Source organism: Williamsia sterculiae (genome assembly GCF_900156495.1).
Classification (GTDB): domain Bacteria; phylum Actinomycetota; class Actinomycetes; order Mycobacteriales; family Mycobacteriaceae; genus Williamsia_B; species Williamsia_B sterculiae.
The window spans coordinates 229,575-344,917 of record NZ_FTNT01000003.1; the positions used below are offsets into that span (position 1 = coordinate 229,575).

Genomic DNA, 115,343 nt, shown 5'->3' on the forward strand with positions numbered 1-115,343 from the left:
CCGGTCACCCCACCGGTCGCGCCGCGCTGGTCTCCACATTCGCGAACCTCGGTGGCATCGGTCTGGGCCCGCTGATCGGCGGCCTCATCGCGACGTGGTCCACACGTCCGCTGGTCCTGCCCTACGTCCTCTTCGCGATCCTGTTCGTGATCGAAGGGGCCCTCGTCGCCGTCGTCCCCGAGACGGTCGAGCGCAGGGCCGAGCGTCCCGCCTACCGGCCCCAGCGAGTGGCCGTTCCACCGGCCGGGCGCGGCGCCTTCTGGTCTGCGGGGATGGCCGCATTCGGGGCCTTCGCCGTGTTCGGCACCTTCATGGGACTCTCCGGCACGTTCCTCGTCGGTATCCTCGGCCTGCACTCACATCTGCTCGCCGGAGTGGCGCCGTTCATCGTGTTCATCGCCGCGGCGGGCGCGCAGATCCTCACCGTGCGGATCTCCACCCGGAGCCAGATCCGCTTTGCGGTGGGGCTGGCCGCCCTCGGTCTCGTCGCGGTGGGCACCGGTGCCCTCGTCGCGTCGCTGACGTTGTTCCTGATCGGCGGCGGGGTCGCGGGCGCAGGCGTCGGCATCCTGTTCCGCGGGTCGCTCGGCACCGCCGCATCGGTCGCCGACCCCCGGCGACGGGGGGAGGCCCTCGCGGGCATCTTCCTCGTCGCCTACGCCGGTATGACGGTTCCACCCCTGCTCACCGCCGCGGCACTCAGCGTGTGGCCTGCCGTCGGCGTGCTGGTCGGCATCAGCGCGCTGGCGATCGTCCTCGTCGCGGTCTCCGGGGTGCGGATGCTGCGCCGCTGACGTGGCCGAGGGTCGGTCATCCCATCGATCTGCCCACCCACGCGCCTGCCCGCCTGCCGGGCGTTCCGCTCGGCCCCGGTCGACCTAGACTGCCCCTCATGGCCGCCGTGACCCCACCGATGATCGCCCCGTCGATCCTGTCCGCCGACTTCGCCAACCTGTCGTCCGAGGTCGCGTCGGTGGCCGGGTCGGACTGGCTGCACGTGGACGTGATGGACGCCCACTTCGTGCCGAACCTGACCCTCGGGTTGCCGGTGGTACAGAGCCTGCTCCGGGTCACCGACATCCCGTTGGACTGTCATCTGATGATCGAGGACCCGGGCCGGTGGGCGCCGCCGTACGCGGAGGCCGGCGCGCACAACGTGACGTTCCACGCCGAGGCGACCGACGACCCGGTGGCCGTGGCCAAGGACATCCGTGCCGCGGGCGCGCGGGCCGGCCTCAGCGTCAAACCCGGGACTCCCATCGACGACTACCTGGCGATCCTCGACCAGTTCGACACGGTGCTGGTGATGAGTGTGGAACCGGGTTTCGGTGGCCAGTCGTTCATCCCCGGGGTGCTGGACAAGGTGCGGTTGCTGCGCGACAGGGTCGACCACGGTGAGCTGCGCATCCTCGTCGAGATAGACGGCGGCATCAACGACGACACCATCGAGCAGGCCGCCGAGGCCGGGGTCGACTGCTTCGTCGCCGGCTCGGCCGTCTACGGCACCGCCGACCCGGCGCTGGCCGTGCAGAAGCTGCGAGGGCTCGCCGAGTCCGGTCGCGACGAGGCCCGCTGAGCCGATGACCGGGGCTGGCGCGGCGCCGCCCGCGATCGTCTCCGCGATGCGAGCCGCGATCGCCGAGTCCCGCACGGTCCTCGGCACCACTGCACCGAACCCGCCGGTGGGTGCCGCGATCGTCGACCCCGATGGCCGGATCGTCGGCCTGGGGGCCACCCGGCCTCCCGGTGGCGCGCACGCCGAGGTGATGGCGCTGGCCGCGGCGGGGGAACGTGCCCGCGGTGCCACCGCCGTGGTCACCCTGGAGCCGTGTGACCACATCGGACGCACGGGCCCCTGCTCGCGGGCGTTGATCGCGGCAGGGGTCACCACGGTGTACTACGCCGTCGCCGACCCCAGTCCGCAGGCCGCGGGTGGCGCCGACACGCTCCGGGCCGGCGGGGTGCGGGCCCACGCCGGGCTGTTGGCCGACGAGGTGCGCGCCGGGCCGCTGGCCGGCTGGCTGTTCCGCCTGCGGCACGACCGGCCGCGGGTCACGGCCAAGATCGCTGCCACCGTCGACGGCCGGGTCGCGGCCCCCGACGGCAGCAGCCGCTGGATCACCGGGCCCGCTGCCCGGGAACACGCACATCGGATCCGCGCCGAACTCGACGCGATCGTGGTCGGTACCGGCACCGTGCTGCGTGACGACCCGGCGCTCACCGCGCGCTCAGCGGACGGAACCCTGCTGCCGCACCAGCCCACCCGGGTGGTGCTCGGCGACCGGCACCTTCCCCCGGACGCCCGGATCCTCGGTCCCGAGGCTCGCACCGTGCTGGTGTCGGGCCACGACGTGACCGCGGTGCTCGATGCTCTGCCCGACGCCGCCGACGTGTTGATCGAGGGCGGCCCGACGGTGGTCGGGGCATTCCTCACCGCGGGACTCGTCGACCGCGTCCACGCCTACCTCGCGCCGATGACGCTCGGCAGCGGGTTCGCCGCGGTGTCGGCGCCGGCGGTGACCACCCTGACCGACGGGTGGCGGATGCGGCGCACCGGACTGCTCGAACTCGACGAGGACATTCTCCTCACCCTGGAGCCAACCCGCTGACCGGCGGTTTCGCCGGTCGAGGGCGCCGTTCGGAGAACCGCGCTGTGCTAGCGTCGATGACGGAGGTTCTCAGGGCGGGGTGCGATTCCCCACCGGCGGTGATGGGGCCGGGTCCGCGACAGCGGGCCGACCCCACGAGCCCGCGAGCGCCCGGTCACCACGACCGGGGACCAGCAGATCCGGTGTGAATCCGGAGCCGACGGTGACAGTCCGGATGAGAGAGAACGGCCACGGCCGAGTCGGCCGTGTGCGATGCCGCCCTGGGTCGAACGTGGACCGAAGAAGGAGCGGGGAAGATGTTCACCGGGATCGTCGAGGAATGCGGCGTGATCGTCGCGCGAACCGATCTGGACGATGCGGCCAGACTGACCGTGCGGGGCCCACTGGTCACCTCTGATGCCGGACACGGCGACTCCATCTCGGTCAACGGCGTCTGCCTGACCGTGGTCGAATCCCCGCGACCCGATGAGTTCACGGTCGACGTGATGGGGGAGACGCTGGCGCGCAGTTCGCTGACCGGCCTCGGGGCGGGCAGTCGCGTGAACCTGGAACGGGCGATGGCCGCGGGTGGGCGCTTCGGCGGTCACATCGTGCAGGGTCACGTGGACGCCACCGGCACGGTCAGCTCGGTCACCCCCCACGAGAACTGGACGGTCATCCGGTTCACCATCGATCCGGGTGTGGGTCGCTACATCGTCGAGAAGGGTTCCATCACCGTCGACGGCGTCTCGCTGACGGTGTCCGGGTTGAGCGATTCTGGGGTGAGCGAGCCCGCGGCCGCCGATGCCTGGTTCGAGGTGTCGTTGATCCCCACCACCCTGCAGGTGACCACCCTCGGCGACCTCGTCCCGAGTGCGGTGGTCAACCTGGAGACCGACGTCATCGCCCGCTACGTGGAGCGGCTCGCCGTGGCGCCCCCGTCCGGTCAGCCGCCGTCCGGTGACCAGGGCCACCCCGGAGGCATCGGATGACCGGGTTTCGCGTTGTAGATACTGGAAGCATGTGCGCGGCGCGGGTCGCCGCCGCCGCGAGGATCGGGATGGGCGAATGACGAAGTTCGACAGCGTGGAACGCGCGATCGAGGACATCGCGGCCGGGCGGCCGGTGGTGGTGGTCGACGACGAGGACCGCGAGAACGAGGGCGACCTGATCTTCGCCGCCGAGAAGGCGACCCCCGAACTCGTGGCCTTCATGGTGCGCTACACCTCCGGGTACCTCTGTGTCCCGCTGGACGGTGCCGATTGCGACCGCCTGGGCCTGCCCCCGATGTACTCGACCAACCAGGACAAACACGGCACCGCGTACACCGTCACCGTCGATGCACGCGAGGGCATCGGCACCGGTATCAGTGCCTCCGATCGCGCCGCGACCATGCGTCTGCTGGCCTCGCACGAGACGAGCGCGGCCGACTTCACCCGACCCGGTCACGTGGTCCCGTTGCGGGCCAAGGAGGGTGGCGTGCTGCGTCGCCCCGGACACACCGAGGCTGCTGTCGACCTGGCCCGGATGGCGGGATTGCGTCCTGCGGGTGTCATCTGCGAGATCGTGTCCCAGAAGGACGAGGGCGAGATGGCCCAGACCGACGAGCTGCGGGTCTTCGCCGACGAACACGAACTCGCGCTGATCTCGATCGCCGATCTCATCTCCTGGCGCCGCCGACACGAGAAGCACGTGGTGCGGGTGGCCGACGCCAGGATCCCCACCCCACACGGCACCTTCCGCGCGGTCGGGTACACGAGCATCTACGACGACGTGGAACATGTCGCGCTGGTGATGGGCGACGTGACCGGCCCCGACGGTCAGGGCGACGACGTGCTCGTGCGGGTGCACTCCGAGTGCCTGACCGGTGACGTGTTCGGGTCGCTGCGCTGCGACTGCGGGCCACAACTGGACGCCGCGATGGAGATGGTGGCCCAGGAGGGGCGGGGTGTGGTGCTGTACATGCGCGGCCACGAGGGTCGTGGGATCGGCCTGCTGCACAAACTGCAGGCCTACCAACTGCAGGACTCCGGATCCGACACGGTGGACGCCAACCTGCAGCTGGGCTTGCCCGCCGACTCGCGTGACTACGGCATAGGTGCGCAGATCCTGGTGGACCTGGGCATCTCGTCGATGCGGCTGTTGACCAACAACCCGGCCAAACGTGTCGGCCTGGACGGGTACGGACTGCACATCGTGGAGCGGGTGCCGATGCCGATCCGCGCCAACGCCGAGAACCTGCGCTACCTGCGTACCAAACGCGATCGGATGGGACACGACCTGGTCGGTCTCGACGCCCACGACACCACCGCTGACGCCGTCGTCGAACCGCACCCCAACGCCGGCGGGGACCCGGCGTGAGCGGCGCGGGCGAACCGGACCTCGACCTCGGCGACGCGAGCAGGCTGCGGCTGGCCGTCGTCGCCTCCCAGTGGCACGACACCATCTGTACCGCCCTGCTCGACGGCGCGCTGCGCACCGCGCGTGCCGCCGGCGTCACCGAACCCACGGTGGTCCGGGTGGCTGGGGCCATCGAACTACCGGTCATCGTGCAGGCGTTGGCCCGTCACCATGACGCGGTGGTCGCGCTGGGTGTCGTGATCAAGGGGGAGACCCCGCATTTCGAGTACGTGTGCGACGCGGTGACCGCGGGTCTGACCCGGGTCTCGCTGGACGAGAGCACCCCGGTGGGCAACGGGGTGTTGACCACCCTGGACGAACAGCAGGCGCTGGATCGGGCCGGACTTCCGGACTCGAAAGAGGACAAGGGCGCCCAGGCGGCGTCGGCGGCGCTGGCGTCCGCGCTCACCCTGCGTGCCCTGGCCCGCGGGGAGAGCCTGCCCGGGGTGAGCTGACCATGGCGTTGCGTGCGCGGCGGTCGCCGTCGGCCACGGCGGCGTCGGCGGGTGACGACTGGGAGATGGTCTACCGGGGGACCCGCACCCCGCGGTACGCGATGATCGTCGCCGCGTTGTTGGTGATCACGCATGTGACGGTGGGCGCACTGTTGCGGATGTCGAACACGGGGGTCGACTTCCGGGTCACCGACCAGTTCGGGCTGGCGCTGATCGGGGTGGTGTTGGCCGGGGCGGTGCTGCTGCTCACCCGTCCACGGCTGCGGGTGGGTCCCGCCGGGGTGGCGGTCCGCAATCTCACCGACGAGCGGTTGTTCGGCTGGGACGTGGTCGGTGGTCTGTGGTTCCCGCAGAAGGGCCGGTGCGCTCGTCTGGAATTGCCGGGTGACGAATACACCCCGGTGCTGGCCATCCAGGCGAATGACGGCGATCTCGCGGTGGCCGCGATGGACCGATTTCGTGAGTTGTACCAGCGGTATTCGACCGTCGGCTGACCCGCTGCCGTGCGATGGGCACGCTCGCGCCACCGGCACCTGTGTCGGGGCCAGCGACTAGCCTGGTCGTGTGGCAGACCCGATCACCTACCGCCCCGCGCCCGGGACCATTCCCATCGACCCCGGCGTGTACCGGTTCCGTGATCAGTACGGTCGCGTCATCTACGTGGGCAAGGCCAAGAGCCTGCGATCGCGGCTGAACTCCTACTTCGCCGACATCACCCAGCTGCACCCTCGCACCCGGCGAATGGTCACCTCGGCCAGTTCGGTGGAGTGGACGGTGGTCACCACCGAGGTCGAGGCGCTGCAGCTGGAATACAACTGGATCAAGGAATTCGATCCGCGGTTCAACGTCCGCTACCGCGACGACAAGACCTACCCCATGCTCGCGGTGACCCTCAACGAGGAGTACCCGCGGCTGTTCGTCTACCGCGGTCCGCGCCGCAAGGGTGTGCGCTACTTCGGTCCGTACTCCCATGCGTGGGCCATCCGCGAGACGCTGGATCTGCTGACCAGGGTGTTCCCCGCCCGCACCTGTTCGGCGGGGGTGTTCAAACGGCACCGACAGATCGACCGGCCCTGCCTGCTCGGGTACATCGACAAGTGCTCGGCACCCTGTGTGGGCCGGGTCGACGCCGCCGAACACCGGCGGATCGTCGAGGACTTCTGCGACTTCCTCGCCGGGCGCACCGACCGGATGATCAAGGCTCTGGAGAACCAGATGTCGGCGGCCTCCGAGGACCTCGATTTCGAACGGGCGGCCCGCTTGCGGGACGACATCGGCGCGCTGCGGCGCGCGGTGGAGAAGCAGTCGGTGGTCTTCGGAGACGGCACCGACGCCGACGTGATCGCCATGGTCGCCGACGAGCTCGAGGTGTCGGTGCAGATCTTCCACGTTCGCGGTGGTCGCGTCCGCGGCCAGCGCGGGTGGGTGGTCGAACGCGTCGACGCAGGCGACTCGGGCACCGGCGTCGACACCGACCGCCGCCCGGGTTCGGCACCCGGGACCGCGGACGTGTCCACCCTGGGTGATCAGGTGGGGCAGTTCCTCACCCAGTTCTACGGGGCGCAGGTGGAGCAGGTCGCCTCGGTCGACGGTGAGGCGGCCGAGCCGGTACCCCGACAGGTGCTGGTGCCGGTGCTGCCCGACGACGCCGACGACCTGCGCGCGTGGTTGACGGAGCTGCGCGGCGCCAACGTCGACCTGCGGGTGCCGCAGCGCGGTGACAAGAAGGCGCTGTTCGAGACGGTAACCCGCAACGCGCACGAGGCGTTGACGCAGCACAAACTCAAACGGGCGGGTGACCTGACCACCCGGTCCGCGGCGCTCACCGAGATCCAGGACACCCTCGGTCTGGACTCGGCGCCGCTGCGGATCGAGTGCATCGACATCTCCCACGTCCAGGGCACCGACGTGGTCGCCTCGCTGGTCGTCTTCGAGGACGGTCTGCCGCGCAAATCCGACTACCGGCACTACGCCATCCGCGAGGCCGCGGGTGACGGGCGCTCCGATGACGTCGCCTCCATCGCCGAGGTCACCCGGCGCCGGTTCCTGCGGCACCGCGGCACCACCGCGGCTGAGTCCGCGGTGTCCGGGCCGGTGTCCACCGACCGGGGCGAGGGAGGTGGCGACGGGGGTGACCTGGCCCCCGACGCCGCCATCGACCCGGCCACCGGACGGCCGCGGCGATTCGCCTACCCGCCGAACCTGTTCGTCGTGGACGGCGGCGCCCCCCAGGTCGAGGCCGCGGCCGCCGTACTCGGTGACCTCGGGATCACCGATGTCGCCGTGGTCGGACTGGCCAAGCGACTGGAGGAGGTGTGGGTGCCCGGTGAGGACGACCCGGTCATCTTCCCGCGCACCAGTGAGGCACTGTTCCTGCTGCAACGGGTCCGCGACGAGGCGCACCGGTTCGCCATCACCTTCCACCGCAGCAAACGCAGCAAACGGATGACCGCGTCGGTACTCGACGGTGTGCCCGGCCTCGGCCAGGCCCGCCGGTCGGCGTTGGTCTCACATTTCGGTTCCGTCGCGCGGTTGCGGGATGCCACAGTGGAGGAGATCGCCGAGGTGCCGGGGATCGGGGTGTCCACTGCGCGGGCGGTGCAGTCCGCTCTGCGGCCGCCCGACGACGTCAGCTCCGGTGACGGGGCGACCCGCGCGGAGGCCCCGGGGACGACGTCGGACGGGGACATCCGGGAGCCGGTGTCCGCACACGTCGGGAACGCCGGCGACGGTCACCGGGACACCGGGACCGACCAGAGGAGGGGAGCGCCCGATGGTCGTTGAGTCCGACGCCGCCGACCGCCCGGTGACCGACGCGGGCACCGTGCGCCCGCGGGTGGAGGTGCTGCTGGTCACCGGCGTCTCCGGGGCCGGTCGCGGTACCGCGGCCAAACTCCTCGAGGACGCCGGGTGGTACGTCGCCGACAACGTGCCCGCCGGACTGGTGGTCGACATGGCGCGGGTCGCCGAGGCCGATGGTTCGATCACCCGGCTGGCCACGGTGATGCGCGCGGCCGGACCCTCGTTCACCGACGACTTCACCGAGTTGCGCGACGAACTCGAACGCAACGGGTTCCGACCGCGGGTGATGTTCATCGACGCCGACGATCAGGTGCTGGTGCGCCGCTTCGAGCAGGTGCGCCGCCAGCACCCGTTGCAGGGGCACGGCACCCTGACCGAGGGAATCGCCGCCGAACGGGCGATCCTGGCGCCGATCAAGGACGGCGCCCACCAGGTGGTCGACACGTCCACACTCGCGGTGAGCGCCCTGCGGGAGATCGTCGACGAGGTCTACGCCGACGAGTCACGAACCCGGATCAGCCTGGTGCTCGAGTCCTTCGGCTTCAAGTACGGGCTGCCCATCGACGCCGACCTGGTCGCCGACGTGCGGTTCCTGCCCAATCCGTACTGGGTGCCGGAGCTGCGCAATCACAACGGCCGCGACGCACCCGTGCGCGACTACGTACTCGGGCAGGCCGGCGCCGACGAGTTCGTCGACACCTACGAGAAACTGGTCCGGATCACCGCCCGCGGGTACCGCCGCGAGGGCAAGCGCTACATGACCGTGGGCATCGGGTGCACCGGTGGCAAACACCGCAGCGTCGCCATCGTCGAGGAGGTGGCCAACCGGTTGCGCAGTGACCTCTCGGTCACCGCGCCCGAGCCCGAGGATCCGGATGCCGCGACGTTCACGGTCCGGGTGGTGCACCGCGACCTGGGTCGGGAGTGACGGCCGCGATGCGGGTGGTCGCGCTCGGTGGAGGGCACGGTCTGTACGCGACGTTGACCGCGGTCCGGCAGGTCGCCGACCAGGTCACCGCGGTGGTGACCGTGGCCGACGACGGCGGATCGTCGGGGCGGTTGCGTGCGGAACTCGGCGTCATCCCACCGGGCGATCTGCGGATGGCGCTGGCGGCGTTGTTGTCCGCCCCGGACGCTCGCGGTTCGGCATCGCCGGGAGCGGTTCATCGGGCGAATGTGCTCCAGCACCGACTGGGCGGCAGCGGTGCGTTGGCGGGTCACCCGATCGGCAACCTGTTGCTGGCGGGGTTGACCGAGATGGCGGGCGATCCGGTGGCCGCACTCGACGAGGTCGCGGGGTTGTTCGGGGTCCCCGGACGGGTGCTACCGATGTCGACGGTCCCGCTGCAGATCGAGGCCGACGTGTCCGGCCTGGAATCCGATCCGCGGGTAAGTCGCGCGATCCGCGGACAGGTCGCTGTGGCCACCACCCCGGGCAAGGTGCGGCGCGTGCGCCTCTTGCCCGACGACCCGCCCGCATATCCGGGCACCCTGGCGGCGATCGCCGATGCCGACCTGGTGGTGTTGGGCCCGGGGTCCTGGTTCTCCAGTGTCATCCCGCACGTTCTCGTTCCCGACCAGCTGGCGGCGCTGAACACCACCACCGCCCGCAAGGTGTTGGTGGTGAACCTCGCCGCCGAACCGGGGGAGACCACCGGGTTCTCCGTGGAACGGCATCTGCACGTGTTGCACGCCCACGCCGCTGATCTACGGGTCGACGACGTGGTGGTCGACGCCGGGTCGGTGCCCGCGGGCCGCGAACGTGAACACCTCGAACGTGCCGCCGGGGGCTTCGGCGCGCGACTGGTGGTCGCCGACGTGGCCACCCCGGGTACCCAGGTGCACGACCCCGCGAAGCTGGCCGCGGTGATTCGTGGTCTGACCGGACGAACCGCTGCCGACGACACCACGGGCGAGGTCTCGGGCGCACAGATCGGGGGACACGGACGCTCCCGGGATGGTTACGCTGTCGGGGCGGTGCGGGATCACACGCCACCGGGGACCGGCGGTCGCCCCGCGGCCGACGACCGGTGATCGGCGCGGTGGCGACCGTGATGGACAGACGGTGCCCCGTGAGCCCCCGCGGTGGCTGAGCGCGAGTAGGAGCACGAACACCGGTCCCGGGATCATCGGGGTCCCGCGGGTTGCCGCACACCGACGCGTGTGGTCGGCTGACCCGGTGCGCGTCCGATGGGCGCGCGGTGTGAGAAGGGGTCGGTCGGTGCCGAGAAGGGACACACGACCCGTGTCGAGAAGGAAGGCGTACATCCGTGGCGATGACCGCAGCGGTCAAAGATGAGCTGAGCCGGTTGGTCGTGACGCAGGTGAGCTGCCGGAAGGCCGAGGTCTCCTCGTTGCTCCGGTTCGCGGGCGGGCTGCACATCGTTGCCGGCCGGGTGGTCGTCGAGGCCGAGGTCGACATGGGCAACGTCGCGCGCCGACTCCGCAAGGACATCTTCGACCTGTGGGGATATCAGTCCGAGGTGCATGTGCTGCGCGGCGGACAGATCCGCAAGAGCGCTCGCTACATCGTCCGGGTGGCCAAGGACGGCGAGGCCCTGGCCCGTCAGACAGGTCTGCTGGACATGCGCGGGCGCCCGGTCCGCGGGCTACCCGCCCAGGTGGTCGGGGGCAGCATCGCCGACTCGGAGGCCGCCTGGCGTGGGGCGTTCCTCGCCCACGGGTCGTTGACCGAACCGGGCCGGTCGTCGGCGCTGGAGGTCAGCTGCCCGGGGCCGGAGGCCGCGTTGGCGTTGGTCGGGGCCGCACGTCGACTGGGCGTGACCGCGAAGGCCCGCGAGGTGCGCGGCGCCGACCGGGTGGTGATCCGCGACGGCGAGGCCATCGGCGCGCTGCTCACCCGCATGGGCGCTCAGGACACCCGACTCACGTGGGAGGAGCGCCGGATGCGGCGCGAGGTCCGGGCCACCGCGAACCGACTCGCCAACTTCGACGACGCCAACCTGCGCCGCTCCGCCCGCGCGGCGGTCGCGGCCGCCGCCCGCGTCGAACGAGCTCTGGAGATCCTCGGCGACACCGTGCCCGATCACCTCGTCGCCGCCGGACGACTGCGGGTGCAGCACCGTCAGGCGTCCCTGGAGGAGCTCGGTCAGCTGGCCGACCCGCCGATGACCAAGGACGCGGTCGCCGGTCGCATCCGGCGGTTGTTGTCCATGGCCGACAAGAAGGCGCACACCGAGGGAATCCCGGACACCGAGTCGGCCGTCACCTCCGACCTGCTCGACGAAGCCTGACCGGGCTCCTCCGCGACCCGGCCGACGTGCGCCGAGGCCCCGGTACGTGTCCGGCCGCACCCCATTAGGCTGGACACCGTTGCCACGACTTCCATCGCATTTCCAGCCGTTCCACACAGCAAGGAGCACATCGTGACCGTTCGGGTAGGCGTCAACGGATTCGGCCGCATCGGCCGCAACTTCTTCCGCGCAGTCGACGCCCAGAGGGCGTTGGGTACCACCGACATCGAGATCGTCGCCGTCAACGACCTGACCGACAACGCCACGCTGGCGCACCTGCTGAAGTACGACTCGATCCTGGGCCGCCTGCCCTACGACGTCTCACTCGAGGGTGACGACACCATCGTCGTGGGTGACACCAAGATCAAGGCACTGGCCATCAAAGAGGGCCCGGCGGCGCTGCCGTGGGGCGATCTCGGAGTCGATGTGGTGGTCGAGTCCACCGGCATCTTCACCGCGCGTGACAAGGCGCAGGGCCATCTCGATGCGGGCGCCAAGAAGGTCATCATCTCCGCGCCGGCGAGCGGCGAGGACATCACCATCGTCATGGGCGTGAACGACGACCAGTACGACGGCAGCCAGAACATCATCTCCAACGCGTCCTGCACCACCAACTGTCTGGGACCGTTCGCCAAGGTCCTCAACGACGAGTTCGGCATCGTGTCGGGTCTGATGACCACCGTGCACGCCTACACCCAGGACCAGAATCTGCAGGACGGTCCGCACAAGGATCTGCGTCGCGCGCGCGCCGCAGGGATCAACGTGGTCCCGACCTCGACCGGTGCGGCCAAGGCCATCGGCCTGGTGCTGCCGGAGCTCAAGGGCAAGCTCGACGGATACGCGCTGCGGGTGCCGATCCCCACCGGTTCGGTCACCGACCTGACCGCGGTGCTGGAGAAGTCGCCGTCCGTCGACGACGTCAACGCCGCGATGAAGGCCGCCGCCGAGGGCCCGATGAAGGGCATCCTCAAGTACTACGACGCGCCGATCGTGTCCAGCGACATCGTGACCGATCCGCACTCGTCGCTGTTCGACCCGGGCCTGACCAAGGTCATCGGCAACCAGGTCAAGGCCGTCTCCTGGTACGACAACGAGTGGGGTTACTCGAACCGGTTGGTCGACATCTCCGGCCTCGTCGGCAAATCGCTCTGAGCCGGTAGCGCGCGATGGCATCCGTACCCACGCTCACCGACCTGTTGGCCGACGGTGTCTCGGGCCGGGGCGTACTGGTCCGCTCGGACCTCAACGTCCCGCTCGACGACCACGGTCAGATCACCGACCCGGGCCGCATCCTGGCCTCGGTTCCCACATTGACGGCGCTGCTCGACGCCGGCGCCAAGGTGGTCGTCACCGCCCACCTCGGCCGGCCGAAGGGCGCGCCGGAGGCGAAATACTCGCTGGCCCCGGTGGCCGAGCGGCTGAGCGCCGAACTCGGCCGCAACGTGCAACTGGCCGGCGACGTCGTCGGGCAGGATGCGCTGGCCCGGTCCGAGGGGCTCACCGACGGCGACATCCTGTTGGTGGAGAACGTTCGTTTCGACCCGCGGGAGACCTCGAAGGACGAGGCCGAGCGTACCGCGCTGGCCGAGGCCCTCGTGGAGTTGGTCGGCGAGGACGGGGCCTTCGTCTCCGACGGGTTCGGGGTGGTGCACCGCAAACAGGCGTCGGTCTACGACGTGGCGAAGCTGCTGCCGCACTACGCCGGTGAGCTGGTGGCTGCCGAGGTGGAGGTGTTGACCAAACTGACCGACGAGGTGGAACGACCCTTCGCGGTGGTGCTCGGCGGTTCCAAGGTGTCCGACAAGATCGGGGTCATCGAGGCGCTGGCACCCAAGGTCGACACGTTGGTGATCGGGGGTGGCATGGCGTTCACGTTCCTCGCCGCCGAGGGATTGAACGTGGGCGATTCGCTGCTGCAGCAGGATCAGATCGAGGTCTGCAAGGGTCTTCTGGAACGATTCGGTGACGTGATCCACCTCCCGGTCGACGTGGTGGTCGCCTCGGCGTTCGCCGCGGATGCCGAGTCCAAGGTGGTGCCCGCTCAGGAGATCCCGGATGGCTGGATGGGTCTCGACATCGGACCGGAGTCGGTGAAGCGGTTCGCCGCCGTCCTGTCCGGTGCCAAGACCATATTCTGGAACGGACCGTCCGGGGTGTTCGAGTTCGCGAAGTTCGCCGACGGCACCCGCGGGGTGGCCGAGGCGATCATCGAGACCACCCGTCACGGCGCGTTCACCGTGGTCGGCGGCGGCGACTCCGCGGCCGCGGTGCGCACCTTGGGTCTGCCCGAGGACGGCTTCTCGCACATCTCCACCGGTGGTGGGGCGTCGTTGGAGTACCTCGAGGGCAAAGACCTGCCCGGACTGCAGATCCTGGAGAGCTGATCGTGGCGAACCGAACCCCGCTCATCGCGGGCAACTGGAAGATGAACCTCAACCATCTCGAGGCCATCGCCCTGGTCCAGAAGATCGCTTTCGCGCTCCCCGCGAAGTACTTCGACAAGGTGGACGTGACGGTGTTGCCGCCGTTCACCGACATCCGCAGCGTGCAGACCGTGGTCGACGGCGACAAACTGCTGCTCACCTACGGAGCGCAGGACCTGTCGCAACACGACTCCGGCGCGTACACCGGCGACATCAGCGGGGCGTTCCTGGCCAAGCTGGGGTGCAGCTACGTGGTCGTCGGGCACTCGGAGCGGCGCACGCTGCACGGGGAGACCGACGAGATCGTCGCGGCCAAGGCGAAAGCAGCCATCGACCACGGCATCGTGCCCATCGTGTGCATCGGCGAGCCGTTGGAGGTGCGTGAGGCCGGTGAGCACGTGGCGCATTGCGTCGCCCAGGTGAAGGGGTCGCTCGCGGGGTTGTCGGCAGAGCAGATCGGTCGCACCGTGCTGGCCTACGAGCCGGTCTGGGCGATCGGCACCGGGCGGGTGGCGAGTGCCGACGACGCCCAGGAGGTGTGCGCCGCGGTGCGCGACGCCATCGCGCAATTGGCCGACCAGGCGGTGGCCGACGAGGTGCGGGTGCTCTACGGCGGTTCCGTCGGTTCCAAGAACGTCGGGGAGCTGGTCGGCAAACCGGACGTCGACGGTGCGCTGGTCGGCGGTGCGTCCCTCAAGTCGGACGAGTTCGCCACCCTGTGCGCGATCGCCGCAGGCGGCCCCCTGCCCTGAGATGGTGGGGCGCGGGTGTCGCGCGAAATCTGCGGGAGATCCGATGTCCCGCAGTTTTCGCCACACCCCAGCGGCGCCGCGAGCTGATTTCATCGCGGCCGTCGCGTCCACGTACACTGTGGAACGGTCACCGCGACCACCCGTACCTGACGTCGTCATCGGATAGGACCACCGCGCCCGTGAAGCTCGCCCTGGACATCGGTTTGCTCGTCACCAGCCTGCTGCTGGTGGTGTTGGTGCTCTTGCACCGCGGCAAGGGCGGCGGCCTGTCGTCGCTGTTCGGCGGCGGCGTGCAGTCCTCGCTCGCCGGTTCGAGCGTGGTGGAACGCAATCTGGACCGGTTGACCATCTTCGTCGGCGTGATCTGGTTCGTGCTGATCCTGGGCACCGGTCTGGACATCAAACTGTCCAACTGACCCCTTACGACCTGCGAGACCCTGCACCGCACGGTGCGGGGTCTCGTCGTCTCCGTGGCCGTGACGCGCGTTTCATCGACGTGACATGAGCGCGGCTCCGCATGCCCCGACCCTCGGTAGGCGGGATACTGAGCGCATGACCGAATCCTCTGCCGGCGGCCCCGCCGTCGATCTCCGGCCCGTGCCCGATTCTGCCGCCGACACCGGGAGGGCGGCCACCGAGCCGCTGCGTGAGGACATCCGGCTGCTCGGCGGGATGCTGGGTGAGATCATCCGCGAGCAGTCCGGTGAGCACGTGTTCGAGTTGGTGGAGGACGCGCGGGTGGCCGCGTTCAAGGTCCGTCGCGGCGAGATCGACCGCGACGAGATGGTGCGGATGCTCAGCGACATCGCCCCCACCGACGCGCTTCCGGTGATCCGAGCGTTCACCAACTTCGCGTTGTTGGCCAACCTGGCCGAGGACATCCACCGAGAACGCCGCCGCGCCATCCACGTCCGCGCGGGTGAACCCCCACAGGACAGCAGCCTGGCCGCCACCTACACCAAGCTGCACGACGCAGGCCTCGACGACGGGCAGGTGGGCGACGGTCTGGCCCATGCGACCGTGGTCCCGGTCATCACCGCACATCCCACCGAGACCCGCCGCCGCACCGTCTTCGAGGCACAGAACCGGATCACCGAGCTGATGCGGTTCCGCGGACGTACCGAACTGACCCCCGCCGAGGTCGACGAGGTGACCACCGGACTGCGCAGGCAGATCATCACCCTCTGGCAGACGGCGCTGATCAGGCTGGAGCGGTTGCGCATCCAGGACGAGATCGAGGTGGGTCTGCGCTACTACGACGCCGCCTTCTTCGACGTGATCCCGCGGGTCAACGCGCAGGTACGCGCCGCGTTGCGCGAGCAGTATCCCGACGCCGGGTTGACCGACGACCCGATGCTGCGGATGGGGTCGTGGATCGGCGGCGACCGGGACGGCAACCCGTTCGTCACCGACGAGATCGTGGCGATGGCCACCGGCCGGGCCGCGCAGACCGCGGTGACCCGACATCTGCGCGAACTGCGCACCCTGGCCCAGGAGCTGAGCATGTCCGCCCGGCTGGTGGAGGTGAGCGACGAGGTCCTCGCCCTCGGCGGGGTGGACCGCGGCGACCCGGGAACCGACGAACCGTACCGGCTGGCCCTGCGACACATCCGGGCCCGGCTGGCGGCGACCGCGCACGCCATCTTCGGCGCGGAGTTCGACGTCGAGGCCGACGAGTACCTGCTCGACGGGGCGCCCGCGTACGCGGACGCCACCGAGATGCTCGCCGATCTGGATGTGCTGGACCGGTCGTTGCGCGACAACCACACCGACGTCCTGGCCGATGCCCGGCTGCTCACCCTGCGGGAATCGGTGCGGGCGTTCGGCTTCCATCTGTCCGGACTGGATCTGCGGCAGAACTCCGACATGCACGAGGAGGTGGTCGCCGAACTGCTCGCCTGGGCAGGGGTCGAGTCGGACTATCTGTCACTCGACGAGGACGCCCGGGTGCGCGTGCTCACCGAGGTGCTGTCCAGTCGCAGACCGCTGCTCGCCCCGGGCGCCGAACTGAGCGAACTCGCCACCAAGGAGCTCGGCATCGTGCGTGCCGCCGCGCATGCGGTGGCCACCTACGGGCCCCAGGCCGTGCCCAACTACGTGATCAGCATGTGTCAGTCGGTCAGCGACATGCTCGAACCGATGATCCTGCTCAAGGAAACCGGACTCTTCGACCCGGGTGTCGACGGGAAAGACCTGCGCTGCACGGTGCGGATCGTGCCGCTCTTCGAGACCATCGAGGATCTGCAGCAGGGCGCGACCACCACCGTCGCGGCGTTGGACCTGCCGTTGTACCGCGCGCTGGTGGACCAGCAGAGCGGCATCCAAGAGGTGATGCTCGGGTACTCCGACTCCAACAAGGACGGCGGGTACCTGGCCGCGAACTGGGCGCTCTACCGAGCCGAACTCGATCTCGTGGAGGCGTCGGCAAAGGCGGGGATCCGACTGCGGCTGTTCCATGGTCGCGGCGGGACCGTCGGTCGCGGCGGCGGTCCCAGTTACGACGCGATCCTGGCCCAGCCGCCGGGCGCGGTGCAGGGATCGCTGCGGTTGACCGAACAGGGTGAGATCATCGCCGCCAAGTACGCCGAACCGGTGTTGGCCCGACGGAATCTGGAGACGCTGCTCGCCGCGACCATCGAGTCGACACTGCTCGACACCGAGGGCCTCGGTGGTGATGCCGAGGCCGCCTACCTGGTCCTCGACGAACTCGCCGCGCTGGCCCGCACCGCGTACAGCGAACTGGTCCACGACACCCCGGGGTTCGTGGAGTACTTCACCACCTCGACCCCGCTGTCGGAGATCGGTGCGCTGAACATCGGCAGCCGACCGGCGTCGCGCAAGCAGACGGAGAAGATCTCCGATCTGCGGGCCATCCCGTGGGTGTTGTCGTGGTCGCAGTCGCGGGTGATGTTGCCGGGGTGGTACGGCACCGGCGCCGCATTCCAGCGGTGGATCGACGGCGACGAGGGCCGGTTGGAGACCCTGCGCGACTACTACCGCCGGTGGCCCTTCTTCCGGACCGTGATGTCCAACATGGCCCAGGTGATGGCGAAGTCCGACATGGGGCTGGCCCGCCTGTACTCCCAGCTCGTCCCCGACGTGGAGCTGCGGGAGAAGGTGTTCGGGATGATAGAAGACGAACACCAGCGCACCATCGACATGTACTACGCGATCACCGAGACCGACGACCTGTTGGCCGACAACGCCGCCCTCAAGCGATCAGTGTTCAACCGCTTCCCGTATCTGGAGCCGTTGAATCTACTGCAGATCGAGCTGTTGCAGCGCTTCCGCGCCGGGGACGACAGCGATGTGGTCCGTCGCGGTATCCAGTTGACCATGAACGGTCTGGCCACCGCGCTGCGCAACTCGGGGTGACCGCGTCGCGGCGGGCGGCCGAAACCGGTGGCCCGGGCAGTGCCACGGAGTCGACATCTCCGGGGACACCCGCCTCGAGGTCACACGTAGGGTCGTCGCGCGGTCTCGGGATCGCCGTAGGTGATGACCCGCTCGCCGCGACCGCCGCCGATGATGGCCGCCGCCCAACTGGCCAGGGTCCACGTGCGGTTTCGGGTGCCCGCGAGGAAGGTGATGTGGATGCCGCCCCATCCCAACCATCCCAGGAATCCCGACAGACGCAGCGGTCCCGATTGCAGCAGTGCGTGATAGCGCGCGATGTAGGCGGCGGTTCCCAGGTCGCGATAGGTGAACGGGGTGTACGGCGCGGGTGAACCGCCGACGGCGCGGGCGATGTTATGGGCGGCGTGATACCCGGACTGCATGGCCACCTCCGCCACACCGGGGAGGTCGTCGAGGCTCATCATGTCGCCGACGACCGAGATGGTCGGATGACCCTCGACGGTCAGGTCTGGGCGCACCGGGATGGTCCCGCCCCTGCCCTGGGTCACCCCGGTGGCGGCAGCGAGTGCCGCGGCGAACGGAACCGCTTCGACACCGGCGGTCCACAACACGGTATGGGTGTCGATGCGATGCGTGGCCTTCGTGTCCTTGTCGGTGATCGATGCGTGATCGGCGCCGACGTCGGTGACGTGATGTCCTAGCAGCGTCCGCACACCGATCTTGTCCAGGATGCGTTGCGCCTTGTGCGACAACCGGGGGTGGAACGACTCGAGTACCCGGGCGCCTCCGTGTACCAGGACCACATCGGCCTCGGCAGGGTCGATGGTGTCGAATTCGCGGGCCAGCGCGCGGGTCGCCATCTCGCGTATCTGACCGGCGATCTCGACTCCCGTCGGGCCCCCGCCGCTGACGACGAACGTCAGCCACGGCCGCCGCAGCTCGGCGGTCGCGAGTGTCTCGGCGATCTCGAACGAGGACACGATCTTGCGGCGGATCGCCAACGCGTCGTCGATGGTCTTCATGCCGGGTGCGTGGGCGGCGAACTGCTCGTTGCCGTGGTACGACTGGCGCATCCCGGCACCCACGATGAGGTGGTCGTAACCGATGGTGAAGGTCGACCCGTCGAACCGCGTGGCCGTGATGGTCCTGTTCTCGACATCTATCCCGGATGCCTCGCCCAGCAGTACGTCGAGATTCTTGTGTCGGCGCAACAGATGGCGCAACGGGCTCGCAATGTCTCCCTCGGACAGCAAACCCGTCGCGCACTGGTAGAGCAGCGGCTGGAAGACGTGCGAAGTGCCGCGATCGAGCACGGTGACGCGTACGTCGGCACTTTTGAGTCGCCGCGCGGCGTACACCCCGGCAAAGCCTCCGCCGATGATGACTGTGTGCACGCGGTCGTCGGCCATGTCCCGAGTCTGCCGTACTCGGTTCGTCAGACACCAACCCCGTCCCGTCGGCCCGCGAGCGAGGCGCGTGCGCCGCTCAGCGACGGCGGGTTAACGCCCAGGTACTTCCCGGCGACTCATCAGGTGAGTACGCACCACGTCCGAGTGAAGGGAAGATCATGTCTGTAGCGTTTGACTGGATCCGACAGGGATATCTGAGTGGCGACCCGGTGGCCACGGCCCTGTTCATCGGACTGTTCGCGGTCGGTGGTGTCTGGACACTGATCAGCGGTGGGTCGTTCTGAGTCCAACCGGAACACGAGGGCGGCAGCATGGACCGGGACCGCGGTTCGCCCCGACCCGGACGGTTGCGATTCAGGGTAGGTCGGTGGCCGCGGCCCGATCGACGAACCAGACCGTCGCCTCGGTGCCGTGCACGGCGGCGCACGGCCACTGCTGCGGATCACCGCCGGTGACGCCGGCCGCGACGGCCTCGGCCTTCTCCCCGCCGGCGACCAGGAACCAGACCTGGCGCGCCCGGTCGACCACCGGTGCGGTGAGGGTGATGCGCCGCGGCGGCGGCTTGGGGGAGTCCGTCACGGCGACCACCGGGCGGACCTGTTCGGCGAGCGCCGGGGTGTGCGGGAACAGTGAGTTGATGTGGCCCTCGCCGCCCATGCCCAGCAGGTGCAGGTCGAAGCGGGGGATCTCGCCGTCCCCGTAGGACACCAGCCGGCTCGCGTAGTCGGCGGCCGCCGCCTCTATGTCGTCGCCGAACCGTCCGTCGGACGGTTCGATTGAGAACACTCGCTCGGGGCGCACGGGCACCCGATCCAGCAACGCGGCGATCGCCTGGCCCTCGTTGCGTTCCGGGTCGTCGGCGGGGACGAACCGGTCGTCACCCCAGAAGATGTCGACGTGCGACCAGTCGATGTCGCCGCTGTCCTCACGCAGCGCGGCCAGCAGGGCGATGCCGTTGCTGCCGCCGGTGAGGACCACCGACGCGCTACCCCGTTCGGACTGCGCGGCGGTGACCACCTCGCGGAACCGTTGTGCGGCTGCCGCCACCACGGCATCGGCGTCGGCGCCGACCACCACCTCGCTCATGCGGTCACCTCTCCCTTGACTCCGGACATGCCCTGTAGGGCCTGGTGATAGATCTCATCGGGGTCCAACCGCCGTAGTTCCTCGGTCAGACATCCGGGTACGTCCCGGGAACTCATCGCGATGCGACCGTCGGGTTTACCCGGGCTGATGAGGATCGCGTTGCCATCCTCGTCGACGGCCAGCACCGTGGTGCCGTCGTCGCGGTCGAGCCGCACCTCGAAGCTGCCCTGACCCCGGTCCACCTGCACGCCGAGTTCGGTGCGCAGCCAGCCGGCGAGCAGGTCGATCGACGGTGAGCCGGCCGGGCCGGTGACCGTCGCCGAGGTGATCGGCGTGTGCGGCGGACGGTCGATGGCCGAGGCCAGGATCGCACGCCAGTAGGTGATCCGGGCCCACGCCAGATCCGAGTCACCGGGGGAGTAGTTGCCCAACCGGGTGCCGAGGGTCGCGAGCGGATCGTCGGCTTTGCTCGCGTCGGTGATGCGTCTGCCACCGAGCTGGCCCATCGGGTCACCGGCCGGGTCGTCCGGTCCGACCCCGGGCCACCAGGTGACCACCGGGGTGTCCGCGAGCAGGAACGGGATGACCACGCTGTGCCCGTGATTCGCCAGTTCGCCCCGCAGCTTGAGCACCACCACCTCGGAGGCGCCCGCGTCGCCGCCGACCCGGATCTCGGCGTCCAGACGGGACTCACCGGAGCGTTCGCCGGACGCCACCACGATCACCCGACAGGGGTGCTCGCGACTGGCCGCGTTGGCGGCGTCGATCGCTCCCTCGGTCGGTTCACCGATGTCGGTGACGACCACCAGGGTGAGCACCCGACCCAGGGTGACCGCACCGCCGTGTTCACGGGTCATCACCAACTGCTTGGCCACGTTCTCGGTGGACGTGTCGGGCAGGTCGATCTTCATCGGTGTCCGGTCCTCTCATGAGCGAAGGGCGGCACGAACGGCGTGGTGGTCGTGGTCTGCGCCCCGCCGTGGTCTGCGCCCGTCATGGTCTGCGCCCCGTCATGGTCTGCGCCCCGTCATGGTCTGCGCCACTGCCTGCCCGCGCGTTCCATCATCGTGTCGGCGGAGTCCGGACCCCAGGTACCCGCCTCGTAGGTGTCCGGCGACCCGTTCTCCGCCCAGGCGTCGAGCACCGGGTCGAGGATCTCCCACGACAACTCGACCTCGGCGTTGACCGGGAACAGCGACGGCTCGCCGAGCAGGACGTCGAGGATCAGGCGTTCGTAGGCCTCGGGGGAGGACTCGGTGAACGCCTGCCCATAGCTGAAGTCCATGTTGACGTCGCGCACCTCCATGCTGGAGCCGGGCACCTTGGACCCGAAGCGCAGGGTGATGCCCTCGTCCGGCTGGACTCGGATGACGAGCGCGTTCTGGCTCAACTCCTCGGTCATGGTCTTGTCGAACGGCAGGTGGGGTGCCCTCTTGAACACCAGGGCGATCTCGGTGACGCGACGTCCGAGCCGCTTGCCGGTGCGCAGGTAGAACGGCACCCCGGCCCAGCGCCGACTGTCCACCTCGAGGGCGATCGCCGCGTAGGTCTCGGTGTTCGAGTCAGTGTCGAACCCCTCCTCCTCCTTGAGCCCGACCACCTGTTCGCTGCCCTGCCATCCGGCCCCGTACTGACCGCGGGCGGTGTGCTCGGTCAGCGGGAGGATGTTCTTGGTCGCCGAGAGCACCTTGATCTTCTCCGCCTGCAGCTCACGGGGTTCGAACGAGACCGGCTCCTCCATGGCCACCAGGGCCAACAACTGCAGCAGATGGTTCTGGATGACGTCCCGTGCCGCGCCGATGCCGTCGTAGTACCCGGCGCGGCCGCCGAGACCGATGTCCTCGGCCATGGTGATCTGCACGTGGTCGACATAGTGCGAACTCCACACCGGGTCGAACAACTGGTTGGCGAAGCGCAACGCCAGGATGTTCTGGACGGTCTCCTTGCCCAGGTAGTGGTCGATGCGGAACACGGACTGTTCCGGGAACACGCTGTTGACCACCTGGTTGAGTTCCCGCGCCGACTCGAGGTCGTGGCCGAAGGGCTTCTCGATCACCACCCGACGCCACTGATCACCCTGCGCCGTCGCCAACCCGCTGCGCCGCAACTGCTCGCAGACCACCGGGAACGCCTTCGGCGGCACCGACAGGTAGAACGCATGGTTGCCGTCGGTGCCGCGTTCGGCGTCGAGGGTGGCCAACGTGTCCCGCAGTCGGTCGAAGGCCGCGTCGTCGTCGAAGGAGCCCTGCACGAACCGGAATCCTTCCGACAGCCGCTCCCACACGTCCTCCCGGAACGGGGTACGCGCGTGCGCCTGCACCGCGTCGTGCACCACCTTGCCGAAGTCCTCGTCGTCCCAGTCGCGTCGGGCGAAACCGACCAACGCGAAGCTCGGCGGCAACAACCCCCGGTTGGCCAGGTCGTAGACCGCGGGCATCAACTTCTTGCGGGCGAGGTCACCGGTGACGCCGAAGATGACCAGGCTGCAGGGACCCGCGATGCGGGGTAGACGCTTGTCGCGGGGATCGCGGAGCGGGTTCGACCAATTCTCTTCCGTCTTGGCCGCCACCCGGTCAGCCCTTCGCGGCCTTCAGCTGTTCGGACGTCGCGTCCAACAATTCCTTCCAGGACACCTCGAACTTCTCCACGCCCTCGTTCTCCAGAGTGATGAAGACGTCGTCGAGGTCGACTCCCAGATCGGAGATGGCCGCGAAGACCTCCTCGGACTCGGGGCCCTTGCCGATGATCGAGTCGGTATCCACCGTGCCGTGGTCGGCGAAGGCGTCCATCGTCTTCTCCGGCATGGTGTTCACCGTGTTCGGTGCCACCAGGTCGCTGACGTACAGGGTGTCGGCGAAGTCGGGGTTCTTCACCCCGGTGGATGCCCAGAGCGGCCGCTGCGGGCGTGCGCCGGACTCCAGCAGCGCGCTGAATCGCGGTTCCACCTCGAAGACCTGCTGGTAGGCGACGTAGGCCAGGCGGGCGTTGGCCAGCGCGGCCTTGCCCTGCAGGGCGACGGCGTCGGGGGTGCCGATCGCGTTCAGGCGCTTGTCGACCTCGGTATCCACCCGCGACACGAAGAACGAGGCGACCGAGTGAATGCGGGACAGGTCGTGTCCGGCCGCCTTGGCCTCCTCGAGACCGGCCAGGTAGGCGTCCATCACCAGGCGGTAGCGCTCCACCGAGAAGATCAGCGTCACGTTGACGCTGATGCCTTCGGCGAGGGTCTTGGTGATCGCGGGCAGACCGGCCTCGGTCGCCGGGATCTTGATGAACAGATTGGGCCGGTCGACGATCTTCCACAACTCCACCGCCTGCGCCGCGGTCTTGTCCGCGTCGTGGGCGAGTCTGGGGTCCACCTCGATCGAGACGCGACCGTCGACCCCGTTGCTCGCCTCGTAGACCGGCGTGAAGACGTCGCAGGCGTCCCGGACGTCGTCGGTGGTGACGGTGCGGATGGTCGCGTCCACGTCGGCCCCGCGCGCGGCGAGCTCCTGGATCTGCCCGTCGTAGGCGTCTCCCTTGGAGAGTGCGGCCTGGAAGATCGATGGGTTGGTGGTCACGCCGACCACCGACTTGGTGTCGATGAGCTCCTGCAGGTTCCCCGACGCGATGCGGTCGCGGGACAGGTCGTCGAGCCAGACCGACACACCGGCGTCGGACAGGGCCTTGAGGTTCGTGTTCTGGGTCATGAGGTGTATCCCTTCACGTTGGCGATCGAACGCTGAGCGGCGGCGACGGTGGCCTCCGGGGTGATGCCGAATTCCTTGTAGAGGGTCTTGTAGTCGGCGGACTCGCCGTAGTGCTCCAGCGAGACGCACTCGCCGAAACCGCCGACGATCTTCCACCACGACATGGCGATCCCGGCCTCGACGGAGACCCGGGCCCGAACGGTCGGCGGCAGCACCTGGTCCTGGTAGTTCTGGTCCTGGCTGAAGAACCACTCCATACACGGCATCGACACCACGCGGGTCCCGATGTTCTGCTCCTCGAGCTGCTTGGCCGCGGCCACCGCGATCTCCACCTCGGAACCGGTGGCGATGAGGATCACGTCGGGCGCGGCGGTGGACGACTCGATCAGCACGTAGGCCCCCTTGGCGGTGCCCTCCCGGGAGGTGCCCTCCAGGATCTCGACGTTCTGGCGGGTCAGGCAGAGTCCCACCGGGCCGCTGCTGCTGGAACGGGCCAGCACCGCGTGCCAGGCGTGCGCGGTCTCGTTGGCGTCGGCGGGGCGCACCACGCTGAGGTTGGGGATCGCCCGCAGCGCGCTCACCTGCTCCACCGGCTGGTGGGTGGGGCCGTCCTCGCCGAGACCGATGCTGTCGTGGGTCCAGACGTAGATGGGGTCGATGTCCATCAGCGACGCCAACCGCACCGCCGGCCGCATGTAGTCACTGAACTGCAGGAACGTGCCGCCGTACGCGCGGGTCGGTCCGTGCAGGACGATGCCCGACAGGATGGCGCCCATCGCGTGCTCGCGGACACCGAAGTGCAGGGTGCGTCCGTACGGTTCGGCGTTCCAGTCGTCGGTCGAGATGGACGTCGGCCCGAACGAGTCGGCGCCGGAGATGGTGGTGTTGTTGCTGCCCGCGAGGTCGGCCGAACCACCCCACAGCTCCGGCAACACCGGTCCCACCGCGCCGAGCACCTCGCCGGAGGCGGCACGGGTGGCCACCGGTTTGCCACCCGGCTCCCACGACGGCAGGTTCTCGTCCCAGCCCGACGGCAACTCGTCGCCCTTCAACCGATCGAACAGAGCCTTGCGCTCCGGGTTGTCGGCTGCCCACTTGTCGAAGACCGGACGCCACGCCTCGTGGGCCTCGTGACCGCGTTCGACCAGCTTGCGGGTGTGCGCGATCACCTCGTCGGAGACCTCGAACGTCTCGTCGGGGTCGAAGCCGAGGATCTTCTTGACGGCCTTCACCTCATCGTCGCCGAGTGCGGCCCCGTGCGCAGCCCCGGTGTTCATCTTGGTGGGTGCCGGGTAACCGATGATGGTGCGTAGCACGATGATCGACGGCTTGTCGGTGACCTCCTTCGCGTTGGCGACAGCGGCTTCGATGGCCGTGACGTCCTCGCCGCCCTCGACCACCTGCACATGCCAGCCATAGGCGGCATACCGCTCGGCGGTGTTCTCCGACAGGGCGATGTCGGTGGCGTGTTCGATGGAGATCTTGTTGTCGTCGTAGAACAGGATGAGGTTGCCCAGCTGCTGGGTACCGGCCAGCGATGACGCCTCGGAGGTGACACCCTCCTCGATGTCACCGTCGGAGGCGATCACATAGATGTAGTGGTCGAAAGGACTGTCACCCCAGGCGGGTTCCGGATCGAAGAGCCCACGCTCACGGCGCGACGCCATCGCCATCCCGACCGACGACGCGAGTCCCTGGCCGAGCGGGCCGGTGGTGATCTCCACTCCGCGGGTGTGGCGGAACTCCGGGTGACCCGGAGTCTTGGATTTGTAGGTGCGCAGGGCGCCGATGTCGTCGAGTTCGAGGCCGAAACCCCCGAGGTAGAGCTGCAGGTACAGGGTCAGGCTCGAGTGGCCGCACGACAGCACGAAACGGTCGCGGCCGACCCAGGCGGTGTCCTCGGGATCGTGGCGCATGATGCGTTGGAACAGCGTGTAGGCGAGCGGGGCCAGGCTCATCGCGGTGCCGGGATGCCCGTTGCCGACCTTCTGCACCGCATCCGCCGCCAGCACGCGGACGGTGTCGACGGCCCTGGTGTCGAGGTCTGTCCAGCCCTCCGGGTAGGACGGTTCGGTCAGCTCGCGGATCTCATCAGTTGTGGACACGGTCAGCGATTCTCCTGGTGATCGAAAACGGATCTGGACAGCGGACGCGGTGGTCGTGAGCATCGGCCGGGACCGATGTCAGGGACATCGCCGGGAAGCGGAGACGACGGTTCACCCGACGCACCTGCCGCCCCCGGGCCGGAACGGACCTCACGTGGCCAAGCCTAGACCCGATGGGGCGACCGGACCCCGTGCGTGCGTGAACTCTGCGTGGCCGGGCCCGGGTAGCCTCATTCGGGTGTCCTGAGTGGACCCGGACGTCGGTCGCCGAGGGTCGCCTCGATTCTCTGATCGGTCGGGGAGCCGTCTACCATTCCCTGTAGTAGTCGGTTCGGAGACCCACGGTCGGAGCCGGGACACGGACGTGAACAGCGTCGGCGCAGACATGACAGGCGCCGAGGTGACAACCGGGCGAACGCAACCGTCCGGTGGTTGGGAGACCAGGTGAGGATGGGGAGCTGGTGAGCGGACATGGTTTCGCCGCCTCCCGATCGACCCCCGACGAGGATCAGACGGCGGTCGCCGTCGCCGACCACCGATCGGTGCCGTCGCGGGTCCGCGGGCTGTTGCTCGCGTACCTCGCGCTGACCAAGCCGCGGGTCATCGAACTGCTGCTCGTGGCCACCATCCCGGTGATGTTGCTGGCCGATCGCGGTCGTATCGACATCGGCCTCATCCTCTGCACCCTGTTGGGTGGGTGGCTGGGTGCGGCGAGCGCGAACACGTTGAACATGGTCGTCGACGCCGATATCGACCAGAAGATGAAGCGCACCGAGCGTCGGCCCCTGGCGCGGCAGGCCGTGAGCAGGGGACACGCCCTCGTGTTCGGTCTGGTTCTCGGGCTCGCGTCGTTCGTGGTGCTCTGGCTGACGGCGAATCTGCTCAGCGCGTTGCTGGTGATGGCGACCATCGCGTTCTACGTCTTGATCTACACGATGGTGCTCAAACGGCGGACCTGGCAGAACGTCGTCTGGGGTGGGGCCGCGGGCTGTATGCCGACGCTGGTCGGCTGGGCCGCGGTCACCGGCTCGATCGGATGGCAGCCGCTGGTGTTGTTCGGGGTGATCTTCTTCTGGACGCCGCCGCACACCTGGGCGCTGGCCATGCGCTACAAGGAGGACTATCGGGCGGCCGGTGTGCCGATGTTGCCGGTGGTCGCGACCGAGGCCCAGGTCACCAGGCAGATGGTGGTCTACACCTGGCTCACCGTCGCGTGCACGCTGGCGCTGATCCCGGCCACCGGCTGGATCTACCTGGCGGTCGCGGTCGCGGCCGGGCTCTGGTTCCTGCTCGAGGTGCACAAGCTGTACCGCGACACCCTTCGTGGCGCGGAGGTCACCCCGCTGAAGATCTTCCTCAAGTCCAACGAGTACCTGGCCATCGTGTTCTGTGGCCTGGCCATCGACGCGGTGGTGAACCTGCCCACCATCGGCAGTCTGTTCTGATCCGGTCATTCTGACGGGCCGCGACGGTGCGTTCCGGCCGCGGTTGCCGGGCTCACGGTAGGTGCAGGAACCGCAGCACGGTGTCGGGTGCGAGAGGTGCCGATCTCATCACCGCCTCACCGAGTACTCGTAGGCGGTCGCCGAGCCCGTCGGGGGTGAACGTGTCGGGGGTGAACGTGTCGGGGGTGAACGGTGGGCGATCGAGGACGGTGTCCGGGCCCCGGTCCACGTACGGCGTCGGATGACCGCCGCCGATGACGGTGGCGATGTTGCGGAAGCCGTCCGACCCGGGATCGTGCAGGTAGTCGCCGTGGCCGTGCAGCCCCGTGACCAGGCGGCCGTCGGAGAGGTGGCCGGTGTCCAACCGGGTCACCCCGGATGCGTCGTCGGGGTCGCCGCCGTGCGGCCAGGGCAACTCCTGCACGTACTGGATCGGATCACCGGGTGCGGTCATCGAGAATCGCTGCACCCGCAGGTCGGCGTCCTGCCATCCGCCGAGGAACACCCCCGTACCCGCCGAGGATGCGTACACCACGCGGTCGGCCCGCAACCCCTGCTGCTCGGCCGACCCCACCACCGATCCGCCGTAGGAGTGTCCGAGCACGGTGGTCGACGCACCCGGGCTGTGCGCGGCGACCTCTCGGTCGAGGGCGCGGCCGAACGCCACCAGATCGGACGCCATCCGCGCCGCCGGAACCGGGTTGGACGCGCCGTCGACGGTGGCGCCGGCGACCGCACCGACCACCCCCACCGCACCGCCGAGCAGTGCCGCGCCCGCGCCCGTCGAGGCATGCCCGGTGACGGTGTCGGGGAAATCGCCGCCCACCCAGAGGATGACCGGGCAGCCGGAGGCGTCGGCGAGGTCGCGGGCGGTCTGCGCGGACTCGCCCGAGTCGTCCAACGACGCGCCCGTGCCCGGGACGAACAGTCCTGCCCCCCGCGTTCCCGGACCGAGGGTCCCGAACATCTCGACGAGTCGGCCGTCGCCGTCGGCGTCGAATCCGATGATCTGCCGTTCGCGTAGGTGGTGGGGGCGTACGTCCGCCGAGACCGTCTGGGTTCCCGGCGAGGGTGTGGCGGGGATCGGGCGGAGCAGGTCGCGCAGACGGTTCACCCGCGCGGCGTCCGGCCGGTCCGCGCGCAGTTCCGCTGCCAGCGCGACCCGGATCCCGACCGCGTTGGCCTTGATGCGCACCGGGAACGGGATCCCGTCGGTGTTGCCGACGAACTGCGGATCCGCATCGACGAGTCGCCCGACATCGGTGTCCGACAGTCCCGACACGTAGCTGTACCGCGCCTCCGGCTCCATCTGGCCGAGCAACCGGACCACACGGTCGGGATCGCAGCGGGTGCCGTCGGGGCCGCGGATGTCGGCGGGTCCGGTGTGCAGTGCGGTCAGGTCGGCGACGATCGCGTCGAGCGTCGAGGCGTGCCCGGCATCGACGCTCTCGGCCTCGAGCACCGCGCGGTGCACGGCGTCGGTCGCCGCATGATGGGCGGGCCCGAGTTCGATGAGGGCCGCCTGTGCGGCCCGCAGGTCGGCTGCGGCCTCACCGATCCCGTCGGCCAGCCGGTACAGCGCGTTACGGATCTCCCGGCCGTGGTCGACCTCGGCGTCGATGCGGCGCCGGACGGCGTCGCGCAGGCCTCCGGACCAGCCGGTGATCGAGTCCGTCCCCCGGAGCACGGCATCCAGTGCGCCGTCGAGGGCGTCGGTGTGATCGGCCAGGTGCACACCGGCGGTGTCGAGTCCGTCGACGTCCCAGCCGACGATCGCCGCGGCCGCCGCGGCGTCGTTCATCGGGGACCGTCTGCGGCGATCCGGACGGCGGCATCGGCGTCGGTCGCGACGCCGGCACCGATGCAGACCTCCAGTCCGTACGCCACCTCGTGCAGCCGGGCGGTCATCGCCCCGATCGTGGAGCCGATTCCGGCGGCCGCGCGGCGGATCGCGGCGGTGGTCTGACCCGTCGAGGTCGTGCCCTCGAGGTCACCACCCAGTGGCAGCGCTTCGATGGTGTCGGCGAGGGCATGCCATCGCCGGGCGAGTTCGCGCAGCACCGTCGGGGAGAAGGTGACCCGGCCGGCGATGCCGCCGGGGGACAGCGGGACGGGTCCCCCGGGTCGGGTGGGTAGCGACGACGATGTGGGCGGACCTGACATGGGCGGACCTCACGGATCGGGGACGGGAACCCACGTCGCTACGCCCATGTCGTTGCTCTCGGTGATCAGACGGGTGGTCGCGCCCGATGGTTCCGCCCGATCGTCAGGGCGCCAGGACGGTACTGCCCACCGTCGATCGCGCCTGTAGCGCACGGTGGGCCTCCGCCGCCTCGTCGAGTGCGAACCGCTGACCGACGGTCAGAGTGAGCGTGCCGTCGGACAACCCGCGCATCACGTCACCGGCTCGCCAGGCGAACTCCTCCGGATCCGCGACGAAGTGCGCCAACGTCGGCCGGGTCACCGACAACGAGCCGGCCTTGTTGAGTCGCTGCAGGTCGAAGGGTGGGACCGGGCCGCTGGCCGCGCCGAACAGCACCACGGTGCCGCGGATGCGGGTGGCCGCGAGGCTCGCCTCGAAGGTGTCCGCGCCGACGCCGTCGTACGCGACCGCGACACCGGCACCATCGGTCAGGTCCCGAACCCGGTCGGCCAGTCCGTCGCCGTACCGGAGCACGTGATCAGCGCCCGCCTTCCGCGACAGCTCTTCCTTGGCGTCGGTGGACACGGTGCTGATGACCCGTAGTCCCTTCGCCGCGGCCAACTGGGTCAACAGCAGTCCGACCCCGCCCGCACCCGCGTGCACCAACGCGGTGTCCCCGGGGTCGGGGTGCGAGCTGCCGTCGAGCAGATAGTGCGCGGTCATACCCTGCAGCAGGATTGATGCGGCCTGGTCGTCGGGTACGCCGTCCGGGACGGTCACGGCGCGCGCGGCGGGCACCGTCACCAACTCGGCGTAGCTGCCCGGCGCATCCGACCACGCGACGCGTTCACCGATCCTCGATCGAGGGACGTCGTCGCCGACGTCGACGACCTCACCGGCGCCCTCGCTGCCGGGGGTGTACGGCAGTGAGGTCGGGTACATCCCCGCCCGCAGATAGGTGTCGATGAAGTTCACCCCGGTGGCACGGACCCGGACGAGCACTTCGTCGGGGCCGGGCCTCGGGTCGTCGACCGTGGTGGGGACCAGGACCTCGGGTCCGCCGTTCTCGCTGACAACGATGGCGCGCATGTGACCGTTCTACCCGTCGGTCGTGAGGCAGGTCGGTGCCGCCCATGGGTGTCCGGCCCACCGGGCCGCCGACGGTACGAGGTGTGCCCGGATCGGGACCGCGCGGCACGTATGCTCAGCGGCATGACCCACTCCGACGACGCCGCGGCCGACGCCGGCGACACCGCTCAGACCGGAGACGCCCAGGCCGCCCCGGACAATCAGCCGGCGGACAGCGTGCGGGTGCCGCCGCAGACCGTCAAGGCGATCAACGGCTACCTCTCCCGACACGGCGGTATGGCAACCGCGGTCATCCAACCCATCGGTGCGTCGGGCGTGCGGATCACTCTCGTCGCCGGTGACGGCGGCATCCTGGGCGACCAGGTGGTCGACGACGTGGCGACCGCGGAGGCCGTCGTCGCGCGAGTTCCCGACCTCGAGGTGGGGGAGTGGGACCGCGAACTGACCTCGGTGGCGACTCCGGCGCCCGGACACTGGACCAAGATGGCCGGTTGGGTGGCCCGTACCCGCTGACCCTCGTCGCTCAGACGCTGGGGGTGACCGCCCGGTCGGCGGTGACCCTCGGTGTGGGTTCCGGCACCGCGCGGGGTCGCAGCGAGATCCACAGGGCCGCGGTGGCCGCGACCGACGCTCCCGCCCCGGCCACGTGCAACACCACCAGGGCCTCCGGCACGTTCAGTGCGTACTGGGTGACGCCGATCAGTGCCTGCACCACGACCGTCGCGACCACCACGTAGAGGCGTCGCCTCACCCGGACGGGCGCACCGACCGCGACGAGCGCGAAACCGAGTGCGACCAGCAGCGCGAGATAGGCGATGAGCAGGTCGGCGTGCAGGTGCACCAGCGTGACGATCTGCACCCGCAACCGCGGCACCGGGTTCTGCGGGCTGGTGTCACCGGCGTGCGGACCGGCTCCGGTCACCATCGTCCCGGCCACCAGCACGCCGGCCATCACCACCGCGCTCAGCACGGTCAACCAGCGCAACGGCGCGGGCACCTGCGCCACGGCATCGCTCCCGGCGACCACCCCGGTGTCGGGCTCGCGGACCTTCTCCAGCAGCATCACCGACAACCACACCATCGCCATCGACAGCAGCAGGTGGATCGCGACGGTCCACCACAGCAGACCGGTGAGCACGGTGATCCCACCGACCACCGCCTGCACCACGGTCGATGCGGGCATCAGCCAGGCGTAGAAGCGCACCTCCCGACGACGTCGCGCGCGGGTGACGGCGATGACGATCAACGCCGCGGTCACCACCACCAGGAAGCTGAGTATCCGGTTGCCGAACTCGACGGCCTGATGCACGCCGGCCACCTCGGCATGGGCCTCCGGGGTGAAGCTGCCGGGAAAGCACTGCGGCCAGGTCGGGCAACCGAGGCCCGACGCGGTGACCCGGACCACGGCACCGGTCACCGCGATACCCGCCTGCGAGATCAACACGGCCACGGCGACGGCCACCTGCACCCGGCGTGCGGGTTCGGGCAGCAGGTCGACCACTCGGACGAAGGCGCGGTAGAGCACGGAGATACCTGTTCTGTTCAGATGAACCGGAAGTAGCGGACGGCAGCGGCGGCGGCCACGGCACCCCAGACGACGAGCACGAGCAGACCGAACACGTCGAACGATCCGGCCGCGGCTCGGTGCAGCGACTCGCTCAGCGCGCCCGACGGTGTGCAGCGGGCCACCCACCACACGGCGCGGGGGACGCGGTCGCCCATCACCACCAGACTGCCGATGCCGATGAACACGAACCAGGCGATGTTGGCCAGCGCCAACACCACCTCGGCGCGCAGGGTGCCCCCCAGCAGGAGCCCGAGCGCGGAGAACGTGACGGTACCCACCGCGATCGCGACCGCGCCGATGAGCAGGCCGACGGGCGTGACATCCCACGAGAACGCCAGGCCGATGAGTCCCAGGATGATCGCCTGCAGGATCACCACGGCGACCACGGCGAGCGACTTGCCCGCGATCACCCCCCAGCGGGGTAGCGGGGTCGCACCCAGCCGCTTCAACGCCCCGTAGCGACGATCGAAACCGACGGCGATGGCCTGACCGGTGAACGCGGTGGACATCACCGCGACGGTCATGATCGCGGGCACGAACAGGTCGGCGCGGCGTTCGCCGAGGTCACCTAAGGGGATCAGGCACAGCCCCACCAGCAGGGTGATCGGGATGAACATGGTCAGCAGGAGCTGCTCACCGTTGCGCAGCAGCAGCAGCAGTTCCATCCGCGTCTGCGCCACCAGCATCCGCATGACCGGCGCCGGGCGCGGTGACGGCGCGAAGACCCCGGACGGGAAAAGCGTGGGGGACACCGCCGCGTCGCGCAGTGGGCCGAGATCCGGTGATGACGTCACGGTCGCAGCTCCCGCCCGGTGAGGTCGAGGAACACGTCCTCGAGGCTGCGGGTCTCCACCCGCAGGTTGGTGGCGAGCACGTTGATCTTGGCGCACCAGCCGGTGACCGTGGCCAGCACCTGCGGGGTGACCTGACCGCTGACCAGGTAGGTCCCCGGTGTCGGTTCGGTGCAGTGGTAATCCTCGGGCAGCACGGTGCGCAGCAGCGTCAGGTCGAGCCCCACCGGCGCGGTGAACCGGAGTTCGTTCTCGGCGCCTCGGCTGGTCAGTTCGGCAGGCGATCCCGCGGCCACCGTCACCCCGTGATCGATGATGAGCACGTCGTCCGCCAGATCCTCGGCCTCGTCCATCAGGTGGGTGGTCAGCAGCACCGCGACCCCGTCGTCGCGCAGCCGACCGATGAGTTCCCAGACCAGCAGGCGGGCGTGGGCGTCCATCCCCGCGGTCGGTTCGTCCAGGAACACCAGCTCCGGCCGACCGACCAGTGCGCAGGCCAGCGCGAGTCGCTGCTGCTGGCCTCCGGACAGACGTCGGTACGAGGTGCGCTGGGCGTCGGCGAGGCCGAGGGTGCGGAGCAACCAGTCGGGATCCAGTGGGTCGGCCGAGTACGCGGCGCAGAGCCGCAACATCTCACCGGCGCGAGCGCCGGGATACGCACCACCGCCCTGCAGCATCACACCGATCCGGCTCCGCAGCCGGTCGTTGTCGGCCACCGGGTCCAGACCGAGGACCCGGACCTCACCGTCGTCGGGGCTGGTGAATCCTTCGCAGATCTCGACAGTCGTGGTCTTGCCCGCACCGTTGGGACCGAGCAGCGCGAGGATGCGGCCACGCGGTAGGTCGAAGTCGAGGCCACCGACGGCGGTGGTGGCACCGAAACGCTTGACCAGGCCGCGCACCCGCAGCGCCGGTTCTCCCCGACCCGGCGTGTGATCACCCGAGTCGTGGTCGCTGGTCACGGCCCCCCGCTCGGTCAGATCACCACCCACGACGCCAAGGGTATGCGTGTGTCGTGGCCCACCCGGCAACGGGCGGGGTCGACCGACCGCCGCGCGCCTCACCGGGAGCTGCTCGGGGTGGTCGACCGGTCGACCACCCCGAGGTCCTGGTCGTCGACGGCGGACGACCCCGGATCGGGGACCGCGGTCCGAGGAGCGCCGTCGGTGTCGACCCCGGCGTCCCGATGGTCCCGCTGCCACGGCATCCGCTCGAAGAACAAGGCGGTCAGAACCGCCGAGACGATGACCGCGGCGACCAACCCCTCCGCCAGTTGGAACCCGCGGGTGCCGGCACCCGTCGGCAGCACCACGATGGCGATGACCGCGGAGACGATGATCGCGATGAGGCGGAACCAGCGCCCGGTGGCCCAGGCGGCCAGCGGGATGATCGCCCACAACAGGTACCAGGCCTGCACGAACGGGAAGAACACCACGAAGGTCGCGGTCGCCACGCCGTAGGCACCGAGTGGGTGCAGTCGATCACCGAGAGCCGCGAGCAGCCATCGGATGATGAAGATCCCCGCGACCAGCTGTCCCACCGGACGGGCGACGTCGAGCATGGCCTGGGTGTGGTCGCCGAGACCCATCCACACCCCGACGCGTCCGGTGGTGACCGCGAGCAGAGTCGGCATGGACATCCAGGACCGCACCACGTTGCCGGTGCTCAGCGTGGAGGTCCAGCCGAAACCGAGGCCGGTGCCGACGCAGATGACCACGGCGACGGCTCCGAGGATGGCACCGAGGGTGGCGGCCGCCGCGAGGAGTGCCAGCACGCTGCGCCGCGATCGCTGCCACCACTGACGGACGGGCGCATGTCGCAGCGCGGGCAAGGTGGCACCCCAGCGTCGGGCCAGAGCGATCCCGACGAAGCCCAACGCCATCACCGAGGACACCTTGACCATGGCCGACGCGGCGATCACCGCGGTGCCACCGATCAGCAGCCACCCCGCGGTGGACGGCCACCGCGATCCCGGTCTGCGCAGCGACGTCGCGCTGTCGATGCCGCGGAAGCACAGTTCGATGCCCGCCAGCATCAGGCCCAACATCAACCCGTCGTTGTGGATGCCACCGACCAGATGCAGGATCAGCAGCGGGTTCATCGCTCCCAACCACAGTGCGGTGATGGGGGACACCCCACAGCGGCGGGCCAGTCGCGGCAGCGCCCACACGATGAGCGCCACCCCGACCAGCGCGATCGCCCGGTGCAGCAGGATCGCGGCAGGCAGGTTGTCGCCGGTGATCGCGGTGATGCCCTTGCCGAGCCACAGGAACAGCGGACCGTACGGAGCCGGGGTGTCTCGCCACAGTGTGGGCACCGACCGGGTGAAGACGTGGTCCACGCCCAGCCCGGCGGCCGGGCTGATCGTGTAGGGATCCATCCCGCGGTAGGCGATGGCGCTCTGCGCCAGATACGAGTAGACGTCCTTGCTGAGCAACGGCGGGGCGACGACGAACGGGGCGATCCACAACAACAGGGTGCGATCGGCCTGTCGTCGGGTCATCCGCCGTTTCGGCGCCCGGCCGCGCATCACGTCGTCCTGCAACCGGCCGACCGCGAATCGACCCAGCATGAGCCAGGCCACCACCAGCACGATCGTCCCGGTGACCGACAGGGTGACGGCGGTCGTGGCCATACGCGAGGGCAACGACAGCACGCGGACCCCCGCGATGGGGTTCTGCAGCACGGGCAGCGCGCCGGTGCCCAGCGAACCGATCAGCAGCAGGATGGACCCGACGCCGCCGAACAACCGGATCCGCTGCAGCCTGCGGTTCTCCACCGGCAGCAGCGGCCCCACCTCGGGTTCGTTGCGATGTAGGCGGGCCACCGCGGTGCCGTAGTCGCCGGTGCTGTCCGTGCCCCGGTCGGTGACCTTGCGCAGTCCCAGATAGTCCAGTCCACGGGTCAGCCGACTCGGCTGCGGGTCTCCCGTGGGGATGTCTGGCACAAACGCCGATCGTAATGCCTCGCCGGCGGGTGACGGACCGCCCGGCGACGACCGGGATCACCGCTCCCGCACCGTCGAGTAGGCAAGGTCACCCTTGCTGGCAATGTCCCGGGAATTAGGCAACACTCGTGTTGTGAAAACAGTTCGCCTCGAATCCCACGCGGCCGCGGCCGACGCGTCGGTGCCGACGACTGTCGATCGCACCACGTCGACGACTGTTGCCCACCCGACATCGTCACCGCAGGTCAGCGATCCGCACACCACGGCTCATCCTCCCGTGGCCGAACACCACGACGGGCAGACCCGAGCAGCTGTGGTGACCATGCTCGTCGAGGGTGGTCCCGCCACCGCCACCGATATCGGCCACCGCCTCGGACTGACCGCGGCGGGCGTCCGCCGACACCTCGACGCGCTCATCGCCGCGGGCGACGTCGAGTCCACGATCGGTGGATCCCGGTTCGAACAGCGTGGTCGCGGACGGCCCGCCAAGCGATTCCGGTTGACCCCCACCGGTCGGGGGCGCCTGCACCACACCTACGACGACCTGGCCGGGGCGGCGATGCGCAAGTTACGCGACGTGGCCGGCGACGATGCTGTGACCGATTTCGCACAGGACCGGATCCGGGGAATGGTCGGCGGCGTCGATCCCGTTGCACCAGGCGGTGACGGAACCACCTCGCCCGAGCAGGTGGAGCGGACAGCCGAACAGATCGCCGAGGCGCTGACCGCCTCCGGGTTCGCGGCGTCCACCGAACGGGTGGGTACCGGCGTGCAGATCTGTCAGCACCACTGCCCGGTCGCGCACGTCGCGGCCGAGTTCCCGGAACTCTGCGAGGCCGAGACAACGATGTTCACCGAGTTGCTGGGGACGCACGTGCAACGGCTGGCGACCATCGCCAACGGCGACTGCGCCTGCACCACGCACGTACCCCTGGTCCCGACAGCGGAGCCGGTGGCACGCCAGACCACGACACCCCAGACCGTGACACCCCAGACCACGACACACCAGACCGTGACACCGGAGTCCGGTACACACCGACAGACATCCACCACCACCGATGTGCAGCCCACGTCGGACCGAGGGAACCGAGTAGAGGAGACCCGATGACAGTCACCGACCCCGATCGCACCGCGGGCACCGTGACGGCACCGTTGACCCAGGAAGAGGCCCTGCAGTCGTTCGGCGCCTACGGGTACGGCTGGGCCGACTCGGACGTCGCGGGGGCCAGTGCGCAGCGTGGCCTGTCGGAGGCGGTCGTCGCCGACATCTCGCAGAAGAAGAGCGAGCCTGCCTGGATGTTGGAGGCCCGCCTGAAGGCTTTGAACATCTTCGACCGCAAGCCGATGCCGACGTGGGGCAGCAACCTCGACGGCATCGACTTCGACAACATCAAGTACTTCGTGCGGTCCAGCGAGAAGCAGGCCGCCACCTGGGACGACCTGCCCGCCGACATCAAGAGCACCTACGACAAGCTGGGCATCCCCGAGGCGGAGAAGCAGCGGCTGGTCTCGGGCGTGGCCGCCCAATACGAGTCCGAGGTGGTCTACCACTCCATCCGTGAGGACCTCGAGGCGCAGGGTGTGATCTTCCTCGACACCGACACCGCACTCAAGGAGCACCCGGAGCTGTTCGAGGAGTACTTCGGGTCGGTGATCCCGGCCGGCGACAACAAGTTCTCCGCGCTGAACACCGCGGTGTGGTCGGGAGGCTCGTTCATCTACGTGCCCAAGGGTGTGCACGTCGACATCCCGCTACAGGCTTATTTCCGTATCAACACCGAGAACATGGGCCAGTTCGAGCGGACGCTGATCATCGTCGACGAGGACGCCTACGTGCATTACGTCGAGGGGTGCACCGCGCCGATCTACAAGACCGACTCGCTGCACTCGGCGGTCGTCGAGATCATCGTCAAGAAGGGTGGTCGGTGCCGCTACACCACCATCCAGAACTGGTCGAACAACGTGTACAACCTGGTGACCAAGCGGGCGAAGGCCGAAGCGGGCGCAACCATGGAGTGGGTCGACGGCAACATCGGCTCCAAGGTGACGATGAAGTACCCGGCCGTCTGGATGACCGGCGAGTACGCGAAGGGCGAGGTGCTCTCGGTGGCGTTCGCGGGCGCCGGGCAGCACCAGGACACCGGATCCAAGATGGTCCACCTGGCCCCGCACACGTCCTCGAACATCGTCTCCAAGTCGGTCGCGCGGGGTGGCGGACGGGCCTCGTACCGCGGCCTGGTGCAGGTCAACAAGGGAGCCCACGGCAGCCGCTCGACGGTGAAGTGCGACGCGCTGCTGGTGGACCAGATCTCCCGTAGCGACACCTACCCCTACGTCGACATCCGTGAGGACGACGTGACCATGGGCCACGAGGCCACGGTGTCCAAGGTCAGCGACGATCAGCTCTTCTACCTGATGAGCCGTGGCCTGACCGAGGACGAGGCGATGGCCATGGTGGTCCGCGGGTTCGTCGAGCCCATCGCCAAGGAGTTGCCGATGGAGTACGCACTCGAGCTCAACCGGCTCATCGAGCTGCAGATGGAAGGATCGGTGGGTTGATGGCAGCGGAGTCCACGCCCGCAGGGGTGGTCGGAGCGGTCCGCGGCGAGAACGTCGACAAGACCCCGACCGTCATCGTCACCAACAAGGGCGAGCAGTTCACCTCGTACGACGTCGACGCGTTCGAGGTGCCGAGTCCGCGCGAGGAGGCCTGGCGGTTCACCCCGTTCCGTCGGTTGCGCGGTCTGCACGACGGAACCGCCGAACGTACCGCGGAGGCGGGTGTGACGGTGTCCGACGCCGGTGACGGCGTGACCGTCGAGACCGTCGGTCGCGACGACTCCCGCCTCGGCGACGGCGGCGTCCCGTTCGACCGGATCGCCGCCCAGGCGTGGTCGTCGTTCACCGCGGCCACCGTCGTCACCATCGGCGCCGAGGTCGAGCAGCGCGAGCCCATCTCGGTGGTGGTGACCGGACCGGGCGAGGACCAGGTCGCCTACGGTCATCTGCAGATCCGATTGGAGCGGTTCGCCCGCGCCGTGATCGTGCTGGACCAGCAGGGCAGCGGCACCTATGCCGAGAACGTCGAGTTCGTCGTCGGCGACGGCGCGCACCTGACCGTGGTCAACGTGCACGACTGGGCCGACGACGCCGTCCACGTCGCCGCACACCACGTGCGTGTCGGGCGCGATGCGGTCATCCGGCACTTCGCGGTCAGCCTCGGCGGTGACCTCGTCCGGCTCTCACCGGTGGTGCACTACGACGGACCCGGTGGTGACGCGGAACTGCTCGGTCTGTACTTCGCCGACGCCGGACAGCACCTCGAACAGCGACTGTTGGTCGACCACGCGCAGCCGCACTGCCGGTCCAACGTGGTGTACAAGGGTGCGTTGCAGGGCGATGTGGGGCCGGCGCAGAAGGATGCCTCCGGTCGTCGCCGTGAAGCGCACACCGTCTGGATCGGCGACGTGCTCATCCGTCCCGAGGCCGAGGGCACAGACACCTTCGAGCTCAACCGCAACCTGGTGCTCACCGACAACGCCCGGGCCGACTCGGTGCCCAACCTGGAGATCGAGACCGGGGAGATCGTCGGTGCCGGACACGCCAGCGCCACCGGCCGGTTCGACGACGAGCAGTTGTTCTACCTGCAGGCGCGCGGCATCCCCGAGGAGCAGGCCCGCCGACTGGTGGTCCGTGGATTCTTCGGCGAGATCATCGCGCGCATCGCGGTGCCCGAACTACGCGAGCGGTTGAACGCGGCCATCGAGGCCGAACTCGAGACCGCAGGCGCCTGACGCCGACCGATCCCTCACACCCGAGCCCAATTCTTCTCGAGCCCCAATCTCGTATAGAGCAAGGAACTTTTTCTACCGTGACCACTTTGGAGATCCGTGACCTGCACGTCGACGTCGCGCAGAGCGACGCCGACGCCGAACCGATCCACATCCTCAAGGGTGTGGACCTGACCGTGTCGTCGGGGGAGACCCATGCGATCATGGGCCCCAACGGCTCCGGCAAGTCGACGCTGTCGTACGCCATCGCCGGCCACCCCAAGTACGTCGTCACCCAGGGGTCGATCACCCTCGACGGTGAGGACGTGCTGGAGATGACCGTCGACGAGCGGGCCCGCGCGGGCCTGTTCCTGGCGATGCAGTACCCGGTCGAGGTGCCCGGCGTGTCGATGTCGAATTTCCTGCGCACCGCGGCGACCGCCGTGCGTGGCGAGGCCCCCAAGCTGCGCCATTGGGTCAAGGAGACCAAGGAGGCGATGACCGAACTGGACATCGATCCGTCCTTCGCCGAGCGCAGCGTGAACGAGGGCTTCTCCGGCGGTGAGAAGAAGCGCCACGAGATCCTGCAGCTGGGGCTGCTCAAGCCGGGTATCGCGATCCTCGACGAGACCGATTCCGGCCTGGACGTCGACGCGTTGCGCGTGGTCTCCGAGGGAGTGAACCGCTACAAGGAACGGGAGAACGGCGGCGTGCTGCTGATCACCCACTACACGCGAATCCTGCGCTACATCCACCCCGATCACGTGCACGTGTTCGTCAACGGCCGCATCGTCGAGTCCGGCGGTCCCGAGCTGGCCGACGAGCTCGAGGAGAACGGCTACGAGCGCTTCACCGCAGGCGTACGGGCCTGATCGTGGGTTCGTGACCATCGGCGGATCGCCCAGAACGGGTAGCGCGGAACGTTTGGCGCAGAACAGGAGCCGTCTCATGACCATCACCAGCAGCACCGATGCACTCGACATCACCGCCCTGCGCGCGGATTTCCCGATCCTGTCGCGCACGGTGCGTGACGACAAGCCGTTGGTCTACCTCGACTCGGGTGCGACCTCGCAACGGCCCGAGCAGGTGCTCGACGCCGAGCGGTACTTCCTGACGCATCACAATGCCGCCGTGCACCGCGGCGCCCATCAGCTCGCCGAGGAGGCGACGGATGTCTACGAGGAGGCGCGCGCCGACATCGCGGCGTTCGTCGGTGCGACCGCTGCGGAGATCGTGTTCACCAAGAACGCGACCGAGGCGCTGAACCTGGTGGCGTTCACCCTCGGCGACGACCGATCGGCACCGCTGTTCGGTGGCAGGCCGCTGGTTCCCGGCGACACCGTGGTCACCACCGAGCTCGAACATCACGCGAATCTCGTTCCGTGGCAGGAGCTGTGTCGACGCACCGGTGCCACGTTGCGCTGGTACGGCGTCACCGACGACGGTCGCATCGACCTGGATTCGCTGACCCTGGACGACACGGTGCGGGTGGTCGCGTTCACCCACCAGTCCAACGTCACCGGTGCCGTCGCCGACGTCGCGGAGCTCGTCTCGCGGGCCCACGCGGTCGGCGCGCTGGCCGTGCTCGACGCATGCCAGTCGGTGCCGCACATGTCGGTGGACTTCGCGGCCTCGGATGTCGACTTCGCGGCCTTCTCCGGTCACAAGATGTTCGGGCCGTCGGGTGTGGGTGTCCTCTACGGAAAGTCCGCACTGCTCGAGCAGCTGCCACCGTTCATCACCGGCGGTTCGATGATCGAGACGGTCACCATGGAGGGCTCCACGTTCGCGCCACCACCGCAGCGGTTCGAGGCCGGGGTGCCGATGACCTCGCAGGTCGTCGGGCTGGGCGCGGCCGTGCGGTACCTGCGGACGGTGGGGATGTCGGAGATCGCGGCACATGAGCACGACCTGACCGCCCACGCACTCGACCGTCTCACGGCGATCGCCGGCGTCCGCATCGTCGGTCCGGAGACCACCGACCGTCGCGGTGGCGCGGTCTCGTTCGTGGTCGACGGCATCCACGCCCACGATCTGGGGCAGGTCCTCGACGACGAGGGCGTCGCCATCCGCGTGGGCCATCACTGCGCGTGGCCACTGCACCGTCGCTTCGGCGTCGCGGCCACCGCGCGCGCGTCATTCGCGGCCTACAACACGCTCGGCGAGGTCGATGCACTCGCCGACGCGATCGTGACGGCGCAGAAGTTCTTCGGGGTGACGCCGTGAGAATGGAACAGATGTACCAGGAAGTGATCCTGGACCACTACAAGCACCCGCACGGACGTGGGCTGCGGGATCCGTACGGGGCCGAGGTGCACCACGTGAATCCGACCTGTGGCGACGAGGTCACGCTGCGCGTCGAGTTGTCCGACGACGGCAGAACCGTCTCGGACGTGTCCTACGACGGGCAGGGGTGCTCGATCTCGCAGGCGTCCACCTCGGTGCTCTACGACCAGATCGTCGGGATGAGTGTCGACGAGGCCCTCGCCACGGTGCAGTCGTTCAACGACATGATGACCTCCCGTGGCAAGGATGCCGGTGACGAAGACGTCATCGGTGACGGCATCGCCTTCGCCGGCGTCAGCAAGTACCCCGCCCGCGTGAAGTGCGCATTGCTGGGTTGGCTGGCGTTCAAGGACGCGGTGGCCCAGACCGTCGCGTCGGCACCCGGTTGACCGCCTCGAATTTCTCGTCCACATCAGGGGAAGCCCACATCAGGAGAAGCCCAAGTCAGGAGAAGCAATGACAGACACCGAGACTCCCGCTCCCGAGACGCCTGCACCCCAGACGGCGCTGCCTGAGATCACCGACATCGAGGAGGCGATGTACGACGTCGTCGATCCCGAACTCGGCATCAACGTCGTCGATCTGGGCCTGGTGTACGGCATCGAGGTCAGTGACGAGGCGGTGGCCAAGATCGACATGACGCTGACCTCGCCTGCCTGCCCGTTGACCGACGTGCTGGAGGACCAGACGCGTACCGCGTTGGTCAATTCCGGACTGTGCACCGACATGGAGATCAACTGGGTGTGGATGCCGCCGTGGGGACCGGACAAGATCACCGACGACGGCCGTGACCAGCTGCGGGCGCTCGGGTTCACCGTCTGAGCCGTACCTCGGGCGAATCGTGGTCGACGAACCCAGCGGTGACCGATCAGCCGAGAACCCCGGTGGGCGGCGGCGCGCACCGCGTCGACACTGGAGCCGCCCGCGCCACGAGTCACGCGTCGACCGACTGATCCGCGAGGCCACCGAGCGCGGTGAGTTCGACAACCTGCCGGGTTCCGGGAAACCGTTGAACCTGAACGGGCTCGACGACCCCGACTGGTGGGCGAAACAGAAGATCGCCGACGAGAACCTCGACTCCTCGGCGCTGATGCCGCCCGTCGTGCAACTCCGTCGCGAACGGGACGGGTTCCCGGGGTCGCTGCTGGACGTGGCCGACGAGAGTGCGGTACGCGCGGTGTTGCAGGACTTCAATCGTCGGGTGAAGCTGGATCGACTCGCGCCTCGCCTCGGTCCGAGTGCGTCGTTGGTGGCGCAGACGGTGGACGTCGACGATCTGGTCCGACGCTGGCGGGAGCTGCGACGCCGCTGATCGGACCGGGTGTGTCGACCTGATCGTCTGCTCTCGCCGTCCGGGCACGGATCCGCGCCCGAATCCCCAGCCAGGTGATCGCCACGAGTATGGCCACATACGGGGCGGCGTCGGAGAACTGCATGGGCAGCCCGACCGTCTGCAGCCGGAACCCGAGCGCCTGTGCGTACGCATAGAGGATCAACAGGGCCACGACAGCCATGACGCGGCCTCCGGCCAGCAACATGATGAGCACCAGCACCCAGCCCCGCCCCGCGGACATGTCCTCGGTGAAGAGGGCCACGGAGCCGAGCGACAGCTCCGCGCCTGCCAACCCGCCCAGGACGCCCGAGACCAGCAGGGCAGCGAACCGATACCTCGACGGTGTCACCCCCAGCGAGCTCGCCGCCTCCGGATGTACACCGACCCCACGAAGCCGTAGTCCGCTCACGCTGTGGCGCAGATATCCGTACACGGCGACGACGGCCAGGATCGCCAGCACTCCCAGCGGGCTCACGGCGGCGATCGCGGGACCGAGGTACGGGACGGTGTCGGTCGCAGAGGTGAACCAGTGGGGCAGTCGCGCGAGGTCGGGGCGTTGATATGTACCGCGCACATGGAACATCGCCTGGAGCAGGAATGTGGTCAGGCCGGACACCAGCAGGTTCGCCGCGGTGCCGAGGATGAGGGGATCACCATGGCGGGATACCGCACCGACCGCGAGGACGTACGCGACCGCCGTGGACGCGCCGACGGCGATGAGCACGGCGAGGACGACGTTTCCGGTGAGCGCGCTACCGGCGACCGCCGCGAAGCAACCGGTCAGCATCAGTCCCTCGAGCGCGACATTGAACACCCCCGCCTGGTGACAGATCAGCGCCCCGACCCCCAGCAGGATCAGCGGAACGAGTGCACGGACACAACCCGCCAGGATCTCCGGTGACATCACCACATCCGGGTTCACCGTCGCACCCCCCACCGTCGTGCGAGCACCCGAGGCGTCAGCTTGATCGACACCAGGAAGACCACCAGCGCCTGCACGATGGTCGAGACATAGGACGACAACCCGTAGTCCCGCTCGATCTCCTCGCCACCGACGCCGAGCGCGGTGAACAGGAACCCGACAACCACCACCGCAACGGCCCTGTTGCGCGCGAGGAGAACCACCAGCAGCGCGGTGATCGGGTACCCGGTGCCATCGAGCGCCCCGTCGATCAGTCGGAAATGGGTGCCGAGCACCACGACGATACCCATCAGCCCGGTGATCGCTCCGCCGATGGCCATGTTGACGAGAATGGCCCTGTCGGAACGGATGCCGCTGCTCCGCGCCATGTCCGGACTCAACCCGATGAGTCGTGTCTCGAATCCGATGGGCAACCGCGCGTTGATGAACACCACGAGAGCCCAGATCACCGCGACGATGAGCACCGACCAGTTGAGACCGCCGACGATCAGCGTGGCGGTGCTGTACTGGCCGAACACGGAGTCGAACAGGTGGGCCACGGATCCCCCAGGCGGGCCGATCACGCCGATGCGACGCTCGGTGGGTATGAGGCGGGAGGCGTCCATCGACGAGGTGGGGTCCTTCATCGTCACCTTGATCAGGTATGAGCTGGTCGAGATGATCGGGTAGTTCAGCAGCAGCGACGTGGCGAACACCGGTGCGCCGAGTGCGGTGAACAACGCCGCGCAGATGGTCGACAACGCCGCGCCGACGACCATCGCGGCGAGCAACGAGGCGCCGATGACCAGCCAGCCGGGGCCCGGCATGGTGAGTGCGACCGCCGTTCCGCCGACCCCGCCGCCGACGAACTGACCCGCCGCGCCGAGATTGAACTGACCCGCACGGAAGGAAAAGGAAAGCGCGAGGCCAAGACCGACCACGGGCACGGTCTGCTGGAGTGTCGTGACCAACCCGATTCCGGCCAGCGAACCCGCGAACAGGCTGTGGTACAGGGCGAACGGATTGCGGCCGGCGGTACTGAACAGGGCGGTCATCACGGCGGCGGTGAGCACCACGGCGAGCGCTGTGTCGAGGGTCCGCACCGGATCGACGCTCCTGACCCGGCGCGTGGCGAGCTCGCCTGCCACCCGGCCCAGTCGACGCGTCATCGTGGTCGTCGTACTCATCGACAGGTCTCGTCGACCGTCGCTGCGGTTCCCGACATCAACGCGCCGATCCGCTCGGGAGTGGCCTCCACGGCGGACAGTTCACCGGCGATCCGTCCGGCGAACATCACGAGTATCCGATCGCTGAGGCTGAGGAGCTCGCTGATCTCACTGGAGACCAGTAATATCCCGCCGCCGTTGCGTCGATAGCGGTCGAGTCGCTCGTAGATGAACTCGATGGCGCCGAGATCGACTCCACGCGTCGGTTGTTCGGCGAGTAGGAACGGTACGGCGTGTGTCAGTTCCCGGGCGATGACCACCTTCTGGGTGTTGCCGCCGGACAGAGTACGCACGGCGACGCCGGGACCACCCACCTTGATGCCGAAATGGCCGATGAGATCGGTGGCGTGGGCGCGAATCGCGCGTGGGCGGAGTATCCCGCGCACCGCGAGAGGCGCGCTGCGGTGAAATCCGGTGGCGAGATTCGTGGCCACGTCGGCATCCCGCGCGACCCCGTCGCGATTGCGGTCCTCAGGGATGTGGGCGAGCCCGACCCTTCGTCGGTGATGATTGTACGTTCGGGTGACGTCGACGCCGTCGAGGATCACGCGTCCGGCGCGCAGCTGCCGATGCCCGGCCACGACGGCCGCGAGTGTCTCCTGGCCGTTGCCCGCCACCCCTGCGACACCGACGATCTCACCGGCACGCACCTCGACCGACACGTCGTCGAGCGCACCGCGATCGTCACTGGCACCGCAACGTGCGTTCCCGACCGTGAGCACCGCGGCACCCGGTGCGGTGGATGCACGTCGTGGTCGTAGGTCGAGCTCACGCCCGGTCATGTGCCGCGCGAGTTCTCGTGTCGTCGTCTCCGACACCGGTGACCGGAAAACCGTACGACCGTCGCGCAGCACCACCACCTGATCGGCGACGGCGACCACCTCGTCGAGCTTGTGGGTGATGAGGATGACGGAGCGTCCCTCGGCGGCGAGTTGACGCAGCACGACGAACAGTGCTCGTGCCTCCTGCGGCGTCAGCACGCCGGTCGGTTCGTCGAGGATCAGCGTCTGTGCTCCGCGGTAGAGGGCTTTGACTATCTCGATGCGCTGCAGCAGCCCCACGGGTAGGTCGTCGACCGGGGCCGTCGCGGGGACCTGTAGCCCGTACCGCGTCGCTATCTCCTCGACCTGCCGCGCCGAGTCTCGACGACGAAGAACCCCGAAGCGATGGCGAGGTTCGGACCCGTACACCACGTTCTCGGCCACCGACATCCCGGGGAACAACTGGAAGTGCTGGAAGACCATCCCCAACCCACTGCCGATCGCGTCGGCGGTGGACTCGAATACCACGGGTTCACCGTCCAGCGTGATGTGACCGGAATCGGGGCCGTGGATCCCGTACAGGATCGACATCAGCGTCGACTTACCCGCTCCGTTCTCACCGACCAGCGCGAGGATCTCGCCCTCACGCACCGTGATCGACACGGCGTCGTTGGCGAGAACCGCGCCGAATCGTTTGGTGATCTCGTGCATAGCGACGGTGGGCATCGGAAGCCGTCGCCTCAGCTGCTGGCGTGCGGAATGGTGATCTGCCCGTCGACGATCTGGTCACGGGCCTGTTTGACGCGAGCCAGGATGTCGGGGTGCCGGCTGATGACGCACCCGCTGGACGAGGCGTCCTCGGTGAGGCCCGTGACGGTGGAGCCGTCCTGTGCCAGCCCGAACTCGGTGTCGGTACCACCGGGTCGGTTCTGGGTGATCTGCGTCAGCAGGTCCAGTTCCACCTTGTCGATCCGCTTGATGGCGTTGTCGACGATCGTCCCCGGTGCCTGCGGGCACTGGTTCACGTCGACTCCGTAGGCCAGCACGCCGCGGCTCTGCTTGGCGGCCTCGAACACTCCGCCGTTGCCGCCACCGGTCACTCCGTACACCTGGTCCGCGCCCGACTGGATGAGCGTCAGTGCCAACTCCTTCGAGCGGGCCGGGTCGCCGACGGCGTTGTCACCGCCGACGAACAGTTGGGAATCCCGCAGACGCGGGTTGACGCTCCGGGCACCCAACGCGAATGCGTCCGACCAACGGTGGAAGAAGGGCGAGTCCTTGGCGGCCACCGTACCGATCTTGGTCGAATGCGTCAGCAGGCCGGCCTCGACACCGAGAAGGTACGAGGACTCGTACTCCTTGAACTGACCGCACCGCAGGTTCGTGGGTACCTCCTGCGGGCACGAGTCGATCAACACGAACTGCTGACCGGGATACTGTTTGGCGAACTCCACCGCCAGGTCGTCGAATTCATATGTGATCAGGACGATGGCAGCGGGCTTACGGGCGACGGCCGCCTGCAGATTCGACCGCCGCGACTGCTCGTCGGTGCTCTCGTAGGTGTGTGCGGTGTGGCCGAGCGCCTTGGCCGCGGCTTCGGTACCGGTCTTGCCGAGCTGGAGGAATTGGTTCTGCCCGATGGGCGCATCGGTGATGTACACGAACTCGTGGTGCCCGTCGGCGGTGTCTCCACCGGCACATGCCGCCGTCCCCATCAGCAGGAGAGCAGTCAGCAGCGTCCATAAGGACCGGGCCGTTGAGGGGAGCGAGACTTTGCGCATGGGTGTCCTGTCGGCGAGGCGGAGTGAGGTGAGGGCAGGTGGTGTCAGTGGTGCTGCGACGGGGTCTCGGTGTCATCGGCACCGCCGGCGCTGTTGAGGAAGCTGCGCGGCGGGGTGCCGTTCACCGCGTGATCCCCGATCAACGACGCCTTGTATGCCGCCGGGTTGTGCGACGAGACCGTGCGCGCGTTGCGCAGGTGGCGATCCAATCCGCGACCGGATTTCACCGCGCTCGCACTGCCGGCGTCGAACAACCGCCACGCGGCGGTGCCCACGATGTCGGTGTTGATCACCTGCGCGGCAGCGGAATCGAGCAGCGCCTGCCGCGCGGTCTCCGGAGTGGGATCGTCGTTGAAGGCATCCAACGTCGCGGCCAGATGCAGTACCGTCGCTCTGGCTGCGAACGCCTTGCTCGTGAGCTCGCCGACGATCTCGAGGACCTGAGGGTCTCGCGCCGCGTCGGGTGTCGACGCCAGGGGATAGGAGCGGGTTCGTCCGCGCACCAGTGTGGCGGCGTCGTCGGCGACGGCAGCCGCGATGCCCGCTTGAGTGGCCGAGTGCACGAACTGGTAGAACGCCTCCATGTAGTCGTTGGTGAGCGGGTCTCCATGCGGCAGGACGAAGTCCGGATCCACTGGCGTGTTGTCGAAAACAGCTGTACCACTGGCGGTCAGTTGCTGTCCGAAGCCGTCCCAATCGTCGAGAACCTGCACACCGCGGGCGTGGCGGTCGACGATGGCCGACACGAACCGACCTTCTTCGACCACCAGTACGTTCAACCAGTCCGCATACAGGCTGCCGGTCGTGTAGTACTTGGACCCCGCCAGCAACAGGCTCCCGTCGACCCGGCGCAACGTGGTCGACAAGGAGGTCAGAGTCGTCGCACTGACCTCCGTCCCCGCGGGACCGAAGAACTGTCCGTTTGCCGCTCCACGCAGCAGGATGTCCCGCGCACGTCCGGATCCGTAGCGGCGCAGGATCTCGGTGAGCCCGAGATGCCCACGGAAGATCTGCGCGAGGTTCGAGTCCGCTGCGGCCACCGCGATGAGCGCCTCGGCCAGGGTCGCGACACTCGCCCCGGCACCGCCGAAATCGGTCGGAACGCGCAATGACCCCAGCCCGGCGTCGAGCAGAGACGACACCTGGTCGCGCGGTGACGCGTGGGTTCGCTCACGGTGTGCCGCCTCCGCCGCGAATGGTTCCGCGGCGAGCGCGATGGCAGTTATCGGATCGCGCAGAACGGCTGAGGAAGCCATCGTTTCTCCGATCGGTCGACACGCGTGATGACGTCGTGTGGTGCCAGGAACATGCGCACGGAAACGTACCTCTCACGATGTGGAAGTCGAGCGGTTCGGCGGTGTGCGTAGCAGTCGCGCAAGCGATCACAAATGTGCAATAAATCGCTGAACTGCACAAATGCGACTGCCCGCCGTTGCTTTCGAGGCTTTTAACCGATCCGGTGAAAAGTCGTGACCAGATTGGTCGATCGTGCGGAGGGTTAACGAACAAAGAAATCTATCAGCACATTCCTTTAAGTCATTAGTGCTGCAAATTAGATACATTCACCTTGGCCGCAACTGTTTTCTGCGATCATCCCGTCGACCTATCGTCACCACAGGTCGAATCGGCTCCACCCAACACCAACGATGTCGCACGGGAGGTCTGTGCATGGCAGCTGTCAGCAGTGCTGGAACGCACACCTATGTGCTGTCGACGGAGGTCGAGGACGCTCTACATCACGGCCGTCCGGTGGTGGCACTGGAGTCGAATGTGATCGCGCACGGATACCGGTGGCCCGAGAATCTCGAGGTCGCACGCGCGGTGGAACGGGTCGTACGCGAGGGAGGTGCGGTGCCGGCGACCGTGATGGTCGAGAGCGGTCAGGTGATGGTCGGCGCCGATGACGCCGCCCTCGAGCGCTTCGCGCGCTCCGAGCACGCCGCGAAGGTGACCAGACGCGACCTCGGAATCGTCTTGGCGGGTGGGGGTCTGGGAGCGACATCGATATCCGCGACCATGGCGATCGCTGACCAGATCGGGATCAGGACGATCGCGTCGGCCGGGCTCGGAGGCGTTCACCGAGGTGCCGAGCATTCGATGGACATCTCCTCGGACCTGACCGAGTTGGCGCGCACCGAGCTCATCGTTGTCTGCGCCGGTGTCAAGATGATCCTCGACGCGGGACGAACACTGGAGTTCCTCGAGACGCAGGGCACCCCCGTGATCGGGTTCCGGCACGAACAGTTTCCCGCCTTCTACTGTCGTGACAGCGGGTTTCCCACCCAGATCCGGCTGGACCATCCCCACCAGATCGCGGAGACCGCGCGTCGGCACTGGGGCTTCCCACATTCCGGATCGATCCTGGTGACCCACCCGATTCCCCGCGAAGACGCCCTGGACAGCGCACGGATCGAGCTGGCGATCGACGAGGCGCTCGCGTCGGCCAAGGATACCGGCGTGGTGGGTGCGGGTATCACCCCCTTCGTTCTGCGTGCGGTCGATGCGGCCACGGGTGGGGAGGCCCGTGCCGCCAACCGGGCGGTCCTGCTCAGTACCGCTGCGGCGGCAACCGAGATCGAGGTCGCACGCGCGACGAGTGAGAGAGGAGTTCTCGATGGCGTCCATTGACGTTGTCTCCCACGGCGTGAGCGCCGTGGCACTGTTCGATCTGGACGGCACGCTGCTGGACACGCCCCGTGCGATCGTCGAACAGATGGGAGCCGCCGTGGAGGATGTGATCGGCCGCCGACCGGATCCGGTGCACACGAGAAGGCTGATCGGATCGCCGCTCGAGCGGATGGCGGCGGCTTTGGGCGGGCATGACGAGACTGCGGACGTCACGGCGCGTATCGCGGCCGGCTATCTCAACCGGTACCGGGAGACGATCGTGCCCGCGGCACCCGAGCTGCTGTTCCCCGGTGTCCGAGATGGTCTGACACGACTGCGCGAGGCCGGAGTCGTCTCAGCGGTGGTGACGAGCAAGAAACATCACAGCGCCGAAATCATCCTCGAATCCGCGGGCATCCGAGAGTATTTCGCCGCCGTCGTGGGCGCCGACGACGTCGAGTACCCGAAACCGCATCGGGCCAGCGGTGATCGTGCGCTCGGTGCTCTCGGACGGACTCGGGTGGGACCCGCCGATTCGGTCATCGGCGACACGGCGTCCGACATCGGTCTCGGTGTGGCCCTCGGCGCACGGACCATCGCTGTCACCTATGGGGTGGCAACCGTGGACGAACTCACCGCGGCACGACCCGATGCGCTCGCCGATCACTTCGATCGCGTCATCGACCTACTGCTCCTCCAGACAGAAAGCGAGCCGGCACCATGACCGCCTGGACGCCCTCGGCCACCGTGCCCTTCGACCTCGATCGGTATCGGGGTACCAACGTGTTCGAATTGCCGAGGACTCCTGGGTTGGTCGCGTTGCACACCGAGGCGCGGAATGCCGAGACCGGGCAGGAACGTTTCGTGCGGGCCAGCGGCCGCATCGTCCGCATACTGCTCGAAGCTGCCCTGTCGCAGGTCGAACACCGAGCACGGGGCGTGACCACCCCCACCGGATACGTGTATGAGGGTGCCGAAGCCGTCGCGCCGTTGTATGCGGTGTCCATCCCGCGAGCCGGTGACGCCCTCGAGAGCGGGCTGCGTGAGATCAGGCCCGACGCCCGCATCGGCAAGATCCTCATCCAGCGCGACGTCGCCACCAAGCAACCCGCGTTGTTCTACAGCAAATTGCCGCCCGGTATCGGGGGGAACGAGGTGCTGTTGCTCGACCCGACCATAGCCACGGGTGGAACACTGCTCACCGCGGTCAACGAGCTGGTGGCGGCGGGGGTCGAAGAACACAGAATCATCGTCGTCAACGTGTTGACCTGTCCCGAAGGTCTGTCCACGGTGCTGTCGCGCCGCCCCGATCTGCGCATCGTGACCTCACACATCGACAACGGTCTGACCGATCAGGCGTTCATGCGACCAGGCATCGGGGATTTCGGTGATCGCTTCTACGGCACCACCAGGGAGTTGTCATGACGGTCGACCGGCCGCGGGTCACGTCCGGCGAGACGTTGTCGGCCCTTTTCGACGCGCAGGTCGCGAGCGCTCCGGATGCGACCGCGTGTGTGAGCGGGCCGGTGTCCGTGAACTACCGCGGGTTGTCGCGGCGAGTGGACACGATCGCGGCGGAGCTACAGGCGATCGGTGTCGGGCGCGGTGACACCGTCGCGGTGTTCTGTTCCCCGTCGATCGATGTCGTTGCCGCGGTGTGGGCGATACTCCGGACCGGAGCGGGGTATCTACCCCTCGCGACCGATTACCCGGCCGAGCGGCTGGCACACATGGTCGGCGACAGCGAGGTACGCACCGTCGTCGTCGACACGGACACCGAGGATCGGGCACGTCGCATGCTGCCGGCCACCGCCACCACGCTGCTCGTCGACGGGACGCAGACGGTGGGGGGCGCCGAGACCGGGAACCGCGTCGCACCCGTCACCGGCGATGACACCGCGTACACGATCTACACCTCGGGCACCACCGGCCTGCCCAAGGGGGTGATGGTGCCCCATGCGGCAATCGTCAACCAGTTGCGGTGGTTGCGTGATCAGCTCGGACTCGCGTCCGGGTCCCGCATCCTGCTCAAGACTCCGATCGGATTCGACGCCGCGCAGTGGGAGTTGCTGGCGAACGCTTGTGGCGCAACGGTGGTCGTCGCTCCGGTCGGCACCAGCACGCGTCCATCCGAGATACTCGACACCGTCGCACGTCATTCCATCACCATCCTGCAGTGCGTACCCACGGTGTGGCGGGAGCTCGTCGCCAGCCCGGACATCGAGCGGGCCCGCGACCTCCAGGTGGCGGTGAGTGGGGGAGAGCCCCTTCCCGAAAGTCTGGGTACCCGAATGCAGACGGTGTTGCGCGGTGCCCGGATGATCAACCTGTACGGGCCGACGGAGACCACGATCAATGCCACGTGGTTCGACTTCACCGACGTCGACCTGACCGGCACCGCGGTTGTCCCGGTCGGCACACCGGTCACCGGGTGCGCGACGGTGGTGGTCGACGCGTCCGACACGGTGGTCGGGCCGGGGAGCACCGGCGAGTTGTTGATCTCGGGAGCGCAGCTCGCCTCCGGTTACCGTGGGCGAGTCGATGTGACAGCCGCGCGTTTTCCGAGTCTCGACGTGGGCGACGGCGAGACGCGTCGTTTCTACCGGACCGGTGATCTCGTCCGTCGACGACGGGACGGTGTCCTCGAGTTCGTCGGACGCAATGACGAACAGGTGAAGATCAACGGTCATCGTGTGGAGACCAATGAGGTCCGGATCCGGATCGAGACACATGATTGGGTCCGTGCGGCGGCAGTGGTGCCGTGGGTGAACGAACAGGGCACCACACAACTGGCCGGATTCGTCGAACTCGACCCCGACGAGGCGCCGCTGATGGACTCGGACGTCGCCGGGCGCCATCATCGGTCGAAGTCGACCCGCACCCAGGTCGCGGCTCAGCTACAGAATCTGGCGGCCAGGCGATTCGACGACGCTGTCCAGGTGGTGTCGCTCCCCGGCGGTGCGGGTGACCCGGAGCAGTTTCGGGAAGTATTCGCACGGAAGACATATCGTCACTTCACCGACGAGACGGTGGATATCCTGACGGTGTGCGACCTGTTGGACAGGGCGAGTGGCCAGCGAGTGCCACCGGTCGACGCGACGCCGATCTCACTGGCGAGTATCGGGCGGTTGCTGCGCTGGTTCGGTCCTTTCGAGAGCGCTGAGCGACTGCTGCCCAAGTACGCGTACGCGTCACCGGGAGCCCTCAACGCGACGCGGATCTACATCGAGACCTCGGGAGCACCCGGTCTCGATGCGGGCGTCCACTACTTCGATCCGGTGAACCACACGCTGACCCGGGTGGGCGCCGCGCGGCGCCAGGGATTGCATCTCCACCTGGTGGGCGTACCCGCGGTGATCGAGTCGGTGTACGCGACGAATGTCCGCGAGGTGCTGCATGTCGAGGCCGGTCACATGCTCGGCGTCCTCGACCGGGTCACGGCCCGATGGGGGTGGCGCCCGGTCACCGTCGACCCCGCGACCGATCTGCAGGACGTCGCCGACGGCGGTGTGGCGACCGCGTCGGTGCGGGTGGAGTCGGATGCCACGGGCGCCGAGGTCGGGGGTCGTCGACCGTCGGTGTATCTCCAGACGCACGACAGCGTGTCGGGCGCGGGCCTGTATCGCCACACCGGTCGGGGACTGGAGTTCGTCACCGCATCGCGAATCGAACGACGGCACGTCGTCGCCATCAATCAGCGGACATTTGCCCAGTCCTCGTTCGGGTTGATGCTCGCCCTCGGGGCGGACAGCGGATGGTCGGGGTTCGTCGAGCTCGGTCGGTTCCTGGCGCATGTGCAGCAGGAGGGCGTCGCGCTGAACATCGGACTGATGTCCGCGGGTTATTCGTCGCTCAGCGGGCGAGACCTGCCGTCGGCCAGCCGCTTTCGTGAGATGGGTGGTGTCGAGTCCGACGGTCTCAGCTACTTCGCGGTCGGCGGTCATGTGAGTGACACGCAGATCGTGTCGACCGGGATGGACGAGGACATCGTTCACATGGACGGTCCCGAGGAGTTGCTGAAGGAGTCGCTACGAGAGGTGTTGCCCTCGGCGATGGTGCCGACCACGATTCATGTCATGGACCGCATCCCGCAATCACACCACGGCAAACAGGATCGGCCCGGTCTGGTGCGGCTTGCCGGTGACCTAAACCGACGCACGAGACGCGTTGCCGACCCACCGGTCGGCCCGCACGAGAGCAGGCTCGCCGACGTCTGGGCGCGGGTGCTGGACTACCGGCCGGTGTATCGGTCCGACGACTTCTTCGCACAGGGTGGTAATTCGATGTCGGCCCTTCGCCTGATCCGCGCCGTGCACGATGAGCTCGGGGTCACCATGCCCGTTCAGACCATCTTCACGGCCCCGACGGTCGCTCAGCTCTCCACGCAGATCAGTACGCGAGTCGCCCGCTCCGAGGAGGTCCCGGTCGCGCCGGTCGGTCGCGTGCATCGGCTCGCCGGAACCGGAACACGCGGCACCACCCTGCTGTGGCCGGGGCTCGGCGGCTACCCGATGAGTCTGCGCACCCTGGCAGGTGAACTCGCGCAGAACGGCCACACCGTCTACGGGGTCCAGGCGCGGGGACTCAATGCCGGAGAGCTGCCGCCCGGGTCGCTGGTCGACCTCATCGACGACGACGTACAGGCGGTGCGGGACTTGGACTTGCCGGAACCGTTACGGGTCGTCGGCTATTCCTTCGGCGCGCGGGTCGCCGTCGAGGTCGCCAGTCGTCTCGTGGACGCCGGTCACGCCGTCGAGCGGGTCGTCCTCATCGCCCCGGGCTCGCCGGTGATCGGCGGTCTCACGGACCGAACCGACGAGGCCCGGTACGACAACCGCTACTTCACACGCATTCTCGCGTCGGTGTTCACCGGTCGCACCGACCCACCCTTCGCCGCCGACCTCGACTCGGTCGGTCATCGGGAAGACTTCGTCGACCTGGTGGTGCGACATCAGACCGCGTTCGGTCGCGAGATGGTCGAACGCATAGTCACCGTCGTGGAGAACACTTTTCGGATGCGCGAGGAGCCGGTGGGTGTCGAGCCGGAATTCCTTGACAGGAGCCTGTATCTCCGCGCTCGCGGCGACGGGCCCTCGTTCGCGGATCTGCCGGTAGCGCCGTTGCATTCACGTCCTGGTCGGGTGAGCAATCTGCCCTATCGTCACTACGACATCATCGTCGACGGTGCGCTCGACATCGCCTCGGCGGTGCTGGAGCAGACCGTGGAAGGGGAACTGGTCTGATGCCACATGTGGAGATCTGGCACTTCCCGGCCACCGTGTCGGACGAGCGTCGTGAGCAGTTGGAGCGCGACGTGGTCACCGCCGTCGCGAGGGCATACGGCGTGGACGCCGGGGTCGTCTCGATCGGAACGCATGCGGTCGACCCCGGCCACTGGGACCAGGTGGTCTACCAGCCGCTGATCGGGGGGCGTGACGACGACGAGGACTCGCGTCTGCTGCGGAGGCCGAACTACTAGATGAGCCGAGACGACCGACAGAAGACGGTGACCGCGTCGGCCACGGTGACACCGCGGACCCCGGTGGTGCCGCTGGCCATCGCGATCGCCGCGGTCGCGGTGAACCTGCGCCCGGTGATCACCACCGTCGGTCCCCAGCTGGAGGTGATCACCGACCATCTCGGCGCCGGTGACACCGCGTCCGGACTGATCACCGCGGTGCCGGTGTTCGCCTTCGCCGTCGTCAGCGGCGGAGCGCCGCTGATACTCGCCCGACTGTCGATCAGGAGTGGTCTCTACCTCGCCCTCGCGGTCACCGGGTTGGGCATCGCCGTGCGCCCGTGGACCGGCACGGTCGGTTTCGTTCTCGCGACCTTCGCGAGTGCCCTCGGGGTCGGGGTCATCTCCGTCCTCCTCCCGGCACTGATCCGCTCCACCACGGCGGGTTCTTCTCGCCTGGTGACGGTGTTCACCAGTGCGCTCCAGGCCGGAGCCGCGCTCGGATTCGCCGCGGCGGTGCCGTTGGCCGAGGTGGTGGGTAGCTGGCAGGTCGGGTTGGCATGGTGGGCTGTACTGACACCGGTGGGGGTGATCGCGCTGGCGCTGACCCCGGAGATTCCCGCGCAGCGTCCGGACCGTCGGGCCGTCACGACCGTCAACCCGGTGCGGGTCGTCACCGGTGCACGAGCGTGGGGCCTCACCGTGTTCTTCGGGTTACAGGCCCTGCTCGCCTTCTCGTCATGGGCTGGTTGCCGTCGATCCTGCGGGCTGCGGGAGTCGGTGCTTCCTCCACCGGCGTCCATCTCGCGGTGCTCACCGCGGTGGCGGTTCCCGTCAGCCTGGTGATACCACCGTTCGTCGCCCGCTCGGCGCGCCCGGCGCGGTGGTTGGTGGCGTTCAGCCTTTTCGATGTGGCGGGCATCGTCGGTCTGCTCGTCGCCCCCGACGCGGCGCCGCTGCTGTGGTCGATCACCCTGGGTCTCGGAATGTCGGTGTTCTCCCTGGTGATGACGGTCGTCACGGTGCGTGCCCCGTCGCCGGGCACCGCGATCGCCTTCTCCGGGTCGGTGCAGGGGATCGGTTACCTGATCGCTGCCGTCGGTCCGTACCTCATCGGCGTACTCAGACATCAGGTGAGCGGTTGGTCGGTCCCACTGCTCGCCCTGTTGGGAATCGCACTCGTGCAGACCGTGATCGGCACCCGGATCACCTCAGAACCAGACCCCGGCGACCACCCCCGCGTTCGCGCAACCATATCCGCAGACGATCGGAGGTCATGACTCCATGTCACCGCACCGGGCGCTCGGCGACGTCTCGGATCTACTCGAGGACCGCTCCCGCCACATCGAGTTCAACGGGCACCTGACCAATCACGTCAAGCACGCGGTGATCGCGCTGGCCGCCATCGGAGCACCGGAGGCTCGTGTGCGCGAATACCATCGCGAATACTCGACCCTGACACCGTATGGCTTTCCCCTCGAGCCCGCGCGGCCGTCGGATCGGGTGATCACCGGCGACAACTGGCGTGATCATCTCGGTCGACGCCGTCACTTCAGCGCCTATCAGGACTTCTTCGAGGTCGAGGTGGCCGAGAAGGGCATCGACACAGCGGTGGGTGAATACGCCCCGGAACTCCTGCGTGGCTGGATCGGAGCGTTCACCCACGCGGCCATACACCTGGGTTGGGCGGTGTGGGCGCGCCATCCCGGAATGGCCGCGGAGGCCCTCGCGTATCTCGCGTTCTCCTACGTCCGGGTGATCGACGAGACCGACCAGACCCCCGCCACAGCGGATGCGGCCGACCCCGTGGCGTCGGTGACGTTGTTGGCGCGCCTCTGGGATGACGACGCACGGTTCCGGGCGCGTGTCGACGACGTCATCGCCGACGTGAACGCTTTCGGAGAGCTCCATCCGGAACTGAGTCGTTCGGGACTGCAGGCCCGCGTGGCCGGTGTTGCCGGCGCGGGACTGACGGAGCTCACCGATCGACCGAGGTGGCTGACCGATGCCGACCTTCCGACGATCCGTGGACGGGTACGCCGTGCGGCGACCCTGCTGTACCTGGCGTCACCCGGCGATTTCGTGGTGTTGCATCTGATCACCGCGCTGTTCGCGCTCGAAAGGGTCGCAGACGTGGTGGATTCGGCCACCGCGGTCGACGTGTACAACCTGTACTGGGCCGGAGCGCGGATCATCCTCGCCGCCGAGGCGAAGGTGCCGACGGCCTCCAAACTGCAGGAACTCGACGCCGTGTTCACCGACGTCGCCGAGGACGCGACCAACGGCGCGGAGGACTTCGAGTTGACCGCGCGGCGTGCCTGGCTCGAGGACGAGGAACACAATCCGAAACTCGTCTTCGTTCTGCGGTCGTGGTGGGACGACCGGCCGTTGTCGCTGTACCGGCATGCCGCGGCGCAATTCACCCAGACGCCGGATCTCCCGGCGACTTTCGAGGAACCACCGAATGACTGAGAAGAGGAAACCTGTGTCGTCGTCCGACGATGTGACCCCCACCGACCACCCGCAGACCGCGATACTACGGGAGCACCTGCGACGACGGTACGGCGACACCGCGCCGGATCACGGGGTCGCCACCAACCCCACGCTGGAGCTGTTGCTGCGGCATCGGACCGCGCGCCACTACCTTCCCGCGACGGTCACCGAGGCCGAGCTGGCCCTGATTCTCGCTGCAGGACAGTCGGCGTCGACGTCGGCCAACTTCCAGTTCACCAGTGTGGTGGTCGTCGACGACGCCGACCTGCGTGCGCGGTTGTCGGAACTGGCGGGAGGTCAGCAGCTGATCCTCGATGCGTCGGTCTTCCTGGTATGGGTCGCCGACTGGTCGAGGAACATCGACATCGCCGTCCGACACGGGCACAGTATCGAGGCGACTGAGTACCTCGACAGCACCGTGTCATCGATCGTCGATGTGACACTGTCCGCGCAGAACGCGGCGATCGCCGCGGAATCGTTGGGGTACGGCATCACCTTCGTCGGCGCGCTGCGCAACAACGTCGACGAGGTCATCGCGGCCCTGAAGCTGCCCGAGTGGACGTTTCCGGTCTACGGCATGGCGATCGGTCTGCCCGACCCGGCCGATCCCGCTGACATCAAACCGCGCTACAGCCAGGACGTGGTGGTGCACCGCAACACCTACACCGCACCGTCGGACGACGCCGTTGCCGAGTACCTGACGCGCATCAACACCTACTACCGCGAACAGGAGCTACCGGAGGACTGGGTGACCAACCGGTTGGCCGGCCGCATCTCGACCAAGGCCAGTCTGCATGGACGGCAGGGTATTCGTAACACTTTCAACCGCCAGGGCTTTCAGATGAAATGATCGGATCGCGACCGAGGGCACGACAGACGGGATGGTGAATGGCGACGGACTGGAAGAACGATGGGGTGCAGGTCATACCGGCGAACAGCCTGGACCCCAACACCGCTGCGACCCAGGGCATGGACAGGGCGACGGCGGTCGACCTGGCACGGGCGGGTGCTTCGAAGCTGTGGGCGGGCACCGTCACCATCCGCGCCGACGCCAAGACCGGCGCACACCATCACGGCGCGCTGGAGAGTGTCATCTACGTCATCCGCGGTCGTGCGCGGATGCGATGGGGTGACGCATTGCAGTTCGTCGCCGAAGGTGGCCCCGGTGATTTCATCTTCGTACCGCCCTACGTTCCGCATCAGGAGATCAATGCGAGCGAGGTGGATGATCTGGAGTGCGTTCTCGTGCGATCAGGTCAGGAGCCGGTGGTGGTGAATCTCGACATCGACGGCGTCGAGACGCCCACACACGTGCGATGGGTGGATCCGATCCACCGCGACGGCGCCGTCGACTGAGAACGAGGCACGGGACATCTGTCGCCGATGGCAGGCGGTGGCCCGTTCGATGTCTGCACCGTCGACGGTGCTGTTCGCGGCCCGGTCGGCTGTCCGTCGGTGTGCGCTACATCGGCCTCGTCGTGAGTGAACCAGAGGCAGTCGTGGGTGCTGCCGGTGCGATCAGCCGATGGTCGGAGGTCGTCGAAGGCTTCCGTGCGCCACCCGTGTCCCCAGAGTCAGGCCGGCCGAGGCGAACACCGCCGACATCGCGGCCACCGTGCCCATCACATCGTCACGGTCACTGAGATACGACCGTTGCAACGCCGGTGGCATGGCGAAGAAGGCGTCGAAGAAGCGCACGGTCTCGTCGGCATCGAGTCGCAGCAATGCGCCGAGCCCGCGCTGTCGAAGCCGGTGTACCGCTACGGCCTGCCAGGGCCATAGTGCGCGCGTCGGGTCCGTACCCGAGGTGATCGCCGCCGCCACCGTGTCCGCACACCGCAGCGAGGTCGCGACGCTGTACCCGGTGGTGGGGTGCTTCAGACCGCCGTCGGCGCCGAAGCGGGGTGGGTCCGCACGCCACGGTCGCCGCGATGCCCCCAGTAACGGGAACGCGACATGTTCGACGTGATGCACCGGGGTGTGCCGGAGACCGATGCCGTAGGCCGACAACCGTCGCTCGAGCCTGGCGTGCAGCTCGTCCTGACCGAGCGCCGGGTGACCCGCCAGGCAGGTCTCCTCCAGGAGCACCCGGCCCGCTCCGACCGGAATCGCGTAGAGGAATGACGGTAAGGCACTTGAATCATCCTGGCTGATGGACCAATCCATCAACAGAGCCTCGTGGCCGTCGAGCACAGGCGCTGCCGCGTCGGTGTCCACGACGACCCCATAGGCGGTCTGCCGCGGCGCGTGGCGTACGGACCCGCCACGACAGTCGATGACGACATCGGCGTGCACGTCGGTGCCGTCGTCGAGACGTACCGAGCGCGGTCCGATCGCGGCAGCTGAATGCGGATGGACGCGCGCGGCGGTGACCGTGAGCGCACGCTGCAGACCACCGGTGTCGAAAATGCTGTACCCGCGGGCGATCGAGTGCGGCCGGGGCGTGCGCACCTGGACCCGGTCCACCGACGCCGCGATCGACTGCTCGCCGAGCCAACCGGGGAGCTCGTCGGTCCAGCACGCGTATGTCGCGATCCACGGCCGATCCGGGTGAGGGTCGACCAGGTCGACCTCGACACCCGCTTCGAGCAAGCGGTGTGCGAGCCCGCGACCGGCGGGTCCGGCACCGACCACCACCGCGCGGCTCACCCGCGGGGCGCGACCGACGGCCGGGGTCGCATCAGATGCCGCCGGTGGCCAGCAGTCCGCCGTCGACGCGCAGGGTCTCACCGGTGATCCACGATGCCGTGTCACTGACCAGGAACGCGACCGCGGATGCGATGTCCTCGGGTGTACCGAGCCGGCGCAGCGGATAGGTCTGGGCCACCGTGTCCTCGCCTGCGGCGACGAGCGCCTCGGCGAACTTGGTCTTGACCACGCCCGGCGCCACGGCGTTGACGCGGATCGTGGGACCCAACTGCCAGGCCAATTCCTCGGTCAATCGGATGAGCGCGGCTTTGGACGCACCGTATGCGGCGATCACGCCGGTGGAACGGAGCCCGGCCACCGAAGCGATGTTCACCACGGCGCCACCACGTTCGGCCATTCCGGCGTGGTAGCACTCCTGCAGGTAACCCAGCGCCCCGACCACGTTGGTGTCGAAGATCTTGCTGACGCCCGTGAGGTCGGCCTTCATCAACTCGCCATACACCGGGTTGATGCCGGTGTTGTTGATGAGGATGTCGACCACGCCGTGCGCGGAGACGGCCTGGCGCACCGCGTCGGCGCGACTGTCCGGGTCGCCGGTATTCGAGGGCACCGCGAGCACGCTGGCATCGGGTACGTCCGCGGTGATGGTCGCGGCGGCCTCCTGCAGCGGTTCCGGCTTACGGCCGGTGATGGCCACAGCGGCACCGCGCGTAGCGAGTTCGGTGGCGATGGCCAGGCCGATGCCTCGGCTGGCCCCGGTCACCAGCGCGGAGCGGCCTTTCAGGTCCTGAGTTGTCGTATCGGTCACATGACCAACGTATCCTCCCCGTCTGCGACGCTGGTGGCGAATACGAGTCGGCGCGCCGCGTAGACTGGCCCGTCGTGATCACAGCGACCGACCTCGAAGTGCGAGCAGGAGTTCGTACCCTGCTGTCCGCACCGGGCCCCGCGCTGCGCATCCAACCGGGAGACAGGATCGGGCTCGTCGGACGCAATGGCGCGGGTAAGACCACCACCCTGCGCATCCTCGCCGGCGAGGGCGAGCCGTATGCCGGTGGGGTCGTCCGCTCGGGGGACATCGGCTACCTGCCGCAGGACCCCAAGGAGGGTGATCTCTCGGTACTGGCCAAGGACCGGGTGCTGTCGGCACGCGGGTTGGACACCCTGCTGCGCGACCTGGAGAAACAACAGGCGTTGATGGCGGAGGTCGCCGACGACGCCGCCCGCGACAAGGCCATTCGTACGTACGGCCAGCTCGAGGAACGGTTCTCGGCCCTGGGCGGCTATGTCGCCGAGTCCGACGCTGCGCGCATCTGCCACAGCCTCGGATTGCCGGACCGCGTGCTCGACCAGCAGCTGAAGACGCTGTCCGGTGGTCAGCGTCGGCGCATCGAACTGGCGCGGATCCTGTTCGCCGCCTCCGACGGCAGCGGCGGCAAGTCCGACACCACACTGCTGCTGGACGAACCCACCAACCACCTCGACGCGGACTCGATCTCCTGGCTGCGTGACTTCTTGCAGGCTCACGACGGTGGTCTGGTGGTGATCAGCCACGACGTCGACCTGCTGGCCGACGTGGTGAACCGCGTCTGGTTTCTCGACGCGGTGCGTGGTGAGGCCGACGTCTACAACATGGGCTGGCAGAAGTATCTCGACGCGCGCGCGACCGACGAACAGCGACGCAAGCGTGAACGGGCCAACGCGGAGAAGAAGGCAGGCGCTCTTCGTGCCCAGGCGGCGAAACTGGGGGCCAAGGCGACGAAGGCGACCGCGGCGCAGAACATGCTCAAGCGCGCCGACCGGATGATCTCCGAGTTGGACGAGGAACGGGTGGCCGACCGTACGGCCCGGATCCGCTTCCCCGACCCCGCGCCGTGCGGCAAGACACCGCTGATGGCCGAGGGACTGACCAAGGTCTACGGATCTCTGGAGATCTTCACCGGTGTCGACCTGGCCATCGACAAGGGCAGCCGGGTGGTGGTGCTGGGCCTCAACGGCGCGGGCAAGACCACACTGTTGCGATTGCTGGCCGGGACCGAGAGGCCGGACACCGGCGTCATCGAACCGGGATACGGGCTGAAGATCGGTTACTTCGCGCAGGAGCACGACACCCTGGACGACATGGCGTCGGTGTGGGAGAACATCCGGCACCTCGCACCCGATGCGGGGGAGCAGGACCTGCGTGGGCTGCTGGGTGCGTTCATGTTCAGCGGTCCACAACTCGACCAACCGGCGGGAACGCTGTCCGGTGGTGAGAAGACCCGTCTGGCGCTGGCCGGGCTGGTGTCGTCCGCAGCCAACCTGCTGTTGCTGGACGAACCCACCAACAACCTCGATCCGATCTCGCGCGAACAGGTGCTCGACGCGCTGCGTAGCTACACCGGCGCGGTGGTGCTTGTCACGCACGATCCGGGAGCCGCGGCAGCGTTGGAACCGGAGCGGGTGATCTTGCTTCCCGACGGGACCGAGGATCACTGGTCGACGGAGTACCAAGAGCTCATCGAACTGGCCTGACGGTCGGGTTCCGTCGCTCAGAATGTAGACATGTCGAATGCCGAGTCGCAGTCGAGACCGGTGCCGGTCTGGGCGACGGAATCGGTGCAGCTGACGGCCTGGAATCCGCGGTGGGAGCAGCGAGCTGCGGACTTCACAGCCGAAGTGCAGAGGCTGCTGCGCGGCTGGCTGGTCGGCGAGATCGATCATGTGGGGTCGACCGCGGTACCCGGCCTCATCGCGAAGCCGGTCATCGATCTGCAGGCCCCCTCCACGCATCCCGAGGCGGCTCTCGACCAGTCCCGCACCGCACTCGAAGCTGCCGACTGGTTTGTGGTGCCGCGCGAACTGGATCGACGGCCGTGGCGCTGGTTCGTGGTCCGCACCGATCGCGAGCGGAGGCGTCGGTTGGCTCACGTGCATCTCATGCTCCCCGGTGAACCGCGTATGCAGCAGCAGATGCGGTTTCGTGATCGACTGCGGGTCGATCACGATCTGGCGGGCCGGTACGCGACAGTGGAACAGGAGCTCGCGCGGCGACATCCCACAGACCGCGAGGCCTACACGAGGGCAAAGACGGCGTTCGTCGACACCGTCGTTGGTCAACCATCTGATGACTCCGTGTGAGTAGGTCCTCGCGCTGACCCCAGTCGCCGGGCAAGGTGCAGCCTGATGTCGGCGTGCAGGTCGACGCGCTCGGGAAGTACATCCGCGACCGCGTCAAGTGCTCGTCGGCGGTCGGCCCGGGATAGCTGGAGGTACGCCGACAGGGTCGAGAGGAATCCGATGTAGTCGGCAGACGACACGGTCGGCCTGCGTGTGATGGTCAGCTGTCGGACGTCGGTGAACAGCGGTGACTCCGACAATTCCGCTGCCGGCCAGTGATGGTCGAAGCTGCCGTCCGGTGCTGCCAGATGTTCCTCGTCGAGCCAGGGAGAACGCGCAGCACGAGACATGGCGGCCAACTCCGGATCGGCGAGGTCGACCGGCCCGCCCATGATTGCGACCGTCCCATCCGGCCTCAGCAGCCGAGCCACCTTCTGCCACCGCTGCGCCGGGTCGGTCCAGTGTAGGGCTGCGGCGGCGTACACCAGGTCGGATACACGCGTCGTATCGAGATCCTCGAGACTTGCCCGGATGACCACAACCGACGCGGGCACGTGCTGTCGGAGCTGATCGAGCATCGCGTCATCGGGATCGGTTGCGGTGACCCTGATACCGCTCTGCGTGAACAGAGTGGTCGCTTTTCCGGTCCCCGCCCCGATTTCCACCGCCTCGCGAAGCGGACCAGAGGTGTATCGTCCAATCGCGTCGACGACCGACGGCGGGTACTCGAGTCGGTAGCGAGCGTAGTCGGCGGCGACCGATCCGAAGAGGCGGGCGCGTGTTGGCATGGGTCCATCTTGCCCAGTTGTGCGCGTTCTGTGCGGTCTGGTGGTCTCCTTGTGGACAGGTTGTGGAGCTGTGGACAACCGTGGGCTCGCGAACCGGTGTGGTCGGAGATGGGCGCTAGCGTCGGACCCATGTACAGCGGGATGCTCAACGAGCTCGGTGATCTGCTCGTCGACGAGATCGATATCGACAGCGACGTTGTCGATGATGTGGATGCCGACATCGTGGAGGCGATCCGAGGAGCCGTGCGACTGCGTGCGGCCGCTGACCATGTGCTGGCCCGGCTGGCGGCGCAGGCCGAACGCGTTGGCGTGGCGAAGCGATCGGGAATGCGTACACGAGAACTCCTGCGATGCAACGGTATGACACCCACCGCGGCCATCCGATGCCTGCGAGTGGGGCGAGCGTTGCCGGAACTACCCACCCTGCGCCGCCACAGTGCACACGGCTTTCTTTCCGGGGAACACGTTCATGCCGTGGTCGAGGGCGTCACCCACGTCAGCATCCGCACGCACTCACCCATCGGATCGTCGGCGATGGCCGAGGTGGAGAGCACGCTTGTCAGGCACGCGATTGCCGGCGCCGGTCCAGCCGAGCTGATGCGGCTGGCTCGTGCGGCCGCGATAGCAGCGACACCGCCCAGGGACTCGGTGCCTGCGGCGGAGGACGCCACGCTCAACGAGATGGCCTGGCATCAGAGCGAAGACGGTCGGCTCCAGGGAACATTCGACCTCGACGTCCTGACCGGCGAACGACTCATCTCTGCGATTGATGCTGCGTCCCGACCGCGTCCGATGCCGGATGGTTCCCAGGATGATCGGTCGGCTCAGCGACGTCGTGCTGATGCCTTCGGGCAACTGATCGAGTGCGCGGTGCGTGCTTCGTCCGCCGATGCGACCGTCGGCGTACCCAAGACCGAGGTCGTGATGACCGTACCCATCGGTGACCCGATGCCGATCCGCTTGAATTGGTTGGGCCCGTTGACCGAACGCGGAGCACTCCTCGTCGGATGCGACACCTCGCTCACCCGTGTCGATGTGGACTCCAACGGAGCGCCCATCGCTGTGTCGGAGACCAGACGCCTCTTCACCGGTGCTGTCCGGAAGGCGATCGTCGTCAGGGACCGGTGCTGCGTGAAGTGCGGAGCGCCTGCTTCGTGGACGGATTGTCATCACATCATCCACCACACGGACGGCGGGCCCACCACCATCGACAACGGGTGCCTGCTCTGCCGGTCGTGTCACACCGCGGTGCACCATCAGGGTTGGGAGGTGTTCATGGGTCCCGACCGTCACCCCCGGCTCATCCCACCGGCGTCGGTCGATCCGACCAGAACCCCGCAACCGGCTTATCACCGACGAACCATGCGGCTTGATCCCGATGTGCGACGACATGCGGCGTGACCTGTTGTCACCCAGACAACGCGACGATCCGTTCAGGTCGCGACGGACGGTGTGGCGGTCACGTCAGCCGTTCACGGACGGCGAACCGATGCCTCCACCAGGTCGAGGACACCGTGCAGATCGTCGGTCGACTGACCGGTCGCCAGCCGGGTGATCAGGCCGTCGAGCACCAGGTCGAGGTAGCGCACGATGGTCTCGGTCGGCAGGTCATCGCGGAGACGGCCGGCCCCGCGCTGACGCTCCAACCGGGCGAGCGTCGCGCTCTCCAACTCCGCCGAGCGCGCCTGCCATTCGGCACGGAAGCTGCTGTCGGTGCGGAGCTTTCGGGCGATCTCCAGCCGCGTGCCCAGCCAGTCGAAATTCTCGGGATGGTCGAGCATGTCGCGCATCACCTGGACGAGGCCCTCCTGGGCGGCGACGTCGGCCATCCGGCCGGCGTCCTCGTGCGCGAGCGCGAGGAACAACGCCTCCTTGTCACGGTAGTGATGGAAGATCGCGCCGCGCGACAGGCCGGTCGCAACCTCGAGGCGCCGAACCGTGGCACCGTCGTAGCCGTACTCGGCGAAGCACCGTCGAGCGCCGTCGAGAATCTCGCGGCGACGCGCGGCGAGGTGGTCCTCGCTCACCTTGGGCACTGCACCATCCTGTCCTCGAAGCGACCTGTCCGGCGATACGACAGCGGCGGGCCGGATCTCGTCCGGCCCGCCGCGTCCGTCGTCAACTCGTCGGTCAGTCCTCGGCGATCATGTTGCGCAGCACGAACTGCAGGATGCCGCCGTTGCGGTAGTAGTCGGCCTCACCGGGCGTGTCGATACGAACCTTCGCATCGAATTCCACCGTGTTGCCGTCCTCCTTGGTCGCAGTCACGTGCACGGTCTCGGGGGTCTGCCCGTTGTTCAGATCCTCGATCCCGCTGATGTCGAACGTCTCGGTGCCGTCCAGGCCCAGCGACTTGTGTGACTCGCCCTCCGGGAACTGCAGCGGGATGACCCCCATACCGATGAGGTTCGAACGGTGGATGCGCTCGAAGCTCTCGGTGATCACCGCGCGCACCCCCAACAGCCGGGTGCCCTTGGCGGCCCAGTCGCGCGACGACCCGGTGCCGTACTCCTTGCCGCCGAGCACCACCAGCGGGGTGTCCTGCGCGGCGTAGTTCTGCGCGGCGTCGTAGATGAACGACTGCGGGCCGCCCTCCTGGGTGAAGTCGCGGGTGTATCCGCCCGTCACCCCGTCGAGCAGCTGGTTCTGCAAGCGGATGTTGCCGAACGTCGACCGGATCATCACCTCGTGGTTGCCGCGGCGAGCACCCAGCGAGTTGTAGTCCTTACGTGCCACACCGTGTTCGTCGAGATACTGCGCGGCGGGTGTGCCGGGCTTGATCGTCGACGCAGGCGAGATGTGGTCGGTGGTCACGGAATCGCCCAGCTTGGCCAGCACCCGCGCACCCTTGATGTCGGTGACCGGCGACGGCTCACGCTGCATGCCCTCGAAGTACGGAGGCTTCCGCACGTAGGTCGACTCGTCGTCCCACTCGAACGTCTTGCCGTCCGGCGTCGGCAGGTTGCGCCACCGGTCGTCACCCTTGAACACGTCCGCGTAGTCCGAGGCGTACTGCTCGGGAGAGATGGAGTCGGCGATGGTCTGCTCGATCTCCTCGGTGCTCGGCCAGATGTCCTTGAGGTAGACGTCGTTGCCGTCGGTGTCGGTACCCAGCGGATCGTTCTCGAAGTCGAAGTCCATGGTTCCGGCCAGCGCGTACGCGATGACGAGAGGCGGCGACGCCAGGTAGTTCATCTTCACGTCCGGGTTGATGCGACCCTCGAAGTTGCGGTTGCCCGACAGCACCGCGGTGGCGGTGAGGTCGTTGTCGTTGATCGCCTTGGAGATCTCCTCCGGCAGCGGACCCGAGTTGCCGATGCACGTGGTGCAGCCGTAACCGACCAGGAAGAAGCCCAGCTTCTCCAGGTACGGCCACAGGCCGGCCTTGTCGTAGTAGCCGGTGACGACCTGCGATCCGGGCGCCATCGAGGTCTTCACCCACGGCTTGGACGTGAGACCCTTGTCCACCGCCTTCTTGGCCAGCAGACCCGCACCGAGCATCACCGACGGATTGGACGTGTTGGTGCAACTGGTGATGGACGCGATGGACACGATGCCGTGATCGAGGATCATCGCGCCGCGTTCGGGCGACTCCACCCGGACGGGGTTCGACGGACGGCCCTCGGAGTTCTTGGACGCGTTGTGTGCGGGCTCCTCCTCGTCCGAGAACGACAGTGTGGCCGCGCCGGGGGAGGTCGACGGAGAGTCCGACGCCGGGAAGCTCTCCTCGTTGGACTCGTCGACGCCGTTGATCTTGGGGCTGTTGCCGTTCTCGACGTAGTTGTGGATGTCCTTGCGGAACGCGTTCTTCGCATCCCACAGCTCGATCCGGTCCTGCGGGCGCTTCGGTCCGGCGATCGAGGGCACCACATCGCCCAGGTCGAGCTCCAGGTACTCCGAGTAGACCGGTTCCTTGTCACCGGTGTGCCACAGCCCCTGCTCCTTGGCATACGCCTCCACCAGGGCAAGGGTCTCGGCGTTGCGGCCTGTGAGTTCGAGGTACTTGATGGTCTCCTCGTCGATCGGGAAGATCGCGCAGGTGGAGCCGAACTCGGGGCTCATGTTGCCGATGGTGGCCCGATTGGCCAGCGGCACCTCGGCGACACCGGCGCCGTAGAACTCGACGAACTTGCCGACCACACCGTGCTTGCGCAGCATCTCGGTGATGGTGAGCACCACGTCGGTGGCCGTCACACCCGGCCGGGTGGAACCGCTCAGCTTGAAGCCGACCACGCGGGGGATCAGCATCGAGATCGGCTGGCCCAGCATGGCGGCCTCGGCCTCGATACCACCGACGCCCCAGCCCAGGACGCCGAGGCCGTTCTCCATCGTGGTGTGCGAGTCGGTGCCCACGCAGGTATCGGGGTAGGCGACGCCGTCGCGGACCATGACCGAGCGGGCGAGGTGCTCGATGTTGACCTGGTGGACGATGCCGGTGCCCGGCGGTACCACGCGGAAGTCGGAGAAGGCACCCTGACCCCACCGGAGGAATTGGTAACGCTCGCCGTTGCGCTGGTACTCGATCTCCACGTTGCGCTCGAAGGCCTGCGCGTTGCCGAAGGCCTCGATGATCACCGAGTGGTCGATGACCATTTCCGCGGGCGCGAGCGGGTTGACCTGATCGGGGTCACCGCCCAGTTCCTTGACCGCCTCACGCATGGTCGCGAGGTCGACGATGCAGGGGACACCGGTGAAGTCCTGCATGATCACCCGGGCGGGGGTGAACTGGATCTCGATGCTCGGGTCCGCCTCGGGATCCCAGTTGGCGATGGCCTGGATGTGCTCGCCGGTGATGTTCGCGCCGTCCTCGGTACGCAGCAGGTTCTCGGCGAGAACCTTCAGAGCGTACGGGAGCTTGTCGGTGCCCTCGACAGCGCTGAGGCGGTAGATCTCGTACGACTTGTCACCGACCTCGAGAGTGCCCTTGGCCCCGAAAGAATCGACGCTGGATGAACCTTTACTCACTGCAACTCCACTCTGTGTCGTCGGCGAGTACGCCGACGGGTTTGTGCGCCGGGGGCTGTACCGGCGTCCGTGCCCTGATCCGTCCGGCGACCGTGTGACGTGGCGTTCGACCCGCCCGCGGTGGTCGTCGAGGACCGCTGCGACCAGCTTAACAGTACGCACGTACTGGTAAAACCGACGGGGCTGCCGAGCGTGTCGACGCGCATGTCGTCACCGGTGCACAGCGACACCTCGATTGTGTCGTAATGTGCTGCTCTGGGTTCGGTGGCCAGAAAAATCGCCCGAACGAGAATCGCCGAGTGATCGCCATTGCGCGATGCGAAGGGATGAGGACTCGCAGATGACACCGGGTCAGATGTCGCCGGCCTCCACCGTCGGATACGCGACCGACGTGACGGCGACCCCCGCGCACCTCGGTCCGTTCGCCGCGCGCCCGATGGTGGCGGACACCTCCGGTGACCAGCCGACCGTCGACATCCCCGCCATCGAGAACGATCTGCGTGACGACCACGTCAGCGCTCCCGCGGACATCACCCCGGGCCTGGTCCGGGTGGTCGCGGATGCCCGCGATCACGGTCACCAGCTCAACGTGGTGGTGCTGACCGAACCCCAGCCGGTGTTCACCCACTACCGGGACTTCGCGACCGAGATCCGCCACGACACCGGAGGCACCGTGATCGTGCTCGGTCCGGACGGTGTCGGATCGTCGTCCGCCGACTTCAGCCGCGTGCAGCTCGAGCAGGCGCAGGACAACCTCAAGATCAGCGATCCCACGGTCGCGGCCCAACAGATGGTCGACCGCGTGACGGATCAGACGCCGGTGCCGTGGACCGTGGTCACCGTGTGTCTCATCGTCGTGATGATCCTGGGCGCGGTGATCGCCCGCGTCCGGCAACTCCGTGCACGGGCGGCCGTGGACAACGCGGATAGCGACGACGCCGAGGTCGCGTCGGCGTCCGCTCGGCGCGGCTCCGCATCGAACGGCCCGGACGGCGTCTGACTCTCGTCGTCGCTGCGTCCATCTCTGCGCAGTTCAGCGCATTTCCGCAGGTAATCACCACAATGTAATTTGTGACTCGTGTTTCTTCGGGTGTCATTGTGGCGTACGGTTCACTTGTCCATGGGTGATGTTCTTGGGGAAGCAGCGCACCCCTGTGGCAGGAATTTCGTGACGTACGAGCGATGCCCCGAGGCGGCAGCACCGGGATCTCTGTGTCCTCGTCCGGCCACATGCTGGTGATGCGAGGGAGTGATCAGTGACGCGACGTACCGCACACGGTGGTTTGCGCATCGCGATCGGGGAAAGCCGCGGACGACGGGGCAGTGAACCGAGGCGTGCGCGACCTGCCGTCGGGCGACGGCTGACCGCGATCTGCGCAATGACCGTCGCACTCGCGGCCATGGTCAGCGCCGGCTACGCCTCGGGTGCCCCCGCGACCAACCCGCCGGTCAGCATCTCGCAACTGATCAACGAGATCGCCGGCGCCAATCAGACCCTGGCCGACCTCTCCAGCGACGTCGCGGCCAAACGTGAGGGTGTGAACCGCTCGCTGGTGGACCTGCAGAACGCCAGGGACGCCGAGCGCCTGGCCGGTGTCGCCGTGCGCACCGCGCAGGGTTCGGTACAGAAAGCGAGCGGTGCGGTCGAGGCCGCGCAACAGAAGTTCGACGAATTGACCCGCGCCGCCTACAAGCAGGGCAACACCCAGAACTCGTTGTCGAACTTCGTCGCGGACGACCCCGGCGCGATGCTCAACCGCGCGTCGGTTCTCGACCGGTTGAGTCACAACCAACAGGGCATCATCAAGAACCTGCAGATCGCCAGGAACGAGAAGGCGAACAAAGCGGCCACCGCGGTGGCCAGTCAGCGTCAGGCCACCCGGGCGACCCAGGCCGCCGCGGAGCGCAAGAGCAGCGCCGAACAGGCGATCTCGGCGGCGATCGCGGCGGTGAACGGCCAACAGCAGAAGCGCGACACGCTGATCTCCGCCCGCGATCGCGCCCAGGCCGCACTGGACGCCATGCGGGCCGCGGCGGGCAGGCAGTCGGCCGGTACACAGGCGACCACCGCACCGCGAAGCGGGTCCCCGGCCACCGCCCCGAGCACCTCCGGCAGCGGCGGTCAGGCCCCGGCTCCGTCGCAGAACTCTCCGCAGCCCGCCCCGGCCGCCCCGGGAGCACCGACCCAGGCGGCCGCGCCGGCGACGCCCGGCGCGCCGACGCCGGCCGCCGACGACACCTCCGCGCGCGACGCCGCCCTGCAGGCCGCGGCGAAAGCCGCCGCGGAACTGGCCGTCAACGGCACCCAGCAGATTCTTGCGAACCTGGTCGCGGCGGTAGGTGGCACCCACACCGACCTCGACGGATCCGCGTTCGGCAGCAGTGGCTGGGGCAGCGACTCCGGCAACAGCGGTGACGGCAGCACGGGCGGCGGCGGGGGCGGCACCGTACAGCCCGGCATCACCGGACCGGCCGCGGTGGAGATCGTGGTGAATCGTGCGATGTCACAGCTCGGGGTGACCTACGCGTGGGGCGGTGGTGACGCGAACGGGCCCACCCAGGGCATCCGCGACGGCGGTGTCGCCGACAGTTACGGCGACTACAACAAGGTCGGGTTCGACTGCTCGGGTCTGATGGTCTACGCGTTCGCGGGTGTCGGCATCTCCCTGCCGCATTACACCGGTTATCAGTACACCGCGGGACCGCAGGTGCCGTTGGCGCAGATGCAGCGTGGCGACATGATCTTCTACGGTGCCAACGCCAGCGAGCACGTGGCCATGTACCTCGGTAACAACCAGATGATCGAGGCTCCGGAATCCGGTGACGTGGTCAAGGTGTCGCCGCTGCGCACCAGCGGTGCGATGCCCTACGTGGTCCGGATGGTCTGACCTGTGCGACTCCTCGTCGCTCCACGTGACGGTCGGCCCCGGCCCGGAGATGACTAGTCTGGCGGTCGGCACGGCGACGGATCGACACGAGAGCGCGGAGGACAGCGAGTGGCCCCAGACGGCGCGACCACGGCAGGCGGAACCACGGCGGGTGGCAACCCGGCGGGCGGGGGGACCCAGGTGGGCGACCAACCCGCCCTCACCGAGGCCGACATCGCACTGCTCGAGCGGACGATGTATGAGGTCAAACGCGTCATCGTCGGTCAGGATCAGCTCGTCGAGCGCATCCTGGTCGGGTTGTTGGCGCGGGGTCACATCCTGCTGGAAGGTGTTCCCGGGGTGGCCAAGACCCTCGCGGTGGAGACCTACGCGACGGTCATCGGCGGGTCCTTCTCCCGGGTGCAGTTCACCCCGGACCTGGTGCCCACCGACCTTCTCGGTACCCGTATCTACCGTCAGGGACGCGAGTCCTTCGACACCGAACTCGGTCCGGTGGTTGCCAACTTCCTGCTCGCCGACGAGATCAACCGCGCACCGGCCAAGGTGCAGTCCGCGCTGCTCGAGGTGATGGCCGAGCGCCACGTGTCCATCGGTGGGGTCACCTACCCGATGCCCGACCCGTTCCTGGTGATGGCCACCCAGAACCCGATCGAGAACGAGGGTGTGTACCCGCTCCCGGAAGCGCAGCGGGACCGGTTCCTGTTCAAGGTGCTCGTCGACTACCCGTCGGTCGAGGAGGAGCGCGAGATCGTCTACCGGATGGGGAACGTGCCGCCGCAGGCACACCCGATCCTGGACCCGGAGGCGATGGTGCGGTTGCAGCGCATCGCCGCCAACGTCTTCGTCCACCACGCACTGGTCGACTACGTGGTCCGGGTGATCAACGCGACCCGCCGGCCCGCCGAACTCGGCATGGCCGACGTCGCGAACTGGCTCTCCTACGGTGCGTCCCCACGCGCGACCCTGGGCATCGTCGCTGCCGCCCGGGCACTGGCACTCGTCCGCGGTCGTGACTACGTGATCCCGCAGGACGTGGTGACGATCATGCCGGACGTCCTGCGTCACCGACTGGTGCTAAGCTACGACGCACTCGCCGACGAGGTGACCGCCGACGACGTCATCACCCGGGTGTTGCAGACCGTCGCGCTGCCGCAGGTGACGTCGCAGCCGCTCACCGCGCCGCCCCAGGTTCCCGCGCCCGGGCAGCCTCCCTATCCGCAGGGCGGTCCTCAGCGCCCCGGGGGACCGGTGCCGCCGCAGCAGCAGCCGGCACCACCGCAGGGCCCGCCCCCACAGGCACCGCCGGTGTCGCAGCCGGGTCCGATGACCAAGGCCATGCCGACCGGCGCGCCGCGCGAGAGCGCGGCGCCGCACGACCCCGCCCGAACCGACCCGGCGCCGCAGCAGCCACGGACGCACGATGGCGGAAGCTAGCCCGCTCCCGTCCTTCGGCGCGGGCGCACTCGAGGACCCGAGACTCAGCGCTGCGCTGCGCACCCTGGAGATCACGGTGCGTCGCAAGCTGGACGGTGTCCTGCAGGGCGATCACCTGGGGCTCATCCCCGGCCCGGGCAGCGAACCGGGCGAGGCACGCGAGTATCAGCCCGGCGACGACGTGCGTCGGATGGACTGGTCGGTGACGGCTCGGACCACGCACGCGCACGTACGTCAGATGGTTGCCGACCGCGAGTTGGAGACGTGGTTGGTGGTGGACGTGTCGGGCAGTCTCGACTTCGGCACCGTCCGGTCCACCAAACGGGATCTGGCGGTCGCCGGCAGCGCGGCCATCGCGCACCTCACCATGGGTGGGGGCAATCGGCTCGGGGCGATCGTGTCCAGCGGTGACCGGATCGTCCAGGTGCCCGCCCGCAGCGGTCGGGCCCACGCCATGAACCTCCTCAAGACCATCGCGACCACCCGTCGCGCCGCCGAGTCCACACGCGGTGACCTGCGCGGCGCCATCGACTCCCTGCGCCGACCGCAACGCCGCCGAGGCCTGGCCGTCGTGGTCAGCGATTTCCTCGGTCCCATCGATTGGGATCGTCCGTTGCGCGCGGTCGGCGCACACCACGAGGTGCTGGGGGTGGAGGTCCTCGACCCGCGCGACCTCGAGTTGCCGCCGATCGGCGAGGTGGTGTTGCGCGACGCCGAGAGCGGCGCGGTCCGGGAACTGACCATCACCGACGAGATCCGACGCGATTTCGCCGCCGCCGCGGGCGCGCACAGTGCCGCTGTGCGCCGCCACCTGCGACAGGCGGGCGCCCCGACCCTGCAACTGCGCACCGACCGTGACTGGGTCGCCGACGTGGTGCGTTTCGTCGCCCGCCGCCGGCAGGGCATGTCGGTGGGAGTGGGTCGGTAGATGTTCGACCTCGCCAGCCCCTGGTGGCTGCTGTTGCTGCTGGCCATCGCCCTGGTGGCGTTGGCCTACGTGCAGGCCCAGCGACGTAAGCAGAACCGCGCGCTGCGGTTCGCCAACACCGAGGTCCTCGACCAGGTCCTGCCCGCGCAGCGCAACCGGTTGCGGCACGTGCCGATCGCCCTGATGTTGGTGGCGTTGGTGGTGCTGACCGTCGCATTGGCCTCGCCGCAGGCCGACCGCCGGGTACCGCGCAACAAGGCCACCGTGGTGTTGGTGGTCGACGTATCGCGGTCGATGAACTCCACCGACGTCGCACCGACCCGCATCAAGGCGGCGCAGGCCGCCGCGAAGCGGTTCGCCGACGAGCTGACCCCGGGCATCAACCTGGGCCTCATCTCGTTCGCCGGTTTCCCGGTCACCCTGGTGTCGCCGACACCGGATCACGGGGCCACCAAACTCGCCGTCGACAAACTGCAACTCGCCGACAAGACCGCGACCGGTGAGGGCATCTTTGCCGCGTTGCAGCAGATCCAGACGCTCAACGCGGTGCTCGGTGGCGGACAGAACGCCCCACCGTCGCGGGTCGTGCTGCTCTCCGACGGCAAGGAGACCGTCCCCGACGATCCGGACGACCCGCGGGGTGCGTTCACCGCGGCGCGGAAGTCGAAGGAGGAGAAGATCCCGGTCAGCACCATCTCCTTCGGCACCGTCGGCGGCACCGTCAACCTCGACGGTGACGAGATCCCGGTGCCGGTGGACGACGACTCACTCCATCAGATCGCCAACCTGTCCGGCGGTGACTTCTTCACCGCGTCGAGCCTGGACGAACTGACCAAGGTGTACGAGACCCTGCAGAAGCAGATCGGGTTCGAGACCCGCCGTGGGGACGCGTCCCGGCCGTGGTTGATCGCAGGCACGATCCTGGTCCTGCTCGCGGCGGCGGGGGCGATAGCCATCAACCGCAGACTGCCGTGACGAGGTGGACCTGCCGGGACTCCGGACACGCGGAACCGATAGGTTGACCGTCATGGCTGAGAGCAACGACAGCGGGAGCAGCGCGGACGGCACCGTGTCGCGGTCGGTTCTGGTGACGGGCGGCAATCGGGGTATCGGTCTGGCGATCGCGCGTCGACTGTCGGCCGACGGTCACCGGGTCGCGGTGACCCACCGCGGGTCGGGCGCCCCCGACGGGCTGTTCGGTGTGCAGTGCGACGTCACCGACTCCGAGTCCGTCGCGAACGCGTTCGCGGAGGTGGAGAAGCAGCAGGGCGCTGTGGAGGTACTCGTGTCCAACGCGGGCACCACCGACGACACGCTGCTCATGCGGATGTCGGAGGAACAGTTCTCCAAGGTCGTCGACGCCAACCTCACCGGCGCGTTCCGGGTGGCGAAGGCCGCCTCCCGGTCGATGCTGCGCAAGCGCTTCGGCCGGTTCATCTTCATCGGTTCAGTGGTGGGGTTGATGGGAACTCCCGGGCAGGTCAACTACGCCTCGTCCAAGGCCGGACTGGTCGGGATGGCACGGTCGCTGACCCGAGAGTTGGGATCGCGGTCGATCACCGCCAACGTCGTCGCCCCGGGATTCATCGACACCGAGATGACCCAGGCGCTGCCCGACGAGTACGGCGAGCAGGTGCTCAAGGCCATCCCCCTGCAACGCATCGGTCAGCCCGACGAGGTCGCCGCCGTGGTCAGCTGGCTCGCCTCCGACGACGCCACCTACGTGTCGGGTGCCGTCATCCCGGTCGACGGTGGCCTGGGAATGGGTCACTGACGGCGCCCACCCCGACGCACGCACGATTCGACGCATTCGGCCACCCACTGCCCGACACCACCTCGAACAGGAGAACCCCGTGAGCGGACTGCTCGACGGCAAGACCATCCTCGTCACCGGCATCATCACCGATGCGTCCATCGCCTTCCATGCGGCCGCAATGGCCCAGGAGCAGGGTGCGACCGTGATCATCACCGGAATCCCCGAGCGACTGCGCCTCATCGACCGTATCGCCAGGCGTTTGCCCCAGGAGGTGCCGCCGGCGATCGGTCTGGACATCACCAGCGAGGACGACCTCGCCGCGTTGGCCGACAAGATCCGCGAACTCGCACCGCAGGGGATCGACGGCGTGTTGCACTCCATCGCGTTCGCGCCGCGCACCCTGATGGGACCCGACGCCGAGACCTTCCTCAACGGACCCGGCCCGGACGCGGCGAAGGCGTTCGAGATCTCGGCGTGGAGTTACGCCTCGTTGGCCCGGGCTGCGCTGCCCGCGTTGAACGAGGGCGGCTCGATCGTCGGCATGGACTTCGATCCGCGTACCGCGCTGCCGTTCTACAACTGGATGGGGGTGGCCAAGGCCGCGCTCGAGTCGGTGAACCGGTACGTGGCGCGCGAGGTGGGGGAGGCCAAGAGGATTCGCTCCAACCTGGTCGCGGCCGGGCCGATCAAGACGTTGGCCGCCAAGGCCATCGCGGGCACCGCCACCGACGACGCCGCGAAGCTCAACCAACTCAACGAGTACTGGGACGGGGCATCGCCCATCGGTTGGAACGTCGACGATCCGACCCCGGTGGCCAAGTCGATCTGCGCGCTGTTGTCGGATTGGCTCCCCGCGACCACCGGATCCATCGTCTACGTCGACGGCGGTGCGAGTCACAACACCTGGTTCCCCGAGGGCGGTTTCGGGCAGAGCGCCTCAGCGTGATCGGTATCGTCGAAGCGTGACAGCACCTTTCGACGCGGTTCTCGTCCTGTCCTTCGGCGGGCCGGAGAAGCCCGAGGACGTGCGGCCGTTTCTGGAGAACGTGACCCGCGGTCGCGGTGTGCCGCCGGAGCGCCTTGACGAGGTGGCTCAGCACTACCTGCACTTCGGTGGCAGATCACCGATCAACGACCTCAACCGCGATCTGATCGCCCGCCTCGAGCCCGCCCTCGAGGCGGCCGGTCTCCCGCTGCCCGCGTATTTCGGCAACCGCAACTGGCACCCGATGGTCGAGGACGTCGTCGCGCAGATGTACCGCGACGGACACCGCCGGGTACTGGTGTTCCCGACCTCCGCGTGGGGCGGCTACTCGGGGTGTAGGCAGTACCACGAGGACATCGCCAGGGCGTTGAGCGCACTCGACGCGCCCGAACCGATGGTGCTGCGCAAACTGCCGCAGTATTGGGACAACCCACTGTTCGTTGCGGCAGCGGCAGACGCCGTGGCGGCGGCGCGGGCCGAGATGACCGCTGCCACGGGGGAACCGGGTCGACTGGTCTTCACGGCCCATTCGGTGCCGGTGTCGGCCGACCGCACCGCCGGACCGCCCGACGACGGAGGTCACCTCTACAGCCGTCAGATCGCGGCGGCATCGGCGCTCGCGGCCGCGGCCGCCGGGGTGGAGGACTACGACCAGGTCTGGCAGTCGCGATCCGGTCCGCCGCAGATCCCGTGGCTCGAACCCGACATCTGCGACCACCTCGAGTCCCTCGCCGCCGACGGGGTCACCGCCGCGGTGATGAGCCCCATCGGTTTTGTCTCCGACCACCTCGAGGTGGTCTGGGATCTCGACAACGAAGCGCACGAGACCGCCGACGAGCTGGGCATGACCCTGCGTCGCACCGGCACCGTGGACACCGACCCCCGGTTCGTGCAGATGATCGTCGAGCTCGTCGCCGACCACGTGGATGGCGAACCCGATCTGTCGTTGGGCTGCGGCGACAACGGCGGCCCCTGCCGGCCGCGGTGCTGTGAGCCGGCGAAGCGACCGGTGCGACGCGGCTAAGTTTCGCCGCGACACACCGGGGACGTGCCACCCGGATCACCGCGCGGCGGTGTTCGCGCAGGTCACACCGTCCGGCATGATGTGGTGTCCGTGTTCACGGAGAATTCGACCCGCTTCTCACCCGTACCCGGCGTCCGGTCGGCAAAAATGACTGGGCGCGCTCGGGACGTCCGGGTGCGGGACCAACGATGGGGAGGAACTCCAGTGGCGATCGCAGACAAGTTCGACAAGGCCTACGCCGACAAGTCCATCGACGAGCTGGCCGACGCGCCGGTGGCGGCGCTCAAGGGTGTCAGCGACGGCGATGCCGATCTGCTCAAGCAGGCCTTCAACATCAAGACGGTCAAGGACCTGGGCACCAACAAGTTCTTTCTCTGGGCACAGGCCACCGCCAAGCTCGCCGAGTAGGGTCGCGGACGGCCGGACGCGGGCGCCCAGGGGTCAGCGTTCGGCCAGATCCGCGATCACGGTGTTCAACGCCGTCATCCGCGCGGCCCTCGTCAGCGTCCACAGTGCGGCGAATGCACGGTCGCCGTCGTCACGTGCCGCGGCGGTGAGGCCGAACTCGCGCGACGTCTGTTCGGCAACCACCACGATGGCCTCCACCTGCGCGCTCTGCGCGAGCACGCGGTCGACGCGCGGATCGGTCTCCGGCGGCAGGTGTATGTGGGCACTGGTCGCCGCCGCGGCGATCCGCTGCCGCAGATCCGCGGGGGTCCGCGCCCCGGGTCCACCGAGCTGTCCGAGCAACTGAGCCGCATCGCGGACACCCTCGCGCAACGCGTATTCCATCTCGGCGAGAGATCGACCGACCGGTACGGTCGCGGTGCCCGCGTCGTGCACGCCCCATGTCACCGTGTACCGATCCACGCGGCGCGCACTCAGCGCGATCGATGTTTCGGAAGCGAACGTCAGCAGCAACACCTCACCGGTGTCGAGGGCGGCGGCACGGGCCGGACCGGCGGGTAACCCGTGGAGGTCACCGGGCGCGACCAGCAGGATCCCGATCTCCTCGGCCGATCGGATCAGCGTCAACAGCGCCTCGCTGCCCGCGTCGTCGGACCCGCCACCGAGCCGTGGTCCGGCACCGGTCACCCGGTGGGTGAGTGGACTCGTGTCGCCGACGGTGGTGGCGATCGCCATCGCGTCCAGCACGTCGTCGGGCGCACAACGATCGGACCGCCACGCGGCAGCCCAGGTGCCCAGTGCGGTGATGGCGCCGCGAGCGTCGGCGCGAGCATCGAAGTCCAATTCGGTCATGACCGCCCCACTGTAGCGACGCCCGCACTCGAGCGAGGACCACGGCGTGGCACCGGCGCCGCCGCCCGGCCGGGCCCTACCGTTGTCCGCTGTGACAAGAGATGACCGGCACGGTCGGACACGAGATGACCGCTACGGTCGCGACGTCCTGTCCGCCCCACGGCGACCGCGGCGCGAGGTGCCCACCGTCGACGCCGACCGCGACCTGGTGGTCGAGGACGCGGCCACCGGCTTCTGCGGGGCAGTCGTCGGCTTCGAACGCGGATACGACGGCGACCACGTACGCCTCGAGGACCGCCGCGGTGCCACCCGCATCTTCGCGATGCGCCCGGCGGCGTTCCTCATCGACGGCCAGGCGGTGACCCTGCGCAAACCCGTCGTCACGCCCGCGAAGCGGCCCACTCGCACCGCGTCGGGGTCGGTGGCACCGGAGTCGACCCGCGCCCGCGTCGCTCGGGCCGGCCGCATCTTCGTCGAGGGTGTGCACGATGCCGCACTGGTGGAACGGATCTGGGGTGCCGACCTGCGCGCCGAGGGTGTGGTGGTGGTCCCCATCGACGGACTCGACAACCTCGGTGCCGTCCTCGACGAGTTCCGTCCCGGTCCCGACAGCCGAGCCGGTGTGCTGGCCGACCATCTGGTGGAGGGGTCCAAGGAGTCCCGACTCGCCGCCGGACACGGTCCGGACGTCCTCGTCTGCGGGCATCCGTTCATCGACGTGTGGGAGGCGGTCAAGCCCGCCGCGGTCGGTATCGAGGCGTGGCCGCGGGTGCCCCGTGGCGAGGACTGGAAGACCGGTGTCTGCACCCGCCTCGGTTGGGGCACCCCGCAGGACGCCTGGCGGCGGGTCTTCGGCTCGGTCACCGATTACCGCGACGTCGATGTGGCGCTGATCCGCGCGGTCGAGGAGTTGATCGACTTCGTCACCGTCACCGGCTGACGGGATCTCGCGTTCGGTCACGTCCCGGTGACCTCTGGCACACTGGAAGCATGTCCGCGCTGATCTGGGTGATCGCGGCACTGGTCCTGGTCGGTGCCGAGGCGCTCAGCGGGGAGCTCGTACTGCTGATGCTGGCCGGCGGTGCGGCCGTCGCCGCAGGTGTCGACTTCGCACTGGACACGCCGATCTGGGTCGACGGCCTGGTCTTCGCGGGTAGTTCCGTCCTGCTGCTGGCCGCGGTGCGGCCCATCGCTCGTGCGCACATGTTCACCCGGCCACGGACGCTGATGAACAGTGAGGCACTACCCGGTCGCGAGGCCGTGGTGTTGGAGACGGTCGACCACAGCGGTGGTCGCGTGAGCATCTCGGGCGACGAGTGGTCGGCGCGGTCGCTGAACACCACGGACACCTTCGAGGCCGGGCGGCGGGTCACCGTGATGGAGATCGACGGCGCGACAGCGGTGGTGTGGAGCGCGTGATGACCGCCACGACAACTCGGCCCCACCAGGGCGGGTCGGTATGTCGTGGCGATGGGAAGAGATGTACGCCGAACCGATGAACGGTGGGAGACGATGGATGCGTCGATGGTGACCGGACTGATAGTGCTCGCGGTGGTCGTGGTGTTGGCGGTGATCATCGTCGCCCGGTCGGTGGCACTGATACCGCAGGCCGAGGCCGCGGTGATCGAACGGCTTGGTCGGTACACCAAGACGGTGTCCGGGCAGCTCACCCTGCTGATCCCGTTCATCGACCGGATCCGCGCGCGGGTGGATCTGCGCGAGCAGGTCGTCTCGTTCCCGCCCCAGCCGGTGATCACCCAGGACAACCTGACCGTGTCCATCGACACGGTGATCTACTTCCAGGTCACCGTCCCGCAATCGGCGGTGTACGAGATCAACGACTACATCGTCGGTGTGGAGCAGCTGACCATCACCACGCTGCGCAACGTGGTTGGCGGGATGACGTTGGAGGAGACGCTGACGTCCCGGGACTCGATCAACGGCCAGCTCCGCGGAGTTCTCGACCAGGCCACCGGCCGCTGGGGCCTGCGGGTGGCGCGGGTGGAGCTGAAGAGCATCCTGCCGCCGCCGTCGATCCAGGAGTCGATGGAGAAGCAGATGAAGGCCGACCGCGAGAAGCGGGCGACCATCCTCACCGCCGAGGGGCAGCGGGAGTCGTCGATCAAGACCGCAGAGGGCAACAAGCAGAGTCAGATCCTCGCCGCGGAGGGCGCCAAACAGGCCGCGATCCTGGGCGCCGAGGCGGACCGGCAGTCGCGCATCCTGCAGGCCCAGGGTGACCGGGCGGCCCAGTATCTGCGGGCGCAGGGTGAGGCCAAGTCGATCGAGAAGACGTTCGCGGCGATCAAGTCGGCCAAACCGACCCCCGAGCTGTTGGCCTACCAATATCTGCAGCAGTTGCCCGAGATGGCCAAGGGCGAGGGCTCCACGGTCTGGGTGGTGCCCAGCGATTTCGGCTCTGCACTCCAGGGTTTCGCGAAGTCGTTCGGTGTGCAGGGTGACGACGGGGTGTTCCGGTACGAACCGCCCGCCGACGACACCAGCTCGGCCGACGTCGACGAGTCCGACATCAGCGACTGGTTCGACATGGCCACCGACCCCAAGGTGGCCAAGGCGGTGGCCGAGGCCGAGGCGGTGGCCCGCACCCCGGTCGCGACGCAGGATCAGCTGAGCCCGAGTCGGGTGAGCAAGCAGGTCGAGGCCGATCAGCTCGTCGCCGCTGCCGAGCCGGCCCCCGCGACCTCGGACGAGCCCGCTGCGGATACCGAGCTGGGTGACGCCGGGCCGGAGTCCGAGACGCGCTGACCGCGACTCCGGGTCAGTGCGCGATGAGGTACGCGGCCCCTGCCGTGGCCACCGCGTACAACACCGATCCGAACGTCCCGATGATGAACTGTTCACCGGCGTGCGCCTCCCGTAGTTCGGGATAACGGGCCAGGCCCTTCACCGCGAGGATGATGGCCAGACCCTCCGGCCAGCCGACCACGAGGGTCACGGCCACGCCTGCCCGCTCCAGGAAACCGATGATGCGGCCACCCCGCAGCGGTGTCTCCACGTCGTCGTCACCCGCTCCGTCGTAGCTGACACCGTCCGGGTTCGCGTCGGATGTCCACGGGTCCACCCCGCCGAGCAGCAGTAGGGATCGCACCACGGTGCCGCCGCCGGTCACCGCGGCGACGACCGCCGCGCACTGCGCCACGTGTAGGCCCACACCCGTCGCGGGTCCGGCGGTCGCGCCGAGTACGGCCGCCACACCGAGCATCGCGAGGGTGGAACCCGCCGCGACCGTCAGCGGGATGACGCGGTGCAACCGGGTCAGCGGGTGCAGCGCCACCGGGAACACCGCCAGTGCCGCCAGCAGCGCGATCGCGGTTCCGGTCACCGGGCACCCTCCTCATCCCTCATGTCGTGGCTGTCTGTGTTGATTTTCTGGGTCGATTGGTTCTGCGGCGGCCAAGAGGTCGGTGACCAGCAGGCGGCTGTCCTGGTCGAGATCCCACCGGGCGCTGCGCAATCGTTGCGACATCGCCTGCGGGGTGATGCCGAGTGTGGCAGCAGCATCCGACTGTTGTCCGGCGGTGGACAGTGCGGCGACGGCTTCCCTCCCGGCCGCGCTCCGCGAGATCAGCAGATCACCGAGCAGTCGTGCCGCGGTCTGCGCTCGGCGACAGGCATCGGGATGTTCGCCGTGGACCGACACCGGGACGCGGTGGCGTTTGGCGTCCTCCACCGCGGTGCGTGCGTACTCGAACGCCGGCCCACGGCCGGCCCGGGTGACCAGGGGTAGCGGCTCATCCACCGGACCCGCCCCGATGCCGACGCTCCAGTGCCCGTCGTCGAACAGGGTGGTCAGGGCCTCGACCACCGCGACCGGATCGTCGAAAACCGCCTGGATCTCGTCGCCCGCCGTCCGATCGAATGCGCGCACCGTGTCGATCGAGGCCAGCATCTCGCGGGTGGCGTCCACCCGGTCCACGTCGCGGCGACTGCCGCGTTGATCGGCGGTGATGACGTACATCGCGCACCTCGACTCGGCCTGCTTCATGACTTGATTCCGACCAATCAAGTATGAGGGCTTTATTCCGCAGAATCAAGTTCTAAGGGTTGATGGGAACCGGTGACTGCGGCCACCCGATTCGGGTCCCCGCTCGCACCCCGGTGACGGTCCAGGTGCAGGTCGACGGCCAGACCGGTCAGCCCGAGGACGAAGAACACCACGGTGAACACCATCATGATCGGCTCCGGACGGCCGGTGAGAGCGTCACCGAGGAAGACCACCGACGCGGTGCCCGGCGCCATCCCGACCACGGTTCCCAGCAGGTAGGGCCGCCACCGCACCGCGGAGAGGCCGGCGCAGTAGTTGACCACCGAGAAGGGGCACGCCGCGATGAGCCGCAGAGAACCCACGGCCAACCACCCCCGGCGCCGCAGCCGGTCCTCGATGGTCGCGATGATCGGGCGCTGCAGGAAGCCCTGTACCCGTCGCCGCCCCAGTCGCCGGGAGATCGCGAAGGCCAGCAACGCCGCGACGGTCGACGCGATCATCGCCCCGGTGAACCCCACCATCGGTCCGAACAACACCCCGGATGACACGGTGAAGGCGGTCCGCGGCACCGGCGCGACGGTCACCAGCGTGTAGGCGACGAAGAACAGGATCACGAAACCCGGACCCACCGAATCGGCCCAGGTGCGCAGGGCGCCGACCGACGGGATCGGCAGGAAGTAGGTGGCACCGATGACGACCAGCACCACCAGACCCCCGATCGCGGCCCTGAGCAGCGTGCGGTCGGGTGGCGTGGTCACATCCTCGAGCATACGAACCGGCGCCGGCAGAACAGAAACAGTGGCAGAACGGACACACCGGAAGAGCGGGCACACCGTGCCATCAGGCCGTGACCTCGAAGGCCGCCGCCACCGCGGCATCGAGCTCCGCATCCGGTCCCGGTCCACCGCCGGTCTCGCACCGCATCCTGGCCAACCGGATCACCGCACGGGATCGCGGGGTCGTCGGATCGGGCACCGGCAACAGGCGCACGTACTGGGTGATCCACCGCCGACGACCCGAGTACAACCGGTTGCCGCAGACCTCGTCGTAGAACCGCAAGCCGACCGACGAGTTCGCGACCGCCAGCATCAGCAGCGCGACGTCGTCGTCGAGGTCCGCGGTCGAGATCCAATAACAGTCGCCGTTGACCACCGCACCGGACCGGTCCCACGCGAAACGGGGGGTGTCGCTGATGTCGGGAAAGACGATCTTCGGCGCGGCCCACAGATGCGGCCGCTGCGGCACCCAGATCTCGAACCACTCACGACCTCCCGCGGTCACGTACGTCCGCGATCGCAATCGCTGCTCGTGCCGCTCCAGATACCGACGAGTGGCCGGGTACCGGTCCAGATCGACCACCGTGCGGCGGGTCGCGGTGCGGTCGTACGGATAGAGCACCCGGGTCGCGGGTTCCATCACCGACCACGCGGTCAGGTCGCGATGGGTGATCAGCGGTGACAACAACGCCGCGTCGGGACCGTCCGAGGCCCACTCTTCCGCGATGAAGACCCGGTCGGCGGTGGTCTTGATCCCCACCCGCACCCTGCCCAACTCGCCGAACGTCCGCCACGTCCCGCGGCGCACCGCCGCCAGCCAGACCTCGGTACTCGGGTGATCCAGTCGCCACGGTGCGTCGTCGGTCACCGGGGCCAGCACGCCGACCCGGATCCGCACCCGTCGACCGTCATCGGCCAGCGCCAGGGTGTCACCGCCGGACAGGGCGGTGAGCAGGTCGGGTTCGCCTGCCGGGGCCTCGACCCGCGTGTCGTCCACCCGGTAGGCCGACACGAAACGAGCCGGTGTCGCGTCGCCGTCGTGCTCGTCGGGTGCGCGGGCCACCACCACGGCGGGCAGCACCGCGGCGTCGAACGGTCGGGTGTCGCCCAGATCGATCACCGTGCACACCCGGAGGTCGTCGCGGAGCACCCGGCGCACGTTGACACCGGCGGTGGTGCTGAGGAACCGGTTGGAGCACAACAGCCCGAGGACACCCCCAGGAGTCAACAACCGCGGCGTCAGGGCCACGAACAGATGGGTGAGGTCGACCCGCCCCGACAACCCGAGCTGCCGCATCAACCGCCGACGTGGGGCGGTGTCGAGATGCTGCGTCCGCACATACGGCGGGTTGGTGATGACGGCGTCGAAACGCGCTTTGTCCGCACCCGTCACCGGATCGGCGGCCAGGAAGTCACCCGCGTGCAGGGTCACCGGATGACCGCAGTCGGCCAACCGCGCGCTCGCCGCGGCCACCGCTGTGGGGTCCACGTCGTAACCCACGACCTCCATCCGTGGCACCGGTGACCGGACCGACAGCGCGAGGACGAGCGCCGCCAGCAGCTCACCGTCTCCGCAGGCCGGATCCAGGATCCGGAGCCGGGCGCGATCGGGGAGTTCGTTCACGATCTCGCCGGCCAGGAAATCGGCCAGCCGACTCGGGGTGTAGTGCCTGCCCAGCCGCTTGCGCGCGGCCGCCGCCGACGTCCACGGGCGGTCCGGCGTGTCCATCCCTGGCATCGAAGCACACCGCGTCGTACCTTCGCCGGATGCGCACTGTGGCGCGGGTCGCACCTCGGACGGGGGTGTCGGGGAACGAACGATCGTTCGGCTACTGTCGACACCGGTGTGACGGCCGTCTCGACAGCCCGCACAGCCACGCGCCGCGGTGTGCAACCGCATGAGGAAGGTGGACCCGATGCCCGACGATCCCACGCCGCAGGATGCGTACGAGCGCTGGTCCGAGGCCGCCGCGGCGGTGCTCGCCAAAGGACGCCGGATCGAGGTCGGTGAGCTACCGGACACGGCCGAGGCACTGCTCTCGTACACGCAGGCCGGTGGGCTCATCGTCCGGCCGTTGTACACCCGACGCGACGAGCTGCCGGAGCCGCCGGTGCCGGGAGTGTTCCCCTACGTCCGCGGCAGCGACGGCGCCCGTGACGTGGTGATGGGCTGGCGGGTCACCGAGCGTTTCGGAGATCCCGACGGCGCGCGTGACGCGGAGTCGGTGAACACCGCACTGCTCGCCGCACTGGAGAACGGGGCCAGCGGCATCTGGTTGGCGGTCGGGGAGTCCGGCGTCGACGTGGCCGATCTGTCCACCGTGCTGAACGGTGTGTTGTTCGATCTCGTCCCGCTGACCCTCGACGCGGGGGCGTCCGGCGTCGAGGCCGCGGATGCCCTGCTCGACCTGTTGCCCGCCGACCATCGGCAGACCCCCGCGACCACGGTGTCACTGGGGTTGGCGCCACTGAGTTCAGCGTTCTCCGGCCGACCGGCCGTCTCCGTCGACGACGCCGTCGCGGTGGCCGGTCGGGCCGGTACCCGGGCCCGCGCGCTCCGGGTGGATGGCACCGACTTCGTCGCCGGCGGAGCCTCCGACGTCCAGGAGGTGGCGTTCGCCGTGGCCGCGGGCGTCGACCTGCTTCGAGCCCTCACCGACTCCGGTCTCACCGCCGCCGATGCCTTGGCGCAGATCTCCTTCGGCATCACCACCACGGCCGACCAGTTTCTCGCCATCGCGAAGTTCCGTGCGCTGCGGCGGATGTGGGCGCGGGTCGCCCAGGTCGCGGGTGCTCCCGAGGCGGGTGCGGCCATCAGCCACGCGGTCACCTCGTTGGGTATGTACACCCAGCGCGATCCGTGGGTGAACATGCTGCGCTCCACCATCGCCGCGTTCGGTGCCGGGGTGGGTGGTGCCGATCAGGTGACTGTGCTCGGATTCGATGCGGCACTTCCCGTGTCCGCCCGGACCACCAGCCCCGGTTTCTCCCGCCGGATGGCCCGCAACACCCAACTGCTGTTGCTGGAGGAGTCCAACCTGGGCAAGGTCCTCGACCCCGCGGGTGGGTCCTGGTTCGTCGAGGCGCTGACCGACGACTTCGCCACTGCGGCATGGTCGTTGTTCCAGACCGTCGAGGCCGCGGGTGGTTACCGTGCCGCGCTGGGTAGCGGACTCGTCGCCGAACAGGTCACCGCGTCACTGGCCGAACGCGACGACGCCGTCGCCCATCGCACGGTTCCGATCACCGGTGTCAGCGAGTTCCCGAACCTCGACGAGAAGCCGATCACGACGGACAGTTCGGCACCGGGACAGACCGCGCCGGAAGCAACCACGACCGACGGGATACCCACCGCCACGCCGAACCTCGTACGGGTGGCCCACGCTTTCGAGACGTTGCGCGACCGATCCGACGCCACTCTCGCCGACACCGGCTCCCGCCCGACGGTGTTGTTGATCCCGGTCGGGCCGATCGCCGAGCACAACGCGCGAACGACCTTCGTCGCCAACCTCCTCGCCGCGGGTGGCATCGCGGTGAGCAACCCCGGTCCGCTGGACCCGCCGATGGTCGCGGACGCGGTCCGCGCCGCCGGGTCGCCCCGGGTGGCCGTGATCTGTGCCGCCAACGGTCGGTATCGCTCCGACGGTTCCGCGGCCATCGCTGCCGCGCGCGACGCGGGTGTCCCCACCGTCCTCATCGCCGGACCGTCCTCGGCCTGGCCCGCGGATGCACCCGCACCCGACGGTTTCGTCGGTCTGGGCGACGATGCCGTGACGCTGTTGACCGACCTGCACGAGCAGATCGACCCCGAACAGACCGACAGGGACACCACCGCCGCAGCCGGAAGGGCCTCACGATGACCAGGACCAGCCCCGCCATCGGTAGTTTCTCCGACGTCCCGCTGGAAGCCGAGGCCCCGGTGCCGTCGCCGGAATCCGCCGACGTGCCTGTCGAGGACCGCACCCCCCGGCCGGAGGCCCAGACGCTCTGGACCACACCCGAACAGATCGACGTGCCACCGGTGTTCACCCGGGCCGACCGTGACGCGGTCGCCACCTCGGGTGAGCACCCGTACCCGTTGGACTCGGTGCCGGGTGCTGTGCCGTTCCTGCGCGGTCCGTATCCCACGATGTACGTCAACCAGCCGTGGACCATCCGCCAGTACGCCGGATTCTCCACCGCGGCGGAGTCCAACGCGTTCTACCGCCGCAACCTCGCGGCAGGCCAGAAAGGCCTGTCCGTCGCCTTCGACCTGGCCACCCACCGCGGTTACGACTCCGATCACCCGCGGGTGGCGGGTGACGTCGGGATGGCCGGGGTGGCCATCGATTCCATCCTCGACATGCGTCAGTTGTTCGACGGCATCGACCTGGGGTCCGTGTCGGTCTCGATGACCATGAACGGTGCGGTGCTGCCGATCCTGGCGCTCTATGTGGTCGCCGCGGAGGAGCAGGGGGTTCCCGCCGAGAAACTCGCGGGCACCATCCAGAACGACATCCTCAAAGAGTTCATGGTCCGCAACACCTACATCTATCCACCCGAACCGTCCATGCGGATCATCTCCGACATCTTCAAGTTCACCAGTACCGAGATGCCGCGGTTCAACTCGATCTCCATCTCCGGCTACCACATCCAGGAAGCCGGTGCCACAGCCGATCTGGAGCTCGCGTACACCCTGGCCGACGGGGTGGAGTACATCCGGGCCGGATTGGCCGCCGGCCTGGACGTCGACAAGTTCGCGCCGCGATTGTCGTTCTTCTGGGGCATCGGGATGAACTTCTTCATGGAGGTGGCCAAATTGCGTGCCGCGCGCCTGCTCTGGAGTGAGTTGGTCGCCCAGTTCGAACCCGAGAATCCGAAATCGTTGTCGCTGCGCACACATTCGCAGACCTCGGGGTGGTCGTTGACCGCCCAGGACCCGTTCAACAACGTCGCCCGCACCTGTATCGAGGCGATGGCCGCGACCCAGGGACACACCCAGTCGTTGCACACCAACGCCCTCGACGAGGCGTTGGCCCTGCCCACCGATTTCTCCGCACGTATCGCCCGCAACACCCAGCTCCTGTTGCAACAGGAGTCGGGCACCACCCGGCCCATCGACCCGTGGGGCGGTTCGAACTACGTGGAATGGCTCACCGCGCAGCTCGCCGACCGGGCGCGTGCGCACATCGCCGAGGTCGAGGAGGCAGGCGGGATGGCCCAGGCCATCAACGAGGGGCTGCCCAAACTGCGGATCGAGGAGGCTGCCGCCCGCACCCAGGCCCGCATCGACTCCGGACAGCAGACCGTCATCGGCATCAACCGCTACCAGGTCACCGAGGACCAGGAGATCGACGTCCTCAAGGTGGAGAACTCCAAGGTGCGCGCCGAGCAGTTGGACAAGCTGGACCGACTCCGTGCCGAACGGGACGAGGCCGCGGTCAGCCGTGCCCTCGACGACCTGAGCCGCGCGGCCGGGGACACCTCGGGCGGGCGTGAGAACAATCTGCTGGCGCTGGCCATCGAGGCGGCGCGGCATCAGGCCACCGTGGGGGAGATCTCGACCGCTCTGGAGAAGGTCTACGGTCGGCATCAGGCCGAGATCAAGACCATCAGTGGGGTGTACCGCCATGAGGCAGGTTCGGTGAGCAACATCGACGACGCGATCGCCGCGGTCGAGCGGTTCGCCGATGCCGAGGGCCGTCGCCCCCGGGTCCTCATCGCCAAGATGGGACAGGACGGTCACGACCGCGGCCAGAAGGTGATCGCCACCGCTTTCGCCGATCTCGGGTTCGACGTGGACGTCGGCCCGCTGTTCCAGACCCCCGACGAGGTCGCGCGGCAGGCCGCCGACAACGACGTGCACGTGGTGGGGGTGTCCTCGCTGGCGGCCGGTCATCTGACCCTCGTGCCCGCACTGCGGAATGCCCTGGCGGAGGTCGGCAGGCCCGACATCATGATCGTGGTCGGTGGTGTGATCCCGCCCGGCGACTTCGACGAGCTGTACCAGGCCGGTGCCGCGGCGATCTTCCCGCCCGGCACCGTGATCGCCGACTCCGCGCTGGAGTTGATCGACAAGCTGGGCAGTGCCTTAGGACACGATTGGGCTCCAGGACATGACGGGGCTCCAGGACACGAAGGGGTGTCGACGACCTGATGTCGCGACCGCCCCTGGACCTCGACGCCCTCGCCGAGGCCATCCGAGAGGACCGCCGCTCGGATCTGGCGCGCGCCATCACCCTGGTGGAGTCGAGTCGCGCCGACCACCGGGACCGCGCGCAGCAACTGCTCCTGGCGTTGGCCGATACCCCCGGCAACTCGCACCGTGTGGGCATCACCGGCGTGCCCGGCGTGGGCAAGTCGACGACCATCGAGACCCTGGGGCTCCACCTCATCGAGCGCGGCCACAAGGTCGCGGTGCTGGCCGTGGACCCGTCGTCCACACGGACCGGCGGATCCATCCTCGGTGACAAGACCCGGATGGGGCAGTTGTCGATGCACCCGGACGCCTACATCCGGCCGTCCCCGACGTCGGGCACGCTCGGCGGGGTGGCCAAGGCGACGCGGGAGACCATCGTGCTGCTGGAGGCGGCGGGATTCGACGTCGTGCTGGTGGAGACCGTCGGGGTGGGGCAGTCCGAGGTGACCGTGGCCAACATGGTGGACACGTTCTGCTTCCTGACGCTGGCCCGAACGGGCGACTCCCTGCAGGGCATCAAGAAGGGCGTCCTCGAACTGGCCGACATCGTGGTGGTGAACAAGGCCGACGGAAAGCATCGCAACGAGGCGCGTTCGGCGGCAAGAGAACTGACCAACGCGCTGAAGATGCTGTACCCGCACGACACGCTGTGGCGGCCACCGGTGCTGACCATGAGTGCGATGGAGAACGTCGGGGTGCGCGAGTTCTGGGACACCGTGCTCGAGCACGAGAAGACCCTCGCCGAGGCGGGGCTGCTCACGCAGCGGCGCAACCGGCAGCAGGTGGAGTGGATGTGGGCGATGGTCCGCGACCGGATCCTGGCCCGGCTCACCGAGAGTCCGGACGTGCGGGACATCCGTGACGCCGTGGAGGACCAGGTGCGCAGCGGTGCGCTGACCCCTGCGCTGGCCGCCGAGCGGATCGTGGAGACGTTCGACGGGAGTTGACCCGAATCCCGTTGCGATGATGTTTCGTCGGTGCGGCCCGCGCGATCGCGCTTTATTCCTTCGGTAACCACTGCGCAACACTGCGGGAGTGGAATGGGTTCCGACGTCGAGAAGACGACGTCGCACGCACCGCCGCAGTTGCGTGCCAGCGTATCCGCTGACCACTCTCACCCGCCGATCGCGACCTGATCCGCCGAGGAACCACTATGACCACACTTGCCGCCGTCGCCGCGAACTTCACCCGCGACCTCGAACAGAACTACGCATTGATCGCCTCCCTCGTCGACGAGGCCAGAGACCGGAATGTGGACTTCCTGGTCTTCCCGGAGGCCGCCATCGGCGGTTACCTCTCCTCGCTGGGCAACCACGGCGACACCGTCCGCAACTCCGATCGCTCTCTGCCGCCGGCGATCTCGCTGGACGGAGCCGAGATCCGACGGGTACAGGAGATCGTCGGTGATCTCGTGGTGGCGATCGGATTCTGTGAGATCGACAAGGACGGTGAGACGCGGTACAACGCGGCGGCGGTTCTCGACGGCACGCAGATCTACGGCTCCTACCGCAAGGTGCACCAACCCCTCGGCGAGAACATGTCCTACTCCGCCGGAGCCGAATACGGCGTCTTCGACACACCCGTCGGGCGGGTGGGACTGCAGATCTGTTACGACAAGGCCTTTCCCGAGGCGGCCCGATCGATGGCCCTGGACGGTGCCGAGATCATCGCCAGCCTCTCGGCCTGGCCGGCAGCGCGGACCGCCACCGCCGAGAACCTCCAGGACGACCGCTGGACGTACCGGTTCAACCTCTTCGACATGGCCCGTGCGCTGGACAACCAGGTGTTCTGGGTGTCCTCCAACCAGTCCGGCACCTTCGGATCGCTACGCTACGTCGGCAACGCCAAGGTCGTCGACCCGGGCGGAAACATCTTGGCCACCACCGAACTCGGAAGCGGGATGGCCGTGGCCGAGGTGGACATCGCGGTCACCTTCCAGGCCATGCGGGGCGGCATGTTCCATCTCCGCGACCGCCGGCCGGACGTCTACACCGCCCTCACCGACCTCGACCACGGTGGCGCCTGGCAGGGACTCGCCCATGCCTGAGATGACCTTCGCCGTCCGCTGGCCCGACGGCGAGATCAGCGACTGCTACTCGCCGAGCCTGGTCATCCACGACCACATCCGGACCGGGATCACCTACTCCGTCGCGGATTTCGTGGAACGGACCGGCGACGCCCTCACCGAGGCCGGTGAACGCGTCCGGGCCCGGTACGGTTTCGCCTGCACCTCCGCAGCCGCCACCGCAGACCACATCCGCAGTCGCGCCGATCGTTTCGACGACGACGCACTCGTCCACGTGGTCGCCATGCGCCCGCTCTGATCCCCGGGTATGTCACTCCCCAGCCTGCACTTGTTCGTACTGCACGTCATCCTTCTGCACCTGCTCGACGCCTTCTACCCGGCACGAACCCACCCCTCGATCCGAGACAGCCATGAATCCTTCTGCCACAACCACCGCCACTGCCCATCGACCCCTGCCCAGCCACGTCCCCGTCGTCGTCATCGGCGGCGGCCAGGCGGGTCTGTCGGTCAGCTGGTTTCTCACCGACCGCGACATCGACCACGTGGTGCTCGAGGCGCAGACCCCCATGCACGCCTGGTCCGACACCCGCTGGGACAACTTCACCCTGGTCACCCCCAACTGGCACTGCCGGCTGCCCGGCTACCACTACGCCGATGACGATCCGGACGGCTTCATGACCCGCGACGAGGTCGTCACCTGGCTGCGGGGCTGGTTGGACACCTTCCGTCCGCCCGTGCACACCCACACCCGGGTCACCCGTCTGCAGCACGCCGCCGACGGCGGGTTCACGCTCACCGCGACCACCGAGAGCGGTGACACCGAGCTGACCTGTGACGAGGTGGTGATCGCGACCGGCGGCTACCCGATTCCGGTGGTCCCGCCGTTCGCGCCCCGACTCGATCCCGCAGTGACCCAACTGCATTCCGAGCAGTACCGCAACGCCGACCAGCTCGCCGACGGGGCCGTGCTGGTGGTCGGGTCGGGTCAGTCCGGCGCACAGATCGCCGAGGACCTGCACCTCGCCGGTCGTGACGTCCACCTCGCCATCGGCAGCGCACCCCGGGTGGCCCGGTTCTACCGGGGCCGTGACTGCATGACCTGGCTCGCGGAGATGGGTCTCTACGAGACCCCCGCGCGCGAGTACCCGGGCGGCACGGCGGCGCGGGAGAAGACCAACCACTACGTGACCGGTCGCGACGGCGGTCGCGACGTGGACCTGCGTGCCTTCGCCCGCGACGGGATGCACCTCTACGGCACCCTCGTCGACGGCCGGGACACGGCACTGCAGTTCGCGCCCACGCTCACCCGCGCCCTCGATCAGGCGGACGCGGTGTACAACTCCATCTGCGCGGACATCGACCGCCACATCGAGTCCCAGGGGATTGTCGCGGGCCCGGCGGCGCGGTATCAGCCGGTCTGGGAACCCAGCACCGACCCCGAGTCACTCGACCTCGCGGCCGCCGGGATCACCACCATCGTCTGGGCCATCGGCTACCGGCCCGACTACCGGTGGGTCGAGGCCAGTGCCTTCGACGGCGGTGGACGGCCGATGCAGACCCGTGGTGTCACCGAGGTCGACGGACTCAGCTTCGTCGGTCTGCCGTGGATGCACACCTGGGGTTCGGGACGGTTCCTCGGCATCGAGCGCGACGCCCGGCACATCGCCGATACCGTGACCGCACGCCTGCCGCGCGACGAACTGCGCATCGCGGCCGGCGAGTGACGGGCCGGGACGGACCGTGCAGCAATCCATCTCGCGCCTGATCACCCGGCGGGCCCGGCAACACCCCGCACAGGTGGTGGTGACCGACGCCGACACCGGGCAGACCCTGACCGCCGACGCCCTGGACCGCGCGTCCAACCGTCTGGCCCGCGATGTGCTGGACCGCGGAGTCGGTACCGACGACCTGGTCGTCGTGGCGCTGCCCACCTCACCACAGTTCGTCGTCACGTGCGCCGCGATCTGGAAAGCCGGTGCCACCCCGCTACCGATGGATCCCGACCTGGCGCAAGGCGAGCGCGCCGCGCTCGAACGTCTGGCCCGCCCCCGGTTGGTGGTCGGCACGCCGCCCGCCGATCCGACGGTGCCCTGGCTACCCGACGGACACCGACCAGACCCCCGCACCCCCGACACCCCGCCGGCCGACGCCTGGGCGTCGTCGTGGAAGGCGCCCGCCTCGTCGGGGAGCACCGGGACCCCGAAGATCGTCCGGTCCACCACCCCGGCCCGGTTCGACCCCGACACCCCGGTCGCGCCGTTCCTGCCGCGCGCGGTCCGCCAGCTCGTCACCGGGCCGCTGTGGCACTCGGCCTCGTTCACCTACGCCTTCCGCGGCTTGATGACCGACCACTGCCTGGTGCTGACCCGCCGCAACGACGAAGCCACGGTGGCCCACCTGCTCGGTGCCCACCGGATCGGCTGGACCCTGTTGTCACCGGCCATGATCCACCGACTGATGCGACTGCCGGCGTCGCACCGCGACCGCGTGGACACCGCCGCGCTGCGTTCGGTGCTGCACCTCGGGGCTCGCTGTCCGGTGGACGACAAACGGGCGCTGATCTCCTGGTTGGGCCCCGACCGCGTGGTCGAGGTGTACGCCGGCACCGAGTCCAACGGGTTGACGATGATCGACGGCGCGGACTGGCTCCACCACCCCGGGAGCGTGGGACGCCCGATCGGCGGTACCGAACTGCGCATCCTGCGCGATGACGGACGGACCGCCGAGCCGGGGGAGACGGGGCAGATCTGGATGCGGCGGCCCGGCCCGGCCCGCTACACCTACCTCGGTCGCACACCCCACCGGGACGACGACGGGTGGGACAGCCTCGGCGACGTCGGATTCGTCGACGACGACGGCTATCTCACCGTGCGTGACCGCGCCGACGACGCCATCGACTGCGGCGGAGACCCGGTCTACCCCGCGGATCTCGAGCAACGACTGTCCGACCACGACGCGGTGCGCGACGTGGTGGTGTGCGGATACCGCGACGCCGACACCGACCGGGTCGCAGTGGTTCTCGACATCGCTGACCACGAGGTCGATGAGGGGAAACTCCACGACTTCGTCCGCGACCGATTGCCCGGTCACTGCGTCCCCGGTCCGATCGCCCTGCGCCGGACACCGTTGCGCAACGCCGCGGGCAAGGTGCGCCGCGCCGCGGTGCTGTCGGACACCATCCCGATGATGTAACACGCGCTTATTCCATCAACAACCACAACGCAATTCGACACCGATGTACTGAGGTCACCGCGGGGTGTCGATCCTCGAACTCCGGATCGGTGGTCAACGCCGACCACCGATCCGCGGGACCCGACACGACGTCGGGGGTAACACCCATCACCGCGCCGGCGCGCGCACCACAGGAGGAAATCCCATGTCCGACTTCGACGCCACCATCACCGAGAACATCGAGGCCTCACTGGCGGAGATACCGCACCCGTCGTTGCCCAAGGGCTCCAACATCTACGGCGGCACCAAGATCTTTCCCGACTACCAGGCCGAGGACGGCGAGACCTATTTCACGCTGGTCCACGGCATCGCCCACGAGTCGTCGGTGAGCTTCGTCGCGGTCCTGCAGGCCACCCGCGCCCTGCGCAAGGGTTTCGACTCCGCGCTGTACTTCTACGGCCCCGGATCTATCAACTGCCTGTCCACCCGCGGCTTCCCGACCACCGGGGACAACGGGTTCCCAGGTGAGCAGAACATCAACGACGCCCTCGAGACGTTCATCGGCGAAGGGGGCACGGTGTTCTGCTGCCGCTTCGGACTGGCCCTGCACGGTGGCCGCGAGGAGGATCTCATCTCGGGTGTCATCCCGGCGCACCCCCTCGACGTACAGGATGCCGTCATCCACTACGCACGCAAGGGTGCGATCATCAACTCGACCTACATGGTCTAGGAGTCGACGTGACCGCATCCACCCGAGTGGATCTGGCGTTGCTCGGAATTCGCGGCAGCCCACCCGTCAGCCGGACGGCAGGCGCCGGTCCCAGTGACGACGGGCACCTGGTCATCGACGGGCTGAACGCGGCGATTCCACGGAACCCGGACAGCCCTTTCGTTTTCGACGGTGGTCGCGTGCTGTATGACGGCGCCGACACCGGGCTGGACGTGATGGCGGTGGCGCGCCCCGCGTTCTACGACCTGTACACCGACGACGGGATCAGGTACGAACGCATCGCGAAGCTGCACGGACGCGACGTGCTGGCGACGACCGTCGTGCAGACCTGTGTCCGCTACCGCGCGGACCAACGGTGTCGGTTCTGTTCCATCGAGGAGTCGCTGCGCGCCGACCAGACGGAGGCCGTGAAACGTCCCGGGGATCTCGCCGACGTCGCAGAGGCGGCCGTCCGGCTCGACGGGGTGTCGCAGATGGTGATGACCACGGGTACGTCCGCCGGCCGCGACCGGGGGGCACGCCACCTGGCCCGCTGCGTGCGTGCGGTGCGCGCCCGCGTCCCCGCCCTGCCCATCCAGGTGCAGTGTGAGCCGCCCGCCGACCTGTCCACCATCACCGAGCTCAGAGATGCGGGCGCAGACGCGATCGGCATACACGTGGAGTCGCTCGACGACGATGTCCGTCGCGCGTGGATGCCGGGGAAGGCGACGGTACCGATCTCCGACTATCGCGCCGCATGGACCGAGGCGGTGCGGGTATTCGGTCGTAATCAGGTGTCCACGTACCTCATCGTGGGTCTCGGTGAGGACATCGACGAACTCGTCGCCGGTGCCGCCGATCTGATCGAGATCGGCGTGTACCCGTTCGTGGTGCCGCTGCGTCCGCAACCCGGGACGTTGGCGGTGGATGTCGACGGTGCGCGGGCTCCCGACGCGACGGTGGTGGAGAAGGTCAGCAGACGGGTCGCCGAGATGCTGGTGGCGGCGGACATGGCTGGGTCAGGTCAGCGTGCCGGATGCGCGGCGTGCGGAGCCTGCAGCGTGCTCCAGAACGTTGGAGGGTGACGTGGCCGCACACACCGCCGAGATGTCGATCCTGTCCGGACGCCGTCGCGCCGACGTCACCCCGGGTTTCCTGGTTCGGCGGGTCGACGGCGGCAGCGAGCTGACCGCCTACCGGCGACTACGCCGCGAGACGTTCGTCGACGAGCAGGGGTTGTTCACCGGTGACGACCACGACGAGGTCGACGACGACCCGCGCGCCGTCGTCCTGGTCGCGACCGGTGCCGACGACGCGGTGCTCGGCGGGGTGCGACTGTCGCCCCATGGCGTCCCGGACATCGGTTGGTGGACGGGGTCCCGCCTGGTCGTGGCGCGCGGCGCCCACGCGAGCGGAATCGGCGCGGCCCTGGTGCGTGCGGCCTGTGCCCACGCCCAGGAGCACGGGGTGCTGCGTTTCGAGGCCACCGTGCAGCGGCGCCACTGGGCGATGTTCACCCGGCTCGGCTGGACGATACTCTCCGACTGTGAGGTGGCCGGCGTGGGCCACAGCCGGATGCGGTCGCCCATCGACACCATCCAGTCCGCGACGGACCGCACCAAGTCGTATCTCGCCGAGGTCCTGGCACCGCTGGCCGAGCAGGCGGGTGGTCTCGGGCCGCCGGGCTTTCGCGGTGACGACGGTGTGCCGGTGCCGGGCGGCGACACCATCGCCGCCTGCGACGCGATCATCCCGTCGATGGTGGAACGCGACCCGGAGTGGGCCGGATGGTGTTCGGTCCTGGTCAACCTCAACGACCTCGCCGCGATGGGGGCCCGTCCGACCGGACTGCTCGACGCCGTCGGCGCACCCACCCGCTCGGTGCTCACCCGGATCGTCCGGGGTATCGCCCACGCCGCCGCGGCGTGGGACGTCCCCGTCCTGGGCGGCCACACCCAGGTCGGTGTGCCTGCCTCGCTCAGCGTGACCGCGCTGGGTACCACCACCCGGCCGATCCGTGCCGGTGGTGCCAGCGTCGGCGATCGGCTCCGGCTGATCGCCGATCTCGACGGTCGATGGCGTCCCGGACACCATGGGACGCAATGGGACTCGACTACGGGTCGGTCTGCGGCGGACCTCCGGTCGATGAATCGGGTGGTGGCCGACCTGTCACCCCGCGCGGCCAAGGACGTGAGCATGGCCGGATTGGCCGGGACCGCGGGCATGCTCGCGGAGGCGAGTGGCGCGGGTGTGGAACTCGACGTGACATCGATACCGCGTCCGGATGTCGCGGACATGGGGTCCTGGTTGACCTGTTTTCCCGGGTTCGCCATGTTGACCGCCGACCGAGCCGCGGCCGCGTCCCCCGAGGGGCTGCCGAACGGTGTCCGCTGCGCGGAGGTGGGGGTACTCGTCGACCGGCCCGGTGTGCGTCTGCGCTGGCCCGACGGTGCGACGACGACGGCGGTGGCGGCGGCCGTCACCGGGCTGGGTCGCGCATGACCGGACGCGATGCACCCGCGGCGGTGGCGCCCTCGGGCGCATAGGATCCGCTGTCATGTCGCCGATCACCCTGGGAGCCGTCGCGGCCAATTTCGGGCGCGACCTCGACAGGTCCTTGGCCAAGGTCATCGGGATCATGGAGGCCGCGCGCCGCGACGGGGTCGACCTGCTGGTCTTCCCCGACGCGGCGCTGGGCGGGTACATCGGTGACCTGGTGGACCCGGACACCACGGAGCTGCCACCCGCCCTCGACCCACACGGTCCCGAGATCGCGGCCGTCATCGCCGCCGCCGGGCCGATGACCGTGTGCGTGGGGTATGCCGAGGCGGCCGACGCCTACCGGTACAACTCGGCGATCTGTGTGACCGGGGACGGGATCCTGGGTACCCATCGCAAGGTCCATCAACCGATCGGGGAGTCCCTGGCCTACGCCGCCGGCGACGCGTTCCGGGCGTTCGACACCCCGGTCGGGCGATTGGGGATGCTGATCGACTACGACAAGACGTTCCCGGAATCCGCGCGGACCCTCGCCCTCGACGGTGCGGTGACGATCGCGGCGTTGTCGGCGTGGCCGGCGAGCGTGACCGATCGCGCCTCCCGACTGCCCGCGGACCGGCAGTCGCGGCTCTTCGACCTGTACGACGCGGCACGGGCCGCCGAGAACCAGGTTGTGGTGGTGTCCGCGAATCACACCGGGGTGATGGGCAGCCTGCGCTTCCTCGGACAGGCCAAGATCGTCGGACCCGGGGGTGAGGTGTTGGCGACCACGAGGTCCAAGGGCGGACTGGCGTCCGTCGCCATGGACATCGACGCCGAGATCGCCCGCGCACGAAGAACTCTGAGCCACCTCACCGAACGGCGTAGCGCGACCTACGATCTCGAACGCGGACCGACGGTGACGTCGTGAACCCGGGACCCCGGGTCGCCTTGATCACCTACTCCACCAAACCGCGCGGTGGTGTGGTGCACACCCTGAATCTCGCCGAGGCGCTGGCGGACGCCGGAGCCGAGGTCACCGTGTGGTCGCTGGCCCGCGCGGGTGACGTCGGATTCTTCCGTGCCGTGGATCCACGAGTCCGCCTGCGACTGGTCGACTTCCCGGTGCGCGAGGACGAGTCCGTCACCGATCGCATCATCCGCTCCATCGACACCCTGCGCGCCGCGTTCACCCCCGACGACCATGACGTGGTGCACGCCCAGGACTGCATCAGCGCGAACGCCGTGGGAGCGTGTATCCGCACCATCCACCACCTCGACGAGTTCACCACCCCGGTCCTGGCCGACTGTCACGAGAAGGCGGTCGTGGAACCGTACGCGCGGATCTGCGTCTCCCGTGCGGTGGCGGACGAGGTGACCACGGGATGGGGTCTGTCGCCGACCGTGATACCCAACGGTGTGGTCGCTCGGCGGTTCGCCGATGCGGCGTCGTGGGCGCCGCCCGCGGTTGCGGGACGGGCGCGGTGGCGGGATCGATTGGGTGCGTACGTACTCGCCGTCGGTGGTATCGAGCCACGCAAGGGCAGTATCGATCTGATCGAGGCCTATGCGCGTCTGCAGTGCGATCATCACGGCGTGTCCCTGGTGTTCGCTGGTGGCGAGACGCTGTTCGACTACCGCGCATATCGATCCGAGTTCGACCGTCGTGCACGGGAACTAGGGGTGACGCCGGTGGTCCTGGGGCCGGTCGACGACGATGCGTTGCCCGCGCTGGTGGCGGCCTCCGACGCGTTCGCGTTCCCGTCGACCAAGGAGGGTTTCGGGCTCGCCGCGATGGAGGCGCTCGCCGCGGGACGGCCGGTGGTGGCCCGCGACCTGCCGGTGTTGCGCGAGGTGTTCGGCCCGACCGTGCGGTACGGCTCGGATCCGAGGGGTTTCGCTGCCGAGTTGTCCGCAGCACTGGACGATTCCGGTGACGGGTCACGTGCCGACGCGGGACGGCGGCTGGCCGCGTCGCTGACCTGGCAGAGCGCGGCGGCCGCGCACCTGCGCTTCTACGCCGAGAACCCGCTGCGCCGCTGAGTGCCGACGGCGGCCGCCAGTCGCGCCACCGTGGTCACGAGGTCGTCGAAGAACGCATCGGGGTCGGTGCGGGTTGCGATCTCCGCGTTGGGCGGACGACCCCACATCCCGCGTTCGTCGGCGACGGTGGTGCCGCGGGTGAGGGTGCCGTCGAGTTCGACGTCCACACAGGCCGGCCGGGTCCGCACGATGGACGGGTCCAGGGCCACCGCGGCGGCGAACGGGTCGTGCATGTGCGCGATGTAGCCCTCGTCGTGGGCGGCGTGGAATTCGAAGTAGAAGCGGATCGCGTCGGTCAGCGCGGCGACGACGGGATTGTCGGCGACCGAACGGGTACCCGGGTCGTCGACCGGTGACGGGGTCTCCACCGGGGTGCTGTCCGCGGCCGCGGCCAACCGCGCCAGGTGGTCAGGGGTCATCACGATGGTCTCGGTGAGATCGAGCGGACAGAGGACGGGGGCGGGTGCGCCGCCGGTGCCGAAGGCGGTGAGTACCTCGTGCGCCGCCTCCGGGTCGACGGCGACGTTCCACTCGGTGGTCGGGGAGGTGTTACCGGGGTGATAGAACACACCGCCCATGATCACCAACCGGCGCAGGCGCGACGGTAGCGCGGGGTCCTGACGGATGGCGAGGGCGAGGTTGGTGGTCGGGCCGGTGACCAGGCCCACAAGCTCGCCGGAGTACCGCTCCGACAACGCGATCCAGGCATCGGCGGCGGTGTCGCGAGAGGCGGTCGAGGTGGTGGCAGGGAGATCGGCGTAGCCGACTCCCAGTGGTCCGTGGGTGTCCTCGGTGGTCCTCAGGGGTGCGGCCAGCGGTTGCTCCGACCCGGTGTGGACGGGGATGTCGTCGCGGCCACACAGTCCGAGCCAGGCCAGGTTGTTCGCGGTCACCACGTCGACCGGCACATTGCCCGCGGTGGAGACGACGGCGCGCAGGTCGACCTCGGGGTGGGCGAGCAGATACAGCAGCGCCAGCGAGTCGTCGATACCGGTGTCGCAGTCGAACAGCAGGGGGAGGTCGCTCACCGGTCGATCCTGTCACGGGTGGCCTGCGCGTGACGGGAACGAGCGCCCGGTCGAGTCGGATATCGGCCCGCTCGAGGCCGACCACGGCCCGCTCGACGTGGATGACGGCACGATCGACGGGAAACGGCCGACATCGTTGTCGATGTCGGCCGTTGCTCCGGTGTCCGAGGGGGGACTTGAACCCCCACGCCCGTTAATAGGGCACTAGCACCTCAAGCTAGCGCGTCTGCCATTCCGCCACTCGGACATACGACACGCGGTCCGTCGAGACCCGCGGTCAGCGAGGGATAACACTAGCCGACGGCCGGTCGGCATCCCAAATCACCATCTCGGCGGGCACACGTCCGACGGTGCTAACAATGACAAGGTGAGCGACCACAACGATCGTCCAGACAGCCCGAACAGCCCGCGCGCCACCGACGAGGTCGTCGACCTGGTCAGCCGGCTGATCCGCTTCGACACCAGCAACACCGGTGAGCTGGCGACAACCGTCGGCGAGGCCGAGTGTGCTCGATGGGTGGCCGAACAACTCGAGGAGGTGGGGTACACCACCGAATACGTCGAATCCGGCCAGCCCGGCCGCGGCAACGTGTTCGCCCGCCTCGAGGGCGCCGACCGCAGTCGCGGGGCGCTCCTGTTGCACTCCCACCTCGACGTGGTCCCGGCCGAGGCCGCCGACTGGAGCGTGCACCCGTTCTCCGGATCCGTCTCTGATGGCTACATCTGGGGTCGCGGGGCCATCGACATGAAGGACATGGTCGGCATGGCCATCGCCCTGGCCAGACAGTTCCGCCGCGACGGCACCGTCCCGCCCCGTGACATCGTATTCGCGTTCCTCGCCGACGAGGAGGCGGGTGGTCGGTGGGGTTCGCACTGGCTGGTGGATAACCGTCCCGACCTGTTCGAGGGGATCACCGACGCGGTCGGGGAGGTCGGCGGGTTCTCGCTGACCGTGGACACACCGAGTGGTGACCAACGTCGGCTGTACCTGGTGGAGACGGCGGAGAAGGGCATCGCCTGGATGAAGCTGACCGCCACCGCCAAGGCCGGACACGGATCGTTCCTGCACGCCGACAACGCGGTCACCCTGATCTCCGAGGCCGTCGCAGCGCTGGGGCGGCACACGTTCCCGCTGGTGATGACCGAGTCGGTCGAACAGTTCCTGGCCGTCGTGTCCGAGGAGACGGGGCTCGACTTCTCCCCGGATGCGCCCGATCTGGACACCACACTGTTCAAACTGGGCAGCATCGCCCGGATCGTCGGTGCCACCCTGCGCGACACGGCGAACCCGACGATGCTGCAGGCGGGTTACAAGGCCAACGTGATCCCACAGACCGCCAGCGCCGTCGTGGACTGCCGGGTGCTGCCCGGTCGTCAGGCCGCCTTCGAGGCCGAGGTGGATGCCCTCATCGGACCCGACGTCACCCGCGAATGGGTGACCAAACTCGACTCCTATGAGACCACCTTCGACGGACATCTGGTGGACGCGATGAACGACGCGGTGCTCGCCTTCGACCCGAACGGCCGAACCGTGCCGTACATGTTGTCCGGTGGCACCGACGCCAAGGCTTTCGCCAGGATCGGCATCCGTTGCTTCGGGTTCGCACCGTTGCGGTTGCCGCCCGAACTCGATTTCGCCGCGCTGTTCCACGGCGTGGACGAGCGGGTCCCGGTCGACGCGCTGCTGTTCGGCACCGACGTCCTCGAACACTTCCTGCTGCACATCTGAGCGGGCCGGGACGCACCCGTCCAACCCCAGCGGGCGGGCATGATGGACGAGCACAGCGAGAACACCTTCTCCCGAGAGGAATCACGTGGCACCGACACCAGACCCTTACGCAGCGCTTCCCGCACTTCCGGGTTTCACCCTGACCTCCGACAGCGTCACCGACGGTGAACCACTCGGCAATGCGCAGGTCAGCGGGATCATGGGTGCGGGCGGGCACGACGCGTCGCCGCAGTTGACCTGGTCCGGTTTTCCCGAGGGCACCAAGAGTTTCGCGGTCACCGTCTTCGATCCGGACGCTCCCACGGTGTCCGGCTTCTGGCACTGGGCCGTCGCCGACATCCCGGTGTCGGAGACGTCGCTTCCCGAAGGAGCGGGTGACGACGAGGGCAGCGCCCTCCCCGCCGGTGCGGTGCAGTTGCGCAACGACTCCGGCAAGGCAGGCTATGTGGGTGCCGCACCGCCGCCCGGACACGGCCCGCACCGCTACCTCGTGGCCGTGCACGCAGTCGACGTGGAGTCCCTGGAGCTGCCGGAGGGGGCGACACCGGCGTTCCTCGGATTCAATCTCTTCAGCCACGCCATCGGACGTGCTGTCATCGTCGGCACCTACGAGCAGCCGGAGGGCTGAGGGGGCGGCTCAGCTGTCCATCTCGACTCAGTTGTACATCTGGACTCAGCCGGGCGCCGCGCACCCACCGGGGTCGCGGCGTTCGGTGTCCGCGCCGCTGCCGACCGCGTCACCCAGCGACCCGAACCCACCGGCACGCAGCCGTTCGGCGATGCCGCGGTGGATTTCCGACGCCCAGAGCGGACCGCCGTAGATGAATCCCGTGTAGCCCTGGATCAGCGAGGCTCCCGCGCGGATGCGTTCCCAGGCCTGATCTGCGGTCTCGATCCCGCCGACCGACACGATGGTCAACCGGTCGCCGACGCGTCCGTACACCCGCCGTAGCACCTGCAGCGACCGCTCGTTCAATGGCGCGCCCGACAGTCCGCCCGCACCCATCGCGGAGACCTCCGACGCCGGGGTGCGCAGCCCGTCCCGGGCGATGGTGGTGTTGGTGCACACGATGCCGGCCAACCCGAGTTCCACGGCCAGATCGGCAACGGCGTCGATGTCGTCGTCGGCGAGGTCGGGGGCGATCTTCACCAGCACCGGGATCCGCACCTCGGCGACCACCGCGCCCAGCAACGGACGCAACGACGACACCGCCTGCAGGTCGCGCAGGCCGGGGGTGTTGGGCGAACTGACGTTGACCACCAGATAGTCGGCGTGCGGCGCCAACAGGCGGGCGCTGTACAGATAGTCGTCCACGGCGTCGGCCGGTTCGACGAGCTTGGTCTTGCCGATGTTGATCCCTATCGGCACCGACCCGACCGGGCGTTGCGCCCGCAATCGGGTGACCACCGCGTCGGCACCGTCGTTGTTGAAACCCATCCGGTTGACGATGGCCCGGTCGCCGGGTAGTCGGAACATCCGTGGCGCCGGGTTGCCGGGCTGCGCGCGTCCGGTCACCGTACCGAGTTCGGCATAACCGAAACCCAGTGCGCCCCAGGCGTCGACGGCGGTCGCGTTCTTGTCGAACCCGGCGGCCAATCCGAGGGGGGCGGGAAAGTCGATGCCGAACACCCGTGATCGCAGGATCGGGTCGTGGGTGCCGAGCAGGTGGGTACCGAGCCGGCGCAGCGGGGCCAGGCGGCCGACACCCGCGATGACGGCGGCGGCGACGGTATGTATCCGCTCGGGTGGCAGCAGGAACATCAACCGCAGCAGCCACGGGTAGACCGCGGTCGACAACCTGTCGATCATGCGCTGAGCTCGGTGTCGCCGCGTCGTGGGATGCGACGTTTGAGCAGCACCTTGCGGGTGCCGTCGGAGTACAGCCGCACCCGGGAGATCTCCCACCCGCTGAACTCGGCCTCGATCGACAACCGGATCGACGCGGTGAGACGGGTCACGTCCGGGGGCAGACGCAACGGCAGGAACTCGTAGCCGTCGGCGGTGATGGTGTCCCACTCCCGGGGGAACCCGCGCGTCGTGCCCCCGCGTGCTGTCTTCCTCACCGCGTCATCACCGGTCCTCGTGCTCGTCGTGCGTGCCGCGCGTCACCCGAATGCAGCCGCGTTCGCCTGCTCGTCCGCCGTGACCACCTGCACCCCGGCACCGTTCGCCGAGAGCAGGTACAGCGAGTGGTCGCGTGGGTCGACGACCATGTGGTCGGCCTGGCTGACCGTGGTCAGCCGATGCCGCAGCACCGGCACCCCCGAGGCCAGGTCGTATCCGCGCGCCACACTGTCACCGGTGGACGACACCCATGCCAGCGCGTGGGCGTCGTCGTAGTCTACGGCGTACGGTCCACCGGCCACCGGGAAGCGGAACCGCATGATCATCGGGTCGCCGGCGAAGCCGAGGAGCTCGCCGTCGCGGGTGTTGGCGACCAGGAAGCGGCCGTAGTGGTCGACCGTCAGCGTGGTCGCACCGTTACCCGCACGCAGGGACAGGCCCATCGTGCCCGCGTCCACGTCGACGGCACTGACCGACGACTGGGCGCGGTCCAGGGCCAGGACCTGCGGCGCGGCCCCGTCGCGGGGGTGGACCGCGAGGTCGTCGGCCCGGACCAGACCGGAGATGTCGTGCTGGACCTCGCCGTCGACGCCCACCACGACCACGTGCCCGGTGTCGGTCCCGATCACGGCGCGACCGTCCGGCAACCACCGAGCACTCAGCGGCGTGCCTGCGGGGAGGTCGCCGCTGGTCACCGCACCCGACGCCACGTCGAGGGTCATCAGGGCGTGCGGTCCGGCCAGGAGTACGCGACCGTCGCGAACGTCGCTCATCGCGGTCGCTGCCGAGGGCAGTGTCGCCGTGACCGCGCCGACCACCGTGTCCAGCGACGACGCGGCACGCACCCGATCGGTCGGCAGCAACGACACCCGGGTACCCGCGGTGTTCAGGACGGCGAGCCGATCGTCACCGACCGCCAGGGACGACCCGAACCCCGGTGCCGCGACCGTGTGGCCCGCCGCCGGACCGGGTGACGTGGCGGGTGCGGCAACGGCCGTCGCCGGGGCCACTGTCGCCACGTCGGGGGAGTTTCCGGATTTTCCGCCGCCACAGGCTGCGATCAGCACCATGGACAGCACAGCGGCGCACACCACCGCGAACCTGCGCATGCGATCAATACTGCCGCAGGACCCGGCGGGTGACGCCCGGCGGTGTGTTCGGCCGTCGGGGTTCTCGCCCCGTACGATGTGGCGCCGTGACGGATTCCATGACGTGGGCGCAGACGCTGGTGCTCGGCGCGGTGCAGGGGCTCACCGAGTTCCTCCCCATCTCCTCCTCGGGGCACCTGCGGATCGTCTCGGAGGTCTGGTTCGGCGACGATGCGGGTGCCTCGTTCACCGCGGTGACACAGCTCGGCACCGAGGCCGCGGTACTGCTGTACTTCTTCCGGGACATCGTGTCGATCGTCGTGGCCTGGTTTCGCGGACTGTTCGACGCGAGTCGTCGCGACCTCGACTATCGCATCGGCTGGTACGTGATCTTCGCGACCATCCCCATCGGCATCCTGGGCATCGTCTTCAAGGACGTGATCCGCACCGGTGCGCGCAACCTCTGGGTGATCGCGACCATGCTGATCGTGTTCGCGCTGGTCATCGCGGTCGCCGAGCGGGTGGGTGCCAAGCAGCGTCCGCTCGAGCAGTTGACGTTGCGCGATGGCCTGGTCATGGGTGCGGCACAGTGCCTCTCGCTGATCCCCGGGGTGTCGCGCTCGGGTGCGACGTCCAGCGCGGGTCTGTTCCTGGGGTTGCAGCGCGAGGCGGCGGTGCGGTTCTCGTTCCTGTTGGCCATTCCCGCGGTGTTGGCGTCGGGGTTGTTCAGCCTGCCCGACGCGTTCACGCCCAGCGGTGAGGGGTTACAGGCCAGCGGGGTCCAGTTGCTGGTCGCCACCGTGGTGGCCTTCGTCCTCGGGTACGCGTCGATCGCCTGGCTGTTGCGGTTCGTGTCCGCACATTCGTTGAACTGGTTCGTCGGCTACCGGATCGCCGTCGGCGTGCTGGTACTAGGCCTGCTTGCCGGCGGGGTGATCAACGCCACCTGAGCGACGGCGCGTTCGGCGGGTGGGGACGTCGTGTGGACCGTTGTTGCGATCGAGTGGACCGGCGTCGAACGTGTGCCCGGACCGGGGCCCTCGGCCACGCCGCCTAGAGTGAGAGCAGTGACCGTCATCCTCGTCCGCCACGGCCGTTCGACCGCCAACACCTCCGGGGTGCTGGCCGGGCGTTCGGAAGGCGTGCAGCTCGACGAGAAGGGTGCCGAGCAGGCGGCGGGCCTGGTGGAGCGGCTGGCCGGAGTCACCGACCTCGCCGCCATCGTCCGGTCACCTCTGCTGCGGTGCGCGCAGACCGTGGCCCCGCTGGTGGATGCGGTTCACGTCGACGAGATCGTCGATGACCGGCTGGCCGAGGTCGACTACGGCGAATGGACCGGCAAGACGATCAAGGAGTTGGTCTCCGAACCGCTGTGGCGCACCGTGCAGCAGCACCCGTCCGCGGCGGTGTTCCCCGGTGGCGAGGGTCTGGCCGCGGTGCAGACCCGCGCGGTCGCCGCGATCAGGGAATACGATCGGAAGTTCTCCGCGGCCGCAGGCGAGGGGCGCGACGCGGTGTGGATCGCGTGTTCCCACGGTGATGTCATCAAGTCGGTGGTCGCCGACGCGATGGGCTGTCACCTCGACTCCTTCCAGCGGGTCGTCGTCGACCCGGCGTCGATCACGGTGATCAGGTACGGCGAGACACGGCCATATGTGCATACGGTGAACAACACGGGCCACCGACTGACCGTGCCCCGTCCGCCCCCCGCGAAGGAGGCGCAGGCGACCGCGGGCACCGACGACGCGGTGGTGGGCGGTTCGACCGGGACGGAACCGCAGCCATGACCCGCATGCGACGGGCCGACTCACGCCGTCGGGCGCGGGGGATAATGACTTCGATGGGAAGGAGGTGCCATGTCACGAGCGATCCATGTGTTCCGGAGTCCTGATCGGTTCATCGCGGGCACCGTCGGCCATCCCGGCGACCGGACCTTCTATCTGCAGGCCATCCACGAGTCGCGTGTGGTGAGCGTGTTGCTGGAGAAGCAGCAGGTGCAGATCCTCGCCGATCGCATCGGTGCCCTGCTCGAGGAGATCCATCGGCGGTTCGGTACCCCGCTGCCGCCGGACGCCGAGGGTGTCGGCGACCTGAGCCCGTTGGTCATGCCGGTGGATGCCGAATTCCGGGTGGGGACCATGGGACTGGGCTGGGACGCCGAATCGGAGGCGGTGGTGGTGGAACTGTTGGCCATCACGGAAGGTGAGTTCGACGAGAGCGTGGTCCTCGACGACACCGAGGAGGGACCCGACGCGGTTCGCGTGTTCCTCACCACGGGCGCGGCGCGCGATTTCGCCGATCGGTCGAGCCGAGTGATCTCCGCGGGTCGGGAGCCTTGCCCGCTGTGCGCCGAACCCCTGGATCCGTCCGGACACATGTGTGTGCGCACCAACGGGTACAAGCGCGGAGCCGAGCTGGACAAGTCCCTCGACTTCATCGACCCGTCGGTCCTCGACGACCCCGGTCTGCGTCAGGACGATGACGATGACGACGAAGCCTCGGGAGACTGATCGGTGAGCGTCGGCGCCGTGCCGGAGGCCGGTGGTGCGGACCCGGGCGCGGTGCTGGCGGGCGGTGAGTTGGAGATCCTGGGGCGAATCCCCACGGCCAGCAATGCCACCCTGGTGTGCGATGCCGTGCTCGGTGATCGTCGCGAGCGATGTGTCTACAAGCCGGTGCGTGGCGAGCAGCCGCTGTGGGATTTTGCCACCGGGACCCTGGCCGGTCGCGAGGTCGCGTCGTACGAGATCTGCCGGGCTCTGGGGTGGGATGTGATCCCGACCACCCTGTTGCGGGACGGCCCGTTCGGCGCGGGCATGGTCCAGCGATGGATCGACACCCCCGACGAGGTGGAACACGCCCGGGGTCGGCTCGACGTGGTGGACCTGTGTCCGGAGGATGCGGTCCCCGACGGGTGGCGTTCGATCCTGCGCGCACTCGACGCCGACGGCGACCGGGTGGCGCTGGTGCACGCCGACGACCCACGACTGCAACGGATGGCCGTACTGGACGTGCTGATCAACAACGCCGACCGCAAGGGTGGCCATGTGCTCGAAGGAGTGGACGGTCAGATCTACGGCGTCGATCACGGGATCTGCCTGCACCACGACGACAAATTGCGAACCGTGTTGTGGGGGTGGGCCGGGGAACCGATCCCGGCGCACCTCATCGCCGACATCGAGCACTTCGCCGACGATCTGGCCGGAGCGCGCGGGACGGACCTCCGCGACCGGCTGCGCCCGTTGATCTCGGCCGAGGAGGTCGCGGCCCTCCGCGACCGCGCCGAAACGCTGGTGTCGGACCCGGTCATGCCCACACCGGACCGGGCGCGGCCGATCCCGTGGCCCGCGTTCTGAGGCCCCTGTTCCGAGGCCGTCACGGCCACGAACGCGACCTCCGGTCACGGCCGTCGATCGGCGAACCCTAGGCTGAGGGCATGCAGTCGTGGTCCGAACCCGCCGTGCCCGAGATCAGCGGCACCGGTCCTCAGCTCCGCCTCTACGACACCTCCCGCGGGGAGGTGGCCCCGGTCACACCCGGTCCGACGGCGACGATGTACGTCTGTGGCATCACCCCCTACGACGCCACCCACCTCGGGCATGCCGCGACCTACCTGGCCTTCGACCTGGTGAACCGGCTGTGGCTCGATCTCGGGCACGACGTGCACTACGTGCAGAACGTGACCGACGTCGACGACCCGCTGTTCGAACGGGCCGACCGTGACGGCGTGGACTGGCGCGACCTCGGTCGGCAGGAGACCGACCTGTTCCGCGAGGACATGACCGCGTTGCGCGTACTGCCCCCGCGTGACTACATCGGCGCCGTGGAATCGGTGGACGAGGCCGCCGAGATGGTCGGCGCACTGCTCGCGTCGGGTGCCGCCTACACGGTCGACGACGCCGCGCACCCCGACATCTACTACCGCACCGATGCGACCCCGCAATTCGGTTACGAATCCCGCTACGACCGGGCGACGATGGTCCGGTATTTCGCCGAGCGCGGCGGGGATCCCGACCGCGTGGGAAAGCGCGACGAACTCGATCCGGTCATCTGGCGGGCGGCCCGCGACGGTGAGCCGTCGTGGTCCTCGCCGAACGGTCCCGGCAGGCCCGGCTGGCACATCGAGTGTTCGGCCATCGCGGTGAACCGGCTCGGAATGGAATTCGACATCCAGGGCGGCGGCAGTGACCTCATCTTCCCGCACCACGAGTTCTCTGCCGCACACGCCGAATCACTCACCGGGACACGGCGTCTCGCTCGGCACTATGTGCACACCGGGATGATCGGCCTGGACGGCGAGAAGATGTCGAAGAGCCGCGGCAACCTGGTGCTGGTGTCGAAGTTGCGCGAACGGGGTGTGGATCCGGGAGCGATCCGGCTCGGTCTGTTCGCCGACCACTACCGTGCCGACCGCTTCTGGACCGACGACGTGCTGCACACCGCGCAGCACCGTCTCGACCGCTGGCGTCACGCGATGCATGCCGAGCGCGGTCCCGCCGCCGAACCCGTCATCGACCGGCTGCGCACCCACCTCGCCGACGACCTCGACACACCGAAAGCGCTGGTCGCCGTGGACGCCTGGACCGACGACACCCTCGACGGCGTCGGTTCGGTGACAACCGCGCCCGGCGAGCTGGCCAGGGCGGTCGACGCTCTGCTCGGGATCGCGGTGTGAGCGGCCGACCCGCACGCAGGTCTGACCCGTTCGCCGGACCGGCGGCTGGGTACAGTTACGCCGTGGCGCACGCAGATCAGCTCGAGCCGGACACCACCGAGGGTGTCTGGACGGTGGTGACCCGGACCTCGACCTACCTTCTGGACTTCGACGAGATGACGCTCCTGCGAGCTCCGGGGGTCGGCAGCTCCGACGACGAGTCCTGGGCGATCAGCCAGCTCCGTCGTGATTCCGAGGACATCCCGCTGCTCGGCGTGAAGTCGTGCCGGGTGGGGGAGTCGGCCCAGTTCTGGGTCCGCGCCACCGACGATCCCGATGTGCGTACCTGGCGCATCACCACTCCGGTCGTGAGCATCGAACGCATCAGCTGACCACTCGGCGCCCTCAGAAAGCCACCTCGATGATCCCGTCGACCACCCGCGCCGGGTAGACCGGCAGCGATCGCACCGACGGGTCGGTACACCGCCCGTCGGCGAACGCGAACAGGTACTGATGCAGGGGGCACATCACCCGGTCGAGGTCGATCTGTCCGTCGGCGATCGGGCCGCCACGGTGTGGACATTGCGCCGACGTGGCCCGCACCGACCCGTCACCGAGTCGGAACACCGCGATCTGGACACCCCCGACCACGTAGGTGCGACCCTCGCCGGGGGTCATGTCCTCGATGCTGCCGACCGCGACGAACCCGGTACCGGCGTCCACGACCTCGGCGGTCATCGAACCGGCACCTGGGGCAGCGGCAGCAACGGCAGCGCCGAGGTGAACTGGGCAGGCGACGTGGGTTCACGTCGGTCCCGCCAGGGGTCGCGGTACCCGGCGACCGCGTCGTCGATCCGTTCCTGCAGACCCGCGACCGACCCGTCGCGGTCGTCGACCACGACAGCCCGCAGCTCCTCGATACCGATCCGCGGGACGAAGGCGTAGGTGCGTTCCAGCCACTTGGCGTGTTCGCGGTAGTACTGGATGAACAGCCCGCACAGCCGGACGACCTCGTCGGCGGAGTCGACGGTGGCCAGCAGGTCACCCTTGCGGATGTGCGCGCCCGCCGCGCCGCCCACGTAGATCTCCCACCGCCCGTCGCCGATCGCCACCACCCCGAAGTCCTTGCACAACGCCTCGGCGCAGTTGCGCGGACAACCCGTCACCGCGAGCTTCAGTTTGGCGGGCGACTCCAGCCCCTGGAAGCGGTCCTCGATCGCGATACCCAACGCGGTGGAATCGCCGAGGCCGAAGCGGCAGTAGTCCGTGCCCACACAGGTCTTCACGGTCCGGAAGCTCTTGCCGTAGGCGTACCCGGACGGCATGTCGAGGTCCTCCCACACCCTGGGCAGGTCCTCCTTGCGCACCCCGAGCAGATCGATCCGCTGACCACCGGTCATCTTCACCATCGGAATGGAGTACTTGTCGGCGACGTCGGCGATGCGTCGCAGCTGATCGGGGTTGGTCACCCCGCCCTTCATCTGCGGGACCACCGAGAACGTGCCGTCGCGTTGGATGTTCGCGTGTACGCGGTCGTTGATGTACAGGGCACCGGGCTCGTCCTCCCAGTCGCGACCCCACACCACCCGCAACAAGGAGGCCAGCGGCATCTTCGCGGTGGCGTCCGGACCGTCGGGCGCCAACGCCTCGAACACCGCCGACACCGACCGCAGGTTGCTGATCCGGACCGCGCCGATCAGCTCGGGTTTGGTCATCGGGATACACGGCACGTACCAGTTCACCGACGGGTCCTCGGCCAGGTCGCCGCCCGCGGCCCAGGCCACGATGTCGGCGACCAACCCTTTACACGACCCGCACCCCTTCCCGGCGCGGGTGGCCGCGACCACGGCACCCACCGTGGACGCCCCGTCGCGAACGCGCTCGACGATCTGACCCTTGCTGACGCCGTTGCAGTTGCACACCTGGGCGTCGTCGGCGAGCTCGGCGGCCCCGGCCTGTTCCGACGGGGCGCCGAGGTCGAACAACATGCCGATGCGCTCGTCGGGGAGCGGCACCTTCTCGTCGAAGGCCTGGGTCAGGAACCCCACCTTGCTGACGTCGCCGAGCAGGGTCGCACCAATCAGCTTGTTGTCCCGGACCACGACGTTCTTGTAGACGCCGGTACGGGGTTCGTAGAACTGCACGAACTCGTCGGTCTCACGCTCGGGACCCTGCACACCCATCGCGGCCACGTCCACACCCGCGACCTTGAGCTTGGTGGTCAACCGCGACCCGTGGTACTCCGCGGCCGGGTCGGTACCGGTGAGCACGTCCGCCACCACGGTGGCCTGCTCCCACAGTGGCGCGACGAGCCCGTACACCTCGCCACGGTGCTGGCAGCACTCGCCGACCGCGTAGATCGAACCCTCGTCCTCGCACCGCATCTGATCGTCGACGACGACGCCGCGTTCCACCACCAACCCCGCCGCCCGGGCCAGGTCCACGTTGGGTCGGATACCCGCGGTGACCACCACCATGTCGGCGGGCAGGCTGCCGCCGTCGCGGAAACCGACTCCGGTCACCGCACCCGCGTCGTCGCGCAGCACCGCGGTGGTGCGGGTGGCCGTGTGCACACCCACACCCATCGCCTCGATGGTGGTGCGCAGCACCCGGCCGCCGCGCTCATCGATCTGTTGGTTCATCAGATGGCCGGGGGAGTGCACCACGTCCACGTCGAGGCCCTGCGTGCGCAGCC

At 68.5% G+C, this 115,343-nt stretch carries 105 protein-coding genes, 1 tRNA gene, 1 pseudogene and 1 riboswitch (2 of these 108 cut by a window edge); of the genes and pseudogenes, 72 read left to right on the top strand and 35 right to left on the bottom strand.

Annotated features, from left to right (window positions below):
• The 16 genes from BW971_RS06655 to ppc all read left to right on the top strand — a co-directional run.
• A protein-coding gene (locus BW971_RS06655) for an MFS transporter (RefSeq protein ID WP_200799372.1) crosses the window boundary here: on the top strand, nucleotides 1–794 show its 3' portion. It extends 409 nt beyond the left edge of the window; 794 of the gene's 1,203 nt are visible here — the last part of the coding sequence; its start codon lies beyond the left edge, outside the window; its stop codon occupies nucleotides 792–794.
• Nucleotides 795–901: 107 nt separating this feature from the next.
• Nucleotides 902–1,576 carry a ribulose-phosphate 3-epimerase gene (gene rpe, locus BW971_RS06660; protein WP_143690248.1) on the top strand — a complete coding sequence of 225 codons (675 nt, stop codon included), beginning with the start codon at nucleotides 902–904 and terminating at the stop codon, nucleotides 1,574–1,576.
• Nucleotides 1,577–1,580: 4 nt separating this feature from the next.
• Nucleotides 1,581–2,609, top strand: coding sequence for a bifunctional diaminohydroxyphosphoribosylaminopyrimidine deaminase/5-amino-6-(5-phosphoribosylamino)uracil reductase RibD (gene ribD / locus BW971_RS06665; protein ID WP_076477775.1), 1,029 nt, complete (start codon nucleotides 1,581–1,583; stop codon nucleotides 2,607–2,609).
• 61 nt (nucleotides 2,610–2,670) lie between these two features.
• A riboswitch (FMN riboswitch) is annotated at nucleotides 2,671–2,839 on the top strand.
• Between the two features lie 66 nt (nucleotides 2,840–2,905).
• Entirely contained in the window at nucleotides 2,906–3,580 is a 675-nt protein-coding gene (locus tag BW971_RS06670; protein WP_076477777.1) for a riboflavin synthase, read from the top strand.
• Between the two features lie 76 nt (nucleotides 3,581–3,656).
• Nucleotides 3,657–4,949, top strand: a complete 1,293-nt coding sequence (locus BW971_RS06675; RefSeq protein ID WP_076477778.1) for a bifunctional 3,4-dihydroxy-2-butanone-4-phosphate synthase/GTP cyclohydrolase II — start codon at nucleotides 3,657–3,659, stop codon at nucleotides 4,947–4,949.
• Nucleotides 4,946–5,443: a 6,7-dimethyl-8-ribityllumazine synthase gene (gene ribH, locus BW971_RS06680; protein ID WP_076477780.1), complete on the top strand. Its 498-nt coding sequence runs from the start codon at nucleotides 4,946–4,948 to the stop codon at nucleotides 5,441–5,443. The genes BW971_RS06675 and ribH overlap by 4 nt, the downstream gene beginning before the upstream one ends.
• Before the next feature lie 2 nt (nucleotides 5,444–5,445).
• Nucleotides 5,446–5,937: a PH domain-containing protein gene (locus BW971_RS06685; protein WP_076477782.1), complete on the top strand. Its 492-nt coding sequence runs from the start codon at nucleotides 5,446–5,448 to the stop codon at nucleotides 5,935–5,937.
• A gap of 70 nt (nucleotides 5,938–6,007) precedes the next feature.
• On the top strand, nucleotides 6,008–8,227 hold the full coding sequence (uvrC, locus tag BW971_RS06690) for an excinuclease ABC subunit UvrC (protein WP_083709390.1): 2,220 nt from the start codon (nucleotides 6,008–6,010) through the stop codon (nucleotides 8,225–8,227).
• On the top strand, nucleotides 8,217–9,173 hold the full coding sequence (rapZ, locus tag BW971_RS06695; protein ID WP_076477784.1) for an RNase adapter RapZ: 957 nt from the start codon (nucleotides 8,217–8,219) through the stop codon (nucleotides 9,171–9,173). The genes uvrC and rapZ overlap by 11 nt, the downstream gene beginning before the upstream one ends.
• Before the next feature lie 8 nt (nucleotides 9,174–9,181).
• Nucleotides 9,182–10,279, top strand: coding sequence for a gluconeogenesis factor YvcK family protein (locus tag BW971_RS06700; RefSeq protein ID WP_083709467.1), 1,098 nt, complete (start codon nucleotides 9,182–9,184; stop codon nucleotides 10,277–10,279).
• Between the two features lie 242 nt (nucleotides 10,280–10,521).
• The gene (whiA, locus tag BW971_RS06705) at nucleotides 10,522–11,499 is read left to right on the top strand and encodes a DNA-binding protein WhiA (RefSeq protein WP_076477786.1); all 978 of its coding nucleotides are present in this window, start codon (nucleotides 10,522–10,524) and stop codon (nucleotides 11,497–11,499) included.
• Between the two features lie 132 nt (nucleotides 11,500–11,631).
• Nucleotides 11,632–12,651 (top strand): type I glyceraldehyde-3-phosphate dehydrogenase, encoded by a 1,020-nt coding sequence (gene gap, locus BW971_RS06710; RefSeq protein ID WP_076477788.1) that lies wholly within the window; start codon nucleotides 11,632–11,634, stop codon nucleotides 12,649–12,651.
• 14 nt (nucleotides 12,652–12,665) lie between these two features.
• Nucleotides 12,666–13,883, top strand: coding sequence for a phosphoglycerate kinase (locus BW971_RS06715; protein WP_076477790.1), 1,218 nt, complete (start codon nucleotides 12,666–12,668; stop codon nucleotides 13,881–13,883).
• 2 nt (nucleotides 13,884–13,885) lie between these two features.
• Nucleotides 13,886–14,674: a triose-phosphate isomerase gene (gene tpiA / locus BW971_RS06720; protein WP_076477793.1), complete on the top strand. Its 789-nt coding sequence runs from the start codon at nucleotides 13,886–13,888 to the stop codon at nucleotides 14,672–14,674.
• A 179-nt stretch (nucleotides 14,675–14,853) separates the two neighbouring features.
• Nucleotides 14,854–15,090 carry a preprotein translocase subunit SecG gene (gene secG, locus BW971_RS06725; RefSeq protein ID WP_076477795.1) on the top strand — a complete coding sequence of 79 codons (237 nt, stop codon included), beginning with the start codon at nucleotides 14,854–14,856 and terminating at the stop codon, nucleotides 15,088–15,090.
• A gap of 136 nt (nucleotides 15,091–15,226) precedes the next feature.
• Entirely contained in the window at nucleotides 15,227–18,049 is a 2,823-nt protein-coding gene (gene ppc / locus BW971_RS06730) for a phosphoenolpyruvate carboxylase (RefSeq protein WP_076477797.1), read from the top strand.
• A gap of 80 nt (nucleotides 18,050–18,129) precedes the next feature.
• Here the strand turns inward: ppc and BW971_RS06735 are convergent, their stop codons facing one another.
• Nucleotides 18,130–19,440 carry an NAD(P)/FAD-dependent oxidoreductase gene (locus tag BW971_RS06735; protein ID WP_076477799.1) on the bottom strand — a complete coding sequence of 437 codons (1,311 nt, stop codon included), beginning with the start codon at nucleotides 19,438–19,440 and terminating at the stop codon, nucleotides 18,130–18,132.
• 158 nt (nucleotides 19,441–19,598) lie between these two features.
• Between BW971_RS06735 and BW971_RS22075 the strand changes: the two genes are divergently transcribed.
• Nucleotides 19,599–19,724, top strand: a complete 126-nt coding sequence (locus tag BW971_RS22075) for a hypothetical protein (protein ID WP_268811117.1) — start codon at nucleotides 19,599–19,601, stop codon at nucleotides 19,722–19,724.
• A gap of 70 nt (nucleotides 19,725–19,794) precedes the next feature.
• Here the strand turns inward: BW971_RS22075 and pgl are convergent, their stop codons facing one another.
• The 5 genes from pgl to tkt form a co-directional block, all read right to left on the bottom strand.
• Nucleotides 19,795–20,526, bottom strand: a complete 732-nt coding sequence (gene pgl / locus BW971_RS06740) for a 6-phosphogluconolactonase (RefSeq protein WP_076477801.1) — start codon at nucleotides 20,524–20,526, stop codon at nucleotides 19,795–19,797.
• Nucleotides 20,523–21,437, bottom strand: coding sequence for a glucose-6-phosphate dehydrogenase assembly protein OpcA (locus tag BW971_RS06745; RefSeq protein WP_076477803.1), 915 nt, complete (start codon nucleotides 21,435–21,437; stop codon nucleotides 20,523–20,525). Before BW971_RS06745 ends, pgl begins: the two co-directional genes overlap by 4 nt.
• Nucleotides 21,438–21,553: 116 nt before the next feature.
• Complete coding sequence (gene zwf, locus BW971_RS06750) at nucleotides 21,554–23,095, bottom strand: glucose-6-phosphate dehydrogenase (RefSeq protein ID WP_076477806.1); 1,542 nt, start codon at nucleotides 23,093–23,095, stop codon at nucleotides 21,554–21,556.
• Nucleotides 23,096–23,099: 4 nt separating this feature from the next.
• The gene (tal, locus tag BW971_RS06755; protein ID WP_076477808.1) at nucleotides 23,100–24,218 is read right to left on the bottom strand and encodes a transaldolase; all 1,119 of its coding nucleotides are present in this window, start codon (nucleotides 24,216–24,218) and stop codon (nucleotides 23,100–23,102) included.
• Entirely contained in the window at nucleotides 24,215–26,323 is a 2,109-nt protein-coding gene (gene tkt / locus BW971_RS06760; RefSeq protein WP_076478263.1) for a transketolase, read from the bottom strand. The genes tal and tkt overlap by 4 nt, the downstream gene beginning before the upstream one ends.
• 461 nt (nucleotides 26,324–26,784) lie before the next feature.
• On the opposite strand from tkt, the gene BW971_RS06765 reads away from it, so the two are divergent.
• Nucleotides 26,785–27,768, top strand: a complete 984-nt coding sequence (locus tag BW971_RS06765; RefSeq protein WP_076477811.1) for a heme o synthase — start codon at nucleotides 26,785–26,787, stop codon at nucleotides 27,766–27,768.
• Between the two features lie 52 nt (nucleotides 27,769–27,820).
• On the opposite strand, the gene BW971_RS06770 is transcribed toward BW971_RS06765, so the two are convergent.
• The 3 genes from BW971_RS06770 to BW971_RS06780 form a co-directional block, all read right to left on the bottom strand.
• Nucleotides 27,821–29,569, bottom strand: coding sequence for an alpha/beta hydrolase (locus BW971_RS06770; RefSeq protein ID WP_076477813.1), 1,749 nt, complete (start codon nucleotides 29,567–29,569; stop codon nucleotides 27,821–27,823).
• Complete coding sequence (locus tag BW971_RS06775) at nucleotides 29,566–29,931, bottom strand: hypothetical protein (RefSeq protein WP_076477815.1); 366 nt, start codon at nucleotides 29,929–29,931, stop codon at nucleotides 29,566–29,568. The genes BW971_RS06770 and BW971_RS06775 overlap by 4 nt, the downstream gene beginning before the upstream one ends.
• A gap of 103 nt (nucleotides 29,932–30,034) precedes the next feature.
• Nucleotides 30,035–31,000, bottom strand: coding sequence for a quinone oxidoreductase family protein (locus tag BW971_RS06780; protein WP_076477817.1), 966 nt, complete (start codon nucleotides 30,998–31,000; stop codon nucleotides 30,035–30,037).
• Between the two features lie 123 nt (nucleotides 31,001–31,123).
• Here BW971_RS06780 and BW971_RS06785 point away from each other — a divergent pair, with 123 nt between their 5' ends.
• Nucleotides 31,124–31,513 (top strand): hypothetical protein, encoded by a 390-nt coding sequence (locus BW971_RS06785; protein WP_234974272.1) that lies wholly within the window; start codon nucleotides 31,124–31,126, stop codon nucleotides 31,511–31,513.
• 10 nt (nucleotides 31,514–31,523) lie between these two features.
• Here the strand turns inward: BW971_RS06785 and BW971_RS06790 are convergent, their stop codons facing one another.
• From BW971_RS06790 to mptB, 4 genes are all read right to left on the bottom strand, one after another.
• Nucleotides 31,524–32,525, bottom strand: a complete 1,002-nt coding sequence (locus BW971_RS06790; protein ID WP_076477818.1) for a COX15/CtaA family protein — start codon at nucleotides 32,523–32,525, stop codon at nucleotides 31,524–31,526.
• Nucleotides 32,526–32,542: 17 nt separating this feature from the next.
• Nucleotides 32,543–33,361 (bottom strand): ABC transporter permease, encoded by an 819-nt coding sequence (locus tag BW971_RS06795; protein ID WP_076477820.1) that lies wholly within the window; start codon nucleotides 33,359–33,361, stop codon nucleotides 32,543–32,545.
• Nucleotides 33,358–34,320, bottom strand: coding sequence for an ABC transporter ATP-binding protein (locus BW971_RS06800; protein WP_076478267.1), 963 nt, complete (start codon nucleotides 34,318–34,320; stop codon nucleotides 33,358–33,360). Before BW971_RS06800 ends, BW971_RS06795 begins: the two co-directional genes overlap by 4 nt.
• A 98-nt stretch (nucleotides 34,321–34,418) precedes the next feature.
• Nucleotides 34,419–36,305 (bottom strand): polyprenol phosphomannose-dependent alpha 1,6 mannosyltransferase MptB, encoded by a 1,887-nt coding sequence (mptB, locus tag BW971_RS06805; RefSeq protein WP_234974273.1) that lies wholly within the window; start codon nucleotides 36,303–36,305, stop codon nucleotides 34,419–34,421.
• Nucleotides 36,306–36,627: 322 nt separating this feature from the next.
• Here mptB and BW971_RS06810 point away from each other — a divergent pair, with 322 nt between their 5' ends.
• The 8 genes from BW971_RS06810 to BW971_RS06845 all read left to right on the top strand — a co-directional run bounded on the left by BW971_RS06810 (nucleotide 36,628) and on the right by BW971_RS06845 (nucleotide 43,673).
• Nucleotides 36,628–37,413: a helix-turn-helix transcriptional regulator gene (locus BW971_RS06810; RefSeq protein ID WP_234974297.1), complete on the top strand. Its 786-nt coding sequence runs from the start codon at nucleotides 36,628–36,630 to the stop codon at nucleotides 37,411–37,413.
• Nucleotides 37,410–38,864 carry a Fe-S cluster assembly protein SufB gene (gene sufB / locus BW971_RS06815; RefSeq protein ID WP_076477822.1) on the top strand — a complete coding sequence of 485 codons (1,455 nt, stop codon included), beginning with the start codon at nucleotides 37,410–37,412 and terminating at the stop codon, nucleotides 38,862–38,864. Before BW971_RS06810 ends, sufB begins: the two co-directional genes overlap by 4 nt.
• Nucleotides 38,864–40,099 carry a Fe-S cluster assembly protein SufD gene (sufD, locus tag BW971_RS06820; RefSeq protein WP_083709392.1) on the top strand — a complete coding sequence of 412 codons (1,236 nt, stop codon included), beginning with the start codon at nucleotides 38,864–38,866 and terminating at the stop codon, nucleotides 40,097–40,099. Before sufB ends, sufD begins: the two co-directional genes overlap by 1 nt.
• Before the next feature lie 77 nt (nucleotides 40,100–40,176).
• Nucleotides 40,177–40,947, top strand: coding sequence for a Fe-S cluster assembly ATPase SufC (sufC, locus tag BW971_RS06825; protein WP_076477824.1), 771 nt, complete (start codon nucleotides 40,177–40,179; stop codon nucleotides 40,945–40,947).
• A 76-nt stretch (nucleotides 40,948–41,023) separates the two neighbouring features.
• Nucleotides 41,024–42,301: a SufS family cysteine desulfurase gene (locus BW971_RS06830; protein ID WP_076477826.1), complete on the top strand. Its 1,278-nt coding sequence runs from the start codon at nucleotides 41,024–41,026 to the stop codon at nucleotides 42,299–42,301.
• Nucleotides 42,298–42,750: a Fe-S cluster assembly sulfur transfer protein SufU gene (gene sufU, locus BW971_RS06835; RefSeq protein WP_076477828.1), complete on the top strand. Its 453-nt coding sequence runs from the start codon at nucleotides 42,298–42,300 to the stop codon at nucleotides 42,748–42,750. Before BW971_RS06830 ends, sufU begins: the two co-directional genes overlap by 4 nt.
• Before the next feature lie 67 nt (nucleotides 42,751–42,817).
• Nucleotides 42,818–43,183: a metal-sulfur cluster assembly factor gene (locus BW971_RS06840; protein WP_076477830.1), complete on the top strand. Its 366-nt coding sequence runs from the start codon at nucleotides 42,818–42,820 to the stop codon at nucleotides 43,181–43,183.
• A gap of 19 nt (nucleotides 43,184–43,202) precedes the next feature.
• Nucleotides 43,203–43,673, top strand: coding sequence for a DnaJ family domain-containing protein (locus BW971_RS06845; protein ID WP_076477832.1), 471 nt, complete (start codon nucleotides 43,203–43,205; stop codon nucleotides 43,671–43,673).
• A gap of 118 nt (nucleotides 43,674–43,791) precedes the next feature.
• Here BW971_RS06845 and BW971_RS21855 read toward each other — a convergent pair.
• The 5 genes and pseudogenes from BW971_RS21855 to BW971_RS06870 form a co-directional block, all read right to left on the bottom strand.
• Nucleotides 43,792–44,598, bottom strand: a pseudogene (locus tag BW971_RS21855) (ABC transporter permease); the annotation flags it as partial.
• Between the two features lie 14 nt (nucleotides 44,599–44,612).
• A complete protein-coding gene (locus BW971_RS06855) occupies nucleotides 44,613–45,782 on the bottom strand; it encodes an ABC transporter permease (RefSeq protein ID WP_076477835.1) in 1,170 nt (389 codons plus the stop codon).
• Nucleotides 45,779–47,308: an ABC transporter ATP-binding protein gene (locus tag BW971_RS06860; protein ID WP_076477837.1), complete on the bottom strand. Its 1,530-nt coding sequence runs from the start codon at nucleotides 47,306–47,308 to the stop codon at nucleotides 45,779–45,781. Before BW971_RS06860 ends, BW971_RS06855 begins: the two co-directional genes overlap by 4 nt.
• 14 nt (nucleotides 47,309–47,322) lie before the next feature.
• On the bottom strand, nucleotides 47,323–48,363 hold the full coding sequence (locus tag BW971_RS06865) for a BMP family ABC transporter substrate-binding protein (protein ID WP_076477839.1): 1,041 nt from the start codon (nucleotides 48,361–48,363) through the stop codon (nucleotides 47,323–47,325).
• Between the two features lie 44 nt (nucleotides 48,364–48,407).
• A complete protein-coding gene (locus tag BW971_RS06870) occupies nucleotides 48,408–49,619 on the bottom strand; it encodes an acyl-CoA dehydrogenase family protein (protein WP_076477841.1) in 1,212 nt (403 codons plus the stop codon).
• A 412-nt stretch (nucleotides 49,620–50,031) separates the two neighbouring features.
• Between BW971_RS06870 and BW971_RS06875 the strand changes: the two genes are divergently transcribed.
• Genes BW971_RS06875 through BW971_RS06920 form a run of 10 tightly spaced genes read left to right on the top strand, consistent with a single transcriptional unit; the run spans nucleotide 50,032 to nucleotide 60,277 of the window.
• Nucleotides 50,032–50,991: a pseudouridine-5'-phosphate glycosidase gene (locus tag BW971_RS06875; RefSeq protein ID WP_076477843.1), complete on the top strand. Its 960-nt coding sequence runs from the start codon at nucleotides 50,032–50,034 to the stop codon at nucleotides 50,989–50,991.
• A complete protein-coding gene (locus tag BW971_RS06880; RefSeq protein ID WP_076477845.1) occupies nucleotides 50,978–51,694 on the top strand; it encodes an HAD family hydrolase in 717 nt (238 codons plus the stop codon). Before BW971_RS06875 ends, BW971_RS06880 begins: the two co-directional genes overlap by 14 nt.
• Nucleotides 51,691–52,395 carry a uracil phosphoribosyltransferase gene (gene upp / locus BW971_RS06885; protein WP_083709397.1) on the top strand — a complete coding sequence of 235 codons (705 nt, stop codon included), beginning with the start codon at nucleotides 51,691–51,693 and terminating at the stop codon, nucleotides 52,393–52,395. Before BW971_RS06880 ends, upp begins: the two co-directional genes overlap by 4 nt.
• On the top strand, nucleotides 52,392–56,213 hold the full coding sequence (locus BW971_RS06890; RefSeq protein WP_076477847.1) for a non-ribosomal peptide synthetase family protein: 3,822 nt from the start codon (nucleotides 52,392–52,394) through the stop codon (nucleotides 56,211–56,213). The genes upp and BW971_RS06890 overlap by 4 nt, the downstream gene beginning before the upstream one ends.
• Nucleotides 56,213–56,449 (top strand): tautomerase family protein, encoded by a 237-nt coding sequence (locus tag BW971_RS06895; protein WP_076477849.1) that lies wholly within the window; start codon nucleotides 56,213–56,215, stop codon nucleotides 56,447–56,449. The genes BW971_RS06890 and BW971_RS06895 overlap by 1 nt, the downstream gene beginning before the upstream one ends.
• The gene (locus BW971_RS06900; RefSeq protein ID WP_076477851.1) at nucleotides 56,450–57,274 is read left to right on the top strand and encodes an MFS transporter; all 825 of its coding nucleotides are present in this window, start codon (nucleotides 56,450–56,452) and stop codon (nucleotides 57,272–57,274) included. It begins immediately after the preceding gene.
• Nucleotides 57,250–57,708 carry an MFS transporter gene (locus BW971_RS06905; RefSeq protein WP_143690227.1) on the top strand — a complete coding sequence of 153 codons (459 nt, stop codon included), beginning with the start codon at nucleotides 57,250–57,252 and terminating at the stop codon, nucleotides 57,706–57,708. The genes BW971_RS06900 and BW971_RS06905 overlap by 25 nt, the downstream gene beginning before the upstream one ends.
• A gap of 4 nt (nucleotides 57,709–57,712) precedes the next feature.
• Nucleotides 57,713–58,900, top strand: coding sequence for a questin oxidase family protein (locus BW971_RS06910; RefSeq protein WP_076477854.1), 1,188 nt, complete (start codon nucleotides 57,713–57,715; stop codon nucleotides 58,898–58,900).
• Nucleotides 58,893–59,771: an NADPH-dependent oxidoreductase gene (locus BW971_RS06915; protein WP_159441833.1), complete on the top strand. Its 879-nt coding sequence runs from the start codon at nucleotides 58,893–58,895 to the stop codon at nucleotides 59,769–59,771. Before BW971_RS06910 ends, BW971_RS06915 begins: the two co-directional genes overlap by 8 nt.
• Nucleotides 59,772–59,809: 38 nt before the next feature.
• The gene (locus BW971_RS06920) at nucleotides 59,810–60,277 is read left to right on the top strand and encodes a cupin domain-containing protein (protein WP_076477856.1); all 468 of its coding nucleotides are present in this window, start codon (nucleotides 59,810–59,812) and stop codon (nucleotides 60,275–60,277) included.
• Nucleotides 60,278–60,439: 162 nt separating this feature from the next.
• Here BW971_RS06920 and BW971_RS06925 read toward each other — a convergent pair whose 3' ends face one another.
• On the bottom strand, nucleotides 60,440–61,570 hold the full coding sequence (locus BW971_RS06925) for a lycopene cyclase family protein (RefSeq protein ID WP_076477857.1): 1,131 nt from the start codon (nucleotides 61,568–61,570) through the stop codon (nucleotides 60,440–60,442).
• 31 nt (nucleotides 61,571–61,601) lie between these two features.
• Nucleotides 61,602–62,378: an SDR family oxidoreductase gene (locus BW971_RS06930; protein WP_076477859.1), complete on the bottom strand. Its 777-nt coding sequence runs from the start codon at nucleotides 62,376–62,378 to the stop codon at nucleotides 61,602–61,604.
• Nucleotides 62,379–62,452: 74 nt separating this feature from the next.
• On the opposite strand from BW971_RS06930, the gene BW971_RS06935 reads away from it, so the two are divergent.
• Nucleotides 62,453–64,084, top strand: a complete 1,632-nt coding sequence (locus BW971_RS06935; protein WP_076477861.1) for an ABC-F family ATP-binding cassette domain-containing protein — start codon at nucleotides 62,453–62,455, stop codon at nucleotides 64,082–64,084.
• A gap of 30 nt (nucleotides 64,085–64,114) precedes the next feature.
• Nucleotides 64,115–64,690, top strand: coding sequence for a GrpB family protein (locus BW971_RS06940; RefSeq protein ID WP_076477862.1), 576 nt, complete (start codon nucleotides 64,115–64,117; stop codon nucleotides 64,688–64,690).
• Here BW971_RS06940 and BW971_RS06945 read toward each other — a convergent pair.
• A complete protein-coding gene (locus BW971_RS06945) occupies nucleotides 64,666–65,457 on the bottom strand; it encodes a class I SAM-dependent methyltransferase (protein WP_076477864.1) in 792 nt (263 codons plus the stop codon). The two genes, BW971_RS06940 and BW971_RS06945, sit on opposite strands and share 25 nt — an antisense overlap.
• Before the next feature lie 129 nt (nucleotides 65,458–65,586).
• Here BW971_RS06945 and BW971_RS06950 point away from each other — a divergent pair, with 129 nt between their 5' ends.
• The gene (locus BW971_RS06950; protein ID WP_076477866.1) at nucleotides 65,587–66,858 is read left to right on the top strand and encodes an HNH endonuclease; all 1,272 of its coding nucleotides are present in this window, start codon (nucleotides 65,587–65,589) and stop codon (nucleotides 66,856–66,858) included.
• A gap of 71 nt (nucleotides 66,859–66,929) precedes the next feature.
• Here the strand turns inward: BW971_RS06950 and BW971_RS06955 are convergent, their stop codons facing one another.
• Both BW971_RS06955 and BW971_RS06960 read right to left on the bottom strand, forming a co-directional pair.
• The gene (locus BW971_RS06955; protein ID WP_076477868.1) at nucleotides 66,930–67,493 is read right to left on the bottom strand and encodes a TetR/AcrR family transcriptional regulator; all 564 of its coding nucleotides are present in this window, start codon (nucleotides 67,491–67,493) and stop codon (nucleotides 66,930–66,932) included.
• 94 nt (nucleotides 67,494–67,587) lie between these two features.
• Nucleotides 67,588–70,422 carry an aconitate hydratase gene (locus BW971_RS06960; protein ID WP_076477869.1) on the bottom strand — a complete coding sequence of 945 codons (2,835 nt, stop codon included), beginning with the start codon at nucleotides 70,420–70,422 and terminating at the stop codon, nucleotides 67,588–67,590.
• 340 nt (nucleotides 70,423–70,762) lie between these two features.
• Here BW971_RS06960 and BW971_RS06965 point away from each other — a divergent pair, with 340 nt between their 5' ends.
• The 9 genes from BW971_RS06965 (at nucleotide 70,763) to BW971_RS07005 (ending at nucleotide 79,845) form a co-directional block, all read left to right on the top strand.
• Nucleotides 70,763–71,422 carry an Rv1476 family membrane protein gene (locus BW971_RS06965; RefSeq protein ID WP_143690230.1) on the top strand — a complete coding sequence of 220 codons (660 nt, stop codon included), beginning with the start codon at nucleotides 70,763–70,765 and terminating at the stop codon, nucleotides 71,420–71,422.
• 379 nt (nucleotides 71,423–71,801) lie between these two features.
• Nucleotides 71,802–73,310: an NlpC/P60 family protein gene (locus BW971_RS06970; RefSeq protein WP_083709405.1), complete on the top strand. Its 1,509-nt coding sequence runs from the start codon at nucleotides 71,802–71,804 to the stop codon at nucleotides 73,308–73,310.
• A gap of 180 nt (nucleotides 73,311–73,490) precedes the next feature.
• Nucleotides 73,491–74,744: an AAA family ATPase gene (locus BW971_RS06975; RefSeq protein ID WP_083709469.1), complete on the top strand. Its 1,254-nt coding sequence runs from the start codon at nucleotides 73,491–73,493 to the stop codon at nucleotides 74,742–74,744.
• A complete protein-coding gene (locus BW971_RS06980) occupies nucleotides 74,731–75,672 on the top strand; it encodes a DUF58 domain-containing protein (protein WP_076477871.1) in 942 nt (313 codons plus the stop codon). Before BW971_RS06975 ends, BW971_RS06980 begins: the two co-directional genes overlap by 14 nt.
• Nucleotides 75,673–76,647 carry a VWA domain-containing protein gene (locus BW971_RS06985; protein ID WP_076477872.1) on the top strand — a complete coding sequence of 325 codons (975 nt, stop codon included), beginning with the start codon at nucleotides 75,673–75,675 and terminating at the stop codon, nucleotides 76,645–76,647.
• A 52-nt stretch (nucleotides 76,648–76,699) separates the two neighbouring features.
• The gene (fabG1, locus tag BW971_RS06990; RefSeq protein WP_076477874.1) at nucleotides 76,700–77,446 is read left to right on the top strand and encodes a 3-oxoacyl-ACP reductase FabG1; all 747 of its coding nucleotides are present in this window, start codon (nucleotides 76,700–76,702) and stop codon (nucleotides 77,444–77,446) included.
• Nucleotides 77,447–77,525: 79 nt separating this feature from the next.
• A complete protein-coding gene (gene inhA, locus BW971_RS06995; protein ID WP_076477875.1) occupies nucleotides 77,526–78,374 on the top strand; it encodes an NADH-dependent enoyl-ACP reductase InhA in 849 nt (282 codons plus the stop codon).
• A 16-nt stretch (nucleotides 78,375–78,390) separates the two neighbouring features.
• Entirely contained in the window at nucleotides 78,391–79,437 is a 1,047-nt protein-coding gene (locus BW971_RS07000; protein WP_076477877.1) for a ferrochelatase, read from the top strand.
• Between the two features lie 204 nt (nucleotides 79,438–79,641).
• On the top strand, nucleotides 79,642–79,845 hold the full coding sequence (locus BW971_RS07005; RefSeq protein WP_076477878.1) for a hypothetical protein: 204 nt from the start codon (nucleotides 79,642–79,644) through the stop codon (nucleotides 79,843–79,845).
• 33 nt (nucleotides 79,846–79,878) lie between these two features.
• Here the strand turns inward: BW971_RS07005 and BW971_RS07010 are convergent, their stop codons facing one another.
• On the bottom strand, nucleotides 79,879–80,697 hold the full coding sequence (locus tag BW971_RS07010) for a hypothetical protein (protein WP_076477880.1): 819 nt from the start codon (nucleotides 80,695–80,697) through the stop codon (nucleotides 79,879–79,881).
• 91 nt (nucleotides 80,698–80,788) lie between these two features.
• Between BW971_RS07010 and BW971_RS07015 the strand changes: the two genes are divergently transcribed.
• The 3 genes from BW971_RS07015 to BW971_RS07025 all read left to right on the top strand — a co-directional run bounded on the left by BW971_RS07015 (nucleotide 80,789) and on the right by BW971_RS07025 (nucleotide 83,463).
• Nucleotides 80,789–81,637, top strand: a complete 849-nt coding sequence (locus BW971_RS07015) for a DUF3097 domain-containing protein (RefSeq protein ID WP_076477881.1) — start codon at nucleotides 80,789–80,791, stop codon at nucleotides 81,635–81,637.
• A gap of 50 nt (nucleotides 81,638–81,687) precedes the next feature.
• On the top strand, nucleotides 81,688–82,116 hold the full coding sequence (locus BW971_RS07020; protein ID WP_076477883.1) for an NfeD family protein: 429 nt from the start codon (nucleotides 81,688–81,690) through the stop codon (nucleotides 82,114–82,116).
• 105 nt (nucleotides 82,117–82,221) lie between these two features.
• On the top strand, nucleotides 82,222–83,463 hold the full coding sequence (locus tag BW971_RS07025; RefSeq protein WP_407701202.1) for an SPFH domain-containing protein: 1,242 nt from the start codon (nucleotides 82,222–82,224) through the stop codon (nucleotides 83,461–83,463).
• Nucleotides 83,464–83,476: 13 nt separating this feature from the next.
• Here the strand turns inward: BW971_RS07025 and BW971_RS07030 are convergent, their stop codons facing one another.
• The 4 genes from BW971_RS07030 to BW971_RS07045 all read right to left on the bottom strand — a co-directional run bounded on the left by BW971_RS07030 (nucleotide 83,477) and on the right by BW971_RS07045 (nucleotide 87,208).
• Nucleotides 83,477–84,040 (bottom strand): hypothetical protein, encoded by a 564-nt coding sequence (locus tag BW971_RS07030; RefSeq protein ID WP_076477886.1) that lies wholly within the window; start codon nucleotides 84,038–84,040, stop codon nucleotides 83,477–83,479.
• Between the two features lie 12 nt (nucleotides 84,041–84,052).
• Nucleotides 84,053–84,676, bottom strand: a complete 624-nt coding sequence (locus BW971_RS07035; RefSeq protein ID WP_076478279.1) for a hypothetical protein — start codon at nucleotides 84,674–84,676, stop codon at nucleotides 84,053–84,055.
• A 59-nt stretch (nucleotides 84,677–84,735) separates the two neighbouring features.
• The gene (locus tag BW971_RS07040; RefSeq protein WP_076477887.1) at nucleotides 84,736–85,461 is read right to left on the bottom strand and encodes a TVP38/TMEM64 family protein; all 726 of its coding nucleotides are present in this window, start codon (nucleotides 85,459–85,461) and stop codon (nucleotides 84,736–84,738) included.
• An 82-nt stretch (nucleotides 85,462–85,543) separates the two neighbouring features.
• Entirely contained in the window at nucleotides 85,544–87,208 is a 1,665-nt protein-coding gene (locus BW971_RS07045) for an Eco57I restriction-modification methylase domain-containing protein (RefSeq protein WP_076477889.1), read from the bottom strand.
• Between the two features lie 187 nt (nucleotides 87,209–87,395).
• On the opposite strand from BW971_RS07045, the gene BW971_RS07050 reads away from it, so the two are divergent.
• The 12 genes from BW971_RS07050 (at nucleotide 87,396) to BW971_RS07105 (ending at nucleotide 102,084) form a co-directional block, all read left to right on the top strand.
• The gene (locus BW971_RS07050; RefSeq protein WP_076478281.1) at nucleotides 87,396–89,339 is read left to right on the top strand and encodes a methylmalonyl-CoA mutase family protein; all 1,944 of its coding nucleotides are present in this window, start codon (nucleotides 87,396–87,398) and stop codon (nucleotides 89,337–89,339) included.
• A complete protein-coding gene (gene scpA, locus BW971_RS07055; protein WP_076477891.1) occupies nucleotides 89,336–91,615 on the top strand; it encodes a methylmalonyl-CoA mutase in 2,280 nt (759 codons plus the stop codon). The genes BW971_RS07050 and scpA overlap by 4 nt, the downstream gene beginning before the upstream one ends.
• Nucleotides 91,615–92,604, top strand: coding sequence for a methylmalonyl Co-A mutase-associated GTPase MeaB (gene meaB, locus BW971_RS07060; RefSeq protein WP_076477893.1), 990 nt, complete (start codon nucleotides 91,615–91,617; stop codon nucleotides 92,602–92,604). Before scpA ends, meaB begins: the two co-directional genes overlap by 1 nt.
• Nucleotides 92,605–92,810: 206 nt before the next feature.
• A complete protein-coding gene (locus tag BW971_RS07065) occupies nucleotides 92,811–93,704 on the top strand; it encodes a carbon-nitrogen hydrolase family protein (protein WP_076477895.1) in 894 nt (297 codons plus the stop codon).
• The gene (locus BW971_RS07070; RefSeq protein WP_076477897.1) at nucleotides 93,697–93,981 is read left to right on the top strand and encodes an MSMEG_0570 family nitrogen starvation response protein; all 285 of its coding nucleotides are present in this window, start codon (nucleotides 93,697–93,699) and stop codon (nucleotides 93,979–93,981) included. The genes BW971_RS07065 and BW971_RS07070 overlap by 8 nt, the downstream gene beginning before the upstream one ends.
• A 112-nt stretch (nucleotides 93,982–94,093) precedes the next feature.
• On the top strand, nucleotides 94,094–95,407 hold the full coding sequence (locus BW971_RS07075; protein WP_076477899.1) for an MSMEG_0569 family flavin-dependent oxidoreductase: 1,314 nt from the start codon (nucleotides 94,094–94,096) through the stop codon (nucleotides 95,405–95,407).
• A 16-nt stretch (nucleotides 95,408–95,423) separates the two neighbouring features.
• Complete coding sequence (locus BW971_RS07080; protein ID WP_076477900.1) at nucleotides 95,424–96,875, top strand: AMP-binding protein; 1,452 nt, start codon at nucleotides 95,424–95,426, stop codon at nucleotides 96,873–96,875.
• Nucleotides 96,876–97,059: 184 nt separating this feature from the next.
• Nucleotides 97,060–97,584: an MSMEG_0572/Sll0783 family nitrogen starvation response protein gene (locus BW971_RS07085; protein WP_076478283.1), complete on the top strand. Its 525-nt coding sequence runs from the start codon at nucleotides 97,060–97,062 to the stop codon at nucleotides 97,582–97,584.
• 8 nt (nucleotides 97,585–97,592) lie between these two features.
• Nucleotides 97,593–98,648: an MSMEG_0568 family radical SAM protein gene (locus BW971_RS07090; RefSeq protein WP_076477902.1), complete on the top strand. Its 1,056-nt coding sequence runs from the start codon at nucleotides 97,593–97,595 to the stop codon at nucleotides 98,646–98,648.
• Between the two features lie 22 nt (nucleotides 98,649–98,670).
• The gene (locus BW971_RS07095; RefSeq protein ID WP_076478285.1) at nucleotides 98,671–100,065 is read left to right on the top strand and encodes an MSMEG_0567/sll0787 family protein; all 1,395 of its coding nucleotides are present in this window, start codon (nucleotides 98,671–98,673) and stop codon (nucleotides 100,063–100,065) included.
• Between the two features lie 55 nt (nucleotides 100,066–100,120).
• Nucleotides 100,121–100,972, top strand: coding sequence for a carbon-nitrogen hydrolase family protein (locus tag BW971_RS07100; RefSeq protein ID WP_076477904.1), 852 nt, complete (start codon nucleotides 100,121–100,123; stop codon nucleotides 100,970–100,972).
• Nucleotides 100,969–102,084, top strand: coding sequence for an MSMEG_0565 family glycosyltransferase (locus BW971_RS07105; protein WP_076477906.1), 1,116 nt, complete (start codon nucleotides 100,969–100,971; stop codon nucleotides 102,082–102,084). Before BW971_RS07100 ends, BW971_RS07105 begins: the two co-directional genes overlap by 4 nt.
• Here the strand turns inward: BW971_RS07105 and BW971_RS07110 are convergent.
• Both BW971_RS07110 and BW971_RS07115 read right to left on the bottom strand, forming a co-directional pair.
• Nucleotides 102,057–103,112, bottom strand: a complete 1,056-nt coding sequence (locus BW971_RS07110) for a nucleoside hydrolase (protein WP_200799373.1) — start codon at nucleotides 103,110–103,112, stop codon at nucleotides 102,057–102,059. The two genes, BW971_RS07105 and BW971_RS07110, sit on opposite strands and share 28 nt — an antisense overlap.
• 161 nt (nucleotides 103,113–103,273) lie before the next feature.
• Nucleotides 103,274–103,359, bottom strand: a tRNA-Leu gene (locus BW971_RS07115).
• A gap of 120 nt (nucleotides 103,360–103,479) precedes the next feature.
• On the opposite strand from BW971_RS07115, the gene BW971_RS07120 reads away from it, so the two are divergent.
• Both BW971_RS07120 and BW971_RS07125 read left to right on the top strand, forming a co-directional pair.
• Nucleotides 103,480–104,841 carry a M20/M25/M40 family metallo-hydrolase gene (locus BW971_RS07120; RefSeq protein ID WP_076477907.1) on the top strand — a complete coding sequence of 454 codons (1,362 nt, stop codon included), beginning with the start codon at nucleotides 103,480–103,482 and terminating at the stop codon, nucleotides 104,839–104,841.
• Nucleotides 104,842–104,926: 85 nt separating this feature from the next.
• Nucleotides 104,927–105,469 carry a YbhB/YbcL family Raf kinase inhibitor-like protein gene (locus BW971_RS07125; protein ID WP_076477909.1) on the top strand — a complete coding sequence of 181 codons (543 nt, stop codon included), beginning with the start codon at nucleotides 104,927–104,929 and terminating at the stop codon, nucleotides 105,467–105,469.
• A gap of 45 nt (nucleotides 105,470–105,514) precedes the next feature.
• Here the strand turns inward: BW971_RS07125 and BW971_RS07130 are convergent, their stop codons facing one another.
• From BW971_RS07130 to BW971_RS07140, 3 genes are read right to left on the bottom strand one after another with little or no spacing between them, the layout of a single operon-like run.
• On the bottom strand, nucleotides 105,515–106,651 hold the full coding sequence (locus BW971_RS07130) for a quinone-dependent dihydroorotate dehydrogenase (RefSeq protein WP_076477911.1): 1,137 nt from the start codon (nucleotides 106,649–106,651) through the stop codon (nucleotides 105,515–105,517).
• On the bottom strand, nucleotides 106,648–106,905 hold the full coding sequence (locus tag BW971_RS07135; RefSeq protein WP_076477912.1) for a DUF5703 family protein: 258 nt from the start codon (nucleotides 106,903–106,905) through the stop codon (nucleotides 106,648–106,650). Before BW971_RS07135 ends, BW971_RS07130 begins: the two co-directional genes overlap by 4 nt.
• Nucleotides 106,906–106,947: 42 nt before the next feature.
• Nucleotides 106,948–108,015, bottom strand: coding sequence for a YncE family protein (locus tag BW971_RS07140; protein ID WP_076477914.1), 1,068 nt, complete (start codon nucleotides 108,013–108,015; stop codon nucleotides 106,948–106,950).
• 86 nt (nucleotides 108,016–108,101) lie between these two features.
• On the opposite strand from BW971_RS07140, the gene BW971_RS07145 reads away from it, so the two are divergent.
• The 6 genes from BW971_RS07145 to BW971_RS07170 all read left to right on the top strand — a co-directional run bounded on the left by BW971_RS07145 (nucleotide 108,102) and on the right by BW971_RS07170 (nucleotide 113,040).
• Nucleotides 108,102–108,944: an undecaprenyl-diphosphate phosphatase gene (locus BW971_RS07145; RefSeq protein ID WP_076477916.1), complete on the top strand. Its 843-nt coding sequence runs from the start codon at nucleotides 108,102–108,104 to the stop codon at nucleotides 108,942–108,944.
• A gap of 117 nt (nucleotides 108,945–109,061) precedes the next feature.
• Nucleotides 109,062–109,781 carry a histidine phosphatase family protein gene (locus tag BW971_RS07150; RefSeq protein WP_076477917.1) on the top strand — a complete coding sequence of 240 codons (720 nt, stop codon included), beginning with the start codon at nucleotides 109,062–109,064 and terminating at the stop codon, nucleotides 109,779–109,781.
• Between the two features lie 69 nt (nucleotides 109,782–109,850).
• Complete coding sequence (locus tag BW971_RS07155; protein ID WP_076477919.1) at nucleotides 109,851–110,504, top strand: DUF3090 domain-containing protein; 654 nt, start codon at nucleotides 109,851–109,853, stop codon at nucleotides 110,502–110,504.
• Between the two features lie 3 nt (nucleotides 110,505–110,507).
• A complete protein-coding gene (locus BW971_RS07160; protein ID WP_143690232.1) occupies nucleotides 110,508–111,350 on the top strand; it encodes an SCO1664 family protein in 843 nt (280 codons plus the stop codon).
• 80 nt (nucleotides 111,351–111,430) lie between these two features.
• Nucleotides 111,431–112,669 carry a cysteine--1-D-myo-inosityl 2-amino-2-deoxy-alpha-D-glucopyranoside ligase gene (gene mshC, locus BW971_RS07165; RefSeq protein WP_076477921.1) on the top strand — a complete coding sequence of 413 codons (1,239 nt, stop codon included), beginning with the start codon at nucleotides 111,431–111,433 and terminating at the stop codon, nucleotides 112,667–112,669.
• A gap of 62 nt (nucleotides 112,670–112,731) precedes the next feature.
• Entirely contained in the window at nucleotides 112,732–113,040 is a 309-nt protein-coding gene (locus tag BW971_RS07170) for a hypothetical protein (RefSeq protein WP_076478291.1), read from the top strand.
• 13 nt (nucleotides 113,041–113,053) lie between these two features.
• Here the strand turns inward: BW971_RS07170 and BW971_RS07175 are convergent, their stop codons facing one another.
• Together BW971_RS07175 and nirB are read right to left on the bottom strand one after the other, a co-directional pair.
• Nucleotides 113,054–113,386 (bottom strand): Rieske (2Fe-2S) protein, encoded by a 333-nt coding sequence (locus BW971_RS07175; RefSeq protein WP_076477923.1) that lies wholly within the window; start codon nucleotides 113,384–113,386, stop codon nucleotides 113,054–113,056.
• On the bottom strand, nucleotides 113,383–115,343 hold the 3' portion of the coding sequence (gene nirB / locus BW971_RS07180) for a nitrite reductase large subunit NirB (RefSeq protein WP_076477925.1). Its footprint extends 514 nt past the window's final position; the window shows 1,961 of its 2,475 coding nt (coding positions 515–2,475); its start codon lies beyond the right edge, outside the window; it ends in the stop codon at nucleotides 113,383–113,385. Before nirB ends, BW971_RS07175 begins: the two co-directional genes overlap by 4 nt.

Bases quoted from the DNA above. Each gene is read 5' to 3' on its own strand.
- BW971_RS06830 (WP_076477826.1), top strand. From the start codon at position 41,024: ATGACCATCACCAGCAGCACCGATGCACTCGACATCACCGCCCTGCGC.
- BW971_RS06855 (WP_076477835.1), bottom strand. From the start codon at position 45,782: ATGAGTACGACGACCACGATGACGCGTCGACTGGGCCGGGTGGCAGGC.
- BW971_RS06895 (WP_076477849.1), top strand. From the start codon at position 56,213: ATGCCACATGTGGAGATCTGGCACTTCCCGGCCACCGTGTCGGACGAG.
- BW971_RS06870 (WP_076477841.1), bottom strand. From the start codon at position 49,619: ATGGCTTCCTCAGCCGTTCTGCGCGATCCGATAACTGCCATCGCGCTC.
- BW971_RS06860 (WP_076477837.1), bottom strand. From the start codon at position 47,308: ATGCCCACCGTCGCTATGCACGAGATCACCAAACGATTCGGCGCGGTT.
- BW971_RS06915 (WP_159441833.1), top strand. From the start codon at position 58,893: ATGACTGAGAAGAGGAAACCTGTGTCGTCGTCCGACGATGTGACCCCC.
- BW971_RS06715 (WP_076477790.1), top strand. From the start codon at position 12,666: ATGGCATCCGTACCCACGCTCACCGACCTGTTGGCCGACGGTGTCTCG.
- BW971_RS06775 (WP_076477815.1), bottom strand. From the start codon at position 29,931: ATGTCAGGTCCGCCCACATCGTCGTCGCTACCCACCCGACCCGGGGGA.
- BW971_RS22075 (WP_268811117.1), top strand. From the start codon at position 19,599: ATGTCTGTAGCGTTTGACTGGATCCGACAGGGATATCTGAGTGGCGAC.
- BW971_RS07155 (WP_076477919.1), top strand. From the start codon at position 109,851: ATGTCACGAGCGATCCATGTGTTCCGGAGTCCTGATCGGTTCATCGCG.
- BW971_RS06900 (WP_076477851.1), top strand. From the start codon at position 56,450: ATGAGCCGAGACGACCGACAGAAGACGGTGACCGCGTCGGCCACGGTG.
- BW971_RS07065 (WP_076477895.1), top strand. From the start codon at position 92,811: ATGACCACACTTGCCGCCGTCGCCGCGAACTTCACCCGCGACCTCGAA.
- BW971_RS06770 (WP_076477813.1), bottom strand. From the start codon at position 29,569: ATGAACGACGCCGCGGCGGCCGCGGCGATCGTCGGCTGGGACGTCGAC.
- BW971_RS06745 (WP_076477803.1), bottom strand. From the start codon at position 21,437: ATGAAGATCGACCTGCCCGACACGTCCACCGAGAACGTGGCCAAGCAG.
- fabG1 (WP_076477874.1), top strand. From the start codon at position 76,700: ATGGCTGAGAGCAACGACAGCGGGAGCAGCGCGGACGGCACCGTGTCG.
- BW971_RS06865 (WP_076477839.1), bottom strand. From the start codon at position 48,363: ATGCGCAAAGTCTCGCTCCCCTCAACGGCCCGGTCCTTATGGACGCTG.
- BW971_RS07020 (WP_076477883.1), top strand. From the start codon at position 81,688: ATGTCCGCGCTGATCTGGGTGATCGCGGCACTGGTCCTGGTCGGTGCC.
- BW971_RS06780 (WP_076477817.1), bottom strand. From the start codon at position 31,000: ATGCGCGCCATCGTTGTCAGCGAGAACGGCGGACCCGAGGTCCTGGTC.
- upp (WP_083709397.1), top strand. From the start codon at position 51,691: ATGACCGCCTGGACGCCCTCGGCCACCGTGCCCTTCGACCTCGATCGG.
- BW971_RS07045 (WP_076477889.1), bottom strand. From the start codon at position 87,208: ATGGACACGCCGGACCGCCCGTGGACGTCGGCGGCGGCCGCGCGCAAG.
- tal (WP_076477808.1), bottom strand. From the start codon at position 24,218: ATGACCCAGAACACGAACCTCAAGGCCCTGTCCGACGCCGGTGTGTCG.
- BW971_RS06980 (WP_076477871.1), top strand. From the start codon at position 74,731: ATGGCGGAAGCTAGCCCGCTCCCGTCCTTCGGCGCGGGCGCACTCGAG.
- BW971_RS06840 (WP_076477830.1), top strand. From the start codon at position 42,818: ATGACAGACACCGAGACTCCCGCTCCCGAGACGCCTGCACCCCAGACG.
- BW971_RS07025 (WP_407701202.1), top strand. From the start codon at position 82,222: ATGGTGACCGGACTGATAGTGCTCGCGGTGGTCGTGGTGTTGGCGGTG.
- BW971_RS07035 (WP_076478279.1), bottom strand. From the start codon at position 84,676: ATGTACGTCATCACCGCCGATCAACGCGGCAGTCGCCGCGACGTGGAC.
- BW971_RS07010 (WP_076477880.1), bottom strand. From the start codon at position 80,697: ATGACCGAATTGGACTTCGATGCTCGCGCCGACGCTCGCGGCGCCATC.
- sufB (WP_076477822.1), top strand. From the start codon at position 37,410: ATGACAGTCACCGACCCCGATCGCACCGCGGGCACCGTGACGGCACCG.
- BW971_RS06910 (WP_076477854.1), top strand. From the start codon at position 57,713: ATGTCACCGCACCGGGCGCTCGGCGACGTCTCGGATCTACTCGAGGAC.
- BW971_RS06670 (WP_076477777.1), top strand. From the start codon at position 2,906: ATGTTCACCGGGATCGTCGAGGAATGCGGCGTGATCGTCGCGCGAACC.
- BW971_RS07050 (WP_076478281.1), top strand. From the start codon at position 87,396: ATGCCCGACGATCCCACGCCGCAGGATGCGTACGAGCGCTGGTCCGAG.
- BW971_RS07085 (WP_076478283.1), top strand. From the start codon at position 97,060: ATGTCCGACTTCGACGCCACCATCACCGAGAACATCGAGGCCTCACTG.
- BW971_RS07100 (WP_076477904.1), top strand. From the start codon at position 100,121: ATGTCGCCGATCACCCTGGGAGCCGTCGCGGCCAATTTCGGGCGCGAC.
- ribD (WP_076477775.1), top strand. From the start codon at position 1,581: ATGACCGGGGCTGGCGCGGCGCCGCCCGCGATCGTCTCCGCGATGCGA.
- BW971_RS06735 (WP_076477799.1), bottom strand. From the start codon at position 19,440: ATGGCCGACGACCGCGTGCACACAGTCATCATCGGCGGAGGCTTTGCC.
- BW971_RS06880 (WP_076477845.1), top strand. From the start codon at position 50,978: ATGGCGTCCATTGACGTTGTCTCCCACGGCGTGAGCGCCGTGGCACTG.
- BW971_RS06890 (WP_076477847.1), top strand. From the start codon at position 52,392: ATGACGGTCGACCGGCCGCGGGTCACGTCCGGCGAGACGTTGTCGGCC.
- BW971_RS06985 (WP_076477872.1), top strand. From the start codon at position 75,673: ATGTTCGACCTCGCCAGCCCCTGGTGGCTGCTGTTGCTGCTGGCCATC.
- BW971_RS06810 (WP_234974297.1), top strand. From the start codon at position 36,628: ATGCTCGTCGAGGGTGGTCCCGCCACCGCCACCGATATCGGCCACCGC.
- mshC (WP_076477921.1), top strand. From the start codon at position 111,431: ATGCAGTCGTGGTCCGAACCCGCCGTGCCCGAGATCAGCGGCACCGGT.
- BW971_RS06970 (WP_083709405.1), top strand. From the start codon at position 71,802: ATGACCGTCGCACTCGCGGCCATGGTCAGCGCCGGCTACGCCTCGGGT.
- BW971_RS06675 (WP_076477778.1), top strand. From the start codon at position 3,657: ATGACGAAGTTCGACAGCGTGGAACGCGCGATCGAGGACATCGCGGCC.
- BW971_RS07175 (WP_076477923.1), bottom strand. From the start codon at position 113,386: ATGACCGCCGAGGTCGTGGACGCCGGTACCGGGTTCGTCGCGGTCGGC.
- whiA (WP_076477786.1), top strand. From the start codon at position 10,522: ATGACCGCAGCGGTCAAAGATGAGCTGAGCCGGTTGGTCGTGACGCAG.
- BW971_RS07130 (WP_076477911.1), bottom strand. From the start codon at position 106,651: ATGATCGACAGGTTGTCGACCGCGGTCTACCCGTGGCTGCTGCGGTTG.
- sufD (WP_083709392.1), top strand. From the start codon at position 38,864: ATGGCAGCGGAGTCCACGCCCGCAGGGGTGGTCGGAGCGGTCCGCGGC.
- meaB (WP_076477893.1), top strand. From the start codon at position 91,615: ATGTCGCGACCGCCCCTGGACCTCGACGCCCTCGCCGAGGCCATCCGA.
- BW971_RS06685 (WP_076477782.1), top strand. From the start codon at position 5,446: ATGGCGTTGCGTGCGCGGCGGTCGCCGTCGGCCACGGCGGCGTCGGCG.
- BW971_RS06940 (WP_076477862.1), top strand. From the start codon at position 64,115: ATGTCGAATGCCGAGTCGCAGTCGAGACCGGTGCCGGTCTGGGCGACG.
- ppc (WP_076477797.1), top strand. From the start codon at position 15,227: ATGACCGAATCCTCTGCCGGCGGCCCCGCCGTCGATCTCCGGCCCGTG.
- scpA (WP_076477891.1), top strand. From the start codon at position 89,336: ATGACCAGGACCAGCCCCGCCATCGGTAGTTTCTCCGACGTCCCGCTG.
- BW971_RS06950 (WP_076477866.1), top strand. From the start codon at position 65,587: ATGTACAGCGGGATGCTCAACGAGCTCGGTGATCTGCTCGTCGACGAG.
- pgl (WP_076477801.1), bottom strand. From the start codon at position 20,526: ATGAGCGAGGTGGTGGTCGGCGCCGACGCCGATGCCGTGGTGGCGGCA.
- BW971_RS06945 (WP_076477864.1), bottom strand. From the start codon at position 65,457: ATGCCAACACGCGCCCGCCTCTTCGGATCGGTCGCCGCCGACTACGCT.
- BW971_RS07095 (WP_076478285.1), top strand. From the start codon at position 98,671: ATGTCGATCCTGTCCGGACGCCGTCGCGCCGACGTCACCCCGGGTTTC.
- BW971_RS06785 (WP_234974272.1), top strand. From the start codon at position 31,124: ATGACCCACTCCGACGACGCCGCGGCCGACGCCGGCGACACCGCTCAG.
- BW971_RS07075 (WP_076477899.1), top strand. From the start codon at position 94,094: ATGAATCCTTCTGCCACAACCACCGCCACTGCCCATCGACCCCTGCCC.
- BW971_RS06920 (WP_076477856.1), top strand. From the start codon at position 59,810: ATGGCGACGGACTGGAAGAACGATGGGGTGCAGGTCATACCGGCGAAC.
- BW971_RS06700 (WP_083709467.1), top strand. From the start codon at position 9,182: ATGCGGGTGGTCGCGCTCGGTGGAGGGCACGGTCTGTACGCGACGTTG.
- BW971_RS07140 (WP_076477914.1), bottom strand. From the start codon at position 108,015: ATGCGCAGGTTCGCGGTGGTGTGCGCCGCTGTGCTGTCCATGGTGCTG.
- BW971_RS06875 (WP_076477843.1), top strand. From the start codon at position 50,032: ATGGCAGCTGTCAGCAGTGCTGGAACGCACACCTATGTGCTGTCGACG.
- rapZ (WP_076477784.1), top strand. From the start codon at position 8,217: ATGGTCGTTGAGTCCGACGCCGCCGACCGCCCGGTGACCGACGCGGGC.
- BW971_RS06965 (WP_143690230.1), top strand. From the start codon at position 70,763: ATGACACCGGGTCAGATGTCGCCGGCCTCCACCGTCGGATACGCGACC.
- BW971_RS07070 (WP_076477897.1), top strand. From the start codon at position 93,697: ATGCCTGAGATGACCTTCGCCGTCCGCTGGCCCGACGGCGAGATCAGC.